At 73.9% G+C, this 115,343-nt stretch carries 78 protein-coding genes and 3 tRNA genes (2 of these 81 cut by a window edge); 41 read left to right on the forward strand and 40 right to left on the reverse strand.

Annotated elements, in window-relative coordinates; translation table 11 throughout:
• Nucleotides 1-1,809, reverse strand: the 5' portion of a protein-coding gene (locus tag WMF42_RS17980) for an acyl-CoA dehydrogenase (protein WP_437693326.1). It extends 51 nt beyond the left edge of the window; the window shows 1,809 of its 1,860 coding nt (coding positions 1-1,809); it begins with the start codon at nucleotides 1,807-1,809; its stop codon lies beyond the left edge, outside the window.
• Between the two features lie 258 nt (nucleotides 1,810-2,067).
• On the opposite strand from WMF42_RS17980, the gene greB reads away from it, so the two are divergent.
• Nucleotides 2,068-2,541, forward strand: coding sequence for a transcription elongation factor GreB (gene greB / locus WMF42_RS17985; RefSeq protein ID WP_061607476.1), 474 nt, complete (start codon nucleotides 2,068-2,070; stop codon nucleotides 2,539-2,541).
• Nucleotides 2,542-2,584: 43 nt separating this feature from the next.
• Nucleotides 2,585-2,980, forward strand: a complete 396-nt coding sequence (gene gloA / locus WMF42_RS17990; protein WP_061607477.1) for a lactoylglutathione lyase — start codon at nucleotides 2,585-2,587, stop codon at nucleotides 2,978-2,980.
• Nucleotides 2,981-3,083: 103 nt separating this feature from the next.
• On the opposite strand, the gene WMF42_RS17995 is transcribed toward gloA, so the two are convergent.
• Entirely contained in the window at nucleotides 3,084-4,007 is a 924-nt protein-coding gene (locus WMF42_RS17995) for a hypothetical protein (RefSeq protein WP_061607478.1), read from the reverse strand.
• Nucleotides 4,008-4,232: 225 nt separating this feature from the next.
• Here WMF42_RS17995 and WMF42_RS18000 point away from each other — a divergent pair, with 225 nt between their 5' ends.
• Nucleotides 4,233-4,541, forward strand: coding sequence for a YciI family protein (locus tag WMF42_RS18000; protein ID WP_061607479.1), 309 nt, complete (start codon nucleotides 4,233-4,235; stop codon nucleotides 4,539-4,541).
• Between the two features lie 57 nt (nucleotides 4,542-4,598).
• Here the strand turns inward: WMF42_RS18000 and WMF42_RS18005 are convergent, their stop codons facing one another.
• Nucleotides 4,599-7,133: a hypothetical protein gene (locus WMF42_RS18005; protein WP_437693327.1), complete on the reverse strand. Its 2,535-nt coding sequence runs from the start codon at nucleotides 7,131-7,133 to the stop codon at nucleotides 4,599-4,601.
• Nucleotides 7,134-7,599: 466 nt separating this feature from the next.
• Between WMF42_RS18005 and WMF42_RS18010 the strand changes: the two genes are divergently transcribed.
• Nucleotides 7,600-8,223, forward strand: a complete 624-nt coding sequence (locus WMF42_RS18010; RefSeq protein ID WP_061607480.1) for a hypothetical protein — start codon at nucleotides 7,600-7,602, stop codon at nucleotides 8,221-8,223.
• A 48-nt stretch (nucleotides 8,224-8,271) separates the two neighbouring features.
• On the opposite strand, the gene WMF42_RS18015 is transcribed toward WMF42_RS18010, so the two are convergent.
• A complete protein-coding gene (locus WMF42_RS18015) occupies nucleotides 8,272-9,543 on the reverse strand; it encodes a glycosyltransferase family 4 protein (RefSeq protein WP_437693328.1) in 1,272 nt (423 codons plus the stop codon).
• Nucleotides 9,544-9,889: 346 nt separating this feature from the next.
• Between WMF42_RS18015 and WMF42_RS18020 the strand changes: the two genes are divergently transcribed.
• From WMF42_RS18020 to WMF42_RS18030, 3 genes are all read left to right on the forward strand, one after another.
• The gene (locus tag WMF42_RS18020) at nucleotides 9,890-11,386 is read left to right on the forward strand and encodes a hypothetical protein (RefSeq protein WP_233561341.1); all 1,497 of its coding nucleotides are present in this window, start codon (nucleotides 9,890-9,892) and stop codon (nucleotides 11,384-11,386) included.
• A 381-nt stretch (nucleotides 11,387-11,767) separates the two neighbouring features.
• Nucleotides 11,768-13,129, forward strand: a complete 1,362-nt coding sequence (locus WMF42_RS18025; RefSeq protein ID WP_061607482.1) for a TIGR03013 family XrtA/PEP-CTERM system glycosyltransferase — start codon at nucleotides 11,768-11,770, stop codon at nucleotides 13,127-13,129.
• A 131-nt stretch (nucleotides 13,130-13,260) separates the two neighbouring features.
• Nucleotides 13,261-14,799: a hypothetical protein gene (locus WMF42_RS18030; RefSeq protein WP_437693329.1), complete on the forward strand. Its 1,539-nt coding sequence runs from the start codon at nucleotides 13,261-13,263 to the stop codon at nucleotides 14,797-14,799.
• A gap of 12 nt (nucleotides 14,800-14,811) precedes the next feature.
• On the opposite strand, the gene WMF42_RS18035 is transcribed toward WMF42_RS18030, so the two are convergent.
• Complete coding sequence (locus tag WMF42_RS18035) at nucleotides 14,812-15,519, reverse strand: PA14 domain-containing protein (protein WP_061607484.1); 708 nt, start codon at nucleotides 15,517-15,519, stop codon at nucleotides 14,812-14,814.
• Nucleotides 15,520-15,775: 256 nt separating this feature from the next.
• Here WMF42_RS18035 and WMF42_RS18040 point away from each other — a divergent pair, with 256 nt between their 5' ends.
• Entirely contained in the window at nucleotides 15,776-20,191 is a 4,416-nt protein-coding gene (locus WMF42_RS18040) for a PAS domain S-box protein (RefSeq protein ID WP_437693330.1), read from the forward strand.
• Between the two features lie 28 nt (nucleotides 20,192-20,219).
• Here WMF42_RS18040 and WMF42_RS18045 read toward each other — a convergent pair whose 3' ends face one another.
• The 4 genes from WMF42_RS18045 to WMF42_RS18060 all read right to left on the reverse strand — a co-directional run bounded on the left by WMF42_RS18045 (nucleotide 20,220) and on the right by WMF42_RS18060 (nucleotide 21,467).
• A complete protein-coding gene (locus WMF42_RS18045) occupies nucleotides 20,220-20,915 on the reverse strand; it encodes a Uma2 family endonuclease (protein ID WP_437693331.1) in 696 nt (231 codons plus the stop codon).
• A 198-nt stretch (nucleotides 20,916-21,113) separates the two neighbouring features.
• Nucleotides 21,114-21,190: transfer RNA gene (locus tag WMF42_RS18050), tRNA-Asp, on the reverse strand.
• Nucleotides 21,191-21,277: 87 nt separating this feature from the next.
• A tRNA-Asp gene (locus WMF42_RS18055) sits at nucleotides 21,278-21,354 on the reverse strand.
• Nucleotides 21,355-21,395: 41 nt separating this feature from the next.
• Nucleotides 21,396-21,467 (reverse strand) — tRNA-Val (locus WMF42_RS18060).
• Between the two features lie 416 nt (nucleotides 21,468-21,883).
• Between WMF42_RS18060 and WMF42_RS18065 the strand changes: the two genes are divergently transcribed.
• From WMF42_RS18065 to WMF42_RS18075, 3 genes are read left to right on the forward strand one after another with little or no spacing between them, the layout of a single operon-like run.
• On the forward strand, nucleotides 21,884-22,867 hold the full coding sequence (locus WMF42_RS18065; RefSeq protein WP_061606801.1) for an ATP-grasp domain-containing protein: 984 nt from the start codon (nucleotides 21,884-21,886) through the stop codon (nucleotides 22,865-22,867).
• Nucleotides 22,864-23,991 (forward strand): carboxylate-amine ligase, encoded by a 1,128-nt coding sequence (locus tag WMF42_RS18070; protein ID WP_061606800.1) that lies wholly within the window; start codon nucleotides 22,864-22,866, stop codon nucleotides 23,989-23,991. The genes WMF42_RS18065 and WMF42_RS18070 overlap by 4 nt, the downstream gene beginning before the upstream one ends.
• A 43-nt stretch (nucleotides 23,992-24,034) precedes the next feature.
• A complete protein-coding gene (locus WMF42_RS18075) occupies nucleotides 24,035-24,838 on the forward strand; it encodes a hypothetical protein (RefSeq protein ID WP_233561222.1) in 804 nt (267 codons plus the stop codon).
• Between the two features lie 116 nt (nucleotides 24,839-24,954).
• Here the strand turns inward: WMF42_RS18075 and WMF42_RS18080 are convergent, their stop codons facing one another.
• Nucleotides 24,955-26,388, reverse strand: a complete 1,434-nt coding sequence (locus WMF42_RS18080) for a serine/threonine protein kinase (protein WP_061606798.1) — start codon at nucleotides 26,386-26,388, stop codon at nucleotides 24,955-24,957.
• Between the two features lie 64 nt (nucleotides 26,389-26,452).
• On the opposite strand from WMF42_RS18080, the gene WMF42_RS18085 reads away from it, so the two are divergent.
• From WMF42_RS18085 to WMF42_RS18095, 3 genes are all read left to right on the forward strand, one after another.
• Nucleotides 26,453-26,788, forward strand: coding sequence for a hypothetical protein (locus WMF42_RS18085; protein ID WP_437693332.1), 336 nt, complete (start codon nucleotides 26,453-26,455; stop codon nucleotides 26,786-26,788).
• 363 nt (nucleotides 26,789-27,151) lie between these two features.
• Nucleotides 27,152-28,786, forward strand: a complete 1,635-nt coding sequence (locus tag WMF42_RS18090) for a hypothetical protein (RefSeq protein WP_437693333.1) — start codon at nucleotides 27,152-27,154, stop codon at nucleotides 28,784-28,786.
• 71 nt (nucleotides 28,787-28,857) lie between these two features.
• Nucleotides 28,858-29,451 (forward strand): GNAT family N-acetyltransferase, encoded by a 594-nt coding sequence (locus WMF42_RS18095; RefSeq protein ID WP_061611012.1) that lies wholly within the window; start codon nucleotides 28,858-28,860, stop codon nucleotides 29,449-29,451.
• A 644-nt stretch (nucleotides 29,452-30,095) separates the two neighbouring features.
• Here the strand turns inward: WMF42_RS18095 and WMF42_RS18100 are convergent.
• The 3 genes from WMF42_RS18100 to WMF42_RS18110 are packed head-to-tail and all read right to left on the reverse strand — an operon-like array spanning nucleotide 30,096 to nucleotide 35,938.
• Nucleotides 30,096-31,361, reverse strand: a complete 1,266-nt coding sequence (locus WMF42_RS18100) for an outer membrane protein assembly factor BamB family protein (RefSeq protein ID WP_437693334.1) — start codon at nucleotides 31,359-31,361, stop codon at nucleotides 30,096-30,098.
• On the reverse strand, nucleotides 31,348-32,643 hold the full coding sequence (locus tag WMF42_RS18105) for a tetratricopeptide repeat protein (RefSeq protein ID WP_437693335.1): 1,296 nt from the start codon (nucleotides 32,641-32,643) through the stop codon (nucleotides 31,348-31,350). The genes WMF42_RS18100 and WMF42_RS18105 overlap by 14 nt, the downstream gene beginning before the upstream one ends.
• Before the next feature lie 31 nt (nucleotides 32,644-32,674).
• A complete protein-coding gene (locus tag WMF42_RS18110; RefSeq protein ID WP_437693336.1) occupies nucleotides 32,675-35,938 on the reverse strand; it encodes a sulfatase-like hydrolase/transferase in 3,264 nt (1,087 codons plus the stop codon).
• Between WMF42_RS18110 and WMF42_RS18115 the strand changes: the two genes are divergently transcribed.
• A complete protein-coding gene (locus tag WMF42_RS18115; RefSeq protein ID WP_437693337.1) occupies nucleotides 35,937-36,188 on the forward strand; it encodes a hypothetical protein in 252 nt (83 codons plus the stop codon). The genes WMF42_RS18110 and WMF42_RS18115 overlap by 2 nt on opposite strands.
• A gap of 55 nt (nucleotides 36,189-36,243) precedes the next feature.
• On the opposite strand, the gene greA is transcribed toward WMF42_RS18115, so the two are convergent.
• The 3 genes from greA to WMF42_RS18130 form a co-directional block, all read right to left on the reverse strand.
• Nucleotides 36,244-36,723 carry a transcription elongation factor GreA gene (gene greA, locus WMF42_RS18120; RefSeq protein ID WP_061611225.1) on the reverse strand — a complete coding sequence of 160 codons (480 nt, stop codon included), beginning with the start codon at nucleotides 36,721-36,723 and terminating at the stop codon, nucleotides 36,244-36,246.
• 93 nt (nucleotides 36,724-36,816) lie between these two features.
• The gene (locus WMF42_RS18125; protein ID WP_437693338.1) at nucleotides 36,817-37,131 is read right to left on the reverse strand and encodes a hypothetical protein; all 315 of its coding nucleotides are present in this window, start codon (nucleotides 37,129-37,131) and stop codon (nucleotides 36,817-36,819) included.
• Nucleotides 37,128-37,979 carry an outer membrane protein assembly factor BamD gene (locus tag WMF42_RS18130; protein WP_061611227.1) on the reverse strand — a complete coding sequence of 284 codons (852 nt, stop codon included), beginning with the start codon at nucleotides 37,977-37,979 and terminating at the stop codon, nucleotides 37,128-37,130. Before WMF42_RS18130 ends, WMF42_RS18125 begins: the two co-directional genes overlap by 4 nt.
• A gap of 119 nt (nucleotides 37,980-38,098) precedes the next feature.
• On the opposite strand from WMF42_RS18130, the gene WMF42_RS18135 reads away from it, so the two are divergent.
• A complete protein-coding gene (locus WMF42_RS18135; protein ID WP_061611232.1) occupies nucleotides 38,099-39,619 on the forward strand; it encodes a sigma-54-dependent transcriptional regulator in 1,521 nt (506 codons plus the stop codon).
• Nucleotides 39,620-39,671: 52 nt separating this feature from the next.
• Here WMF42_RS18135 and WMF42_RS18140 read toward each other — a convergent pair whose 3' ends face one another.
• Nucleotides 39,672-41,180 (reverse strand): ATP-binding protein, encoded by a 1,509-nt coding sequence (locus tag WMF42_RS18140; RefSeq protein WP_437693339.1) that lies wholly within the window; start codon nucleotides 41,178-41,180, stop codon nucleotides 39,672-39,674.
• Nucleotides 41,181-41,442: 262 nt separating this feature from the next.
• On the opposite strand from WMF42_RS18140, the gene WMF42_RS18145 reads away from it, so the two are divergent.
• The 5 genes from WMF42_RS18145 to WMF42_RS18165 all read left to right on the forward strand — a co-directional run bounded on the left by WMF42_RS18145 (nucleotide 41,443) and on the right by WMF42_RS18165 (nucleotide 50,951).
• The gene (locus WMF42_RS18145; protein WP_061611229.1) at nucleotides 41,443-42,093 is read left to right on the forward strand and encodes a transaldolase family protein; all 651 of its coding nucleotides are present in this window, start codon (nucleotides 41,443-41,445) and stop codon (nucleotides 42,091-42,093) included.
• Between the two features lie 6 nt (nucleotides 42,094-42,099).
• Nucleotides 42,100-43,650, forward strand: coding sequence for a methyltransferase domain-containing protein (locus WMF42_RS18150; protein WP_437693340.1), 1,551 nt, complete (start codon nucleotides 42,100-42,102; stop codon nucleotides 43,648-43,650).
• Between the two features lie 174 nt (nucleotides 43,651-43,824).
• Nucleotides 43,825-44,793 carry a hypothetical protein gene (locus WMF42_RS18155; protein WP_437693341.1) on the forward strand — a complete coding sequence of 323 codons (969 nt, stop codon included), beginning with the start codon at nucleotides 43,825-43,827 and terminating at the stop codon, nucleotides 44,791-44,793.
• Nucleotides 44,794-44,990: 197 nt separating this feature from the next.
• Entirely contained in the window at nucleotides 44,991-49,043 is a 4,053-nt protein-coding gene (locus tag WMF42_RS18160) for a hypothetical protein (protein ID WP_437693342.1), read from the forward strand.
• Nucleotides 49,044-49,229: 186 nt separating this feature from the next.
• A complete protein-coding gene (locus tag WMF42_RS18165) occupies nucleotides 49,230-50,951 on the forward strand; it encodes a hypothetical protein (protein ID WP_437693343.1) in 1,722 nt (573 codons plus the stop codon).
• A 17-nt stretch (nucleotides 50,952-50,968) separates the two neighbouring features.
• Here WMF42_RS18165 and WMF42_RS18170 read toward each other — a convergent pair whose 3' ends face one another.
• From WMF42_RS18170 to WMF42_RS18180, 3 genes are all read right to left on the reverse strand, one after another.
• The gene (locus WMF42_RS18170; RefSeq protein ID WP_233562263.1) at nucleotides 50,969-51,217 is read right to left on the reverse strand and encodes a hypothetical protein; all 249 of its coding nucleotides are present in this window, start codon (nucleotides 51,215-51,217) and stop codon (nucleotides 50,969-50,971) included.
• Nucleotides 51,218-51,270: 53 nt separating this feature from the next.
• Complete coding sequence (locus WMF42_RS18175; RefSeq protein WP_437693344.1) at nucleotides 51,271-52,446, reverse strand: hypothetical protein; 1,176 nt, start codon at nucleotides 52,444-52,446, stop codon at nucleotides 51,271-51,273.
• Nucleotides 52,447-52,643: 197 nt separating this feature from the next.
• Nucleotides 52,644-54,011 carry a hypothetical protein gene (locus WMF42_RS18180; protein ID WP_437693345.1) on the reverse strand — a complete coding sequence of 456 codons (1,368 nt, stop codon included), beginning with the start codon at nucleotides 54,009-54,011 and terminating at the stop codon, nucleotides 52,644-52,646.
• 273 nt (nucleotides 54,012-54,284) lie between these two features.
• On the opposite strand from WMF42_RS18180, the gene WMF42_RS18185 reads away from it, so the two are divergent.
• Both WMF42_RS18185 and WMF42_RS18190 read left to right on the forward strand, forming a co-directional pair.
• Nucleotides 54,285-56,225 (forward strand): L,D-transpeptidase, encoded by a 1,941-nt coding sequence (locus WMF42_RS18185; protein ID WP_061612652.1) that lies wholly within the window; start codon nucleotides 54,285-54,287, stop codon nucleotides 56,223-56,225.
• A 209-nt stretch (nucleotides 56,226-56,434) separates the two neighbouring features.
• Nucleotides 56,435-57,460, forward strand: a complete 1,026-nt coding sequence (locus tag WMF42_RS18190) for a tetratricopeptide repeat protein (RefSeq protein ID WP_061612651.1) — start codon at nucleotides 56,435-56,437, stop codon at nucleotides 57,458-57,460.
• Nucleotides 57,461-57,618: 158 nt separating this feature from the next.
• Here the strand turns inward: WMF42_RS18190 and WMF42_RS18195 are convergent, their stop codons facing one another.
• The 8 genes from WMF42_RS18195 to WMF42_RS18230 form a co-directional block, all read right to left on the reverse strand.
• On the reverse strand, nucleotides 57,619-58,098 hold the full coding sequence (locus WMF42_RS18195; protein WP_233562580.1) for an ATP-binding protein: 480 nt from the start codon (nucleotides 58,096-58,098) through the stop codon (nucleotides 57,619-57,621).
• Nucleotides 58,095-58,682, reverse strand: coding sequence for a SpoIIE family protein phosphatase (locus tag WMF42_RS18200; RefSeq protein ID WP_061612649.1), 588 nt, complete (start codon nucleotides 58,680-58,682; stop codon nucleotides 58,095-58,097). Before WMF42_RS18200 ends, WMF42_RS18195 begins: the two co-directional genes overlap by 4 nt.
• Nucleotides 58,679-59,464, reverse strand: coding sequence for an anti-sigma regulatory factor (locus WMF42_RS18205; RefSeq protein ID WP_233562579.1), 786 nt, complete (start codon nucleotides 59,462-59,464; stop codon nucleotides 58,679-58,681). The genes WMF42_RS18200 and WMF42_RS18205 overlap by 4 nt, the downstream gene beginning before the upstream one ends.
• A complete protein-coding gene (locus tag WMF42_RS18210) occupies nucleotides 59,445-59,840 on the reverse strand; it encodes an STAS domain-containing protein (protein ID WP_233562578.1) in 396 nt (131 codons plus the stop codon). Before WMF42_RS18210 ends, WMF42_RS18205 begins: the two co-directional genes overlap by 20 nt.
• 23 nt (nucleotides 59,841-59,863) lie before the next feature.
• Nucleotides 59,864-61,210 (reverse strand): STAS domain-containing protein, encoded by a 1,347-nt coding sequence (locus WMF42_RS18215; protein WP_437693346.1) that lies wholly within the window; start codon nucleotides 61,208-61,210, stop codon nucleotides 59,864-59,866.
• Nucleotides 61,211-61,790: 580 nt separating this feature from the next.
• Nucleotides 61,791-62,480, reverse strand: coding sequence for a tetratricopeptide repeat protein (locus tag WMF42_RS18220; protein WP_061612645.1), 690 nt, complete (start codon nucleotides 62,478-62,480; stop codon nucleotides 61,791-61,793).
• A gap of 269 nt (nucleotides 62,481-62,749) precedes the next feature.
• Nucleotides 62,750-65,230, reverse strand: coding sequence for a DEAD/DEAH box helicase (locus WMF42_RS18225; protein ID WP_437693347.1), 2,481 nt, complete (start codon nucleotides 65,228-65,230; stop codon nucleotides 62,750-62,752).
• 39 nt (nucleotides 65,231-65,269) lie between these two features.
• A complete protein-coding gene (locus WMF42_RS18230; RefSeq protein WP_061610615.1) occupies nucleotides 65,270-65,797 on the reverse strand; it encodes a hypothetical protein in 528 nt (175 codons plus the stop codon).
• A gap of 210 nt (nucleotides 65,798-66,007) precedes the next feature.
• Here WMF42_RS18230 and WMF42_RS18235 point away from each other — a divergent pair, with 210 nt between their 5' ends.
• Nucleotides 66,008-67,480 carry a hypothetical protein gene (locus WMF42_RS18235; RefSeq protein WP_061610616.1) on the forward strand — a complete coding sequence of 491 codons (1,473 nt, stop codon included), beginning with the start codon at nucleotides 66,008-66,010 and terminating at the stop codon, nucleotides 67,478-67,480.
• Nucleotides 67,481-67,520: 40 nt separating this feature from the next.
• Here WMF42_RS18235 and WMF42_RS18240 read toward each other — a convergent pair whose 3' ends face one another.
• Nucleotides 67,521-68,459 (reverse strand): hypothetical protein, encoded by a 939-nt coding sequence (locus tag WMF42_RS18240; protein ID WP_233562058.1) that lies wholly within the window; start codon nucleotides 68,457-68,459, stop codon nucleotides 67,521-67,523.
• A 266-nt stretch (nucleotides 68,460-68,725) separates the two neighbouring features.
• Between WMF42_RS18240 and WMF42_RS18245 the strand changes: the two genes are divergently transcribed.
• From WMF42_RS18245 to WMF42_RS18255, 3 genes are all read left to right on the forward strand, one after another.
• On the forward strand, nucleotides 68,726-70,222 hold the full coding sequence (locus WMF42_RS18245) for a TolC family protein (protein WP_061610618.1): 1,497 nt from the start codon (nucleotides 68,726-68,728) through the stop codon (nucleotides 70,220-70,222).
• A 165-nt stretch (nucleotides 70,223-70,387) separates the two neighbouring features.
• On the forward strand, nucleotides 70,388-71,977 hold the full coding sequence (locus tag WMF42_RS18250; protein ID WP_437693348.1) for a 3,4-dehydroadipyl-CoA semialdehyde dehydrogenase: 1,590 nt from the start codon (nucleotides 70,388-70,390) through the stop codon (nucleotides 71,975-71,977).
• Between the two features lie 53 nt (nucleotides 71,978-72,030).
• Entirely contained in the window at nucleotides 72,031-73,554 is a 1,524-nt protein-coding gene (locus tag WMF42_RS18255) for a protein kinase domain-containing protein (protein WP_437693349.1), read from the forward strand.
• A 40-nt stretch (nucleotides 73,555-73,594) separates the two neighbouring features.
• On the opposite strand, the gene WMF42_RS18260 is transcribed toward WMF42_RS18255, so the two are convergent.
• Nucleotides 73,595-76,255 carry a dynamin family protein gene (locus tag WMF42_RS18260; protein ID WP_437693350.1) on the reverse strand — a complete coding sequence of 887 codons (2,661 nt, stop codon included), beginning with the start codon at nucleotides 76,253-76,255 and terminating at the stop codon, nucleotides 73,595-73,597.
• 86 nt (nucleotides 76,256-76,341) lie between these two features.
• Here WMF42_RS18260 and WMF42_RS18265 point away from each other — a divergent pair, with 86 nt between their 5' ends.
• The 5 genes from WMF42_RS18265 to WMF42_RS18285 all read left to right on the forward strand — a co-directional run bounded on the left by WMF42_RS18265 (nucleotide 76,342) and on the right by WMF42_RS18285 (nucleotide 85,431).
• Nucleotides 76,342-81,516: a pentapeptide repeat-containing protein gene (locus WMF42_RS18265; RefSeq protein WP_437693351.1), complete on the forward strand. Its 5,175-nt coding sequence runs from the start codon at nucleotides 76,342-76,344 to the stop codon at nucleotides 81,514-81,516.
• Nucleotides 81,517-81,625: 109 nt separating this feature from the next.
• Nucleotides 81,626-82,573 carry a hypothetical protein gene (locus WMF42_RS18270; RefSeq protein ID WP_437693352.1) on the forward strand — a complete coding sequence of 316 codons (948 nt, stop codon included), beginning with the start codon at nucleotides 81,626-81,628 and terminating at the stop codon, nucleotides 82,571-82,573.
• Between the two features lie 155 nt (nucleotides 82,574-82,728).
• Entirely contained in the window at nucleotides 82,729-83,523 is a 795-nt protein-coding gene (locus tag WMF42_RS18275) for a helix-turn-helix domain-containing protein (RefSeq protein WP_061607588.1), read from the forward strand.
• 24 nt (nucleotides 83,524-83,547) lie between these two features.
• The gene (locus tag WMF42_RS18280) at nucleotides 83,548-84,009 is read left to right on the forward strand and encodes a DoxX family protein (protein ID WP_061607589.1); all 462 of its coding nucleotides are present in this window, start codon (nucleotides 83,548-83,550) and stop codon (nucleotides 84,007-84,009) included.
• Nucleotides 84,010-84,411: 402 nt separating this feature from the next.
• Complete coding sequence (locus WMF42_RS18285) at nucleotides 84,412-85,431, forward strand: hypothetical protein (RefSeq protein WP_437693353.1); 1,020 nt, start codon at nucleotides 84,412-84,414, stop codon at nucleotides 85,429-85,431.
• Nucleotides 85,432-85,969: 538 nt separating this feature from the next.
• Here the strand turns inward: WMF42_RS18285 and WMF42_RS18290 are convergent.
• The 3 genes from WMF42_RS18290 to WMF42_RS18300 form a co-directional block, all read right to left on the reverse strand.
• On the reverse strand, nucleotides 85,970-86,956 hold the full coding sequence (locus tag WMF42_RS18290) for a hypothetical protein (RefSeq protein ID WP_437693354.1): 987 nt from the start codon (nucleotides 86,954-86,956) through the stop codon (nucleotides 85,970-85,972).
• A 229-nt stretch (nucleotides 86,957-87,185) separates the two neighbouring features.
• Nucleotides 87,186-91,085: a serine/threonine-protein kinase gene (locus tag WMF42_RS18295; RefSeq protein ID WP_437693355.1), complete on the reverse strand. Its 3,900-nt coding sequence runs from the start codon at nucleotides 91,083-91,085 to the stop codon at nucleotides 87,186-87,188.
• 234 nt (nucleotides 91,086-91,319) lie between these two features.
• Nucleotides 91,320-92,831, reverse strand: a complete 1,512-nt coding sequence (locus WMF42_RS18300) for a hypothetical protein (protein WP_437693356.1) — start codon at nucleotides 92,829-92,831, stop codon at nucleotides 91,320-91,322.
• A 430-nt stretch (nucleotides 92,832-93,261) separates the two neighbouring features.
• Here WMF42_RS18300 and WMF42_RS18305 point away from each other — a divergent pair, with 430 nt between their 5' ends.
• Nucleotides 93,262-94,005, forward strand: coding sequence for a hypothetical protein (locus WMF42_RS18305; RefSeq protein ID WP_061612605.1), 744 nt, complete (start codon nucleotides 93,262-93,264; stop codon nucleotides 94,003-94,005).
• A 51-nt stretch (nucleotides 94,006-94,056) separates the two neighbouring features.
• Here WMF42_RS18305 and WMF42_RS18310 read toward each other — a convergent pair whose 3' ends face one another.
• The gene (locus WMF42_RS18310) at nucleotides 94,057-95,025 is read right to left on the reverse strand and encodes an outer membrane protein assembly factor BamB family protein (protein WP_233562571.1); all 969 of its coding nucleotides are present in this window, start codon (nucleotides 95,023-95,025) and stop codon (nucleotides 94,057-94,059) included.
• A gap of 466 nt (nucleotides 95,026-95,491) precedes the next feature.
• Nucleotides 95,492-96,118 (reverse strand): CDP-alcohol phosphatidyltransferase family protein, encoded by a 627-nt coding sequence (locus WMF42_RS18315; protein ID WP_061612604.1) that lies wholly within the window; start codon nucleotides 96,116-96,118, stop codon nucleotides 95,492-95,494.
• Nucleotides 96,119-96,352: 234 nt separating this feature from the next.
• Between WMF42_RS18315 and WMF42_RS18320 the strand changes: the two genes are divergently transcribed.
• The gene (locus WMF42_RS18320) at nucleotides 96,353-98,782 is read left to right on the forward strand and encodes a PQQ-binding-like beta-propeller repeat protein (RefSeq protein WP_437693357.1); all 2,430 of its coding nucleotides are present in this window, start codon (nucleotides 96,353-96,355) and stop codon (nucleotides 98,780-98,782) included.
• A gap of 75 nt (nucleotides 98,783-98,857) precedes the next feature.
• Here WMF42_RS18320 and WMF42_RS18325 read toward each other — a convergent pair whose 3' ends face one another.
• Both WMF42_RS18325 and WMF42_RS18330 read right to left on the reverse strand, forming a co-directional pair.
• Nucleotides 98,858-99,418 (reverse strand): septal ring lytic transglycosylase RlpA family protein, encoded by a 561-nt coding sequence (locus WMF42_RS18325; RefSeq protein WP_434048070.1) that lies wholly within the window; start codon nucleotides 99,416-99,418, stop codon nucleotides 98,858-98,860.
• Nucleotides 99,418-99,963, reverse strand: coding sequence for a hypothetical protein (locus WMF42_RS18330; RefSeq protein WP_437693358.1), 546 nt, complete (start codon nucleotides 99,961-99,963; stop codon nucleotides 99,418-99,420). The genes WMF42_RS18325 and WMF42_RS18330 overlap by 1 nt, the downstream gene beginning before the upstream one ends.
• Before the next feature lie 679 nt (nucleotides 99,964-100,642).
• Here WMF42_RS18330 and WMF42_RS18335 point away from each other — a divergent pair.
• The 4 genes from WMF42_RS18335 (at nucleotide 100,643) to WMF42_RS18350 (ending at nucleotide 106,383) form a co-directional block, all read left to right on the forward strand.
• Nucleotides 100,643-102,046, forward strand: a complete 1,404-nt coding sequence (locus WMF42_RS18335) for an MBL fold metallo-hydrolase (protein WP_437693359.1) — start codon at nucleotides 100,643-100,645, stop codon at nucleotides 102,044-102,046.
• A gap of 208 nt (nucleotides 102,047-102,254) precedes the next feature.
• Nucleotides 102,255-102,896: an RNA polymerase sigma factor gene (locus WMF42_RS18340; RefSeq protein ID WP_061612599.1), complete on the forward strand. Its 642-nt coding sequence runs from the start codon at nucleotides 102,255-102,257 to the stop codon at nucleotides 102,894-102,896.
• Nucleotides 102,897-102,964: 68 nt separating this feature from the next.
• Nucleotides 102,965-103,843 (forward strand): hypothetical protein, encoded by an 879-nt coding sequence (locus WMF42_RS18345; protein ID WP_437693360.1) that lies wholly within the window; start codon nucleotides 102,965-102,967, stop codon nucleotides 103,841-103,843.
• Nucleotides 103,831-106,383: a hypothetical protein gene (locus WMF42_RS18350; RefSeq protein WP_437693361.1), complete on the forward strand. Its 2,553-nt coding sequence runs from the start codon at nucleotides 103,831-103,833 to the stop codon at nucleotides 106,381-106,383. The genes WMF42_RS18345 and WMF42_RS18350 overlap by 13 nt, the downstream gene beginning before the upstream one ends.
• Here the strand turns inward: WMF42_RS18350 and WMF42_RS18355 are convergent, their stop codons facing one another.
• Nucleotides 106,384-107,160 (reverse strand): sigma factor-like helix-turn-helix DNA-binding protein, encoded by a 777-nt coding sequence (locus WMF42_RS18355; RefSeq protein ID WP_437693362.1) that lies wholly within the window; start codon nucleotides 107,158-107,160, stop codon nucleotides 106,384-106,386.
• Nucleotides 107,161-107,401: 241 nt separating this feature from the next.
• Nucleotides 107,402-107,932, reverse strand: a complete 531-nt coding sequence (locus WMF42_RS18360) for a MerR family transcriptional regulator (RefSeq protein WP_437693363.1) — start codon at nucleotides 107,930-107,932, stop codon at nucleotides 107,402-107,404.
• A gap of 341 nt (nucleotides 107,933-108,273) precedes the next feature.
• Here WMF42_RS18360 and WMF42_RS18365 point away from each other — a divergent pair, with 341 nt between their 5' ends.
• From WMF42_RS18365 to WMF42_RS18375, 3 genes are read left to right on the forward strand one after another with little or no spacing between them, the layout of a single operon-like run.
• Nucleotides 108,274-109,167, forward strand: a complete 894-nt coding sequence (locus tag WMF42_RS18365; RefSeq protein WP_061611224.1) for an alpha/beta fold hydrolase — start codon at nucleotides 108,274-108,276, stop codon at nucleotides 109,165-109,167.
• On the forward strand, nucleotides 109,167-111,863 hold the full coding sequence (locus WMF42_RS18370) for an ABC transporter substrate-binding protein (RefSeq protein ID WP_437693364.1): 2,697 nt from the start codon (nucleotides 109,167-109,169) through the stop codon (nucleotides 111,861-111,863). The genes WMF42_RS18365 and WMF42_RS18370 overlap by 1 nt, the downstream gene beginning before the upstream one ends.
• Entirely contained in the window at nucleotides 111,860-112,960 is a 1,101-nt protein-coding gene (locus WMF42_RS18375; RefSeq protein WP_437693365.1) for an ABC transporter permease, read from the forward strand. Before WMF42_RS18370 ends, WMF42_RS18375 begins: the two co-directional genes overlap by 4 nt.
• Before the next feature lie 46 nt (nucleotides 112,961-113,006).
• Here WMF42_RS18375 and WMF42_RS18380 read toward each other — a convergent pair whose 3' ends face one another.
• A protein-coding gene (locus WMF42_RS18380; RefSeq protein ID WP_437693366.1) for a response regulator crosses the window boundary here: on the reverse strand, nucleotides 113,007-115,343 show its 3' portion. The gene runs 765 nt beyond the window's last position; only the last 2,337 of its 3,102 coding nucleotides appear in the window; the start codon falls outside the window, past its right edge — the gene reads right to left on this strand; it ends in the stop codon at nucleotides 113,007-113,009.

Below are 115,343 nucleotides of genomic sequence, written 5' to 3' on the forward strand. Positions count from 1 at the left end.
GCGGCCGAGCAGCTCGGCGGAGAACTTCGCGTGCGGCAGCACGTTGGCCGCGAAGTAGAGGGCCGCGTGCTTCTTGCCCTCGTAGAACGCGCGGTCCTTCGCGCCCGCGTCGCCGGCCGGGAGGCCCTCCAGCGCCTTGAGCGCGATGACCGCGCCGTCGAGCAGGAGCCAGCCGATCGCGAGCTCGCTCATCATCTCGAGGAAGCGGTTCGCGGCGAGCGGCACCATGGGCATCTTGCCCATCTGGAACCACGAGAGCAGCCGCATGGCGGTGCCCGCGACGGCCTCGTGCGCCTCGCGGAGCTCCTTCACGCTCGCGGCGAGGACGGGGTGCTTCTCGTGCGCCTTCACGAACTCGGCCACGTCGTTCAGGAAGGCCTGCAGGTTGGCGCCGCCGGCCTGGCCGAGCTTGCGCCCGACGAGGTCCATCGCCTGGATGTGGTTCGTGCCCTCGTAGATCGAGAAGACCTTCGCGTCGCGGCAGTACTGCTCGACCGGGTAGTCCTTCGTGTACCCGGCGCCGCCGAAGGTCTGGATCGCCGTCTCGCAGACGCGGAACGCCTGGTCGGACGAGTAGGCCTTCACGAGCGGCACGAGCAGGTCGACCTGGCCCTGGTTGTAGGCGGCCGCGCGGTCGTCCTTGCCCTGGTAGACGGCGACGGCGTCCTGGTGGCGCGCGAGCTTGATGATGAGCGCGCGGATGCCCTCCACGCGGCTCTTCATGTCGAGCAGCATCCGCCGCACGTCCGGGTGATCGACGATCGGCACGCGCGGCGCGGTCGCGTCCTTCCACTGGAGGATCGACGAGCCCTGCTTGCGATCCTTCGCGTAGTCGAGCGCGTTCAGGTACGCCGAGGACGCGACCGACACGCCCTGCAGGCCGACGGAGATGCGCGCGCCGTTCATCATCCGGAACATCTGCGGCATGCCCTGGTGCTCGACGGTGCCGACGAGCTCCCCGAGGCAGCCGTCGTTCTCGCCGAAGTTGAGCACGCACGTCGACGACCCGTTGATCCCCATCTTGTGCTCGATGTTGCCGACGAGGACGTCGTTCGGCTCGCCGAGCGTGCCGTCGTCGTTCACCCGGAACTTCGGCACGACGAAGAGGCTGAGCCCCTTGGTGCCGGGGGGCGCGCCCTCGACGCGCGCGAGCACGAGGTGCACGACGTTCTCGGTGAGGTCCTGGTCGCCTCCCGAGATGAAGATCTTCGTGCCGCGGAGGAGGTACTTGCCGTCCTTCTGCTTCACCGCGCTCGTGCGCGACGAGCCGACGTCCGAGCCCGCCTGCGGCTCGGTCAGGCACATCGTCCCGCTCCACTGCCCGCCGTACATGCGCTTCAGGTAAATGTCGCGCTGCCGCGGCGTCCCGAAGTGCTCGATCACCTCCGCCGCCCCGTACGTGAGCCCGGGGTACATGTTGAGCGCCGCGTTCGCGCCGCAGAGGAACTCCTCGACCACCGTGTAGAGCGTGAACGGGCCGCCCTGGCCGTCGTAGGTCGGCGAGACAGAGACCGACTTCCACCCGGCCTCGTACAGCTTGTCCCACGCGTCCTTGAACCCCGGCGGGGTCTTGACCTGCCCCGCCTCGATGCGACAGCCGACCCGATCGCCGACCGCGTTGAGCGGGCCGAAGACCTCGCACGCGAACTTGTAGGCCTCGTCGACCACCATCGAGACCTCGTCGCGACCCCACGCGTCGTAGGGCGCGCTGCCTAGCAGCTCGTCCAGACGGAACTGCTCGAACAGGAGGAAGCGGATCTCGCGGAGGTCAGCCTTGTAGCGGTTCTGGTGGGTTTGGGCATTCGACATGGGAGACCTCCTCGTCGCCGCGGCGCCAGGCGCTGGCAGCCGGGTCTCCTCCCGGTCTTCCGCGCAGCCGCGGCATAGTTCTTCATTCGCCTAGCATGCCGCCGCGTCGCGTCAACATGCGTCCGCGACGCGGCGGCTATCCCGTGGAGATCCGGGGAGATCGGGGCGTTCCCTGGAGCGCTCGGGGCGCCCCCGCGCCGGGCGCGACGGCGGTGGATCTGCCGGGCGGCGCGGCGTAGGCTCCGTCGCCATCGAACCATGTCCGACCCGGCTTACATCACGCCCAGCGGGGCCAGGAAGCTGTCCGAGGAGCTCGCGCGGCTCCGCTCCGTCGAGCGGCCGCGCATCGTCCAGGAGGTCGCCGACGCGGCGGCGCAGGGCGACAGGTCCGAGAACGCCGAGTACATCTACGGCAAGAAGAAGCTGCGCGAGATCGACAGGCGGATGCACTACCTGACCAAGCGGCTGGAGAAGGCCGTCGTTGTCGATCCGTCCGAGCAGCGCGGCGACAAGGTCTTCTTCGGGGCGAAGGTCGAGATCGAGGACGAGGAAGGCGCGCGCCACACCTACCAGATCGTGGGTGAGGACGAGATCGACAGCGCGGTCGGGCGCATCAGCTGGCGCTCGCCTGTCGGCCGGTCGCTCCTCGGCAGGCGCGCGGGCGACGTGATCACTGTCCGCCGGCCGGCGGGCGAGGCGGAGATGGAGATCATCTCGGTGCGTTACGGCTGAGCGCCGCGCGGACGCGGAGGCCTCAGGAGGAGACAGAGTCGGCATGAGGATCTTGCACACGATGCTGCGGGTCGGCGATCTCGAGCGCTCGATCGGCTTCTACAGGGACGTGCTCGGGATGGAGCTCCTGTCGCGGCAGGACTACCCCGAGGGCAAGTTCACGCTGTGCTTCCTCGGCTACGGGAGGAACCCGGAGCACGCGGAGCTCGAGCTCACGCACAACTGGGGCGTCGAGAAATACGAGCTCGGCACGGCGTACGGCCACATCGCGCTCGGCGTGGACGACATCCACGCGGCCTGCGACCGCATCCGCGCCGCGGGCGGGAAGATCACGCGCGAGCCGGGCCCGATGAAGCACGGCAAGACGGTGATCGCGTTCGTCGAGGATCCGGACGGCTACAAGGTCGAGCTCATCGAGGAGTCGAGCCGGAACCGGTGACCCGGGGGGCGGGGGCGCGGAGGTGACGGAGGGCTGGACGGCCGCTCCGCTTCCTCCGCGCGTCGCGTCGCCGCGTCGCGCGGTGCCGCGACGCGCGCGAGGGTCAGGCGTTGGCGACGGGCTCCGCGTCGTTCGCCGGCTCGGCCGACGAGAGCGCGCCGTCGGCGGCCGCCGAGCCCTCCTCGTCGGCGGGCAGCTTCGCCGGCGCCTCGGAGGAAGCGCCGGCCGCGGCCGCGGCGGCGGCCTTCTCGGCGTTCGGGCGGCGGCCGCGCGGCTTCTGCAGGAGCGACGGGGCCAGGTCGCCGTCGCCGCCCTCGTGCCAGCGCAGGTAGGCGACGGCGCGGCGGCACTCCTCGTAGGCCTTGGCGACCAGGGAGATCGCGCGGGCGCGGCGATCGGCGGCGTCGGTGATCTTCGGCGCCGCGGACGAGCCCTTGCCGGGCCTCGCCGCGAGCGCGGCGAGCAGGCGCACGCCGAGGTCCGCGGCGCGCTCGAGCTCCGCGTCCTCGACCGCTGTCTTCGCGCGGACCTTGTCCCAGGAGCCGCGGAAGAGCTCGGCGAGGGCGATGAGATCGCTCGCGAGATCCGTGTGGCCCTTGCCCTTGCGGATGTCGGCGACGCGCTGCTTGTCGAGCAGGTTGCGGTAAGCGAGGGCCTCGGCCGCGACGAGGAGCCCCTCGCGCAGCGTGCCCGCCTCCTCGGTGAGCTTCTTCGCGTCGAGCTCGGTCGCGGGCGTGCTGTAGAGGAGGTCGGCGTACCAGGCCGCGAGGGCGTAGTCCTCGAGCTCATCCAGCATGTCGATCGGGTGGTGCGGGAGATCGCGGACGATCTCGTCGCGGAGCTCGCGCAGGTGGGGCAGGGCGGAGAGCACGGAGCTCACGGCCCTGGGGACCTCGACGTAGACGGTCACGAGGTCCTCGGGGCCGAGCTCGAGGAGCTTCGGCTCAACGCGGCCGTACGCCGCGAGCGCGGCGGCAGGCGAGGACGGGAGAACGGGAGCAGGTGCTGCTTTCGGGGGTCGCGCCATACAGGTGTCTCCAGCGGAGGGCGCGCACACTGCCAGACGGAGGCGCGAAGGGAAAGGGGTGCGTGCGACGACGGTCCACGAGCCTCCCCGCCCGGCACCGCCGCGCCTCGTCCGCCGCGGCCTGCGCGGCATGGCGGCGCCGCTGCGCGGGACGGCGGCGCGCCGGCGCGCGGGATCGTTGCCGTGCCGCGGCGAGGAGGAGGTAAGGTCGCGCGCGGAGGAATCATGTACGCGATTGCGATCATTCGTTACCGGCGGCCGCTCGACGAGGTGCTGAAGGTCGTCGACGAGCACCGCGCCTACCTGAAGCGGCTCCTCGATCAGGGCACGCTGCTCGCGTCAGGACCGTTCGATCCCCGCCACGGCGGCGCGCTCCTGCTCCGGGTCCCGGACGAGGCGGTCGTGGCGACGCTGGATCAGATCCGGGACAGCGACCCCTTCACGCAGAAGGGGGTGGCGCAGTACGAGCTCCTGCCGTGGGCGCCGGTGCTCGGCAAGGAGGAGCTCGACAAGGTCTTCTCCCGGCCGGCATGAAGGGGATCGCCGCGCCGGCGATCCCGATCCCGTCACGCCGGCCTCCCCGGGGCGCCGCTACGGCGCCCCGAACGCGAGCACGCCCGCGTCGTCCGTTGTGTGGGCCCTGCCCGGCGTGACGCGGACCTCCAGGCTCGCGCCCCGGGGGGCGACGACGACGTCGTAGCCGGCCCTCGGCTGCAGGCCGGTGATCACGTGCCGGCGCGTCGAGGCGGGCACCTGATAGGACAGCGGCGCCAGGCTGGCCTGCGGGCCCGAGCTGGCCTGCAGCGTCGAGCGGAAGAGGACGGCCCGGCCGGCCACCAGCGCGCCCTCGAAGCCGGCGCCCTGGCCGCCCTCGATCCGCACGGCCGCGTCCATGGTCGCGCCGGCGTCCGCGCCTTGCAGCACGTGGAGGAAGCGGACGTCCGCGGGGCCGGCGGGGTCCTCGACGACGAGGCGGTGGGTCGTCGGCTCCATCTGCGCGCGGTCGTCGACGTCCTCGACCGGCGCGGCCTTCATGGTGGCGTTCCGCGGCAGGAGGCTCTGGACGAACAGCTTCTGCCCTCGCGGGGTGACGGCGCTGGCCGTCCGGCCCGCGATCTGCGGCGCCGCTGTCGTCATCAGGTTGAACCGCTTGAACCGGCCGGCGGTGCGCGACGCGGCGCGGTCGTAGACGACGACGTGATCGGGCTCCAGCCACACGATCGACCGGCTCGCGTGGACGATGTCGCGCGCGACGTCCGCGGGCACCCAGGCGTTCTGGCGGGTGTTGTAGAGATCCGTCGCGATCCCCTCCGCGAACACGTACCCCGCGCCCCGGCTCATGCGCGCCGTCGGATCGCCGGCGGCGCGCCCCTCGCGCCACTGGCCGCCGCGCGCGACGATCTCCTTCTCGTACCAGCGAATCTGCGACGGCTTGTCGTTCTGGAGCGACAGCGTGTTGTGGTAGTCGACCGCGGCCCCGATGAGGTTGTTCGAGTAGCTCGTGTGCTCCTTGGTCAGCCACTCTCCCTTCCGGTAGAGCTCGAACTGGTTGCAGTCGCCGAGCTGGTGATTGATGGTGACCCAGCCGCACCGCCAGGTGAACCACGTCGCGCTCTTCGTCCAGTCCGTGCGCGCGAGGACGGCGCCGCGGCCCGGCGCCCGCTCGAAGAAGGCGGTGGGCATCGCGGGGCGAGGGTCCTGCGGGAGCGGCGCGGCCGGGTCGAAGAGCATGAAGCTCAGGATGGCGCGGCTCGGGGTGGGCGAGCCCCAGACCTTCGACGTGCGCGCGTAGAGCTGGGGCGCGCCGCCCTCGAACGCGTTGGCCACGATCCAGCGCGACCGCTGGAGTCGCGCTGTGTTGCCCGTGAGCTGGTCGTAGACGCCCAGCGAGCCGAACACCTCGGTGAAGCGCGGCTCGACCCAGAGGCGCAGGGTGTCGCCGTAGTTCGCCGCCTCGTAGACGGGGCCGAGATCGCTCCTCGACGGGTACGTGGTCGGGGCCGGCGCGATCGAGTGCAGGAACCCGTCCGTGAACCGGTCCCAGTACCCGCTGCCCAGCAGCCCGACCTGCGGACCTGCGAGCGCGCGCGTGGCGTGACCTGACGTGTGGAGCGCGAGGAGCGCCTGGTGGAGGCTCGCGAGGCCGCCGCCGTAGAGGAAGCCCTCCACGGGCAGGCCGCCGCTGGCCACCCCGAGCCCGTCGGGCGGGACCCCGAGCGCCTTGGCCGCGATCTCGGGGGCCTCGAAGATGGAGAAGGCCTGGTAGAGCCAGGCGCCTGTCGCGTTCGCGCGGTAGCTGCGCAGCGTGTTGCCGAGCGCCTCCGGCGGGGCGCTCGGATCGATCGGGCGGTCGTCCGCGTCGTCGAGCGCGAGCGACATCAGCGTGACCTGGCGCAGGTGGCCGAGATAGAAGTTGTTCGCCGCCCACCGGAGCTGGAGCGGATCGCGGAGCAGGGCCCGATCGTTCATGACGCCGATCGGGTGGGGGTGCTCGTTGCCCGCCGTGGCGGCCTTGAGGTTGTCGTCGATCCACCGGAGGAAGACCTGCCGTACCTTGGCCTTGTCGCCGGCGGTGAGGACGGGACGGCCGCCCGCGTCCGTCGCGCCGTAGATCCAGTCCACCGTGAGCGGGAAACCTTCACCCCACCAGCGCGAGCGATCGCCGGTCGCGAACCCGGCGCCGCGGAACGGCTTTCCGTCGGCGCGTCCCTTGCTCGCCTCCTCGATCGCGTACATCAGCAGGTTGCGCGCCCTGACAGCGTGCGTCGGCCGCGCCGCGACGTCCGGATCGATGAGCGACATGAAGGCGAAGAACTCCGCATACGCCTCGGTCGGATACTGCACGTAGGCGTTGGTGCCGCCGTCTGGCCATGTCGGGTTGGGGCGGCCATTCGGGTAGAAGCGGGCCTCGTACGCCGCGATCGCGCCCTGGAGCGCGGGCAGCATGGCCTCCTTGTACATGCGGTTGCGGCTGTCGGCCGCCCAGCCGCGCAGCCTGGGGAGGTGGTCTTTCGTGAGCCAGAGTCGCGGGTGACCGGTGACGGGCGCTGCGTCGGCGCGCGTCGCCGCTCCGACAAGGCACAAGGAGAGCACCGCGGTGAGGAGGATGGTTTGAATCGGTCGCATGCTGTCTCTCGTTGTTGCTCGGCGTGGACAGCCACGCCGGCCGACGTGGGTCGACGTCGGCCGACGCGGATTAGCACGCATCGTGCCGAGCGCATGCGGGCGCCGCGCGTCCCCCGGAAAGCGCCCTGCGTCCACGGCAGAGCGCGCCGACGGCGTCGGTTTCCTGCGCGGGGGCGCGACGCGCTCGACGCGGCGCATAACGCTCGACGAGCCTGGCGCGGCCGCGCGCTGGGCGACGGTGCTCGCCGGCGCGACACAGGGAAAGCGCGGTCATGCCGTCGAAATTCGAGTGCGATTCAAGCGCAGGACCAGAGACAGCGACGCGACGCGGCGCGTCCGTCTCCACAGACGGGGCGTGTGAAGCGTATGAAGCGTGTGAAGCGTGTGAAAAACGCTCTGTCATAAAGGAGGGGAAGACGCGATTCTGTCACACACCGAAGCGAAGCCGCCGCTATACTCGGAGAAGATGGGAGCGCTCCCCAGCATGCTTGCGCCAGACTTCGCCCCGTTCCTGGGCGACCCGCGGATCCTCGGCGAGGGCAACCTCGTGAAAGGCACCCTGATCAGCGCCCGCGCCCTGGCCTTGAGGCAGAACTATGGCGAGCGGGTCGTGGCGGAGCTGAGCCGTCGGGTCTCGCCGCAGGCGGCCCGCTACCTCGATGATCCGCCGATGCCCTCGACCTGGAACGACCTGGGGCCGCTCATCGAGCTCGACTGCGCGCTCCTGAACGGGCTGTTTGCCGGCAGGATGGAGAAGATGCGCCACTTCGGCGCGGACATCGCCCGGAACGATCTGACGACCGTCTACAAGACGATGGTGGGCTCGCCGTCGCTGCTCTTCAAGCGCTTTGGCCTCGTGTACAGGACGTATTTCAAATACGGCGACTTCACCGTGAAGGCGACCAGCGATGTCGCGGGGACGGCCACGCTCATGGGCGGCGGTCTGCCGCTCTACATGTGCAGCCAGGGGATCTCGGGCTGGATCGAGGCGGGCCTCGCGCTCTCGGGCAGCCGGCGCATCGCGGTCGAGCACACGGCGTGCAGGCACCGGGGGTCGCCGCGGTGCACCTGGTCGATCGCCTGGGGTTGAATCGCCGCGCGAGCGCGTCGACAGCGGACGCGCCGCTCGCGCCCAGGCCTACGCGGCGACCCGCAGCGCTGGCCCGAACGCCGCCCGCGCGAGCACCCGCCGCAGCGCCTCGGCGCTCTCCTCCCACGACGGCGGCGCCGCCTCGACGAACGCGCGCTCGTCCCAGGTCCGCGCGAGCGCCTCGCGGAGCGCCTCGCGGAGCGCGCCGGCGTCGCGCGGCGGCACGAGCAGGCCGGTGCGGCCGGACTCCACCACATCCGGGATGCCCCCCACGCTCGTCGCCACCACGGGCCGCGCGGAGGCGAGCGCCTCGAGCACGACGTTCGGGGTGCCCTCCGCCCAGCTCGGCAGCGCCAGCAGGTCGGTCGCGGCGAGGTAGCGCGCGACCTCGGCGAGCGGCCGCGCCCCGGCCACGATGATCCGCCCGCGCCCGTCGCGCCCGTCGCTCGCCCGGCGCGCGCGCTCGCGCCGCGCCGAGGCCTGCTCGACAGCGATCCGCACCGGGCCATCGCCGACGACGACGAGGTGGACCGGCTCGGCCCCCCCGCCGTCCCCGCCGAGCGCCTCGAAGGCGCGCAGCAGCTCGTGGATGCCCTTCTCCCGGCTGACGTGCCCGACGAACGTCACAACGCGCCCGCGCTCCGGGAGCCCGAGCTCGCGCCGGGCCGCGCGCCGGTCGGCCGGGCGGAAGAGCGCGCGGTCGACCCCGTTCCGGACGAGGACAGCGCGCTCCTCCGGGGCGCCGAGCGCCACGAGCGCCTCGACCATCGGCCGGCTCACGCCGATGGAGTACGCGGCGGACCGGAGCGCGCCGCCGACGAGCGGGCGCACCGAGCGCCAGCGGGCGACGACGTTCACGTCCGTGCCGTGGGCCTTCACCGCGTAGGGCAGGCCGAGCATCCTGGCGAGCAGCCCCGCGGCGCAGGCGTCGGGGTAGAGCCATGCGCCCAGCACCACGTCGAACCGCCCGCGCAGCCGCGGCACGTGCGGCAGGAGCCCCGCCAGGTAGAGCGGCGCGTTCACGGGCGCCAGCACGCGGCCCGCCCCCGGGAGGTACGGCGCGCGCGCGTGGACCACCGGGACCCCGTCGATCTCGTCGCGCGCGGGCACCGCCGCGAGGCGCCCGGGGCGCGTGCGCTCGCCGAGGAGCGACACGCCCGGGTGGTACGGGATCGCCGCGAGCACCTCCACCGCGCAGCGGCGCGACAGCGCCGCGAGCTGCTGCCGCTGGAACGCGCACGACAGCGGCTCAACCCGGTTCGGAAAGATGCGCGTCACCCAGAGAACGCGCAGCGGCCTCGTCCTGCGTTCCTCGTCCATGCCATCACCTCCACACCAGACATTTCCAGTGTGAGAAACATCACTTGGTTCTCGGCCGCCCCCAGCGGGAGAGAGGTGGACTCCGGGGTACGTCCCGCCCTGTGCGCGCACGTCCCCGCTTCCCGAGCTGTCGCCGAGATCCGGCCTCGCCCGCGCGGGAGCGTCCCTGGTGCCGCGGCCGGCGCAGCGTCGGGCCGCAGGCTGCGTGCCGAGGTCAGATTTGTGATGTTGCAAACATCATCGAGCGTGGGAGGCTCCGGGGGCCGGGCGCGCTGCCGGGGAGGGGAGGGCGACGCAGCGGGTCGCTCCGTGCCGCGGGCCCTGCCGCTCGGCAGAGAGGGGGCGCGTGTTCTGGTTCGTCTTGCCGATGTGGGACTCCGACGTGACGGCGCGGGCGGCGGTGGAGCAGAGCGTGGCGTCGAACGTCAGGGACGTGGGCACGGGCGCGCTGATGGCGGGTGTCCAGGGATCGGTCGAGGGCTCGCTTCGAGGCGCCGTGTCGCGCTATGGCTTCGGCCTCGACGGGAGCTATGAGCGGGTCTTTCAGGTCTCGCTCGGCTCGGCCCGCGCCGCGCCGTCCGACAGCGCCTCGGCGCGGCTCGGCGGGGGAGCGGGCTGGGCGATCTCGCCGGTCGCGGATCTCTCGATGGCGGCGGCCGGCTACCTCGCGACGCGGCTCGGCGTGCGCGCTGACGATGCGCTCGCGGCGCGCGATCCGTTCCTGTTCGGCAATCGCCTGCAATACACGCTCTCCGGCGGACCGGCCCTGTCCATCACAACGTCGCGGCGCGCCGCGGTGCGCGTCGGGGCCGGCTACGAGCAGGCGGGCGCGCTCTCGGGCGACGACCCGGCCGCTGTCGGGGTCGACGCGCACACGGGGCGCGCCGAGGTGCGCACCTCGATCGATGTCGGCCCGCTCGACACGCTGACACCCGAGCTCCGGTACGAGGTCACGCAGTATTACCATGCGCTGCTCGACACCGAGCTCACCCGCGGCGCGGCGCGCGTCCACGCGGGCGCGGCGCTGCTCTCCGAGTCCCACGAGCTCACGCGGAACCTCTCGACGCGCGTCTCCGGCGGCGTCACCGTCGCGAGCCCGCCGCCCGTGCTGGCGTCGCGCGACGCGGTGATCGCGCCCACGGCGCGGGCCGGGCTCACCTACGTGGCCGAGCGCTACCGGCTGACGGCGGGGTATGCGTACGCGTACACGTCGCTCGGGCCGAGGATCGGGTTCGGGCACGAGCACGAGGCGTCCGTCGAAGCGAGCTTCCGGCCCCTGCGGGGGGGCGCGACCCGCGACATCGTCGTGACAGGCGTCGCCCGCCTCTCGTCCGGCAGCGCCCCCGTCGCCGCGAGCCCGCCGCTCCACCTCGCCCCCGGCTCGCCGGCGCCGTCCAGGGAAGGGTCGCTGTCCACGATCACGGCGCTCGCCGGCGCGGAGATCGCCTATCCGCTGACGCGCGCGCGCGGGATCGCGCTGCGCGGCGGCGTCGATCTGGAGTACGTCCGCGCAGCGCTCGATCCGGCGCCGCGCGCAGGCGAGGCCGGCGGCTCGCTCAGGAGCATCGTGAGCGCCGGGATCTCGGGGACGCTGTCGACGGACCGGCACCGGACCCTGCGCCGCGATCCCGACGGCGCCTGGGACGACGAGCGCCGCCAGGCGATGATCCAGGGGATGCCGTCCGGCCGCTGGCAGGCGCCAGAGCCGGGCCGCGACCGCGACGACAGCGGCGGCGTCGCCGGCGAGGCGTCGGACGAGCCGCCGCTCGCGCGCCCCGAGCGAGCCAGCGCGCCCGCGCGCTCCGCGCAGGGCGAAGCGCCGCCGCCAGGCGCCCGGCCATAACCCCTCTCCGCTCGCCACGCGAGGCGCCCTCCGTCCAGGAGCGACGCGCCCGCCGCACGGCGACTCATTGCGAGGCCTGAGCTGCGCTGCGGGATCGACGCACGCAGTCCGTCGGTGGCGTCCCGGCGCCGCGACTCGCCACGACGCTTGTCCGTGACAGCCCGCACATAACCGGCGCGGCCGGCGGCGACCGCGCCGATTTCGCCGCGTCCGGCGCCGCGCGCTGCGGTCCAGTCCGCCGACATGAAACGAGATTCGTCGGAGGCATCTGGCGTTGTGCTCCGGCCTGCTCTAATGTGGGCTCAACTACAACCGTGTGTGCCCCGTCAGAGGCGATGCGCCGTGACGCGCGACCGCCTGGGGCCGACGAGGGGAGGGACGATGCTGGAGCTGTTCCGGTCGCCACGCCGGGCCATGGTGTGGTTTGTCGAGGCCAGCCTGCTGTCGCTTCTGGTGTGCTGCGCGCCGGGCGTGCTCGTGGGCTGGGAGCACGCGCTCGATGGAGAGCGCTTCGGGCGGACGCTGAGCATCTCGCTCGTCGCGCTGACGTCGCTTTATTATCACGGCGTCTACGGGCCCGAGCCGCTGAGGGCGCGCGCGCTGTTCCTGACCACGTTCCGGGCGCTCGGCGTGGCGGCGGCCGTGCTGTGGCTCGCGTTCTGGATCGTGCCGGACGTGGAGGTGGGCGACCGGGTGCTCCTGATATCGCTCGGGGCGGCGGCGCTCGTGCTCCCGGCGTGGCGCGCGGCGTGCAGCCGGGTGCTGAGGAGCGAGAGCTTCTGCAAGCTCGCCGTCGTGCTCGGCTCGGGCGAGCTCGCCCGCTCGTGCGCGGGCCTCATCCAGAAGGACGGCGAGATCCTCGGGCTGCGGCTCGCGGGCCGGCTCGTCCGCGACGAGGAGCCGATCGACGCGCCCGACGTCGCGGGGAGATATCGAGATCTCCGGCGCCTCGTCGATCAGCGCGGCGTGGCGACCGTGATCGTGGCGACCTCCGACCGTCGCGCCGCCCTCCCGCTCGAGGAGCTGCTCGAGCTGAAGTTCCGCGGCGTCGAGATCGAGGAGGGCATCGACTTCTACGAGCGCGTGACCGGCAAGATCTTCGTGCGCGAGCTGAAGCCGAGCCAGATCATCTTCGCTCACGGGTTCGGCGTGCGGCGGCGGACGCTCGTCGCCAAGCGGATCTTCGACGTCGTGTGCGCTGCCGCGGGGCTCGCGCTGGCGGTGCCGCTGATGGCGCTCACGGCGATCGCGGTGAAGCTCGACTCCAGCGGTCCTGCGCTCTACTCGCAGATCCGGACAGGCGCCCTCGGGCGGCCGTTCAGGATCCACAAATTCCGATCGATGAGGACCGACGCCGAGAAGAACGGGGCCGCGTGGGCCGTCGAGAACGATCCGCGCGTGACCCGGGTGGGGCGGTTCATCCGGAAGACGCGGCTCGACGAGCTGCCGCAGCTCTGGAACGTGCTCGTCGGAGAGATGAGCATGGTGGGGCCGAGGCCCGAGCGCCCCGAGTTCATCGAGGCGCTCGAGAAGCAGATTCCCTTCTTCCGGCAGCGGCTCTGCGTGAAGCCGGGAGTGACGGGACATGCGCAGGTGCGATGCCGTTACGGCGCGTCCGCCGAGGACGCGCTGGAGAAGCTCCAGTACGATCTCTATTACATGAAGAGCTTCTCGCTCTGGTTCGACATCTCCATCCTCATCGACACCGTGAAGGTCGTGCTCTGGCGTATCGGCGCCCGGTGAGCGAGCGAAGCGCTCCGCGGAGCTCCACCGCGCGTGCAATGGCTGCGCTCTTTGCTGCCGAGCCCGGTGGCGCGGCGTCTGCAGAGAGCGCCCCCCGGGGCGGCGGTGGTCGGCCTCCGGGGGGATCAGCGATGAAGACGCGGATGAGGGCGAGCCTCGTGAGCTCGATGTTTCTGGTCCTGGGCTGCGCGGAGCTGGACCCGACGCCGGCAGAGAGCGTCGCTGTCGCGGAGGGCAGCGTGAACGGCTCGACCTTCCGGTTCATCGAAGGCGGGTCCGTGCCCTACGTGCTCGGCTTCTCGCCCGAGACCGGCCAGATCCTCGGCGGCTCCCACCAGCTCCTCCTCCCGACGAACGGCGGCCGCGAGGCGATCGACGGCGCGAACTCGCCCTCGTTCCTGCACCCCGATCTCCAGGGATCCATGCTCCAGCTCGACACGACGCTCCGCCAAGGCGAGGCGCAGACGAGCGCGTTCGCCTCCAACTGGTGGCCGCAGCGACAGAACGGCATCGCCGATCGCTGGAATTCGCTGAACAAGAACTACTCCGACCGGACCTCCGACCCGGACAACCTCTCTCCGGTCGAGAAATACGACCTCCTCGTCCATCCGGCGCAGCCCGAGTCGCTCGGGAGCATCGCCACGTGGAGCATGGACGACCTCAGGAGGCCCCAGTACCTGCGCAACCCGCCGTACATCCAGCCCGCGGTGGTCGTGGCCGGCCCGGCGACGCGCTGGGAGCTGCAGCACCACGGGCTCTACCAGGGCGTCTATCCGGAGTACTGGTGGGGGCACTGCAACGGGTGGTCGGCCTACGTCGCCGCCGAGGGCGCCGGACCACGCCGCGACGTCCGGGTGAAGCTCGTCAACGACAAGGTGACCGAGTGCGCCGCGGCGGAGACCGACTGCGTGCTCTTCCGCATGGCGGACATCGAGGCGCTGATGAGCGAGGTCTACTTCAGCGACACAGTGACCTTCTCGGGGCGCCGCTGCGAGACGCGGGCCGACCGCACGATGCGCGACGTCTACGGCAGGCCCATCGACCCGGCCTGCCGCGATCTCAACCCCGCCACGATGCACGTCGCCATAACCGGGCTGCTCGGGGTCGGCGCGAAGCCGCTCAACGGCGCGTCGACCGAGCGACAGCGGCTCATGTTCGTCGTCGACCACACCTGGGACGTGGAGGTGTGGAGCTTCCCCGTGAAGCAGTTCTCGATCGACGTCATCGAGGAGGTGAACGTGATGGAGGCCGCGCGGCTCCTGTGCGGCGGCGCGTACCACGGCGCCGACTGCTTCAATTACAGGTTCAACCCGAACGCGCGGCGCTTCGTCCGCGTGGCGGGGCGGTTCTGGATGATCTCCGACTCGGTCACCGGCGACACGCTCCGCCTCCCGCCCGATCAGCGCAACGTGCCGCTCTCCGTATCGGAGCTGCACTACGTGCTCGAGCTCGACGATAACCTCACGATCCTCGGCGGCGAGTGGATCAAGAACCCGTCGATCCTCAACGGGGTCAACGGCAAGGAGCTGCACCCGGATTACGTCTGGATGCCGATCCGCGCCCAGGGCGCGGGCGAGGACGAGGACGATCTCGGGGGCACCGAGGACAACCCCTATATCTCGTACAAGAAGGTGAAGGCGCTGCTCACGCTCGCGCAGCGCGGCGACTGAGGCCCGGCGCGCTCACAGCACGCGGGAGATGTCGAGGATCTGCCGCGCGCCCTGCGGGGGCGTCACGAAGAGCTGCAGCGCGATCTCGAAGCGCGGCCCCTGGAAGTACCCGACCCGGATCCGGTGCTTCCCCGGCTGGAGCACCACGGCGCCCTGCGCGCTCTCCGGAGGGTGCCGGCCGTCGTTCTCGATCACCAGGTGATCGTCGATGAACAGCCTGGAGCCGTCGTCGGAGAGCAGCTCGAACTGGTGCGCTCCGCTGCGCGCGGTCACGAACTCTCCCTCGTACGCGAGCTGGAACCACTCGTTGCGGCCGCCGGGCACGCCCGGGAAGCCGCTCTCCCAGGAGCGCGGCGTGATGTCGAGGCGCGACGTGTAGAGCACCGCGACCGGGCGCAGAGACGCTGTGTTCAGCAGGTGCGACGTGCCGCTCGGCACGAAGTACACGAGGCCGCGCAGCGCGTTCACCCCCGCGGTCAAGGGCCCGCCGAAGTCCGTCGCCTGCCCGACCACGACGACCCCCGGCGGCGCGGCGGGCGCCGTGTCGATCGTGATCACCGCGCCGCTCACGAGCACCGGCCCGGCCTGCTGCGTCTGCGTCTGCGTGACGGCGCAGCGCCCGACGAGCACCACGGCGCCCAGCGTGACCACCACGAGGCACACCGCCACGGCCTTCACCGCGACCGGCGTCGCCTTCCAGAAGACAAGAAACCTGCCCATTGAAGAACTCGCTGTCCCGGCGGCCAGCTCAGCCGCTCGGCGGCTATGCACGCGGAGATCGCGTGAATTGTCAAGGAGAAGCGTCGCGAGCGCGCGCCCAGCAAGGGAATGGGCGCGCGCGCGACAACGACGCTGCCGTGAGGCGGGCCCGCATGAGATCGCGGTCGGGTGGTTCCTTATTCCGCCGCCGAGCTTGCCTTGCGCGCACGTTCACTGGCTGCTGTCCCAGACGTGTACTAAGCGTCGGAGCGCTTTGATGCGAAGTCACGAGGAGAGCCGCGAGGGGGGGACGGGCGACAGGTCGCAACCGCGGGCGCGTTCGGCCGGCAGCCTCATCGTCGCGTTCGGGGCGTCGGCGGACGGCCTGGAGGCTTTCAGGACCTTCCTGTCGGCGATGTCGCCCGACAGCGGGCTCGCCTTCGTGCTCGTGCACCTGGATCCGCACCACGCCGGCGTGGTGCGGCAGCTCCTCGCGCCCCACACGGCCATGCCCGTGCAGGAGGCCGCGGACGGGCTGCCGATCGAGCCCGACCACGTCTACGTCACGCCGTCGAACGTCGCCACGACCTTCCACGACGGCGTCTTCCGCCTGAGCGAGCTCGCGGATCCGCGGGGGCATCGCACAGCGATCGACGCGCTGTTCCGCTCGCTCGCCGAGGACTTCCAGCAGCGGGCGGTGGCCGTGGTGCTCTCCGGGGCGGGGCTCGACGGCGTGGTCGGGCTCAAGGCGGTCCGGGAGCACGGCGGGCTCACGATCGCGCAGCTCCCGGCGACGGCGCACCACCCGGAGATGCCGCGGCGCGCGATCGAGACGGGGCTCGTCCACTACGTGCTCGCCCCCCGCGACATGCCGGCCGCGCTGCTCGAGCACGCGCGGCGCCTCGTCCTGGAGGGCGACCGCGCGCGCCTCGTCGAGGAAGAGATCGCCGAGCGGCTGCCGGAGATCTGCGCCCTGCTCCTCGAGCGCACCGGCCACGACTTCCGCCAGTACAAGCGGACGACGCTGCTCCGGCGGGTGCATCACCGGGCCCGGGTGCTGCGGGCGACCAGCATCGCCGACTACCTGGCGCTGCTCGGGCGCGAGGCGGACGAGCCCGTGCAGCTCGTCCGCGACCTCCTCATCGGCGTGACCGAGTTCTTCCGCGACCCGGAGACGTTCGAGGTGGTGCGGCAGGAGCTCGTGCCCGCGCTCCTCGCCGGCCGGGGGGCGGATGGCCAGCTCCGCGTCTGGGTGCCGGGCTGCGCCACCGGAGAGGAGGTCTACACGATCGCCATGCTCCTCATGGAGCACATCGCGACGCTGCCCGCGGCCCCGCGCGTCCAGATCTTCGGCACGGACGTGGACGACGAGGCCATCGAGATCGCCCGGCAAGGCCGCTACCCCGAGGAGGCGACGCAGCACATCTCCCCCGAGCGGCTCGCGCGCTTCTTCGTCCCCGACGAGGGGGGCGCCCGCTCGGTGGCCAAGGAGATCCGCGATCTCTGCGTCTTCTCACGGCACGATCTCATCCAGGATCCGCCGTTCTCGCGGCTCGACCTGATCTCGTGCCGCAATGTCCTCATCTACCTCGAAGGCGAGCTCCAGAAGCGGGTGCTCGGGGTCTTCCACTACGCGCTCGCGGACGGGGGCCACCTGCTCCTCGGCCCCGCGGAGAGCGTGTCGCAGCGGAGCGAGCTGTTCCGCGCTGTCGACGGCAAGCGGCGCATCTTCCAGAAGAAGCGCGGCGCCGGGCACGCGCCGCCGCGGCTCTCCTTCGCGGAGCGGACCGGGGCGGACCGGCGCGCCGGCGAGCCCTCCCGCGGCGCCTGGGCGCCCGACCAGAGCATCGAGCGCACCATCGAGCGGCGCCTGCTCGAGCGCTACGGACCGCCGTGCGTCGTCGTGAACGAGCAGGGCGACATCGTGTACCTGTCCGGCGCGACGGGGAAGTACCTGGCGCCCTCGACGGGGGCGCTCGACGTCAACGTCTCGAACATGGTGCTGCGCGCGCTGCGCCCCGAGGTGCGGTCGGCCGTGCACCGCGCCGTCAGGGTGCGCGAGCAGGTGGTGCACGAGAACATCGCGGTGGAGACCATCGCGGGGACGCAGCGCCTCAACCTCGTCGTGCGGCCCCTCGGCGATCTCGAGGACGAGCTCGGCCTCTTCGTCGTCCTGTTCGACGAGCTCCGGCCGGCCGCGCGGGGGGAGGCGCCGCCGCCCGGGCCCCGGCGCGAGAGCGCGTCGCTCGTCGACCAGCTCGAGCACGAGCTCAAGGCCACGCGGGAGCACCTCCAGACGACCATCGAGGAGCTCGAGACATCGAACGAGGAGCTCAAGAGCTCGAACGAGGAGCTCCTCAGCATGAACGAGGAGCTCCAGAGCCTGAACCAGGAGTTCGAGGGGCTGAACACCGAGCTCAAGACGAAGATCGATCAGCTCGACGCGGCGAACAGCGATCTCCAGAACCTCCTGCTCAGCGCGCGGATCCCGACGGTGTTCCTCGACGAGGAGCTCAGGATCCGCCGGTTCACGCCCGCGGCGACGGAGGTGTTCCGGCTGATCGAGGGCGACGTCGGCAGGCCCATGCTCGACATCGCGGCGCGCTTCGACGCCGCGTCGCTCGCGTCGGACGCCCGCGACGTGCTGCGGACGCTCACCCCGCGGGAGCGGGAGGTGCGCCTGGAGGACGGCCAGTGCTGCTACATGATGCGGGTCCTCCCGTACCGCACGCTGGCCAACGTCATCTCGGGCGTTGTCGTCACGCTCGTGGACGTGACGACCCTGAAGGAGGCCGAGGTGCAGCGGGCCCGGCTCGCCGCGATCGTGGAGTCGGCCGAGCAGGCGATCATCGGCGCGACCGTGGGCGGGGCGATCACGACCTGGAACGCCGCCGCCGAGCGGATGTTCGGGTACGGCGAGCGGGAGGCGCTCGATCGCCCCCTCCACGTCCTCGTCCCGCCCGAGCGCGCCGACGAGCTGCGCGCCGTCTTCGAGCAGGTGGTCGGCGGCGAGCGCCTCGACGCCCTCGAGACGGTGGGCGTCGCGCGCGGCGGCGGCCGCATCGATGTCTCGATCAACCTCGCGCCCATCCGCGACGCGGCCGGCAAGATCATCGGCGCGTCCGCGATGATGAACGACATCACGCGGCGCAAGCGCGCGGAGGAGGCGCTGCGCGCGAGCGAGGAGGACTTCCGCTCGATCTTCGAGAGCGCCGTGGTCGGCAAGATCCAGTGCGAGCCCGACACGGGCCGCTTCGTGCGGGTGAACCGGCGGTTCGCGGGCATGCTCGGCCACGAGGTGGCCGAGCTCCTCGGCAAGACCCTCCACGAGGTCACGGACCCGGAGGATCTGGGCCGCGTCGGCGAGCTGTACCGCCGCCTGCTGCGCGGCGACATCGGCGATTTCGCGCTGGAGAACCGCTACGTGACGAAGGGCGGGGAGCGCCTCTGGGCGAGCACCACGGTGACGGCGATGCGGGACGGGGCCGGCCGCGTCGTCCGCACGATGGCGGTGGTGCAGGACATCACGCGCCGCAAGCAGGTGGAGGCGGATCTCATCGCGGCGCGCGAGGCCGCGGAGCACGCGAACCGCACGAAGGATCAGTTCCTGGCCGTCCTGTCGCACGAGCTCAGGACGCCGCTCACGCCGGTCGTCACCGCGGCGTCGCGGCTGCTTCGCCGCGACGACCTGGCCGAGGACGTGCGGCGCGGCGTCGAGATGATCCAGCGCAACGCCGAGCTCGAGGCGCGCCTCATCGACGATCTCCTCGACCTGACGCGGGTGGTCCGGGGCAAGCTGGAGCTCGTGACGCAGACGGTCACGGCGCGCACGGTGCTCGAGCACGCGATGGAGATCTGCGCCGACGAGATCGACGCGAAGAGCATCCGGCTGACGCTCGACGTCGCGCCGGGCGAGCACTGGGTGGCGGCCGACGTCGCGCGGCTCGAGCAGGTGGTGTGGAACCTGCTCAAGAACGCGGTGAAGTTCAGCTATCCCGGCTCGCACATCGCGCTGCGCTGCTACGAGCAGGGCGGGCAGGTGGTCATCGAGGTCGGCGACGAGGGCGTCGGCATCGAGCCCGAGGTCCTGCCGCGGATCTTCGACGCGTTCGAGCAGGGCAACACGGCCACGACGCGGCACTTCGGCGGGCTCGGCCTCGGGCTCGCGATCTCGCGGGCCATCGTGCAGCTCCACGGCGGCACGATCACGGCGTCGAGCCCGGGGCGGGGGGCCGGGGCGACGTTCCGCGTCTTCCTCCCCGCGGCGAGGCCCCCTGCGGTCGCGACGCCGGCGCAGGCGAAGGCCGCCGGGGCGGCCGCGCCGAAGCGGTCGCTGCGCATCCTGCTCGTGGAGGACCACGAGGACACGGCGGAGATGATGAGCGAGCTGCTCACGCTGACCGGCCACACGGTGCGCATCGCCCGGACCGTCCGCGGCGCGCTCGATCTGGCCGGCGCGGAGGCGTTCGATCTGCTCGTGAGCGATCTCGGGCTGCCCGACGGCAGCGGCACGGATCTGCTCGAGTCGCTCCGCTCCGCCGGCAGCGCGATCAAGGCGATCGCGCTGAGCGGCTACGGGATGGAGGAGGACCGCCGCAAGACGATGCGCGTCGGCTTCCACGAGCACCTGATCAAGCCGGTGAGCTTCCGCGACCTGGAGGCGGCGATCCAGCGCGTGATGGCGGCGCCGTGAGCGCCCCAGGAGAGGTCCGGGGCGCCCGCTACGCCGGCGTGCGGCCCTTCCGCGGGCCCTTCTTCGTGGCGGGCGGCGGCTTGCGCGGCGCCGGCGCCGGCGCTTCGGCGGTGGCCGCTGGTGCGCCTTCCTGAGGCGCTTCCTCGGCCTCGTCCCAGAGCGCCGACAGCTCGATCTCGATGGCGTCGAAGGGCTCGGCCCGGACCCGGGCGCTCCCGTGCTGGACGCCGACAACGACCCAGCGCCGTGCCTCGAGCGCGAACACCTCGAGCGTGCGCGCGAGGGGATCGAGCAGCCACAGGTCCCGGACGCCGTGGCGCGCGTACGCCGGCATCTTCTCTGCCCGGTCGGCGACCACGGTGCTGGGGCTCAGGACCTCGCACACCCAGTCCGGCGCGAGCGTGAACTTGGTGGTCTGGGGGAGCCGCGGCATGCGCTCGATGCGCCAGCCGGCGAGATCGGGGACCATGTCGTCCTCGTCCCCCGAGGGCCCGAGGAGGAGCTCCGGCTCATCCAGGATACGCCACCCGCCCGGTCCACCGCGGCCGCGCTGGAAGGGGCCGACGAGGTCCGCGCCGAGCACCGACGACGCATGCGCGTGCGGCGGGGCAGGGCGAGGAAAGACGTACAGCGTCCCGCGGATGAGCTCACCGACCATGTTGGGCGGGACGGTCTCGAGGTCGGCGAGCGTGGCGCGCTGGCGCTTCTCGGCGGGGAGGCCCATGAACGCACCCTGCCGCTGCCCCCCCTGCGGGAAGCAAGCAGGCCGGTCACGACGACGACAGCCCACGCGCACCTCGCGCGCGACGTCTGCTCGTGCTCAGCTCCTCATGAGCCCGGCTTCCTCACAGAACAGCATCGGCGATGCGGCCCTGCACAGGGAGGCTCGATGAACAGCGAGCCGGAGACAGGGAAGGAACGTTGGCGGGGTGGACGGGACTCGAACCCGCGGCCTCCGGCGTGACAGGCCGGCGTTATAACCAACTTAACTACCACCCCAGTCCGACTTCCTCACAGGACTGCATCTTCGATGCGACCCTGAAGGAGGCTCAGATGAAAGGCGACTCGGAGACAGGGAAGGAACGTTGGCGGGGTGGACGGGACTCGAACCCGCGGCCTCCGGCGTGACAGGCCGGCGTTATAACCAACTTAACTACCACCCCAAACTCACATCCAGAATCAACCCCGGGCCCTGACCCAGGAGTGGGCGGGACAGGGGTCGAACCTGCGACCATCGGCTTGTAAGGCCGACGCTCTGCCGCTGAGCTACCCGCCCCGTCGGAGAGGTGCGCGACTTTACTCGCCGAACCGCGTCCGTCAACACCTATTTTTGTGACAGCTCCGTCCCTGGCCGATTCCCTGGCCGATCCGGCCTGATTCCGCTCGATCTCGTGTCGCCCCCGCGCCGCTCGGGCCCGGCTGGCCCCCTCTGTTCCTCTCTGTTCCCTCTGTTCCCTCTGTTCCCTCGGTTCCCCTCGGTTCCCCTCGGGCTCTCCCCTTGCACACACCGATCGCACGATCCGTGCCCCTCGCCACCCGATCTGGGTTGACCCGGGCGGATCGGGCCGCCTGCCCGCAGATCGAGCCGACTCATCGCTACACTTCTAGCGTAAAATTCCTGGGTATCCGCGCTACGTTGTGCGTCAGCGGCGGTGGCCGTGAACAAACGTGGTGGGAGGAGACAGCAACGTTATGGCGGAGAAGATCGGCATCCTCGTCGGCTGGGAGCAGTCGTTCCCGCAGGCCTTCCTCGAGAGGTGCAACAAGGTGCCGGGGGTCCGGGCGGAGATCGCGACGATCGGCGGCACGCCCGAGCGCTTCGAGAGCCCTTACCGGGTGCTCATCGACCGGATCAGCCAGGAGGTGAAGCACTACCGCTTCCACCTGAAGGCCGCCGCGCTCGGCGGCGCGTTCGTGATCAACGACCCGTTCTGGTGGAGCGCGGACGACAAGTTCTTCGGCTACTCGCTCGCGTCGCAGATCGGCATCGCGACGCCGCGGACCGTCATGCTGCCCCAGCGCGACTACATCCCGGCGATCGTCAAGGAGCGCAGCCTCCGCAACCTCGAGTACCCGCTCAACTGGGAGGCGATCATCGACTACGTGCGCTTCCCGGCGATCCTCAAGCCCGCGGACGGCGGCGGCTGGAAGGACGTGTCGGTGGTGCGGAACCACGAGGAGCTGTTCGCCGCCTACAACGCCTCGGGGCAGAACGTCATGACCCTGCAGGAGTTCATCGACTTCGACGACTACGTCCGCTGCATCTGCATCGGCAAGGATCGCATCCTCCCGATCCAGTACGACCCGAAGGCGATCGGCCCCACCGGGCTCCGCGGCTGCTACGTGCAGCACGACGACGAGCGGTGGCTCCCGAAGGCGCTGCACGACCGCATCATCGAGGACGCGACAACGATCAACCGGGCGCTCGGCTACGACATGAACTCGATCGAGTTCGCGATCCGGGACGGCGTCCCCTACGCGATCGACTTCACGAACCCGGCGCCCGACATGCACATCGAGCACCTGCGCGAGCGCTACTTCAACATCGCCGTCGACTGGATGGTCGCGTTCGCCGTGGAGTGCGCGCGCGGTGACCGTCGGACGCGCGACGGGTACGCGTGGTCGAAGCTGGTCCGCCCCTCCGCGGAGAAGGTGCGGCTCGGGGCCCCGAGATGACGGCCGTCGAAGGGCTCCTCGACGGCCAGTTCACGCTCGGCGTCGAGGAGGAGTTCCAGATCGTCGACGCGGGGACGCGCGAGCTCCGGTCGTACGTGAGCCAGCTCCTCGAGGGGGGGCAGGGGCACAAGCTCCTGCGCGAGCGGGTCCGCGCGGAGATGCACCAGTCCGTCGTCGAGACGGGCACCGGCATCTGCCGCGACGTCCGGCAGGCGCGGGAGGAGCTCGCCGAGCTGCGCAGCAGCCTGCGGGCGCTCGCGCAGCAAGGCGGGATGCGCATCGTCGCGGCGGGGACGCACCCGTTCAGCGACTGGAAGAAGCAGGAGATCACCGACGGCGAGCGCTACCGGGGCATCGTGGAGGACCTGCAGGACGTCGCGCGCGCCAACCTGATCTTCGGGCTGCACGTGCACGTCGGCGTCAAGGACCGCGAGGTGGCGATGGCCCTCGCGAACCAGGTCCGCTACTTCCTCCCGCACATCCTCGCGCTGTCGACGAGCTCGCCGTTCTGGCTCGGCCGATGCTCGGGCCTGAAGAGCACGCGCAGCGAGATCTTCAAGCGCTTCCCGCGCACCGGGATCCCGGGGCTCTTCGAGTCCTACGGCCACTTCCAGCGCTTCGTCGACCTCCTCGTGAAGACGGGCTGCATCGACAACGCGAAGAAGATCTGGTGGGACGTGCGCCCCCACCCGTTCTTCGACACGGTCGAGATCCGGATCTGCGACATGACCACGCGGCTCGACGACACGGTGGCGCTGGCGGCGCTCGTCCAGGCCGTCATGGGCAAGCTGTACCTGCTCTACCGGCGCAACCTGGGCTTCCGCGAGTACCGGGAGGAGCTCATCGAGGAGAACAAGTGGCGCGCCGTGCGCTACGGCATCGACGGGCAGCTCATCGACTTCGGCAAGCAGGAGCAGGTCCCTGTCCGCCTCCTCGTCGGGGAGCTGCTCGAGTTCGTCCAGGAGTCGGCGGAGATCTTCGGGTCGCAGGGGGAGCTCGATCGGATCCGGACGATCCTCGACGAGGGGACGAGCGCGGATCGCCAGCTCGCTGTCTACGCCCGGACGAGGAGCTTCGAGGCCGTGGTCGACGACCTGATCGAGCAATCGAGCCTGGGCCTGTAGACGAGAATTTCTGCTCGCGGGCCGGCTCTGCTACCGTGCGGCCGTGGGAATCGCTCCGCTTCGCTGCGCCGCAGCTCTCTCGGTGAGCTGCCTGCTCGCGCTGTCCGCCATGGCGGGCGCCGCGGGCTGCGCGTCGACCGAGTACGTCAACGAGGGGCCGGGGCAGCCGACGCCCCGGGCCTCGGGCTCGCTGCCGCCCGGCGCGATGGGCGTCTGCAAGCAGCCGTTCACGAAGCGTCCGCCGATCGTGAGCGAGGAGCTCTGGGCGCACGCGAAGCCGTGCACGCCGCGCACGCCGACCTCGTACATCCGGATCGGCTACGCGAAGGACGGCGCGGCGGGCGCCGATCCCGAGGCGGAGCAGCTCGTCCAGCGGGTGCTCGAGGCACTCGCCGAGGGGACGAAGCCCGACGACGGCAACAACAAGGTCATGGGCGCGATCCGCGCCGTCCGGGCCTACGCGGCGAGGAAGGACGAGCTGCGCGCCCGGATCGCGCGGGACTCGGCGTCCGAGCAGACGTGCGACGTGACCTACCTGCTCAACACGATGTCCGCCGCGCGGAGCAAGCTGTCCGGGGGCGACGCGTGCACCGCGGAGGTCTTCGATCCGGAGGCGCGCGCCGAGGCGTGCCTCTTCGACGCGAAGCGGCCCGAGGGGCTGTGGCTCTCGAGCGGCTGGTCCTGCATGACCTTCACCGGCGCGCTCGGGAACGAGGCGTCCTGCCACCAGCTCTGCGGCTACGACGATTACTGCGCGCGGCAGGTCTACTGCGCGGCCGGCGACGTCAACCTCCTGCTCTGCACGCTCGGCGTGTGCCTCCCCGAGCCGTCCGCCGGCATCAAGTGACGGCCCCCGGGCGGGCGGTCGTCCGCGCCGCCGCCCGGCGACGATGAACGGCGGCGCGCGCGGCCTGGCGGGGGCGCGAGGCGGCGCGGAGGTCAGGCGATCCCCGGCCGGCGGGGTCAGTCGGCGAGGAGGGCGCTCAGCCGATCGAGCACGCCGCGGAGCGCCTCGCGCGCGCCGCGCAGGTGCTCGCGCCCGTCGCGCACGAGGCTGTGCACCGCGCCGGGCACGGGCAGGATGCCCGCGCGGGCCGCGAACGCCGCGCCCGAGACGAGCAGCAGGACCACGAAAAGGGCCAGGCGGATGCGGCGGCGCCACCGCCGCCGGGGGCGCGGCGCCGGGGTGACAAGGGCCGGCGGCGCGGAGGTGACGGGCTGCGCGAGGCCGGACGAGGGCGGCGCCTGCGAGCTGGGCTTGGGGGGCCCGTCGTCGAGGGAGACGGGGAGAATGCCGGCGAACGTGGCGGGGAGCGGCGTGCTCCCGGCCGGCGCCTGTTGCTGCCTGGCGCGCCGGTCGCCCCGCACCGCCGACGTGGTGCGCTCGGCCCGCGACGTCATGCGGCTGTCCGCGAGCTGGATCGCCGTCGCGAGCTTCTTCCGGCGCTCCGCCACGATGTCCCCGAGCGTCTCGCGGACGAAGCGGCCGACGTCGCCATCGGTGACCGGCGTGCCGATCGAGATCGCGATCTGGTCGAGCGTGCGCTGGAACGACGCGCAGTCGTTCCAGCGGTCCGCCGGGTCCTTGGCCAGCGCGCGCTCGATCGCCACCGCGAGATCGAAGGGGACGTCCGGCATGAGCTCGCGGAGGGGGACCGGGGCGAACCGCAGGATGTTCTCCATCGTCTTGGCGTCCGTCCGGCCGCGGAACGGGTGGTAGCCGCTGAGGGTCGTGTAGAGGAGGACGCCGAGCGAGAAGATGTCGGAGCGCCGGTCGACCTTGCCCGACGTGAGCTGCTCCGGCGAGAGGTACGGGATCTTGCCCTTGAGCTGGCCGGCGACGCGCGTCTCGTGCAGCCGGCCCGTGGCCTTGGCGACGCCGAAGTCGACGATCTTCACGATGCCGTCGAACGACACCATGACGTTCTGCGGCGAGATGTCGCGGTGCACGAGGTCGACGAGCTTCCCCTCGTCGTCGCGGAGCTCGTGCGCGGCGTGCAGGCCGGCGCAGATGCTCGATGCGATGCGCAGGAGGATGGGCAGGGGGACGCCGCCGTTCGATTTGACCTGCTTGTTCAGCGTGGAGATGGTGTCGCCGTCGACCCACTCCATCACGATATAGAGCACGCCGTTCTCGTCGCCGAGCTCGACGATCTCGACCGCGTGGGGGTGCCGGATGCGGGACGCGAGGCGGGCCTCGTCGAGGAACATCGCCTCGAAGGTCGGGTCGTCGCCGAACTCCGGCAGCATCGTCTTGATGGCGACGATCTTCTGGAACCCGCGGGAGCCCACGAGCCGCGCCGCCCAGACGGCCGCCATCCCTCCACGGGCGACCGGCATGAGGATCTCGTAGCGGCCCAGCGTGTCTCCAGGCTTGAGGTCCGACAAGATCTGCACGCGGTGATCCTAGAAGGGGGAGGCGGAGTTGGAGGGGTGGTGCTCGAGTGCCGCCGTTACGTTCGTGGAGGCGCGCAGCCTCGACGTCGGCCGGAGCGACAGCGCCGTCGCCCCGCACGTCACGAAGGAGGTTCCGCGAAGCCAGGGTGCCACGAAGCGGACACGGACCTCAAGTTCGGGCGCGAAGGCGGCCGAGGGTAATGATCTCATCGGCTTCCGGGCCGAAGCGCTCGCGCCGGATCCAGCCGCGGCCGTCGCGATCGTCCTGACGATCCGCCACGGGATCCGGGAAGCGCGCGTGGAGGCCGAGGCGCTCGACGCGGCGCCGTTGGCGCGCGGGGAGAGAGCCCATTCAGGCTTGACATCGGCTGCGAGCGCCAGCGCGCAGCCGTCATCGTGAGCGCTCAGCTCGCCGGGACCGAGGCGGATGATCCCGGCGCGCAGCGACGCGCCACCGCCGCTCTGCGCGGCCGTCGCGCGCTCCCTGGACGCCTTCGCCGCGCCAGCGCTCCTGCACGCAGGGCGCCGCGCGCTGGGCAGGCGCGCGGCGTGGGAGAGGCTCATCAAAGCGGATGGTACGCGAACGCGGTCGGGCAGGGGAGTGAAGCGAGCGCCGCGATGGGGATGGTGTGCGCGACGATGTGCGCGTGGAAATGCACGCGCGAAATGAGAATGGAGCGCCACGAAGAACGCGGCGGCGGGCGCGGGAGACGCGGGCCGCGCAGTCGTGGTACAGGGGGAGCGACCTGCTCGACGAGGCCTCATGGAAGCCAGTTTGCGCCCGATCCCGCCGCCGCACGACGAAGACGACGAAGACGTGCACTGGGCGCTGTCGACAGCGACTGCCCTGTGGGCGCGAGGCGAACGCGAGGAATCGCTGAGATGGCTGCGCCGCGCCGCGGAGCAGGCCTCGGACGCCAACGCCGACCTGCGCGCCCTCGAGCTCTTCAAGGCCGCCGCGGAGGTCGCGCAGAAGATCTCGGCGATCGATGGGGCTCCGGCGCCCGCCGTCGACGCGCCGCCGACGGCCGGGAGCGTGCCGCCGAAGGCGTCCCTGAGCGCGCCGCCGCAGGCGCCCGGCGGTCCTCCTGCAGGGGCGAGCGCGCCGCCGCCGAAGCTGGGCGCGCCGGGGCCGGGCGCGCAGCCGTCGCGGCCGCCGAGCCCGCCGGGCGCGGACGCGGGTCGGGCAGAGCGCGGCGGCGCGGGCGCGAGCTCGCCGTCGGCGGTGAAGCGGGCGCCGCTGGTCGGCGCGGGCAGCGCGTCGACGGGGCCGGTGACCCCGACGGCCGTGTCGTCGCGCGACGCCGGTGGGCCGCGGCCCGCGGCCGGGGCGGCCCGCCCGGGGCCCGAGCGTACCCCGATGCCGGTCAAGTCGGCGGCCGGGCGCGCCATGACCCCGACGCAGCAGTCGCCGGCCGCGCGCACGCCCGGCCCGCCGCCGGCGCTCCCGGCGGGCCCCATGGGCGCAGCGCCCGGCCCGGCCAAGGGGCGCGCGATCGCGGGCTTCACGTCGGCCCAGACGCGGGTGTCGTCGACGACCGCGGTGACCGAGGAGGTGCCCGTGGTCAAGCTCCCGGCGGCCAGCGCGCGCGCGGGCCGGGGGCCGGGGCAGGGCGCAGCGCTCAAGGGCGCGAGCGACGAGCAGCACGCGACGGAGGTGGATCCGCCGGCGGACCAGCGCGAGACGGTGCCGACGAACATCGTGGGGGCGCCCGGGCGGCTGCCGCTCGTCGGCGCGGCCTCGTCGCAGGAGGCGACGGAGCGGCGGCCGCGGCTCTGGCCCGAGGGCGACGACGAGGGCACCACGCGCCGCCCGCTGACCGCGCAGGAGCAGCGGGTGCTCATGGAGCACCGGATCGAGGACCTCGACGAGGAGACGCCGATGCTCGGCCTGGAGCAGATGGCGAGCGAGGGCGAGGAGTCCACCGACGCTCCGCGGGACGCGCGGGCGGAGGCCGACGGGACCGACGATCGCGGCTGGACCGAGGCCGAGCCGGATGACGACGACGGCGCCGCTGCAGATCAGCAGGCGGAGTCGACCCTGACGAACGGGGAGCGCGCGGGGGCGAAGCCGGCCAAGGGCGTCGACGGGGAGGCGGCCTGGGGGCGCGCCGCGGGCAGCGACGACCGCGGGGCCGGCGGGGTGGATGGCTCGTGGAGCGATGCGCCTTACGAGGGGGAATGGCAAGCGCCGCCGCCGAGGCTGCCGGCGTCGCAGATCGAGCCGCTGCCGGCGCTGCGGGTCGCGGTGATCGGCATCTCCAGCACGGGGGAGCTGAGGCTCGTTCCGATGGACGGGAGGAACGCTCCGCCGCGGGGCGCGGCGCTCGGGATCCTCGTTCCTTTGAGCCCCGGGGATGGCGAGACGATCGCGCGGCTGCTCCAGCTCCGAGGCTGATCCGCCGCAGGGATGCGGCGCAGGTTCGGCAAGAAGTGGGGCAATCCGCGCATCGGCGGTAGCCTCGAGGAATGCATGACGATCGGACGGCGCCGAAGCGCATCCGTGTGACGGGACTGCAGGAGGCCCAGCTGCCGACGCTCGTCGCGCTGGAGCAGGCCTGCACGGCGATGTACCAGGAGAGCGGCTTCGACGCGGCGGACGTCCCGGCGCGGGCGCTCGCCGAGATCATCGCGCTGACGCGGCGGCACGAGGTGCGCGTCGCGGAGGCGGACGACGAGGTGGCGGGCTACCTGGCGTGGCGCGACGAGGCGCCCGGGGTCGCGTACCTGGAGGAGCTCTCGGTGCACCCGGACCACCAGCGGCGCGGCATCGCCACGCGGCTGCTCGAGGAGCTCCTGGAGCGGGCGAGGGAGCTCGGGATGGAGCAGGTGGTGCTGCGCTCCAACGCGAAGGCGATCTGGGCGCAGGCGTTCTTCAGGAAGGCGGGGTTCGCGCCGCTCGGCGACGACGCGCCGGAGAAGGTGCGCGCGTGGCGCAGCGAGCAGGAGGCGTCCGGGAAGCCGCTGGTGCGAGACGGCGAGGTCGTCCTGTGGGCGGCAATTCCGTCGAGGGCGCACGACGAACCGAGCGATAGCGACGACGGCGAGCGCAGCGGTAGCTGAGCCCGGGGAAGCCGGCCGGGAGCGGGGGGGCAGGCCGGCGGCCGGGAGCGGGCGCGCGACTGGGGGGTGGCGCTGACCGGGGTGACGTCGGACCGACCGAGGTTGAACCGACCGGGGTTGGGCGACCGACCGAGGTTGGGCTGAGCTGAGCCGACCGAGGTTGAACCGACCGGGGTTGGACTGAGCCGAGATTGAGCCGACCGAGGTTGAGCCATGGGCCAGCCCTGAGCCGAAGGCCCTGAACACCCCCGGGAGCTTAGTTGACATAATGTTTCTTATGCGATCCGAACCCGGTCCTGGGGCAGGGGGGCACGATCCCGGATTCAGTAGCAAATCCGAGTACATGGCGTCGCTTTGCCGGGCTCCGAGCCAGGCGCCGTCGCCTGGCGCGCCGCCAACCTGGGTCGGGTCCGCCTGGCTCGTTGCGCGTGAACCCAGGTCAGCCTCCGCGCCGCAATCCGGGTCCGCTTGGCGCTCCCCCGACGAGACCGACCGCGATCGCCCTCCCAGGCTCTCACGACGACCATCCGGCCCCTTCGCCTCTGCGAACGCCGCTACGCGCCCTCTGCCCGGGCTTCCTGGCGCGCCCCCGCGCCCTCCTCAGCCCGCTGGCCTCGGAGCGTCGCCCGACTTGGAACGCGTGTTCAGCCCTTCGGAACCGGCGGCGTCTCGACGTCCAGGCTGAGCAGCGCGCCGCCGTTGGTCATGACGAACGCGCGCCGGCCGTAGGCGGCCGGCGTCATCGCGATGCCGCCGCCTGTCTCGATGCCGTCAATCACGGCCCCGTCCAGCGGCGAGAACAGGAAGATCCCGTAGCGCGTGGTCGTCACCAGCAGCGCCCCGGCGAACGGCACCGGGGCCGAGATGCCGCCGTCGGGCAGCTCCCGGCGCCAGATCGTGCGGCCATCCTCGGGATCGATGGCCCACAGGCCGGTCATGCCGGACGACGCGAGGAGCACCTTCCGCTCGGGCACGACCGGGCCGCCGCCGCTCCGCGGCTGGTGCGCCGGCTGGTGCCACAGCGCGAGCTCGGTCACGCCGACCGCCGCCTCGTTCACCCAGGCCCGGGTCCCGTTCTCGGCGTCGAGCGCGAAGACCCCGCCCGCGTAGCCCGCCACGAAGACAACGTCGCCCGAGGCGATGCGGCCGAAGACCGGCGTCGTGTCCGTGTCGAGGTACTTCGGCGTCTGGCCGCCCGCGCTCTGCTCGGCCTCGGCCGCCAGATCGACGAGCGCCCACTGCTCGGACCCGTTCTTGAGGTCGTACGCCATCACGACCCCATCGGAGAACGCTGTGTAGACCTTGTCCCGCCCGAGCGCCGGGCCGGCGTACCCGGAGATCTCCATCCCGAACGCCGGCGTCCGGTGCTGGTGCCACCGCATCGCGCCCGTCTCGGCGTCGAGCGCGATCAGCGTGTCGTTCGCGTTCGTCACGTAGACCACGCCGTCGCGCAGCACCGGCCGGCGCGTGACCTCGGCGTTGGTCATGAAGCGGTAGAGCAGCTTGCCGTCCGAGGCGCGCACCTTGTAGAGCGCGCCGTCGTTCGAGCCGAAGTAGACCGCGTCCGACGCGGCGTCGTAGTGCGGCTCGCTCTGCACCGGGCCGAGCGTCTCGAAGCGCCAGAGGACGTCGCTCGTGTCGGCGCGCACCGCGTACAGGCCGTGGTCGCTCGATCCGACGAAGATGCGCCGGTGCTCCACGTCGATCTCGGGGCGGCCGCGCTCGTACGCCTCGCCGACCTTGCGCGTCTCGGCGGTGATGTCGCGGCGCAGCGTGATGCCGAGCGCGCTCCCCGGGTGGTGCAGCCAGAGCGGCGCGTCCGGCGCCGCGGCGACGCCCAGGTTGCCGCAGCCGCCGAGCGACGCGAGCCCCAGGAGCGCGAGGCCCGCGACCCGGCTAGCGCTGCGCATCGCCCGCCTTCTTCTCCGCGTTCTCACGCGCCCGGCGGATGAGCTGCTCGATCTCCTCCGGCGTCATCGACTGGCCCTTCGGGCCGCCGAACGCGGCGCGGGGCGGCGCGGCGGCCGGATCGATCTTGCGCAGCATCTCCTCGACGACCGCCTCGAGGAACTGGAACGGGACGCCTTCGGTCGACGGCGCCTGGAGCTTCTCGTGCGCGCTCTTGAGCAGCTCCTTCGCCTTGTCGCTCTCGCCCTTGGCCAGGTGGATCCGCGCCTGGTGGTACTGCGCGAGCTCCTTGTAGCCCCGCATGTCGATCGCCTCGAGCTCCTTGAAGGACGCGAGCGCGCCGTCGAGGTCGCCCTTGCCCTCCTTGGCGAAGCCGATGCCCTCGATGGCGCGCCCCTTCACGTCGGGATCGGCCCCGGCGAGGGACGACGAGACCACCGCGCTGTACGCCTCGAGCGCGTGCGCGTAGTCCTTCTTGTCGAGCAAGACGCCGGCCTGACCGAGCTTCGCCAGGATCGCCGCCCCGGAGCCGCCGTGCTCGTCGATGACCTTGTTGTACGCGGCGAGCGCGGTGTCCGACCGCTCGTCCGCGGTCTTGAAGGTCCTCGTGACGTCGAGCTCCTTCTCCTCGTCGGTGCGCGAGTCCTCGGCGAGCACCCTGCCCCGGTCCGCGGCCACCGCGCTCGCGAGCGCCGCCGACGACACCGCGTCCTTCTTGTCGGCGCGCGAGAGGTAGAACAGCACGCCGCCGGTCGCGACGAGCGCCGCCAGCACGCCCCACTGGACGATGTGAAAGTTCTGCTTGATCCACCGGCCCGCGCCCGTGGACATGCGGCTGAGCGCGTCCTCGACCATCTCGCCCGGCAGGAGCTGGACCGGGCGGCGCCCGGCGGCCTGCTCCCTGCGGCGCGCGAGCAGCTCCTTCGCGCGGGCGTTCTTGTCCTTGGGCAGCTCCTCGCCCGTCGCCTTCTTCTTGCGACGGCGCGTGGTGGCCTCCTCGCGGCGGCGGGCCGCGCGGTTCGGCGGGGCCTCGACCGCGTCGTCGGCCGCCGCGTCCGCCGCGGCGGGCGCCTCGCCCTCCTCGGCGACGCCGAGCGCCTCGGCGACGCGCTGGGCAGCGTCATCGCCGCGCTCGTCGTCGGCTTCCTTCACCGGAGCGCCGCGAGGTGGCCGCGCCGGGGCCGCCTCCGCCGCCCCGTCGTCGTCGCCATCGCTCCGCGCGGCAGCGCCCTCGTCACCCCGCGCGAGATTCTCTTCGGCCTTCTCTCGGTCCTTGTCCGACACGCGGCGGACTCTAGTCTCGCGGCCTGCGGCGTCAATCTGGCCGGTGAGCCGCGGGCGCTTCATCGCCGGAGCGCGGCGGGGCGCCGGGGTCGCCCGCGTCGCCCGGGGACCAAGGCGCGGGCGGCGGGGGCGGGATCTCGTCGCTCAGCGGGACGACCGCGCACGCGAAGACCTCGACGTTCTGGGTCGCATAGACAACGAAATCGGCGTAGCTGCCCGGCTGGGCGCCCGTCGCGGGCGGCAGCGTCGCGAACGCCTCGGTCGGCTCGCTCCCCGGCGGGATGACGAGGGTGACCGCGCGCTCCGCGTCGAGCTCCGGCGCGCTGGCCGGGACGATCGACGCGCCGTCCCGCTTCGGCGGGCGCCCGCCGCGCTTCGGGCTGCCGAAGCGCACCTCGCCGGGGCGGCCGTCGTCGCTCCGCGCGCGGCAGAGGACGCGCACGCCCTTGCCGTTGCCGGCCTTCGGGATCACCACGCCCAGGCCCACCCCGCTCTTCGCGAAGCGGCGCAGCCGGCCGAGATCGCGCTCGCGCGGCCCGCCGAGCAGATCGAGGATGTCGGCCCGGAGCGCGAAGCCGAGCCCCCCGGGCAGCGGATCGGGCGTGCCCAGCATGCGCAGGAGCGGCGCCCGGAGCTCCGGGCCGGCGCCGAGCTTCACCAGGGCCTCGGCGATCGCGACGCGCGCGGTCTGGTACGGCTCCTGGCTCAGCCGCTCGGCGAGCGCCGGCCGCGCGGCGTCCTCGCCGATCGCGGCGAGCGCGGCCGCGGCGTGCGGGCGGAGCCGCACGTCGCCGAGCGCCGCGATGAGCGGCGGCAGCGCGGCCTTCACCCGGATCTTCGCGAGCGCCTCGACGATCTCGCGCGCCCGCTCGAACGGCGTCGCCTCGGCCGGATCGGCGGCGCCGCCGTCCTGCTCCGCGCCCCGGACCACCTGCCTGAGCCACGCCACGAGCACGTCGTCGCCGCGGCGATCGCCCGCCTCCGCCAGCGCGAGCGCCGCGAGGCGGCGCCACTTGCGATCGGGATCGACGACGAGATCGCGCGTGAGCGGCGCGCCCTCGCCGAGCCGCGTGAGCGAGAGCGCGGCCCAGCGCCGCACCTCGTCGTCCTCGTCGCGCACGAGCGCGAGCCGCAGCGACGGCGCCGCCTCGGCGCGGCGCAGATCGAACAGCACCTCGCCCGCCTTGCGGCGGATCGCGACGTCCGCGTCGTCGAGCAGCGCCGCCACCTCGACCACCGCGTCGGCGTCGCCAGCGATGCCGCGGCGGAGCGCGTCGGGCCAGCCCTTGCCCTCCTTCCGGAGGCCGCGGACCTCGTAGCGCCCGTGCGACGCCTCGACCGCGCGCAGCTCCGACCGCATCGCCCCGAGCTCGGCGGGGCGCAGCGCGGAGATGTCCTGCGCCTGGCGCGGATCGGTCGCCACGTCGTAGAGCGCGCAGGCGCCGATCTTGCGCGCGCAGACGAGCCGCAGCGTGCCCTTGGCGAGCAGCGTCTGCGTGTCGGTCTCGGCGAACGCGAAGCCCGGGAGCGAGGGCGGCGCGCCCGGCGGCGCCGCCTGGCCCTGCTCCGCCGCCTCGTCGCCGCCCGCGAGCAGCGGGCCGAGATCGGCGCCGCGCACGCGCGCCGGCCGCGGGATGCCGAGCCCCGCGAGCACCGTCGGCAGGAGATCCACAAGCTGCACCGGCGCCTGCACCGCGCGCGGCGAGAGCAGGCCGGGCGCGCTCACGATGAGCGGGACGCGCGCCTGCTCCTCGTAGACAGTGGTCCCGTGGTAGCGCCCGCCGTGCTCGCCGAACTCCTCGCCGTGGTCGGCCGTGACGATCACGACCGCGTCCGGCCGGCCCTTGCGGATCTCGTCCACGATCGCGCCCACGCCCGCGTCCGCGACGGCGATCTCGGCGTCGTAGCGGTCGATGTCGCGATCGCCGAGCGGGTGCTCCGGGTGCGCCTCGTACGGCTCGTGCGGCTCGAAGAGGTGCACCCAGAGGAATGCGCGCTGGTCCGGCTCGAGCCCGGAGACATAGCTCCGCACCTGCTCCACCCGGAGCTGCGCGCTCGCGAACTCGATCTTCTGGTACTCGAAATCGAGCGCCCGGTCGCGCAGGGCGCCGAAGCGCTCGCCGTCGATGAAGAACACCGCCGGCGGGTAGAAGCCCGCCGTCTTGTAGCCGTAGCGGCGCAGGTGCTGCGCGAACGTCTCGGAGTCCTCCCCGAGCCCCTGCAGCACGAGCGGGCGGATGTACTTGCCCGTCATGAGGGACGACACGGCGTACGACGTGTGCGGCGTCGGCGTGTAGGCCGCGTCGAAGCGCACGCCCTCGGCCGCGAGTCGGTCGAGGTTCGGCGTGATCTTCCGGCTGTAGCCGTACGCCCCCACGTGATCGGCGCGCAGGGCGTCGACGCTGATCAGCACGATGTCGCGCCCGCGCAGGTCGATCGCGTGCCCGCTCGCGCGCTCGTCGAGCGGCGCGGCGTCGAGCGGCTCGGGCGGCGAGAGCACGGCGGCGAGCTCGACAACGTGGCCGAGCAGCGGGCCGTGGGTCGCGTAGATCAGCCGGATGTTGTCCGCGAACGCGAGCCGGTCCGCCGCGCCGGGCGCGAGCGCCGCGCCGAACGCGAACAGGACGAGGGAGAGCGCCGCGCGCACCAGCCTGGGCGAGCGCCGCTCGCGTTGCTCGCGTTGCTCGCGTTGCTCGCGTTGCTCGCGTTGCTCACGTTCGCCGCCGTCGCGCGCCGCGCGCACGGGCAGCGCCGGGGTCGCGAAGGTCGCCGCCGCGAGCGTGAGCGCCGCGAGCCCGAGGTGGAACGCGGCATAGAGCCGCGGCAGGACGCGCGCGTTCGCGACCTCGAGCAGGACGACCGCGCAGATCGCCGCGAGGAGGAGCCACCGGCCGGAGGCGACGACGCGCGCTCGCTTCAGGGCGCGGGCGACGCGCGGCGCCGCCGCGAAGGTCGCGCCGGCCGCGACGAGCGCCAGCGCCGCGACGAAGGGCGCCCGCCGGCCCCCCTCGAACATGCGGCCGGCCGAGACGCCGAAGCCCACCGCGCCGCCGAAGGCCCCGGCGAGCAACGCGGCCACGGCGCGGAACCCCGTGCGCTCGGCGCGCATGACGATCTCGAGCACGGCGCCGAGGAGGGCGGCGCACGGCGCAGCGGCGGCGAGCGCGAGCGGCAGGAGATCGCGCGCGGCGCGGCCGAGCTCGTAGGGCCCGACGAGCTCTCGCCACCGCAGGGCGCCGACGACCACGAGCTCGGCGAGCGCGAGCGCCGCGAGCGCGAGGTAGGCGTCCGCCATGCGCCACCCGATCTCGGTCTCCAGCTTCCGCGGCGGGGCCTCGGAGTTCCCGCTCGGGAACGTGGCCCGGCTCGGCGCCGGCGCCGGCGTGGACGGCCGCGACGGCCCGGCCTGCGGGCGCGGCGCCGCCGGAGCGCGGTGGCCCGGCGCGCCCTGGACCGAGGTGCCCGCGAGCGCCTCCGCGGCGGCCGTCGCGTCAGGCCGGCTGCTCAGGGCGCCTCGCCCGGAGGGCACGGGCCCCCCCGGGTGACGGCCGGCGCCCCCATGGCCCCGCGGGCGCGCCGGAGCGCCCCCGTTGCGATCGGTCATGCGAAGGTGACTTCGAGGATCTCGTAGGTGCGCGGCCCGGCCGGCATCATCACGCGGACCTCCTCGCCGACCTCGTGACCCAGCAGCGCGCGCGCGAGCGGGGAGGCGACGGAGATGCGACCGACCTTGAGATCGGCCTCCTCGGGCCCGACGATCTGGAAGCTCTGCTCCTCGTCCGTGTCCACGTTCGCGAGCTTCACCTTGGCGCCGAACTGGACCTTGCTGCCGCTCAGCTTCGACGGATCGATCACCTCGGCGCGCGAGAGCGTCTGCTCGAGGTAGCTGATGCGCGCCACGATCATACCCTGCCGCTCCTTGGCGGCGTGGTACTCGGCGTTCTCGGAGAGGTCTCCGTGCTCGCGGGCTGTTCCGATGTCCTTGACGACCTGCGGGAGGTCGACCTCTTTCAGCCGTCGCATCTCTTCACGGAGCCGCACTTGCCCCTCGGGCGTCATCGGTACTTTCTCGGAGGACATGGTGGGACGCTTCTAGCATGGCTCCCGGCCGGGAGACGACGGTGCCAGGCCGCGCGGACGCGGAACGCGGCAGGCGCCGGCCGCCGGGCTTCCCTACCCCCGCCAGCGCACGATCTTCCGCGGCAGCCGCTGCGCGTGGGCGTCCGCGGATTTCGTCGCGCTCCGGACGAGGGCCGCCGCGGTCCGGCAGAGGTCCTCGGGGCGCGGCCCGCCGGGCGGCACGGCGGCGGCGTCCACCGTCGCCGTGGCCGCGCCGGTCGCCTCGGCGATGCGCACCTCGACCGGGACGTCCGCGTCCGGGAGCCGCACGAGGCCGCGGTAGACGAGCTCGCCCGGCGCGCCCCCGGGGTCGGTCCGCTCCAGCACGTAACGAGCGCCGGAGGACGGCCGGCCGGTGGCCTCCGTCACAGCCGCGGCCTCGAGCGCGCGGGGGCCGACGCCGCCTTGGCGGGCGCGCGGCCGGCGCCCATCTCGTCGAGGAACCGACGCGCGGCCACGGCGAACGGCCCGCCCCAGTCCCGGATGACCGACTCGAACACCGCGCGCGCCTCGTCGCGCTTCTTCATCTTGAGGAGCGTCTCGCCCTTGAGCACGAGCGCCTCCGGGTCGAGCCCGGAGCCCGGGAAGGTCTTCAGCGCGTAGTCGATCCGCGCGAGGGCCGCGTCGAAGGCGTCCTCCTTGAGGTAGTAGCGCGCCACGTAGAGCTCGTGGCGCACGAGCCGCCCCGTCACGACCTCGAGCATGTAGGCCGCGTCCTCGCGGTAGCGGCTGCGCGGAAACTGCCGGAGGAACGTCCGGATCTCCCTGTGCGCCTCGATCGTGGTCGCCTGATCGCGCTCCTCGGCCGGCGGCAGGAACACCGTGTCGTCGATGTCCAGGAAGAGCGCCTTCGCCATCCTGTACTTCGCGTACTCGACGTTCCGATCCGTCCGGTGCTCCTGGATGAACGCGCGGTACGCCGAGATCGCCTCGGGGTACTTCCCCTGCTCGAACTCGAGGTCGGCGATGCGGAGATCGGCGAGCCGCGCGTAGCGGCTGTAGGCGAAGCGCCGCTTCAGCTCGGTGAAGAGGGCGCGCGCGTCCTCCCAGTCCTTGGCCTGGAACGCGGCCATCGCCTCGTTGTACGCGCCGCGCGCGTCCTCGGTGTACGTGAGGGTGGCGGTGCGGCCGTCGTTCAGTTCGAGGTCGCAGCCCACGAGCCCGCCCAGGGTGGCGAGGCACCCGGCGAGGGCGAGGACAGCGGCGGAGGGTCTCATCGAGCACGCCTCGTACCCAATCCGGCGCCGGCGCGCCAGGGCTTCCGCCGCGGAGCCGGCCGTGGGCGTCTTTGCTCCTGCGTCGTGGCGCGCGGCGGAGCTGCGGTATGGTCGACGCCATGCCCGCCTCCTCTCCGGCGTCTCCTCCAGCGGCCCCGGCCCCGACGCTGCACCCGGGCGGCGCCGCCGCGCCCACGGTCCTCGTGGTCGACGACGAGCGCAACATCCGCCGCACCCTCGCGCTCGTCCTGCGGGGCGAGGGGTACCACGTCGCCGAGGCCCCGAGCGCCGAGGCGGCGCTGGAGCTGCTCGCGCACGGCGACAGCCCCGTCGACCTCGCCCTGGTCGACCTGCTCCTGCCCGGCATGAACGGCCTCGATCTGCTCCAGCGCGTCCGCCAGGACGACGCCACCCGCGAGCTCCCGGTGATCGTCATCAGCGGCCACGCGACCGTCAACGACGCCGTGAAGGCGATCAAGCTCGGCGCCAGCGACTTCTTCGAGAAGCCGCTCAACCGCGAGCGCGTCCTCGTGGGGGTCAAGAACGCGCTGCAGAACTCGCGGCTCGCGCGCGAGGTCGAGGACCTGAAGGCGCAGGTGCAGTCGCGCTACGAGATGATCGGCCAGAGCCCCGCGATGCAGCGGCTGTTCAAGGAGATCGATCGCGTCGCGCCGACGAAGGCGAGCGTGCTCATCACGGGCGAGAGCGGCACGGGCAAGGAGCTCATCAGCCGCGCGATCCACCGGCTGTCGCCGCGAGCGCGGGGACCGTTCGTCCGGGTGAACTGCGCCGCGATCCCGCGCGAGCTCATCGAGAGCGAGCTCTTCGGACACGAGCGCGGGGCGTTCACCGGGGCGAGCGGGCCGAAGCGGGGCTTCTTCGAGCAGGCCCACGGGGGCACGCTGTTCCTCGACGAGATCGGCGACATGGATCTCGCCGCGCAGGCCAAGGTGCTGCGCGCGCTTCAGTCGGGCGAGATCTGCCGCGTGGGCAGCGAGCACAGCCGGCACGTCGACGTCCGCGTGCTCGCCGCGACGAACAAGGACCTGTCGCGCGAGGTCGCCTCGCTCCGCTTCCGCGAGGACCTCTTCTTCCGCCTCGCTGTGTTCCCGATCAAGAGCCCCGCGCTGCGCGATCGCATGGAAGACCTGCGCGCGCTCGCCGACGCGTTCATGGCGGCGTTCTGCAACGAGAACGGCCTCAAGCCGAAGGCGATCGACCCGGTGGTGTACGCCGCGCTCGAGCGCCGGAGCTGGCCGGGCAACGTCCGCGAGCTGAAGAACGTGATCGAGCGGGCGGCGATCCTCTCGAGCGACGTCGTCACCATCGCCGATCTCCCGGAGGATCCGCACGAGAACCCGTTCGAGGACGACGCGCAGGGGGCCGCCGGGGAGGGATCGATCGCGCCGCCGCCGCACGGCGCGGCCGATCCGCCGGCGGGCGCGGCCCGCCACGAGCCGGAGCGCCCCCGCCTCACGCTGCGCGAGTTCCGCGATCGCGCCGAGCGCCGGTACATCGTCGAGGTGCTGGCCAGCCTCGACTGGAACATCTCGCGCGCGGCCGTGGTGCTCGGCGTCGAGCGCACGAACCTGCACAAGAAGATCCGCGCGTACGGCATCCAGCGCGGCGAGGCGCCGTAGCGCCGCGCGGGTGGCTGTGCGCACGGCCCCGCCCGGGAGGCCGGCGCTCGGCCTACGCGGCGCCCTCGAGCGCCTTGCGGACGGCGCGGAGGAGCGACTCGGCCGTGAACGGCTTCGCCAGCAGCGGGGCGTCCGGCCGGGCGGCGCGCGGGCCGTCGAGCGCGTCGCCCGTGTAGCCGGACATGAAGAGCACCCTCATGTCCGGCCTGAGCTTCGCGAGGCGATCGGCGAGCTCGCAGCCCGACATCTCGGGCATCAGCACGTCGGTCAGCAGGAGGTCGATGCGCCCGCGCTGCGCCTCGCAGACGCGCATCGCCTCGCGCGGCCCGCGCGCCGTCAGCGTCGTGTAGCCGCCCTGCGCGAGGATCCGGCTCGCGAGCGTGACCACCGCGACCTCGTCGTCGGTGACGAGCACCGTCCCGCCCTCGCCCCGGCCCGGCGCCGCCCGGGCCTCGCGCCCGCGCCGCGAGGCCACCGGCCGCGCCGCCGCGAGCGGCAGGTAGATCTCGACGCGCGTGCCCTGCCCGGGCTGCGACGCGAGCTCGATGTGGCCGCGCCACTGCTTGACGATCCCGTAGACGGTGGCGAGCCCGAGGCCCGTCCCCTTCCCCCGCGGCTTCGTCGTGAAGAACGGCTCGAAGGCGCGCGTCCTCACGTCGTCGCTCATCCCGCTGCCGGTGTCGCGCACGACGAGGCGCGCGTACCTGCCGGGCGGGAGCGCCGGGTGCGCGTCGTGCAGGCTCCCCGCGGCGCCGACGCGCACCGCGCGCGCCTCGATCGACAGCTTGCCGCCCTCCTCCATCGCGTCGCGCGCGTTGAGCGCGAGGTTCATCACCACCTGCTCGATCTGCCCCGCGTCCGCCAGCACCCGGCAGCCCGAGGGGCCGAGCGCGATCGCGAGCTCGACAGCGCCGCCAACCGCGGCGCGGAGCGCGCCGTCCATCGCCCGCACCACGTCTCGCAGGTCGAGCACGACCGGCTGGGCGAGCCCCCGCCGGCTCACCGTGAGGAGCTGCCGCGTCAGCGACGCCGCCCGCTGCGCGGCGCGCTTGATCTCGGCGAGGTCCTTCTGGACCGGGCTCTGCTCGTCGAGCTCCTCCATCACGAGGCTCGTGTAGTTCAGGATGATGGCGAGTAAGTTATTGTAATCATGAGCGATTCCTCCTGCGAGCCGCCCCACCGCCTCCATCTTCTGCGCCTGGCGGAGCTCCTCCGAGAGCTCGCGCCGGCGGTCCTCGCTGCTGCGCGATGTCGACAGATCGACGATGGCCCCGACCACGAGCCGCTCCCCGCCCGCCTCGGTGAGCGCCTCGGTCCGCATCACGCGGACCGCCGAGCCGTCGCGGCGCATGAGGCAGCTCTCGATCGCGCCGGCCGACGTCGGCTTCGCGCCCGCCACGCACCCGCCGAGGACGAGGTCGGCCGCCGCGAGCGCCTCCTCGCGCGAGCCGTAGCCGAGCAGCCGGGCGAGCGCCTCGTTGCAGTCGACGAGGCGACCGTCGAGCGAGGCGACGTAGAGCCCCGCCGGCGCGCCGGCCGCGAGCAAGGGGCTGTGCTCCACCGGGTCTCTCGACGTTCGTCCGCTGCTCATCGACGCGCCGTCCGTGCAAGGCCGTTCAGTCGGAGGGAGAACCCCGACAACCAGAACTGAAGCGCGGACTCCCCTCGCCTGCAACGCCGTTCACACCGGCGGCGGCGCAAACACCGCGGATCGAACGGCCGGGGCCGCCGCGCAGCGTGGGCGGTTTTGTCCTTCTCCGTCTCGACGAACTGGCCTAGACCCTCGCCGCCGGGGCTCGGGCGAGCCCCCAGGAGCGCGATCCATGCTCTTCCTCGACAGCTCCGACCCGGCCGAGATCCGCGAGATGTTCTCCTGGGGCGTGCTCTCCGGCGTGACAACGAACCCCCTCATCCTCTCGCGTGACGCCGGCTGCGTCGATCTCGAGCGGCGCATCCGCGAGGTGCTCTCGGCGTCGGCCGGCCCGGTGTCGGTCGAGCTCACGAGCGAGACCGAGGCGGCGATGCTCGAGGAGGCGCGCGCCTACCACGCGTGGGCGCCCGAGCGGATCTGCATCAAGGTGCCGTTCAGCGAGGTCGGCCTCAAGGTGACGCACGCCCTCGCGGCGCGCGGCGTGCTCACCAACGTCACGTGCGTGATGAGCTTCAACCAGGCGTACCTCGCGGCGCTCGCCGGCGGCGCCTACGTCTCGATCTTCAACGGGCGCATCCGCGACATGGGCTATGCCGCGACCCCCGTCATCGAGCGAACGCGCGCGCGGCTCGAGCGCGAGCGGCTGCGCGCCGAGATCATCGTCGGCTCGATCCGCCACCTGATGGACGTGAACGAGGCGCTCGACGCCGGCGCGCACATCGTGACCGTGCCGCCCGCCATCCTGCGGAAGATGCTGCACAACCCGAAGACCGAGGAGACGATCCGCGAATTCAACGCCGCCTGGGAGAAGCGTGCTAAGTAGCCGCGCGTGAACGCCGAGCCCGGCCACGCGCGAAACGAAGGCGAATTTCGAGGGCCGCGCCCTCCCGAGGGCGAGGAAGACCCGGCCCCCAGCGCGCCGCGCCCCGCCGCGCCCGAGGGCGCCGCCTCCCGCAAGTACGCGGTCGAGGAGGTGAACCGGGCCCTCGTCGCGACCGCCGGCAGGCCGCGGACGGTGCTCGACGTAGGGTGCGGGATCGGGCTCAACGGCGCCGCCGTCAAGCGCACGGGCGCGCGGGTGACAGGGATCGAGATCGCCTCCGGGTCGCGGGCGCGCGCCGGGGCGGTGCTCGACGAGGTCCTCGCCGCGGACATCACGAGCGACGCCGCCGTGCGCGAGGCGCTCGGCGATCGGCGCTTCGACCTGCTCCTGTTCGCCGACGTCCTCGAGCACACGGCCGACCCGCTCGCCGTGCTCTGCCGCTTTCTGCCGCACCTCGAGGAGGACGGCCACGTCATCGTCTCGCTCCCCAACGTCGCGGCCTGGCCGGTGCGCCTCGGCCTGCTCGCCGGGCGCTTCGACTACGAGCCGAGCGGCATCCTGGACGACTCGCACCTGCGCTTCTTCACGCGCGCATCGGCGATCGGGCTCGTCGAGCGCGCCGGGCTCGAGGTGCTCCGCGTCGAGCAGAACCCGATGCTCGTCCGCGCGGCCAAGGGCCTCATCCTGCGCGGCATGGGCGCCGGCGAGGACCCCGCCGATCTCGCGAGCTCGCTGCCGTACAAGGCGTACCAGGCGCTCGTCCGCCCGCTGGAGGACGTGGTCGCCGACCGCGCGCCCGGGCTCCTCGCGTTCCAGCACGTGATCATCGCCAGGAAGCCGCCGCGCCCCCGCCGGATGCGGCTCACCGTCGGCATGCTCACGATGGATGAAGAGGAGAGCGTCGGCGCCATGATCGGCGAGATCAGGAGGGTCGCGCCCGACGCGGAGATCCTCTGCGTCGACAGCTCCACGCGGGACAGGACCCCGGAGATCGCGGCCGGCCTCGGGGCGCGCGTGCTCCGACAGGTCCCGCCGCGCGGGCACGGCCCGGCGATGGAGCTCCTCATGTACAGCGCCGCCGCCCGGAGCGAGCTGCTCATCTACCTCGACTGCGACTTCACCTACCCCGCCGAGAACATCCCGGTGCTCCGGCGGCTCGTCGAGGAGGAGGGCGCCGACGTGGTGAACTGCGCGCGCACCCGCACGCGGCCCGCGGCCATGCCGGTCCCGAACTACCTCGCCAACCGCACCTTTGCGGCCATGGCGCACGCGATGCATGGCATCCCCACTTCGGACGTCCACAGCGGCATGCGCGCTTACCGCTGCTCGGTGATTCGCGCTTTCGATTTCGACGGCGAGGGCGACGCGCTGCCCATCGACACGCTGCTCTTTCCAGCCAAATGCGGCTACCGCGTGGTGGAGATGCCCATCGACTACAACGAGCGCGTGGGCACCTCGAAGCTGCGCAAGCTGGCCGGCACGGTGTGGACCATGATTCGCCTCCTGCGCGCGCTCCCCGTGGGCCACCGCCTCGGCGACCGCTACGAGCGCCGCTAGGCCGCGCGCGTCGCGCGCCGAACCCTCGGAGCGTCACGGCGATGGAGCGATGGCGACGCGGTGCGCCGTCGCCGCCCCTGCGTGGTCATCGCAGTGCGGTCGCCTATACTCCGCATCTTTCAACTCCAGAGGAGGCAAGAGATGCGGTTTTTGAAGGTAGTTTATGTACTGGGTGTGTCCGCGCTGATGGGCGCGGCCGCGATGGCGGGCTGCGGGGGCGATGACCCCGGCGGGACGAGCTCGAACTCGCCCGGGGGCACCGGCGGCGGGCCCAGCGGTGACTGCACGCTGCGCCACCCGGTCTGTACGGCTGTCGCGTCGGACTGCATCGCCGTCCACGACAATCAGGGCTCGACGAGGTTCGGGCTGCGCATGGCGCAGCTCACGATCACGAAGCCCGACGTGCTCGCGACCGGCTATATCGCCCGCCTCGTCGCCCAGGGGTTAACGATGAATTTGCCCCTGTGTTACCTGAACGGCACGGGGACCTTCTCCTGGCTCCTCGAGTTCGACACGATGACCGGCAAGCTGCGCACCGGCGGCGCGCTGCCCACGGAGGACCCGCTGGCGGGCTACTGCTTCGCCAACACGACCGCCGGCGAGTTCGAGATCGCCCCGACCGAGATCGACGCGCCCCTGACCGACGGCGCCTGGAGCGGGGAGGCCGAGACGCTCAATGTCCCGATCTTCCTGGAGACGAGCCCGGATCCGATCATCCTGCCCCTGCATCAGGTGAAGCTCACCGGCGCGAAGGTGTCGGCGGACAACAACTGCATCGGACGGCGCAACAGCGAGGAGCTCGACCCGCTCAACGCTTGCCTCCCGGGCCAGGACGGCGACCCGCCCGCGTTCATCAACGGCGGCAAGCTCTCCGCCTACATCACGCTGGAGGAGGTCGACCGGGTGATCGTCCCCGAGGTCAACCAGAGCCTCTGTGTCGTGCTCTCGGGCGATATCGGAGAATACGGAACCGGTGGGGAGCCCAATACCTGCAAGCGCGACGAGAACGACCAGATCGTGCTGAAGGGCGACTGGTGCAGCGCGACAAACTCGGCTGCGACGGACGACTGCGCAGACGCCTATGCGCTCGGCGGTGAGTACGCCGCCAGCGCCGTCAAGATCACCGGTCTCTGTCCACAGTAGCGCTTGCGGGGGGCTCTCCGGGGAGCGTACGATCTGTCGTGGCGTCCTGACGTCCGCGCCCAGCGGGCTCGGCGCTGCGGGTCGTGCTCTTCGGAGGGTTCCTTATGCCCCGCGTCATCAAGCATTTCTCCTCCATCCTTGTCCTCCTTGTCATCGCCGGATGCGCCGCTTCGGGCGGCGGGTGCGCCGGATGCGGAATGACCCCCCTCCCCGCCGGCTTCAAGCCCGCGGACCGCATCGAGAACGCCGGCGCGGCCCGGCTCACGCAGTCGGGCATCGAGTTCCTCGAGCAGAACCTGGGTGTCCTCGGGCGCGCGCTGCTCGGCGGCGGGGAGAGCGGCGAGATCACGTTCTCCGTCCCCCGGACCCCGGGCTCGGTCCTCGGCGGCATCATCGATTACACGCTCTGTCCCGACGGGGCCGATCCCGCGTCGACGCCCCCGGCCTGCACGGCCGAGATCGACGTGGGGCGCGCGGCGCTGCAGATCCAGCCCAGGGCGCCGCACAACCTGGTCATCGGGGGGGCCCTGCCCGTACGAATGCAGAGCCTGCCCATCTTCCTCGACGGCGGCATCCTCGGCGAGAGCACCCAGTACGTCACCCTCAACGGCAACGGCGCGTGCCCGCCCGACGAGCAGACCTTCACGAACATCGATGTCGAGGTCGAGCTCTCGGTCGAGATCGACGTCAACCCGCAGCACTCGCGCCAAGGCTACTCGCGCGTCAAGGTCGTCCGGCTCTCGATCGACCAGGATCAGCTCGAGTCGGACCTGCACCTCGACTGCGGCGGCACGTGGGTCGGCGATGCCCTGGATTTCGTAAAGCCGATCATCACGAGCTTCATGGGATCGATGTCCGACACGCTGAAGGCCCAGCTCGATCAGCAGCTCTGTCTGAAGGCGGATCCGACGCTGGACCCGGCCTGCCCCGACGGCACGAACGACATCGGCGGCGTCTGCCGCTACGGCACGCAGGCGACCGACGAGTGCGCCTCGATCCTCCTCGGCGTCGAGGGCCACCTCGACCTCGGCCGGCTGCTCGCCGGGGTCTCCCCGGGCACGCAGGGCGGGTTCGATCTCCTGCTCGCCGGCGGCGGCACGAGCGAGCGAGACGACGGCTCGGATCTCACCTGGGGCGACCTCAACCCCGTGGGCAACGGCCTCACCCTCGGCCTCTACGGCGGCGCCGAGCCGCTGCCGATCTCGAAGTGTGTGTCGCTGTCGGACATACCGCTGCCCGCGGGGATCCCGATTCCGGATGAGCTCGTCGCCAACACCGTGTCCGGCTGGCCCGCCGATCTCCCCGGCCCGCACATCGGTCTCGCCATCTCCGAGCGCTTCGCGAATTATGCCTTGAACGGTCTCTACAACAGTGGGTTCCTCTGTCTCGGGATCTCCACGGAGACGGTGCCTCTCCTCAACTCCGGCACGCTGGGGCTCCTGGCGTCATCGGCAAAGGACCTGGCGCTGCAGCGCGAGTCGCAGCAGGTCGCGCTCGTCATCCGTCCGCAGGCGCCGCCCCGGGTGACGTTCGGGAATGGCACGAGCGCCAGCGATGACCCGCTGATCCGCATCCAGCTCGAGCAGGCGAGCTTCGATTTCTACATGTGGTCGCTCGATCGGTTCATCCGGTTCATGACGGCGACGTTCGACATCGACGTTCCCATGGGCCTGACGGTCACCCCCGAGGGGCTCACGCCGGTGATCGAGGCGCTGACGGTCACAAACGGCAAGGTGACCAACAGCGGGCTCCTCCGGGAGAATCCGGAGTCGATCGCGGACGCGCTGGGCGGGCTCCTCAGCAGCCAGGTCGGCCAGCTCATCGGCGGCGGCCTTCCGGCGATCGACCTCAACGGCCCGCTCTCGGGGCTCGGGCTCTCGCTTGTCGTGCCCGAGTCGACCGACGGCGCCGGCTCCCCCGGCCTGCGGAAGCTCACGAAGGGACAGGACAACTACCTCGGCATCTTCGCGGCGTTCGGCATGCCGGCGCAGCAGCGCGCCATGAAGAGCGAGACCGGCGCCGAGCTGAGCCGCAAGGAGGTGCGGGCCGAGGGGCTCCGCCTGCCGACGATGACCCGCGACAACGGGCCCACGGCCCGGCTCGTGATGAGCTCGCCGCTCGACGACGGCACCCGGGTCGTCGAGTACTCGTACCGGGTCGACAGCGGCGTGTGGCGCCCGTTCACGCGCGAGCGCATCGTCGATCTGCGCGACGACTGGCTGCGGCTCCCGGGGCGCCACGTGATCTCGGTGCGGTCCCGGATCGCGGGCGACCCGCTGTCGCTCGATCCCACGCCGGCGACCGTGGAGATGGTGGTCGACGTCGAGCCGCCTGTCATCTCGGTGGGCGCGGCGGTGGACGGCCACGTGCCGCTCGAGGTGCGCGACATGGTCTCAGACGCGGACCGCGCCAAGGTGCGCGTGCGGCTCGACGGCGGGGCGTGGTCGCCGTGGGCGACGGCGGCGGAGATGCGGACGGTCGACGTCGGCGACGCCGTCGACATCGAGGTCGAGGCCGTGGACGAGGAGGGCAACGTCGGCACGGCGCAGCAACCGATCCTCCGCGGCCGCATGCCCATCGATCCGGCGGGCTGCGGCTGCGTCGCGGCCGGCGGCCCCAGCGAGGGGCCGCCAGGCGGCCTCTGGCTCGGCCTCGCGGCCGCCGCCGCGATCGCGCGGCGCGCGCGGCGCGGCGGCGCCCCGCGCGCGCCGACCGCGCGCGTCGCCGGACGACGCGCGCGGTACGCGCATGCCGCGCGGGGCGCGCTGGCCGGCGTCGCCGTGACAGCGCTCCTCGGCTCGCACGCCGGCTGCTCGTGCAGCGACGAGCCGGCCGTGCAGCAGCAGGAGTGCGTCGCGCCCGACTGCATGACGCTGCAGCACGGCCTGATCGGGGCCTACACGTCGGTCGCTGTGGCGCCCGACAAGCGCACGGTCTGGGTCGCGGGCTACGCGGAGGCCGACTGGCACAACGCCTTCCAGTGGGGCGACCTCGTCGTCGGTACGTGGGACGGCGAGGCGGTCGCGTGGGAGGCGATCGACGGGGTGCCCACGGAGCCCGAGGTCGACCCGACCCGGTTCGACGTGAACGGGTTCCGCGGGGGCCAGGTCGACCCCGGCGAGGACGTCGGCCTCTGGACCTCCATCGCGGTCGGCCCGGACGGCGAGCCGGCCGTCGCGTACTACGACCGCACGAACCGCGGGCTCAAGTTCGCGCAGAAGCAGGGCGACGCGTGGGTCACGAGCTCGGTGCAGCAGGCGTCGAACAGCGACATCGGTCGCTACGCGAAGCTCCTCTTCGTGAAGGGGCTGCCCGTCATCGCCTACCTGGCCATGGAGCCGGGCGAGGACGGCGCTGTCACGTCGAGCGTGCGGCTCGCGACCGGAGAGAGCGCCACGCCGCAGGAGGGCGCGTGGCGGTTCGAGGACGTCGCGACGGACGAGGCGACGCCGTGCCGCGAGTTCCTCTGCGGCGGGGGGATGAAGTGCATCCGGACCACCGGGCGCTGCGAGAAGCCCCTCGCGGGCGGCGACTGCGAGCCGGCGTGCGCCTCGGGGCAGGCGTGCATCGACGAGGGAGGCTCGCCTGTGTGCGCCGTGGTCTCCGACGGGAGCCGGACGGACACGTACCCCGAGGCGATCGGTGACTACATCGCCATGGCGCCCGACGCCGCGGGCGGGATCGGGCTCGCGTTCTACGATCGCATCCACGGCAACGTGGTGATCGCGTCGAGGGAGATGGGGGAATGGCGGACCCAGATCGTGGACGGGGCCACGCCGGACGGGGCGACCGACACGGGCGACGTGGGCATGGGGACCTCGCTGTTCATCGACCGCGCGGGGGACTGGCACCTCGCGTACGCCGATGGCCGCTCGGAGGGGCTGCGGTACGCGCGGGTCAAGGGCGGCACCGACGTCGAGGCGGCCGAGGTGGCGGACGATGGGCTCGGGATCGAGGGGGTCCCCTTCGCGGACGGGCAGCACCTCGTCGGCGACGACGCGAACGTGTTCGTGACGCCGTCCGGAGAGGTGCGCATCAGCTACCAGGACGCGACGAGCGGCACGCTGCGGCTCGCGATCGGGACGAAGAGCGGCGACGGCCACAGCTGGTTCGTGCAGGCGATCGAGCAGCAGGGGTTCGCGGGCGCCTTCTCGCGGATCGTCGAGGTGAACGGGCGGCTGCTCATCGCGAACTGGTGGCGCGTCGGCGGGCAGACCACCAAGGGCGACGTGGCGCTCGTCGCCCCCTGAGCGCCGGACAGGCGCGCCTGCGGCGCGGGACGCCGCGCGCGGAGCCCCGCCCGAACCGTACGGCCTGCGGATCGCCCTTGATCGGGCGATCGATCGGCTGACTATGCTCGGGCGGCGCGCCGGGCGCGCGCGGTTTCTGCAGCGGTCTGCAGGTGGAGCGAAGCGTCACAGGAAAGGCTTGGGACCATGAAATCGACGGGACGAACGAGCAGCAAGGCGGCGGGCAACGCATCCCCTCCCGGCTCCAGCGGGGCGCTGAACGAGGGCGGCGCGCAGGCGCGGCGCGCCCCGCAGCGACGGAAGATCGGCATCCTCTTCACCTCGTGCGTGGTCCCCGCCGCGTCGGCCGTCGCGGCGCTGCACCTCGCCGGATGCTGGCCGCTGTCTTACTCCGAGCGGTGCGAGGACGACGCCAGGTACTGCCCCGCCGACGGGACCGGAGGCAACGACAATCCGCCCGACCCCACCTGCGACGTGGATCCGACCCAGGATCCGAGCGCGGTGCGGGACCAGTGCGCTGTGTTCGCGCGCGCGGGCGCGGCGGCCGGAGGCGACGGGACGATGGCGAGGCCGTACGCGTCGCTCGCCGACGCGATCGAGAACGCGAACGGCAAGCGGGTGCTGGCGTGCTCGATCGGAGCGTTCGAGGGCAGCGTGACGGTCGGCGTGGCGGCCGAGGTGATCGGCGGCTTCGACTGCAACGCGGACTGGACGTGGAGCGCGGAGGCGCCGAGCACGATCGCGGGCGACGCGAACAAGGCGGCGCTCACGCTGACGAAGGGCGCGAGCGGCGCGAAGCTGCGGAGCTTCAAGATCGTCGCGGCCGACGCGACGGTGGCGGGCGGGTCGTCGATCGGCGTGGCGGCCGACGACATCGACGCGGAGCTCTCCAGCGTCGCCGTGGTCGCGGGCAACGCGATGGGCGGCGCGGTGGGCGAGACGCCGGAAGGCGCGCAGGACGGGGCGAGCGCTCCGGCGAGCGTCTCGAACGCATGCGTCGGCCCGGCGGCGGTCTTCGGCGGCGAGCCGGGCACCACGGAGTGCGAGGACGGCGCTGTGTCGAGCGGCGGCGTCGGCGGCCTCGGCGGCAACCTCGACGTGGATGAAGGCAACGGGCAGAATGGCCAGGACGGCACGCCGCTTCCGGCAGAGAACCCCGGCGGGACCGGCCTCGGCGGCGCTGGACAGGCGACCGCGCAGGCCAACTGCGCGCGCGGCGAGGACGGCGCGGACGGCACCCCGGGCTCCCCCGGCGAAGGCGGCACCGAGACAGGGCTGACGCTGGCGGGCCCCATCGGCGGCGAGGGCAAGCCCGGCGCGAGCGGGACGCGAGGTCAGGGCGGCGGCGGCGGCGGCGGCACGAAGGCAGGGCTCTTCTGCCCAGCCGGCCCCAACACCGTCGAGGGCGTGGGCGCCAGCGGCGGCGGCGGCGGGGCCGGCGGCTGCGGCGGGAAAGCAGGGACCGGCGGCAAGGCCGGCGGGTCGAGCATCGGGATCCTCAGCCTCGGGACCAGGCTGGTGCTGATCGACGTGACCGTCACCGTGGGCAATGCGGGCATCGGGGGCATGGGCGGCGACGGCAAGCCAGGTGGCAACGGGGGCATGGGCGCCGCCGGCGGTATGGCCTCTGGCAAGGTGGGCTCCAAGCCGGGCTGCCCCGGCGGCATGGGCGGGGTGGGCGGCGACGGCGGCCCCGGCGGCGGCGGTCGAGGCGGCCACGCGGTGGGCATCGCCTACGCGGTCACGCCGAGCCAGGCGCCGGCGCTGAGCGTCGTGGAAGGCACGGCCGGCCTCGGCGGCCTCGTCGGCCTCGGCAGCGTGGGCGACCCCACCGCAAGCAACGGCGCGCCCGGCGTGAGCGGCGCGTGCTGGGACTTCGGCGCGATGAAGAGCTGCCCGCAGCAGTGAGCCGCGCGGCGGCGCGATCAGGTGCTCAGGGAGGCCGCGCCGATCTCCGCGGTCGCCGGGCCCCTGACGCGCGCGCGCTCGGCGGCCACGAGCTCGAGGAGCTCCTGAAGGCTCGCCTGCCCGCTGTCGAGCAGCGCGCGCATCGCGCCGTCCACGGTCCCCTGCGCGCGCGCCAGGCGGGGAGCGCTCTCCCCGCCCTCCCGCGCGATCAGCATGTCGTGCAGCATCCGCCTGAGCCCCGCCATCGCCTCGGTCTTCGAGCGCATCGCCATCACCTCGCCCCCCTCGGCTAGCGGAGGCGGCGCGCTCCGACCAAGTTTCAGGCGCGCGGCAGCCTGCCCAGCGCGAGGTCCGCGGCCGCGCGCTCGACGCCCGCGAGCGCGACGGCCGGGCCTTTCCGCGGGACGAGCACCACGCGGCAGCGGCCGCGGGTCGCCGTCTCCAGGTGCGACAGCCCGAAGTCGAGCGCCGCGCCGAAGGCGAAGACGAGCGCGCCCATGCCGAGCAGCTCCGGGGAGCCCGCCCGCGCGCCGTCGACGAGCAGCGACATGCCGAGGTACGTCCCCAGCCCGAGCGCGACGAGCCCCACGTAGAGGCCGAGCCGCGGGTAGCGCACCTCGCGCGTCGCCCGGAGCAGCGCCTCGACCGGGATGTACGTCTCCTTCTCCCGCAGCGCCCGGCCGAGCAGCTCGGTCCGGCTCCGGACGGTCACGCCCCGCGGCCCGACCTCGATCGCGGCGGGCCGGCGGTACCGCAGGAGGAACCGCCCGGCGAGCCGGCCCGCGTGCATGACCAGCAGGATCCCTGTCGCCGCGAGCAGCACGAGCGCCACCGGCCCGCGCGGCGGCGGCGAGAGCTCGCCCGCGAGCCGCGCCGGGGCCCCGCCCTCGAGCTCCGGCGCGCCGGCCGGCCAGGCCTCGTCCGCGCCGTCGGCGCCCGGCGCGCGGCTCGGCCGCCGGCCGGGCGACAGCGCGTCGCGCAGCAGCGAGCGCACGATGGGGTCGCGCACCTCGTCGACCAGCGCCGCGGCCTCGGCGCGCGCGGCCGGCGAGGCGCTCCCGCGCAGCGCCGCGGCGGCGATGATCGCGCCCGCGCGCCCGAGCTGCGGCAGCGCGCCCTTGTCGGCGCGCCGCACCAGCGCGGCGACGGCGCGCCAGAGCCCCGCGGCGCGCTCGCCGAGCGCCGCGTCCAGCGCTGTCAGCGCGTCGACGGACGTGTACGTGGCCAGCCACACCAGCGCCTCGGCGACGCGCCCCTCGGCCTCTGGCCCCTCGGGCGGCGAGAGCGCGACCCCGCGCGCGAGGAGCGTGGCGAGGAGCACCCGGGTCGCGCTCCCCGCGCCCTCGGTGGTGCCGCGCTCGAGCGCCCGGATCACGTTCCCGAACCGGGTGTCCGCGTCGGCGGCCGACAGACCCGCCCGGTCGACGAGCTCCGCGAGGCCGCCCTCCAGGGTCGTACGCCGCTCGTCCGCGGCGGCGAAGGCCGCTGTATGCACGACCCGCGCGAGGTCATCGCCACGAGGGTGACCGGCAAGCTCATCGAGCACGGCGTGCGGAGAGTGTTCGGGCGTCATCGGCGCGGGCTGGTCGGATTAACTGAACGCCGCCGCTTTGGCTAGTGTTCCGAGCGGCCCGGCCGGCGCCCGGGGCCAAAGCAGCGCCGCCCGCGCGTTCCTTCGCCTCGTGGTTCCTTCTACTTCTTCCGGGCGCCGCCCTGGTCCCGCAGCGCCTGCTCCACGAAGCCCATGATCAGCTTGAGCTGCCGGTTCGTGACGTGGAGCTTCGACCAGATGACCTTCCCGTCGGTGTTGAAGGTGACCTCATCCACCACGTCGATCCGCGTGATCCCCAGGTTGATGGTCCGGAGAGCGTTCAAGGTCCTCGTGAGCTCCTGCGCGTGCTCCAGCGCTTCTGCAGCGGATTCGTCGCCAGCCGTGAGCGCGAGATCGGCGCCCCCGTCCTTCGTCGGCGTCACGGTGAGCCGCATCCACGCGAGGCTGCGCGGGAGCGCCTGGACCCCGCGGAAGGCGTTCGCGGGCGTTAGCATCGAGATCACGATGCCGGCCTCCGACGATTTGTTGAAGCCTTTCATGGACTTCAACTTGGATAGTTGATCCTCTTCTTCAGCAGGGAGGACCACGAGCAGCCGCCGGTCCGGGACCATCGCGAAGATGCGCTCGCTGCGCTCGGCGGTGGCGCGGGCGGCGGGGACGGGGGCGTCCTCGATCCACGAGCCGTTCGACCGCTGCACGATGACGTCGACGGCCGCGCGCATGGTCTCCTCGGGCGCGCGGTAGTCCATGACGGCGACGACCTTGCTGGAGTCGCGGAGCTGCGGTCCGGCGATGAGGAGGTGGTCGATGTCCCGGATCGGGTCGACGCCGGTGTCGCTGAAGAACGCCTGCCACTGCGGGATGGTCGTCAGGATCCGGCCGAACCAAGCGCCGAGCTCGTGGGTGCGCAGCCGGTCGCCGGCGATGAGCACCTGCACGTTCGGGTCCTTCGACGCGAGCTTGCCCGGCGCGCCCGCGGCGCTGAGCGGGGTGCGCAGGTTCGGGGACCCGCTCTCGTCGCCCGCGCCCCCGTCGCCCGCTGCGTCCGGGCCCGCGTCGCCCGGCGGCCTGCGGCGCGGCGGCGTGGGCGCGCCCGCGTCCGGCGCCTCCGGCGCGGCGCTCGCGGACGCCACCGGAGGCGACGGCACGGGCGGCGGCGTCGAGGGCGCCGCGGCGCCCGCCCCCGAGGGCGCGGCCTCGGCGCCGGTCGCGGAGGGCGCCGCCGCGACAGCGCTCGGGTCGTCCGCGAGGAGGTCGAGGTCGATCGGGACGATCGTCTCGCCCGCGTCGTAGTCGGTCAGCTCGCCCCGCAGCGCGAACATCGCCTCGAGCCACGAGAACAGCGGGGTCGGCAAGAGCGGCAGGTGCAGGAGCAGCGCCACGGCCGCCGCCGTCGCCAGCGCGCGCCTGGAGGCGGCGCGCACGAGCGGGACGACCCCCGCTCCCCGGCCCGCGCGCGGGGCCGTCGTCGTGTTGTTCGAGCCACGCACCGGGGTCCGTTCCGCCACGGCGGTACCCTAGCAGCAGCCGTCCGAACGGCATCCGAGCCGCTGGCGCCGGCCCCGCCGCGCGCCGCGGCTGCGTGGCATGTCCTTCGCTCCCTCGCGACGTCGCCTGCCGCAGCGTCCGCCCTCGCGAAGTCGCGAGGCGCGCTCCGCAGAGAAGTGGATCGACACGTGAGCGACCAGGTACTAAGACCGCCGAGCCGACCCGACCCGACGGGTCGATCACCAGAACGCGAGGATCGGGACGGCCGGTCCTCGCCCAACGCTGTGGATGCGATGAACCGCTCTCAGGCGCCCCGCCCACGCGGGCAGAACGACCTCGCACGACCGCAGGGCAGCGGCAACGTCCGCACCCGCGACGCGCGGAAGCCGCAACCTGCGCCGGACCCCGGCCGCGCTCCGGGCGGGGGCGCCGCGCGCGCCTCGATCGTCTCCAGCGCGCTCGGGTTCGTCGCCGCGGCGGCCGTCGCCGGCGCCGCGGCGTGGGCGAGCGGCTGCCAGGGCGAGGCGCCTCCCGGCCCGTCCACCGAGGGCCACCCGCCGCACGAGCGGACGACGTCCCTCCCGCGCCCGGCGCCGACGTCCTCGGCGCGCGCGACAGCGTCCGCCGAGGCCCCCAAGGGGATCGCGAGCGCCGAGCCCTCCGCGGCCGCCCCGGAGCCCCCCGACGAGCCCGAAAAGCCCTACACGGGGCCGCTGCTCGGCTCCATCGTGCCGCAGGCGCCGGTCTACGCGACGATGGAGTTCTCCAAGCAGCGGCTCGGCTACATCCGGCTCGGCGGCAAGGTGCCGGTCGATCCGAAGCCGATCAAGGGCGGGAGCTGCGCCAAGGGGTGGTACCGCCTCCTCGACGGCGGCTACGTCTGCGGGAGGTCGGCCACGACCGACCTGTCGAACCCCCATGTCCGCCTCGGCATCACGCCGCCGAACCTCGACGACGTGCTGCCGTACAAGTACGCGTTCAACACGACGCACGGCACGCCGCTCTACCGCTCCGTCCCCTCGAAGGACGAGATGGCGCGCTATGAGCCGTACCTCGAGTCGTCGAAGCGCAAGAAGAAGGAAGAGCAGCGGCAGCAGGCCGAGGAGCTCTACGAGCAGACCGAGAAGGAGGTCGCCGCGGAGGCGGCCGCGCCGCGCCCCGCGGCGACCCCCGACGCGGTGGCGAGCGCCGGGGCGGCCCCCGCCGTGACCGCGGTCGCCACGGAGGCTTCCGCGACCGAGGACAAGGCGGCGGCCGTGGCCGCGGCCGCGTCGCTCGGCATCGCCACGGCGCCGGTCGAGGAGGAGCCCGAGAAGCCCTGGTGGGAGAACGTCGACGACAAGGGCCGGCCGCTCAACGTCACGCTCGCCGATCTCGACAAGGACGCGGACTCGACCGTCGCGAAGCGGATGGTGAAGGGCTTCTTCGTCGCGGTCGACAAGACCTTCGGCTGGAACAGCCGGAGCTGGTACAAGACGACCGCGGGCCTCGTCGCGCCGAGCGACCGCATGTACATCATCAAGCCGCCGACCTCGCAGGGCATCGACTTCCCCGAGGGCGCGAAGGCTGTCGGCTTCATCCTCTCGAAGACGTCGAGCAAGTACCAGTTCGACGCCGAGATGAAGTCCGTGTCCGTGGCGGGCTCGCTCGAGCGCTTCGCGGCGTTCGGCCTCACGGGCGATGTACACAAGCACAGGTCGGTCGTGTACCGGAAGACGACCGAGGGCTGGTGGATGAAGGGCGCCGACGGGACGTACACCGACGTCGGCAGCCCGCCGCCGGACCTCGCGCCGGGCGAGAAGTGGATCGACGTGAACCTGTCGCGCAAGACGCTTGTCGCGATCGAGGGCGACAGGCCCGTGTTCGCGGCGCTCGTCTCGCCGGGGAGGCGCTCGAAGGACAAGAAGAAGGACCACCCGACGCCCACCGGCGTGTACCGCATCCGCGAGAAGCACATCGCGACGACGATGGACGGCGACGGGACGGTCGCGGGCGATCTGCCGTACAGCATCGAGGACGTGCCGTACGTCGCGTACTACGACGGGTCGTACGCGCTCCACGGCGCCTTCTGGCACTCGAACTTCGGCCGGGAGATGAGCCACGGCTGCGTGAACCTCTCGCCGCTCGACGCGAAGAAGGTCTTCTTCTGGAGCGAGCCCAGGCTGCCCCGCGGCTGGCACGGCGTCTGGTCGACGCCGGAGAACCGCGGCACGCTGGTGTCCATCCACGAGTGAGCGGGCCGCGAGCGAGCGGGGCCGCCCCTCCCCCGCCCTGGCGCTCCGGCGCGCCGGGACGGGCACAGCAGCCTGCCGCCCTTCCCTGTCGAGGGGCCGCGCTGGGCGCTGGAAATCCGGGCAAGTCGTGCCCGGAACAGCTTGAACGGTTGCTTTGACAGGGCTCCCTCTTGACTCGGGGGCCCCCTTCGCACACTTGTGGAGCCGCCATGGACCAGTTCTCGGCGCACCTCGACCGCGGGTGGGATCTCGTCCAGCGCGGGGACACGCGCGGAGCAGAGGCGTCGGCCCGGCGGGCGCTCGAGCTCGATCCGAACTCGCCGGAGGCTCACAACCTGCTCGGCTTCGTCGCCGCCCTCGAGGGCGAGGGCGAGGAGGCCATCGAGGCGTACCGCCAGGCGATCGCCCTCGACGACACCTACCTGGAGGCGATGCTCAACGCCGCCGAGGTGTACATCCACCCGCTCGGCGATTTCGACCAGGCGATCGAGATGTGCGACCAGGCGCTCGATCTGGCCGAGGTCGACGAGGAGATCATCGACGCGCTCCTCCTCAAGTTCGACGCGCTCCTCGGCAAGGGCGATCTCGACGAGGCTGCGCAGGTCGCCGCCCGGATCCCCGAGGGCCCCTACGACAACCCGAACCACACCTTCCTCGTGGGCCGCGCCTTCTACGAGATCGGCCAGGCCGACAAGGCCGCCGCGCTCATCGAGGAGGCCGCGCTCAAGGACCCGCGCCACGCCGAGGCCCACTACTACCTCGGGCTCATCCGCGACGAGCGGGGCGACGTCCGCGGGGCGACGCAGGCCTTCCTTCGCTCGCGGGAGCTCGACGTCGAGCTCGGCATGCCGCCCTGGGCGCCGAGCCGCGACGGCTTCATGACGCTCGCCCAGAAGACGATCGCCGCGCTGAACCCCGTGCTCCGGCGCTACGTCGAGGGGGCGGAGCTCTACATCTCCGACGTGCCCGGGATGGAGCTCGTGGCCGAGGGGGTCGATCCCCGCGCGCTGGTCCTCCTCGACGGCCTCAACGCCGACGAGCGCGAGCGGGGGCTCCGCGGCAGCGCGGAGGTCCACCCCTGCGCGCGGGTCTTCGTCTACGCCCTCAACGTCGCGCGCCTCGCGGGCAGCATCGAGGCGCTCGACCGCGAGATCAACCTCGCGCTCGAGCGCGAGATCACCGCGACGTTCCTCGAGGCCGAGCAGAACGAGCGGACCGAGAAAGAGCTGAACTGACGGCCGCGGGCGCTCGCCGCCCGCGGAGCAGACGAGCTCGCGCGCACGGGCTGGAGCGGGCCGCGGGCGCGCTTCGCCGCCGCTTCAGGGCGATCGGTGAGGCGGCTCCCCTCGCGTCGAGGGACCTCGCGCGCCGCGCGGGAGCCCGAGGGCGCCGCCTACTTCCACTTGACGGCGGTGATCTCGGTGCTGATGCCGGGGGACGAGCGGATGACGACGGAGCTCATCAGCCGGTGCACGGCGCCGAGCCCGACGCCGAGCCCCTGACCGGGCATCCTCGGCGTGAGCCGCGCGGAGCTCGACGAGGACGGGCTGCGATCGCTCTTCGGACCGACGTCCTCCAGCAGCGCGATCCGCGGATCCAGGCCGGGGCCGGAGTCGCGCACGATCACCTCGACGCCCCACCGGCCGCCGCCCGCCGCCGCCTCGTCGCGGATCGCGCGGATGCTGATGCTGCCGCCGCCGCCGTGGCGCACCGCGTTCGACACGAGCTCGGCGATCGCGATCGCGAGCTCGTGCTGCGCGCGCTCCGACAGCCCCGCCCAGCGCGCGATCAGCGCGCCCTCCGCCGCGCAGGCGAAGCGATCCTCCTCGCGGGTGACGGGGATGCTGAAGACGGGCGGGGTGCGCTGCGTCACGCCGAGGTCCTGTTGTCGCGGAGCACGGCGACGACGCACGTCGCGTCGTCGAACGACTTCTTGTGGACGTCGACGATCCGGCGCGCCATCACCTCGGGGTCGAGGTCGCGGAACGCCGCGAGATCGAAGCCGCTGGCGATGCCGTCCGAGTGCAGCAGGACGACGTCGCCGGGCGAGATGGGGAAGCGGAAGCTCCGGAGCCGCCGCACGCGACGGCCGAGGATCCCGGCGGAGCAGAAGATCGGCATGGCGGTCCGCGTGATCGCCTTCATCGCGATGTTGCCGACGCCCGAGAACTCGAGCTCGCCCGCGCTCTCGTCGATGCGCAGGAGCGCCGCGGCGGCCCCGCGCGTCGACGCGATGTGCTCTCCGGCCCCGGTCAGGAGGTCCTCGAGCGGCATCGACGCGTGGTCCTCCACGTAGCGACAGAAGGCGGACGCCGCCTGCGCGGCGAGGGGCCCGTGCCCGAGCCCGTCCGCGAGGCCGATCAGCACCCAGGGAGGCTGCCGGACCACCACCGCCTCGTCGCCGGCGACCTCCTCGCCGGCGGCGACGCAGCACGCGGTCCCGATGGCGACCGTCATCCGAGGTACTTCCTGACCGTCACGGTCGTGCCCGCGCCGGGCGCCGTCTTGACGTCGAACGCATCCATGAGCGCCTTCGTTCCGCGGAGGCCCGCGCCCATGCCGTGGCGCGAGCGGTACTTGCCGCTCAGGATCTCCTGCAGGTTCGAGATCCCCGGCCCGTGGTCCTGCGCGATGATCTCGATCGCGCGCATCGGCGAGGTGAGCGAGCGGACGATGATCTGCCCGTTGCCCGCGTACCTGACGATGTTACGCCCGAGCTCGGAGATCGCCGTGACGATCTTCGTCTGCAGGACGTCGCTGACGAGGTGCTCGATGCAGAGCTCGCGGCCCGCGGACCGCGCGCGCAGCACGTCCTCCTCGTTGCGCACGTCGATCGTGATCTCGCGCGGCGCAGGGGCGGCGTGATCGAGCTCACCGAGCTCGGTGATGCACCGATCGAGCTGCGCCTGGTCGCGGACGAACAGCTTCACCCCGCGCTTGACCTCGACGAGCAAGCGCCGGAGATCGCCCTCGCGCGCGTAGAGCGGATCGACCTTCGCCTGCCGGATGCCGCAGTCGATGACGCTCTTCCTCACCGCGGGCGAGAGGAACTGCGCCAGCACCGTCTCGATCTGATCGGTGATCGAGCGGCCGACGATCTGCGGCGTCGGCGGCGCAGGACCGCGCGCCGACTGCGGTGAGCCGGGCATGCGCGTCGAGACCGGCCCGCCCGACCGGCTCGAAGGCGGCCCCGTGGCGCCGCCGCTGGAGGGCGGTCCGTCACGAGGAGGGATCTTCATGCGACACCTCGTTCGTGAGCTCCGGCGGCGTCAGGTCGTCCTCCGCGGACGGCGCGAGCATCTCGACGGCGCGCTCCAGGTTCAGCGCCGTCACGACGCCAGGGATCTCGAGATCCATCTCCACGAGGGCGATCGCGACAGCGGGGCGCAAGCCGCACACCGCCGTCCGCACGCCCATCAGCCGGGCCGTGAGCGCGATGTCACGGATGGCGCGGGTGAGATAGCTGTCGAGAATCTCGACACCGGAGAGGTCGACGATGAGGCCGCGGGGCGATCGCGCTTCGATCGACCCTGTCACGTCGTCGCGTAGCTGCTCGACCTGTCCGTCGGTGAGCCCGCCCTGCACCGAGACGATTAAATTCCCGAAGAGGCCCACGATGGGGACCCTACCCGCTTGCATCAAGTGGACGTCTCCTTCCTCGCGCTGAGCTGGAGCTGTGTCGTGTTCATGGGACCGCTGCCGGACGGGTCGAACGCGGCCTCTGGGCCGCCAGGGGTGAACGCTTGTCCTGCCTGCTTCTCGCCGCCCCTGGCCGCGCCGCGGCGGCCCATGAGGGACGAGAGCGTCGGCTTCTGGCCGGCGAACGCCAGGCTCTCGCGCAGCGCGTGCTTGAGGTTGCGCGCGGCGCGAACGGTGCCGAGGTTGATGCCGAGCTCCACCATCGTCTGCGCGACCGCGGGCCGCACCCCGGTGATGCGGCACCGCGCGCCGAGCAGCTCGACGGCCTTCATGAGCTTCATGAAATGGTCGGCCGTGCGCGTGTCGATCACCTCGACGCCCGTCACGTCGATGATGACGTAGCGCGACTGGCGGCGGACGATCTCGTCGAGCAGCCGCTCCATGATCTGCGCGCTCCTGCGCGAGTCGACGACGCCGATGATCGGCAGCGCGAGGACGTCGTCCCAGAGCTCGAGGATCGGCGTCGAGATCTCGTCGATGGCGTAGCGGAGCCGCTCGACGAGCTCGCTCTTCGCGCTCTCGCTCTCGACGAGGTCGCGGTTCTTGGCCTCGAGATCCTCGATGAGGCGCTTCTTCTCGGTCGCGTCGCGGAAGACAGCGACGGCGCCGGAGATCGACCCGTCCTTGCCCCGCATCGGGCTGGCGCTGACCGTCAGGAACAACCCCGACGCTGGCCCGGCCTCGGCGCGCGGCTCGACGAACGTGGGCGGCACGCGGACCGACCGCGGCTCGACGTCTTCGCCGTTCGACCCCGAGGCGGGCGCGAGGGTCGGCAGCGCGCTGGCCGCCGTGGCCTGAGGCCGGCGGGCGAGCCGCGCGTCCTGCTCGGTGGGCTTCCTGGCGAAGAGCTCCACCTGGTCGACCGTCTCGCCGCGCAGCGCCCGCGCGAGGGGGTGCTCGGAAGCGGGCCAGGGCGTCGCCTGATCCGGGAAGAACAGCGTCGCGTCGCCGGGGCCCTGGCCGTCGCCCGCCGAGACGTCGAGCGGCGCGCGGCCGAGCATGTGCTCCGCCGCCGGGTTGCGCATCAGGAGCTCGCCGCTGTCGTCCACGACGGCGACGCCGTCGGCCATGCTGTCGAGCACGAGCCTGAAGATGCCGGCCTGTCGCCGCAGCTCGTCCTCCGAACGGGCCAGCTGCTCGCTGCGCTCGCGCGCCTCGCGCTCCGCCCTGTCGAGCTCCGCGGCCTGCTCCTTCGCCGCGCGCTCGTGCGCCTCGATCTGCTGCTCGAGCGTAGCGATGCGCTCCGTGAGCCTCGCAACCTCCTGCCGCAGAGCCTCTTCGCTCATCGCGAACTCTCCGTCCTAAGCCCGCGCTCGCCCGGCGGAGCGCCGGGCAGCGCATCTCTCCGGTGCACGGCGCGGCGAATCTTCTTGTCCAACCGCCCGAGATCTGCGCGCCCGGAGGACGAGCCGCGCGAGCCGGACGAAGCGGCCGCGGAGCGCGCGTCGCGCTGCGCCGTCCTGTCCGTCCTTTGCACGCTCGTTACGCCCATGTCTTCTCCTCGCAGGGTGCCCTGTCCCGCCGAACCGGGATCGTGTCCAGCACCAGTCGAGAAACACAGCTTATCGCCAACCGGGCAACCCACCGTCAAGCTTCGCGTCGGCCGTGCATGTCGCTTGTGGCGCCAGCGTGCACACCGCCCAGCCGAGGTAGCCCGTGTCCGCACAACCTCGCCCGTGCCTCGCGTCACAGAGGAGAGCGCCGGCGCGTGCCGCGCTGCATTGCGGTCGAGCCCGGCCGGTTCGCTCCCTGCTTGCTCCTTGATCATTGAAGATGAACGGCGAGAGCGCACGTGGGCCTCCTCGCACGGCGCGCGCTGCGCGGGTGCGCGCTGGAGCTCGCCCGGCGAACGGCGGAGGGCGACCGTCAGTCGCCGAGGCTCTGGCGCTCGCGGGCGCGGCGTCGCTTAGTCTTGCGCTTCGAGTCGGCCGGCCGCTGAGGGTCAGGCCCGCTCTCGCCGGTCGTGGGCGCGCCCGCGTCGAGCCAGCGCCACAGCGCCATCTGGTCGGCCGTCGCGCCGTGGCGGATGGCGCGCTTCAGGATCTTCTTGGCGAGCACCAGCTTGCCGCACCGGGCGAGCGCGTGGGCGTAGCTCGCGGCGATGTCGGCCTCGCCCGTCTGCGCCTCGGTGGCCTGCGCCAGGAGCGGCAGGGCGTCCTGCGGGCGGTTCAGCGCGACGTCGTAGAGGTGACCCAGGTTATGGGCGTACCACGGGTTGTCGGGCGCGATGGCCAGGGCGCGCTCGTAGGCGCGCGCGGCGTAGCGGTAGTTGCCTAGCAGCGACTGCGCCAGGCCGAGCACCGCCCACGCGCCGTCGTCCTCCCCGTGGAACTGCAGCACGCGGCGCGCGAAGAGCGCGGCGCGCCACGGGTCGTGCTCGACGCCCATCTCCGCGAGGTGGCGGTGCGCATAGAGCCACGGCTCGCTCCCGGGCGCCGTCGCGCGGGCCAGCCGCGCGAGCAGCGGGAGGACCCTCTCCGCGTCGAGCTTGTCGGCAAGCGCTCGATCGATGTCCCGTCGAAGCCGGTCGATATCCTCCGCTCCACTGCGCGCCATCCCTTCCGTGATACGACCAGTGGGCGGGCTTGGCTAGCGCGTTGCGCGCCGCCTCGACAGCGTCGCACGCGAGCGCCGACCGACGTACGCCGGCGGGCGGTGTCTGGCGCATGCGCGGACAGCGTGGAACGTCGGCGCGGCGCCTGCGATGGCGATGCCTTGCAGCAGGCCGGCGATGCCTGGCGGCAGGCCGGCGCCTCCTGAAGGCACGCCGGCGTTGCCTGGTGGCAGGCCGGCGCCTCCTGAAGGCACGCCGGCGCGCCGCGCGGTCAGGCGTCCTCCGCCACCTCTTCGGTGCTTGACGTGCGCTCCCGAGCCTGCTCCGCGCGCGCCTCCTTGCCCGCGATCGTCGCGCCGTTCAGCGCCCCGACGACGCGCGCGAGCTCGGCCTTCGGTACGCTGACGAACGCGTTGCGCTCGCGCACCCGGATGCGCCGGATGTCGCCCTTCGCCATCCCCGCGCGCTCGACGAGCACGCGCTGGAAGTCCGCCGCGCGCGCGCCGTCGCGGCGCCCGAGGTTGATGAAGACCTCGACGAACTCGCCCTCGGGCTCGTCGCGCACGGCCGCGGCGCGGGGCGAGTCGCCGGGATCGACGCTCTCGATCTCGACCGCGGGCTCGCCAGGGAGCGAGGGCGCAGGGCCGCTCGCGCGCTCGCGATCGCCGCCGCGCGACGCGGGCGAGCCAGGCGGCGGGGACGGCGGCTCGCCGAGGATCGGCTCGTCGTCGCCCTCCTCCTCGGGCGGCTGCCACATGGTGAAGTCGGCGTGGCGCGAGAACGGCTGCCCCGGCGCGCCGCCGTGAGCCCTGCCCGGCGCGCCGGCGACGCCCGCGACGGCGGGGCCGCGGCGCGCCGACAGCAGCGTCGCGGCGCCCGGCCGCTCGCGCAGGCGCTCGGCCGGGCCGCGGCCCGGCCCGCCCTCGACCCGCGGCGGCTCGATCCGCATCAGCGGCTCCGGGCGCGTGAGCGGCTCGACCGAGACGGGCCCCTCGTCGCGCGCCCTCGTCACCTCGGGCCGGCGCGGCTCGCGTAGCTCATCGCCCGCGGGCGCGTCCGCGCCGCGAGGCCCGCGCCGCCCCTCGTCGCGGCGCAGGCGCAGCGAGCGACGGTCGCGCTCCCGCCCGCGGTCTCGATCAGCGTCTGGCGCGTCTCGAACGGCATCTCGCGCGCTCCCCGCGGCGCGCGCGATCTCGCGCTCGCTGCTGCGCTCCGTCTCGGGCGAGCGCGGATCGACGGAGTCGGCCGCGCGCGGGAGCGCGTCCCGCGCCAGGCGCCCCTCGACCCGCTCGCTCCCGCCGCGCGCCGCGGGCTCGGGCCGGGTCGACGGGACCGCGGCCTCGCGCGCCGCCGGCCGCGGCTGCTGGGCGCGCCGCGCGGCGCTCGCCTCCTCCTGCGCCGTCGGCCGCGCGCCGAGGTGGTCGCGCAGGAGGCCCGCGACGATCGCCTCGGCCTGGTCGTGCGTGAGCAGCCGGCGCGCGAGCGAGAGGTCTTCGGGGTGCGTGCCCTTCGGCAGGAACGCCTCGGCGAGCATCGCGACGAGATCGGCCTCGGCGCGCGTCTTGAGCTCGCCCTCGCTCGGGAGCTGCTTCTCGAGCGGCCGGATCTTGTACGTCAGCCGGAGGATGTAGAGCGGCCCGACGTCCTGCGGCGTGATCAGCGCGATCGCCGTGCCGGTGCGCCCCGCGCGGCCGGTGCGGCCGGTGCGGTGCACGTACGCCTCGGCGTCCTGCGGGAAGTCGTAGTTGATGACGTGCGTGAGGTGCGAGATGTCGATCCCGCGCGCGGCCACGTCGGTGGCGACGAGGAAGCGCAGGCGCCCCTCGCGCGTGGCGCTCATCACCTTCTCGCGATCGGACTGCGGCAGATCGCCGTTCAGCCAGTCGGCGTCGTAGCCCTGGCGCTTCAGCGCCGCGGCGACCGCCTCGGTCTCGTCCTTCGTGTTGCAGAAGACGACAGCGTTCTCGGGGTTCTCCACCTCGATGATGCGGATGAGCGCGGCGTGCTTGTCGCCCGTGACGAGGTAGACGTAGTGCTGGATCTGGAGGGCGCCGACCGCGTCGCCCGAGAGGGTGACGAACTCGGGCGAGCGCAGCTTGCTGCGCGCGATGCGCTCGATGTCGGGCGGGAGCGTCGCCGAGAACAGGAGCGTCTGTCGCTCCGGCGGCAGCTCGGCCAGGATCGCGGTGAGCTCGCGCTCGAAGCCCATCGAGAGCATCTCGTCGCACTCGTCGAGCACGAGCAGCCGGATGTGCTTGGCGACGATCGTCCCGCGCCGCAGGTGGTCGAGCACGCGTCCCGGCGTGCCGACGATCACCTGCGCGCCCGCGGCGAGCGCGTCGATCTGGCGCTGCATCGGCGCGCCGCCGTAGACGGCGACCACCTTGATGCCCTTGCGCTTGCCGAGGCGGTCGATCTCCGCGGAGACCTGGAGCGCGAGCTCGCGCGTCGGGCACAGCGCGAGCACCTGCGCCTGCGCGAGCGAGCGCTTGACGGCGTGGTCGACGATCGGGAGCCCGAAGGCCGCCGTCTTGCCGGTGCCCGTGCGCGCCTGCACCACCGCGTCGCGCCCGCGCGTGACCGGCTCCCACACGGCGAGCTGCACCGGCGTCGGGTGGACGTAGCCAATCTCCGCGAGCGTCTCGCGCAGCTCGGACGACAGGGGCAGCACATCGAAGGTGGGCGGCGGCTGGGGCTTTTCGCCGGTCTGCGCTTCACCCGCCACTGCGGCAGGGGGAGAAGGAACGGTCATGTCGGTCATATCGTCCTGCGTGATCGCCGCGTCGGGGGATTATCTCGGGGATACGGGCCCAAGCTGGCCATCGACAATCGCCCGGACCCGGCGCCGCAGCGGAGCCAGATCGCCTGCCTCGCGCCGCGCTGCGTGCTCCTCCGCATAGCGGAGCCGCTCGATGGCGTCGAGAGCGCGCTCGTCCTCCGCTGAGCCCCGGCACGAGACGGCGACTCCGTCCCGGTAGGTCCACTCCGGGGCGAGCTTGCTCCGGAACCGGGCGAGGGCGGCGTCCTCCCCGTCGGTCCCGGGCGCGGCGTCCCTGGCGCGCTCGACGGCGCGGACGAGCGCCAGCAGGCCCTCCTGGCAGCTCCCGTAGGGCGACGGGATGACCGGCAGGAAGAAGACCTGCCGGATGATCTGGAGGGTGCACGCCACGATGATGAGCGCGGCGACGCTGTAGTAAGCGATCTGGGCAATGCGGCGGCCGAGGGCGCGAGGCCCGCGGCGCCGCCCGCGGGGCGCTCGCGCGTCGGTCCCTGGCGAGGCCGAGGCAGGGGCGATGGGCGCGGGAGCTTGGGCGGGCATGAGAGCGGCGATTCCTTCGGCGGGCGGTGTTGCTCGGGCGCTTGCGCGGCGGGCGAGCCCCTCTTCCTTATCTCTCGCGAGCCGTGGAGCTTCGGGGCCGGGGGCAGCCGCCGCGGGTCGGGGCCCGCTTCCGCGGTCCCTTCCGTGCGGGCCAGTGCTATCACCTCGCCGCGGGCGCGACGAGATGCTGTTGGACCGGAGCAGCGCGAGGTGACCGAGACGACCGCAGCCCTCCGCGCCCCCCGCCGCGCCGCGGCGGCGCTCTCCGCGCTGGCCCTCGCCGGGCTGTCGCCGGCCGCGTCGGCCCAGCCGCTCCAGGACAACGCGTACGCCCTCGATCTCTTCCAGGGGCCGATCCTCGCGCCGCTGCGTGTGACCGGGATCGCAGGCGCGTACGCCGGCTACGCCGAGGGGATCGCCGGGATGGTGGCCAACGCCGCGGCGCCCGCGGTCCGCGAGCCCTTCAGCTTTCGCTGGCTGGAGTGGGACGTCGCCGCGTCGATCTCGATCCCCATCGAGCTCTTCGCGAACAACGACTTCGACAACAGCGGCGCCATCGACCTCGATTACTCGAACTTCGTGTACATGACGCTCGGCGGTCAGCTCCAGGCGGGCGATTTCGGCGTCGGGGTCAACGCGGAGCTGCAGCGGTACACGCTCATGGACGCCGTCGGCGGCGAGACCACCGTCGTGACCGGCAAGTACCATTTCCTCGGCGGAGTCCGCCTGCTCGGCGACGCGCTCGTGCTGGGCGCCGGCGCGCGCGCGGTGACGCTCGGCCTCGGCGCCGAGCAGACCGACCTGACGATCGCGGGCATCTCGCCGGAGGTCGGCGTGCTCATCCGGCCCGACTGGGCGTCGTACCGGCTCGGCGCCACGTTCCGGCTGCCGGTGAACGGAGGGAGGTTGCTCGGCGAGGGCGTGGTCGTGGATCGAGGGGTCCGGCGCGCCGGCGGGCTGATCTTGCCGAACGAGGTCGTCCTTCCCTGGGAGATCGAGCTCGGGCTCGCCGTGCAGGTCGGCCCGCGCCCGCTCAACCCGGCGTGGATCAACCCGCGCGATCAGGAGCGGGAGCTCCGCGAGACGATCGCGCGCCGGCGATCCGAGCGGGAAGCGCGGCGGGAGTTCGAGCTCCGCGCGATCGCGGATCCGGAGGAGCGCGCCGCGCGCGAGCGCGCCTTCTCGGCGGAGCGGGCGCGCGAGCGCGCCGCGGACGAGCGGGAGCTCGCCGCGGGGCCGGACCTCCTCGAGCGGGAGCGTCGCGCGCGTTACTGGAACTGGCCACGCGAGCACCTGCTCATCACCGCGGAGCTCCTCGTCACGGGCGCCGTGGCGAACGGGGTGAGCCTGGAGCACTTCCTGGCGCAGAACCGGCCGGGCAGCGATCGCGGCGACCCGACGTCGGGCGCGCACGTGAGCTTCTCGCCGCGGTTCGGGATCGAGACGGAGCCGATCCCCGGCCGCGTGCACACGCGGTTCGGCAGCTACTACGAGCCGAACCGCTTCGGGCGCCTGGGGAGCGGGCGCGTGGGGCGGCAGCACTTCACGTTCGGCGCGGACCTCCGCGTGCTGTCGACGACCTTCTGGGGGCTGTTCCCCGAGGTCGCGTACACGCTGCAGGCGTCGATGGACTTCGCGCCCCGCTACGACAGCGTGAGCGCCGGCATCGGCGTCTGGCACTGAGCGCCGCGCGCCTGCGGCTCGCCCGTCGCCGCGCCGCCGCTCACGCGGAGAGCGGGCCGCGGCGGTGCTCGGCGAGGAGCACGCGCAGGTGGCTCAGCCGGGCCGGGTCGCGCTTCCCGAACTCGTCGAGCGCCACGGCGACCGCGACCGGGGCGCCGCCGCGGGGCTCCTTCCGGAGCGCCCTCGCCGCCAGCGCGAGCGCGCGCGGGCGCAGCACCTCCTCGATGCGGAGCCGCACGGGCGGCGGCCGCCGCGCGGCGTCCCGGTAGCCCCCCGGCCGCGCGGGCTCCGCGAGCGGCGCGAGGCCGTCCGCCTTGGCCTGCAGCGCCGAGAGGATCTCGCGCTCGAGCGCGCTGCCCTCCTCGCGGTCGCTGGCGCGCTCGATCGTGAAGACCGTGTGGGGGGCGCCGCGCCGCGCGACGCCGAGCCAGTCCTTGCGCCAGCGCACCGCCGTGGCCCGGCTGATGGTCGCCTCGCCGCGCGCGACGAGGCCCGTGAAGGCGCTGAGCATCAGCACCTCGAACGGCGAGAACGCGTCGCCGCCCTTCGCCCCCGCGATGCGCGAGAGGTTCGCGGCGACGACGGGGAGCCCCGCCTCGATCGCGTCCGAGGAGCAGAAGAGCGTCGAGCCCGCGCTCGTCGGCTCGAACTCCTCGAGGCACACGCCCTCGCCGGCGCCGTACCACCCGAACAGCGTGCTCACGGTGCCCCAGCGCGCGCCGTCGGCGGAGCAGTACGCCCACGTGGTGCCCCAGAGCTCGAACAGCGAGCGCACGATCCACCGCGAGAGCTTCACGCTGAGCGCCAGGATCGCGGCGAACAGCGCCGCGCCCGCGAGGGAGCTCTCCGCGGACTCGGCCAGGCCCGTCAGGAGCAGCACGTAGAGCGCCGTGTACGCCAGCAGCAGGCAGCTCGTGACCGCGCTCAGGAACAGCTCGATCTTCGGCGACGCGCCGTGCTGCTCGGATCGGCGCCACACGGCGCGGTGAGGCGGCGCGCCGCAGCGCGCGCAGGGATCCGCGGCGCCGCATCGCCGCCGCTTTCCGCAGCCGAGACAGATGTCGTTCGGGGGCAACCGGCTTGGCATCGGTGATCCAGAATAGTGCCGCATCCGCGTTCCGTCGCCACGACTTGGCCCGCCGCGCGGTCGCCGCGCCCACGGTTTCGCACACGTGCGCAGGCCTGGACCGCGCCCCCCCGGCTTCGGGCTTGTCGTCGCGCGCTGGACATCGCATCGAATCGCGCATGCCCCGTCCCCGGCTCTGCATGGTCGCTCTCCGCACCCTCGCCTTCCTCGCCCTGCATCAAGGGATAGCGCTCGCGCAGCCGGCGCCCCCGCCGGCTCAGCAGCCTCAGCGGCGACCCGGGCAGCAGCCCCCCGCGGCGGCGACGGCGGCAGCCCCGACGGCGGCGCCCGCGACCACGCCGGCGCTGCAGCGCATCGAGGTCAACGACCCGGCGCTCGCGCCCGTCCCGCCGCCGGCGCGCACGCTCACGAGCTGGAACGAGGCGCGCGCGATCATCGATCAGCGCTCGGTCGACCTCGTCATCGCCGTGCAGGAGGTCGCCCGCGCCGAGGGCATCGCGCGGCGGGCGCTCGCCGCGGCGCTGCCGAGCCTCGACGCGAGGGGCAGCCTCACCCACCGCCTGGCGGGCGACCAGACCACGGTGGGCGTACCCGCGGACCCGGATCCGACGGCCCCGAGCACCTCGCGATCCGATCTCTTTCCGACCAGCGCCTCGGCGTCGCTGACGCTCAGCCAGCCGATCCTCGCCCCGCGCGCCTGGTACGGCATCGGCACCGCCAACCTGTCGGTCGAGGTCGCCAAGCTGAGCCTGGAGGATCGCCGCCGCATCACGATCGGCGCTGTCGCGGACGCCGTCGTCTCGATCGTCACGGCCGAGCGGGTCAGCGAGGTCAACCGCGTCGGGCTGCGGAGCGCGCTCGAGCGGCTCGAGCTCACGCGGCGGCGCGAGCGCCTCGGCACCGGCACGAAGCTCGACGTCGTGCGCGCGGAGCAGGACGTCGCGCTCGCCCGCGCGACGCTCGTCACCGGCGACGAGGCGCTGCGCAAGGCGCGCGAGGCGCTCGGGGCGGTGCTGGGCGAGCGCGGCGAGGTCGGCGTCCCGCAGACCTTCTCGCTCAACGGGATCGCGGCGGAGATGCAGTCGCAATGCGCCCAGGGGCGCTCGGATCAGCGCGCCGATGTCCGCGCGGCCCGGGCCGAGCTGGAGATCGCCGAGCGCAACCTCACCGACGCGAAGCTCGCGTTCGCCCCGTACGCCGAGCTGTCGAGCACGCTGCAGGCCCAGACCGCGTTCGGGAACGATCAGGGGATCAGCTCGCGATCGTGGGAGTGGTCCATCAGCGCCGTCCTCACCATCCCCATCTGGGACGGCGGCGCTCGTTACGGCGATCTCCGGGTGAACCGCGCGCTGGTCGAGCAGCAGCGGGCGCGCATCGGCCTGGCGGAGCGCGCGGCCGAGCTCGATACGTCGCAGGCGGTGCGGGGCGTCGCGGTCGCCGAGCAGTCGCGGGCGGTCTCCGAGCAGGCGCGCGACCTCGCGCGCGAGACTGCGCGCCTCACGCAGGTCGCGTTCGAGGCCGGCACCGTGACGAGCTTCGATCTTGTCGAGTCCGGCCGCAGGCAGCGCGAGGCCGAGATCGATCTCGCGGTGCAGGAGTTCGAGGTGGTCAGGGCGAAGATCACGGCGCTGCTCGCGTCCGCCTCGTGCAAGTGATGCACGCGGCGGCGGGCGCGGCCACGCGCGTCGCAAGGCGTGGTAACCCCGCGCAACCATCGAGCAATGGACGCACGAGCGAAGAGCGACGAGCGAGCGATGAGCGCCGCGCCCCGCGCGCCTGGGGGTTGTGCCGAGCGACCGCCCGAGTAGGCTACGCGCCCCATGGAGCGGCTCGAGAGCTACGTCGAAGGGCAGTGGAGCGCCGGTCGGGGAGCTCCCCATACGCTCGTCAACCCGGCGACGGAGGAGCCGCTCGCCGAGACGAGCACGGACGGGCTCGACCTCGCGGCCGCCGTGGCGTTCGCGCGGGCCGAGGGCGGCCCCGCGCTCCGCGCCCTCACGTTCGCCGAGCGCGGCGGGCTGCTCCGCGCCATGTCGCGCGCCGCGCACGCGCACCGCGACGCGCTCCTCGATGTCGCCATCCAGAACGGCGGCAACACCCGCGGTGACGCCAAGTTCGACATCGACGGCGCGATCGGCACGCTCGCCTACTACGCCGACCTCGGCGCCCAGCTCGGCGACGCGCGGCTGCTCGCCGACGGCGAGGGCGTGCAGCTCGGGCGCTCGCCGCGCTTCTTCGGCCAGCACATCCTGGTGCCGCGCCCGGGCGTCGCTGTGCACATCAACGCCTTCAACTTCCCCGCGTGGGGCCTCGCGGAGAAGGCCGCCTGCGCGCTCCTCGCGGGCATGCCCGCCATCACGAAGCCCGCGACGAGCACGGCGCTCGTCGCGTTCCGGCTGATGAAGATCTTCACCGAGGGCGCCCCGCTGCCGCGCGGCGCGCTCTCGTTCATCGCCGGCCCGCCGGGCGATCTCCTCGATCACCTCGGCGGCGAGGACGTCCTCGCCTTCACCGGATCGAGCGCCACCGGCGCGGCGCTCCGGCTGCTGCCGGGCCTCGCCCGCGAGAGCGTCCGCGTGAACGTCGAGGCCGACAGCCTGAACGGCGCGGTCCTCGGCCTCGACGCCGCCCCGGGCTCCGAGACGTACGCGATGTTCCTGCGCGACGTCGTGCGCGACATGACCCAGAAGGCCGGCCAGAAGTGCACGGCGATCCGGCGCATCTTCGTGCCCGCGTCGGTCATCACCACGGTGCGCGACGACCTCGTCGACCGCCTCCGCGACGCGCGGGTCGGCGATCCGTCGCAGGACGGCGTCACGGTGGGGCCGCTCACCACAGCCGACCAGCTCCGCGGCGTGCGCGCGGGCATCGAGCGCCTCGCGGCGGGCGCGACGGTGGCGCTCGGCGGCACCGGGCCCTTCGAGAAGATCGGGGTGCCCGACGGAAAGGGGTACTTCGTGCCGCCGACGCTGATCGTGGCCGGCGGCCCCGACGGCGCGCCCGCCGCGCACGAGCGCGAGGTGTTCGGCCCTGTCGCGACGCTCTTTCCTTATGACGGCGGGGCGGCGCACGCGGTGGCGCTGCTGCGCCGCGGGCGCGGGAGCCTCGTCTGCGCGGTCTACAGCGACGACCGCGGCTTCGCGGCGGAGGTGCTGCTCGGCGTCGCGCCGTACCACGGCCGCGTCCTGCTCGGCAGCGAGCGGATCGCCGATCAGGCGCCGGGCCCCGGCACCGTCCTGCCGCAGACGATCCACGGCGGGCCAGGCCGCGCCGGCGGCGGCGAGGAGCTCGGCGGGCTGCGCGGGCTCCACTTCTACTCGCAGCGCACCGCGGTGCAGGGGTCACGGCCGATCCTGGAGGCGATCCTCGGGACGAAGGCGGAGCCCCGGCCCGCGCCGGCGAAGCCGTAGATCGCGATGGCCTTGGTAGCTCTCCAAGAGGACTCTATGGTGAAGTCTCGCTCATGAGCGCGGGCCCGCAACTCATCGGCCGGACGATCGCAGGCCGCTTCCACATCACGGGCTTCATCGGCGAGGGCGCGATGGCGGCGGTCTACCGCGGCGTGCAGGACGCGGAGCCGCGCGACGTCGCCATCAAGATCATGCACCCGCAGCTCCTCGGCGACGCGACGTTCGTCACGCGCTTCCACCGGGAGGCCAAGGCGGCGTCGCGCCTGCGCCACCCGAACACGGTGCAGATCGTCGACTCCGGGGTCGAAGGGCACCTGCCCTACATCGTGATGGAGCTCGTCTCGGGGCAGGACCTGTTCGAGCTCCTGCTCGCCGAGCGCCGCCTCTCCGAGGCGCGCGCCGCGCGGATCCTGATCGGCATCACCGACGCGCTCGCCGCCGCGCACGAGCGGAACATCGTGCACCGCGATCTCAAGCCCGAGAACGTGATGATCCTGCGGGATCCCGCGGATCCGTCGGTCGAGCGCGTGAAGGTGCTCGACTTCGGGATCGCGAAGATGGTCGAGGGGGGCTCGCGGGCCGGCGACGACGGGCCGAACAGCGCGCCCATCAGCGTGTGGGGCTCGGTCACCACGGTGGGCGTGGTCGTCGGCACGCCGGCGTACATGTCCCCGGAGCAGTGCCGTGGCGACGCCATCGACGGGCGCAGCGACGTGTACGCGTGCGGGGTCCTGCTCTTCCTGCTCGTGACGGGGCGGCTCCCCTTCCCGCCCACGGACGTCGTGTGGCAGGTGGCGATGGATCACATCCGGAAGCGGCCGCCCGCGCCGAGCCTGTTCGTGCCGCAGATCCACCCCGGCCTCGAGTCGATCATCCTCACGGCGCTCGCGAAGCTGCCGGGCCAGCGGCAGCAGACCGCGCGCGATCTGCGCGACGAGCTCGAGCGCCTCCTGCCGCACCTGTCGGAGGCGCTGCTCCCCGCCGCGGCGGCGAGCGCGCCCGAGGACGCGCCGACAATCGAGTCGGCGATGCCTGTGTCGATCCGCAGCACGATGACCGCGGCGCCGCCGCTGCGCGAGATCGACCCGCCGCCGCCGGCGCAGCGCGGCGAGGTGCTCGCGAAGGCCATGTTCCGCGAGGGCGCGCTGTCGGAGGGGCCGCCGTCGAGCGCGATCTCGTCGCGCGCCGCGGCGCTGCCCGGCGCCCACGGGCACGACGCGCTGGCCGGGCCGACGTCGGAGGAGTTCTCGCGCACGCTCCCGCAGGCGCGGATCAACGTCCCCTCGAGCGACCCGCCGTCGAGCGACATCGTGATCCGCGACCGCAAGGACTTCCCGCCGCTCTTCCCCGCCGCCGGCGCCCGCGCGCCGTCCCCCCGGCCTGCCGCGCAGCAGACCGTGGCGCTGCCGCGGCCTCCCGCGCTGCCCACGGTCGAGGGCGCGCCGGCGCTCCTGGTCCGGCGCGACCGCCGGCCGCCGGCCCACGCGTCGGACATGTGGCTCGTCCGGCTCGTGGTGCCGATCGCGATCCTGATCGGGCTGGCGCTCGGGGTGATCGCGTTCTTCCTGAGCCGCTGACCTCTCGCGGCCTCGCACCGCCCGGGGCGCGGGCGGGCGCTCAGGCGTCAGCCGGCGCCGCGGGCGCCTCGAAGGCGGCGCGGAGCGCCAGCGCGCGCTGCTCGATCGCCGCCGAGGCCGGCGGCGGCACCGGCGCCTCCGCCTCGGCCGACAGCGCCATCGCGAAGGCGTCGATCGCGGCCTCGACAACGCCCTCGATCGGGCGCGCCGCGAGCTCGTCGGGCGCGTCGTGCACCGCCACCATGCCCATCAGGACCGCGCGCACGTGGGCCGCCGCCCGCGGCGGCGGCTCGGCGTCGGCGCCCCGCGCGGCGCGGCCCCCCGCGTCCCCGCCAGCGTGGGCCGCCGCCCTCGCGATCTCGGCCGAGAGCGGCCAGCTCAGGCGCGCCACGAGCCGCTCCTGGACGTAGGCGCGGACGCCGGCGTCCGCGCGCTTGCGCTCCTCGGGCAGCGCCGCGATCGGGCGCAGGTCGGCCGCGAGCTCCCGGCGCGCGGGCTCGAGCGCCTTGTCGATCGCCGCGGCGATCGTGCGCCGCTCGCGCCGCAGGTACGCCGCGCTCGCGCGCAGCCGATCGGCCTCGGCGCGCGCGCGGCGCACGGCCTCGCGGTCCTCCGCGGCGCGCGCGGAGGCCGCCTGGGCGAGCTCGGCCGCGATGCGGCCCGCCTTGCGCCGGAGCGCGCGCTCGCGGAGCGCCTCGCTCGCGTCGACGATCTGCTCGGCGAAGAGCGCCTCGACCTCGGCCCACCCCGAGGCCGCGAGCGCCGCCTCGTCGCCGAGCCGCCCCTTGAGCGAGAGCCGCGCCGAGAAGGCGATCGGCGGCGCGAGCGAGGCGATGGCGCTGGCCGCGAGGCTGTCGCGCACGTGCGCGAGCACCGTCTCCAGCGCGTCGGGCTTGAGCCGGTCGGCCTTGTTCGCGAGGATCTGCACCGGCACGCCGAGCGCGCTGATCTCGGAGAGCACGCGGCGCTCCGACTCCTTCATCGCCTGCGGCGCGTCGAGCAGCCAGAGGGCGACGTGGGCCTCGTCGAACGCCCGCCGCGCCTCGGCGATGTGGTCGGGGTCCGGCGCGTTGAAGCCCGGCGTGTCGAGGATCTCGACGCGCTTCAGCCGCTCGATCGGCGCGTAGATGAAGACGCGCGCGACCTTGTCGCCGGCCGCGGCGAGGGCGCGCAGCGTCTCCTTCAGCGCCGCGTGCGGCACGACGCGGTCCTGACCGCCGCGCACGACGATGCGCGCGAACGGGTCGGGCGCCCAGGCGACCCAGTGGAGCGTCGCGGTCGTCGGCAGCACGCCGGTCGGCGCCACGTCCTCGCCGAGCAGCGCGTTCAGGAAGGTGCTCTTGCCGGCGTTGAACTCGCCGACCACGGCGGCGCGGAGCGGGCGCTCGCGCTCGACGGCGAGCGACTCGGTCCCCGCGAGCAGGTCGAGCCGGTCGAGGAGCTTGGCCGTGCGCGCGAGCTCGCGCAGCACGTCGCCCCATGCGGCCGGGCGCGGCGCGGCGCCGCCCTGCGCGGGGGGGATCCACCCGCGCAGGATCGAGCGGCGGATGTCCTCGGCCCACCCGGCGCCCTCGCCGGTCACGGCGTCGAGCGCATCGAGCGCCTTGCTCCCCTGCCCCTCGGACGCCATCGCCGCGGCGTCACGCAGCCGGACGAGGTCGGGCGAGAGCGGCGGCGCCGTCGCGCCGCGCGTGTCCTCGCCCGCCGCCCGCGCGGCGAGCGCGTCGAGCGCGCCGAGGTCGCGCGTCTCGACGGCCATGCGGAGCAGCGCCGCCGCGGCCGCGCGGTCGCCGGCGGAGAGGCCGCGCGCGAGCGCGCGCCGCGCGTCGTCGCGCCGGCCCTCGGCGAACGCGAACGCGGCGGCCCAGGTCGGCTCGTCGAGCGCGCCCGCGGCGCGGACGACGCGGCGCACGCGGTCGACGACGAGCACGTCGCGGGAGGCGGCGACGAGCGCGGCGCAGAGCTCCGCCGCGCCGGGGACGTCGAGCACGAGCGCGCGGAGCCCGAGGTCGAGCGCGCGCGCGACGACGGCGGGCGGCGGCGCGCCCGCGGAGGGCCCCGCCGCGGCGCTCGCCTCGGCGAGCGCGAGCTGGGCGAGGACGAGCGCGGCGCGCCCCTCGATGGCGGCGGGCTCGCCCAGGATCTCCGCGGCGGCGCGCGCGCCGTCGATGTCGCCGCGCGCCAGCGCGCACGCGGCGCGGCGGAGGGCGGCGTCGCGGTCGGGCACGGTCGAGAGCGGCGCCGGGATGCGGTCGAGCCAGCGCTGCGCGCGCGCCGGATCGCCGGTGGCGAGGTCGAGGTCGCAGAGGTCGAGCAGCGCGAGGCGCGCGGCGTCGCGCTCCTCCGGCGCCGAGGCGGCCCGCTCGAGCGCGTCCCGCGCGCCGCCCCAGCCGACGCGCTGCCCCGCGCGCCCGAGGCGGAGCCACACATCGGCGCGCCAGGGCACGCGCTTCGTGAGGTCCGCGAGCGCGGTGACGACCTCCTCGTCGAGCCAGGCCTCCTCCGCGGCGTCGGCCCAGAGCGCCAGCCCGACGGCCGAGTCGGGCAGGACGGAGAGGATGGTGCGGGCGTGCTCGCGGGCCTCGAGCGGCATGCCCTTCGCGAGCGCGGCCTCGGCGGCGCTGCGCTCGTTCTCGAGGCCGAGCGCGAGGATCTCGACCCGCCCGAAGAATCGGTTCAGCGCCTCGACGAGCCTCGCCATGGGCCGGATGAAAGCCCCGGGAGAGGGCGGTCGTCCAAGAAAATCGGCCAGGCCGAGGGCGCGCGCTTGTTTGGTAGAGTGGCCCCGTGCCGCCGGACCTCCTCGCAGGGCGCGTCGATGCGCTGGTCGTGACCGCGCTGCAGGACGAGCTCGAGGCGGTGCTCGCGCTCGGCGAGGGCGGGCGGGACGGCTGGCGGGAGTCGCGGGATCCGGCCGGGTTTCCGTACTACGTCCGCGAGCTCCCGAACGACCGCGGCCAGCCGCTCCGCGTCGCCGCGGCGTGGTCGGGGCGGATGGGCGAGAGCGCGGCCGCGGCGAGGGCGCAGGGGCTCATCGAGGAGCTCGACCCGGCGTGCCTCGCGATGTGCGGCATCTGCGCCGGCAAGCGCGGCGAGGTGTCGCTCGGCGACGTGATCGTCGCGGACCGCGTCTACAGCCACGACGAGGGCAAGCGCGTCGCGCCCGGCGAGGGCGGCGACGGCGGGTTCTTCCACGATATCGAGACGTACAACCTCGAGCGCACGTGGAACATGGACGCCGCGCTCTTCGCGCGCGAGTTCGAGCGCGCGACGCCGCTCGCGCGCGAGCGCCCGCCCTCGAAGGCGTCGCAGGCGTGGTGGCTCCGGCACGCGCTCTACGCGAGCGTCGTCGAGGGGGCGCCCCCGCCCGTCGCGCTGCCGGAGCGCGCAGCGCGGTGCCCGGGGTGGACCGAGCGCGTCGGCGAGCTGGAGGCCGAGGGCGTGCTCCGCATCGGCGACCGCGGCCTCGAGCTCACGGACGCGGGCATGGCGCAGGTGCGCCGGGAGCGCGTGATCCACCCGGACGGCCCGCCCCAGGCCCGGCCGTTCCGCGTACACATCGGCCCGATCGCCACCGGCAAGGCGGTGCAGGAGGACCCCGCGCTGTTCGAGCGGCTGAGGCCGTTCGGGCGGAAGGTGCTCGGCGTCGAGATGGAGGCCGCCGCGATCGGCTACGTCGCGGAGCGCCTCGGGCGGCGGTCGATCATCGCGAAGGCGGTCTCGGACCACGGCGACCACGACAAGGACGACAGCTTCCGCGCGTTCGCGTGCCGCGCCTCGGCGGAGTTCCTCTTCGCGTTCCTGCGGCGCTACGCCTCGCCCGAGCGCGGCGAGCGCGCCGGGCGAGGCCGCAGGCTGCGCCGCTTCCCGGCGCGCGCGCGGGGCGGCCACGCGGAGCCGCACGGCGACGACATCCTCCTGCCGGGCGAGGGGCGCAGCGACGACTTCCTCTCGCGCGTCGAGCGCGTGTGCAGGCTGCGCGAGCCGGAGGGCGTCGAGATCGAGTGGTTCGACGCTCCCCTCCCCTTCGGCTGCTACCTGCGCGTGTCGGTCAACGAGGGCGGCATCGTCCGGATCGCGCCGCTCGCGGCGCTCGAGAGCGGCATCTCGACCGAGGCGGTCTCCGCGTTCCTGGAGAGCATCGACGCCTCGTACCGGCGCGACGATCCCGGCCTCGTGTCCACGCTCGTCTACGGCGGCGAGCCCGCGCCGGAGGAGCTCGCGCGGTACGCGAGCGCGCGGCGCGTGCGCCTCGTGCGGTTCCTCGAGTACCAGGGGCTCATCGACTTCCGCGGCTACCTCGCGTGGCAGAGCGCGAGCCTCGATCGGGACCCGACGTACCCGTCGGCGCTCTACGTCGAGCAGCGCGTCGCGCTCACGATGGGCCAGGAGGAGGCGCTGCGCGACCGCGCGCTCGACGCGTTCGCCGAGCTGCTCGACTCGGAGCACAGCCGGTTCGTGCTGGTGCTCGGCGACTTCGGCACGGGCAAGACGTTCCTCCTGCGCGAGCTCGCGCGGCGCATGGGCAAGGCGGGCGGCCCGCTGACGCCTGTGCTCATCGAGATGCGCGCGCTGGAGAAGGCGCGCGACCTGAACGCGCTCATCGCGCAGCACCTCGCGCTCGCGGGGCTCGGCAAGATCGACCTGCCCGCGTTCCGGCACATGCTCGCCGAGGGGCGGATCGCGCTCCTGTTCGACGGCTTCGACGAGCTCGCCTTCCGCGTGACGTACGACCGCGCGGTGGAGCACTTCGACACGCTGATCCAGGCGGCGCAGGGCAAGGCGGCGAAGGTGGTGGTCACGAGCCGCAGCCAGCACTTCATCTCGGAGCAGCAGGTGCGGTCGGCGCTCGCGGAGAAGGCGGCGCTCTTGCCCGGCTACCGGCTCGCGCGCCTCCAGCCGTTCACCGAGGCGCAGATCCACAGGTTCCTCGTGAACCGGCTCGGCGGCGAGGAGGCGGCCGACGCGCGCATGCGGCTGCTGGCGGACGTGAAGGATCTGCTCGGCCTGTCGGCGAACCCGCGGATGCTGGGGTTCATCGCCGAGATCGAGGAGGCGCAGCTCCGGCAGGCGAAGGCGGGCGACGGCGAGATCACGTCGGCTGGGCTGTACCGGCTCCTCCTGGACCGGTGGCTCGTCTGGGAGTACGAGCGCGCGCACCCGAGGGGCGCGCGGCCGGGCCTGTCGGTGGCGCAGCGGTGGCGGGCGGTGACGGAGCTCGCGACGCGGCTGTGGCAGCGCACCGAGCAGAGCGTGAGCATCCGCGAGCTGCCGCCGGAGCTCATCGCGGCGCTGCAGGCGCTCGGGCGGCACGAGCTCGACGTGGGCGTGGCGACGCACGAGATCGGGTCGGGCACGCTGCTCGTGTGGGACGACCAGGAGAACTTCCGGTTCATCCACCAGTCGGTGCTTGAGTGGCTGGTGGCGCGGGAGGCGGCCGAGGAGGTGCAGCGCGCCGGCGAGGCGTCGGCGCTCGCGCAGCGCGAGGTGAGCGACCTGATGGCCGACTTCTTCGGGGCGCTCGCCGGGCGCGACGCGGCCGCGACGTGGGCGCGGGCGGCGCTCGGCGGCGCGTGGGGGGCGGTCGCGGCGGCGAACGCGCTGCGGATCGACGGGCGGATGGGGCTCGGGGTGCGCGAGCGCATGAACCTCGCGGGGGCGGACCTGCGCGGGCAGGACCTCTCGGGGAAGGACCTCAGCGGCTGCGACCTGCGGGGGGCGGACCTGCGGGGGGCGAAGCTCGTGGGGGCCGACCTGAGCGGGGCGCGGCTCGGGGGGGCGCTGCTCGACGGGGCGGACCTCTCGGGCGCGGCGCTCTGCGGGGCGGATCTGACGGGCGCGACGGCGGTGCGGGCGCGCCTCATCGGCGCGGATCTGACGGGGGCGACGCTCGCCTCGGTGAGGCTGCGCGGGGCGAAGCTCGTGGGCGCGCGGGGCGCGCGGTTCGACGCGTGCGACACGTTCGGCGCGGCGATGCCGGAGGCGGCGCGGTTCGAGCCGACCTGGGTGCAAGAGAGCCGATGCAACGCCATGGCGATCAGCCCCGATGGGGCCGTGCTCGCATCCGGCCACGTCCGCTGGGTCGTGCTGTGGGACATGGCGACCGGCAGCGCGCTGCGCAGGCTGGATGGTCACTCCGACTGGGTCACGAGCCTCGCCTTCAGCCCTGACGGCGACACCCTCGCCTCCGGCTCCGAAGATCAAACGGTCCGGCTCTGGGACGTGTCGACGGGGAATGTGCTCGGCGTGCTCAAGGGGCACGTGCACCACGTGACGAGCGTGGCCTTCAGGCCCGACGGCGAGGTGCTGGCCTCCAGCGGTCGTGACAGCACCGTACGACTCTGGCGTGTGACCGCATCGAGTCAGGTCGGCGTGCTTGAAGGTCATCTGGGCGGGGCGATGGCCGTGGCGTTCAGCCCTGACGGCGAGACGCTGGCCTCCGGCGCTCATGACGCCACGGTCCGGCTCTGGGAGATCTCGACAGGCAACCTGCTTCGCGTGTTGAGCGGCCACCGGGGCGGCGTGCTCAGCGTCGCGTTCAGCCCTGACGGAGAGCGGCTGGCGTCCGGATCGATGGACTACGATATCGGGCTCTGGCAGACGTCAACGGGCGAGGGGCACATGCTGAAGGGTCACTCCCGGCACGTGCGGAGCGTCGCGTTCAGCCCTGACGGCGCGGCGCTCGCCTCTGCCTCGGGAGATGGTTCGGTGCGGCTGTGGCACGAGTCCAGCCTCATGTCGCACGTGCTCGAGGGCCATTCCGCTGGCGTGACGAGCGTCGCGTTCAGCCCCGACGGCGCGACGCTCGCGTCTGGCTCGAAGGACCGCACTGTACGGCTCTGGCAGGCGTCGACAGGAGGAGCCCTCCGCGTGCTGCAAGGGCATGCGAGGATAGCGATGGCGGCATCCTTGAGCAGCGATGGCGCCACGCTGGCGCTCGGATCCGAGGAGTCCGGCGTTCATCTCTGGCGCATGTCGACGTGGAGCGCGCTGCCGTCGCTGAAGGAGAGCGGCATATGCTCATCGAGATTGATCTTCAGCCCTGACAGCACGACGCTGGCGTTCACCGCGTACGACCACACGATCCGGCTGCGAGGGCTCAGCGTCGACGACGGCGTACGTGTGCTGAAGGGGCACACCGAGTACGTCACGGATATCGCGTTCAGCCCTGATGGGAGGGCGCTCGCGTCAAGCTCGTTCGACAGGACGGTGCGGCTCTGGCGCACCGAGACGGCAGATCCGCTTCGTGTCGTGGGAGAGCACGACGACATCGTCAGGTGCGTGGCCTTCAGCCCCGATGGAAGGACGCTCGCGTCAGGCTCGGTCGATCGGACCATCCGGCTCTGGGAGGTGAACGGCGAAGGAGCCGCGCGCGTGCTGGGAGATCACGAAAGCGTCGCGAGGTGCGTGGCCTTCAGCCCTGATGGAAGGACGCTCGCGTCAGGGTCGGACGACACCGTCGTGCGGCTCTGGTCGCTGGTCGTCGGCGGAGGCGAGCCACGCGCGCTCCGCGGCCATGAGAGCCGGGTGACGAGCGTGCTCTTCAGCCCTCACGGGACATTGCTTGCCTCGGCGTCCGACGACCGCAGCGTTCACCTGTGGGATGTGGTGACGGGCGACATCCTGCGCGTGCTGCGAGGGCACTCCGATGCGGTCATGAGCCTGGCCTTCACCCCTGATGGCAGCACGCTTCTCTCCAGCTCCACCGACGGGACCCTCCGCTTCTGGGACGTGCGCACCGGCGCGTGCATCGCCGTGCTCCTCATGCTCCCTGAAGGCTGGGTCGCCTTCCGCCCCGACGGCCGCTACAAGCTCGGTGGCAACATCGCGGGCGGCTTCTGGCACGCCGCCAGCCTCTGCCGCTTCGAGCCGGGCGAGCTCGACGCGCTGTTTCCCGACCTGCGCATCGCGGACGACGAGCCGCTGCTCCCCGTACAACGGCCTGCGATCGGCGGTGATTGAGCGCCGGTTGTGCCGGTTGCCTCGCCGCGCGCCGAAGCTCGCGCTGTCCCGCGCGCGAGGCAGCGCGGATTGTTGGCCCCGGCCTGGACAGGCCTGTAGACGGCGCCCGATGGGCTCGACCCGGACGGCCTGGCATGTGCTGCTCGTCGCGCTGCTCAGCCAGCGCGGCTCGCGGCGGTTCGAGGTGCGCAGCGAGGTGCCGCTCTCGACCGAGCCGCTCCGCGCAGACTACCTGCTGCTGCGCGGCGGCGCGGGGCCGAGCGAGCCGGCCGGCACGCTGAAGCGGCTCTGGGACCTGCTGCCCAGGGACACGATCGTCGAGTTCAAGAGCATCGGCCGTCCCTACCGCCGGCGCAACCTCGACCGGCTGTGCAGCTACCTGCACCTCTACTGCGCCGACGAAGCAGCGCGGATCGAGCGGCGGAGCGACCTGTGCGGCGTGCTGCTCGTCCCATCGCGCACCAGGTCGCTCGACGCGGATGTGGCCGACCTCGGGCTGGAATGGGGCGACCTCGGCGGCGGCTACTGGCGGCTCCACGGCGGCGCCTTCGCGCTGCTTGTCGTGGAGATCGACGCCGCGGCCGAGGCCGAGGACGACGATCTGCTACGCTTGTTCGGTCACGGCGAGGCGCGCACCATCGAGGCCCGCCGGTGGCTCTCGCAGCAGCTTGGAGCCGAGGAGATCGCCATGGAAATGCACGATTTGGAAGGCTTCGACGAGGTGGTCAGGAAGCTCCTGGCCACCCTCCCGCCCGAGCGGGTGCTGTCGGCCTACGCCCCCGAGCAGCGCATGGCGGGGTTGCCGCCCGAGCAGCGCATGGCGGGGTTGCCGCCAGAGCAGCGCATGGCGGGGTTGCCGCCAGAGCAGCGCATGGCGGGGTTGCCGCCAGAGCAGCGGGTCGCCGGCCTGCCGCCAGAGCAGCGGGTCGCCGGCCTGCCGCCCGAGCAGGTGCTGCTCGCCTTGCCGGACGAGGTGCTCCAGGCGCTCTCCGATTCCTACCTCGACACGCTCTCGGCGGAGACGCGCGCCGCCATCCGCGCGCGCATCGGACGGTAAGGGCAGCAGCACCCGCGACAGGAGCGGCAGCACCTGTTCACTGCGAAGCGCCAGGCAGAACGCACGCCAGCCACGACGCGCACGCGGGCGAGGTTCGCTGCTCCGGGACCCTCTCGCAAGGCGGCATCCGCCGCGCGCGCCTAGACTCCAGGCCGATGCTCCTCCCCCCGAAAGCGACAGGCCGCGCCGCCCCCGCGGGCGTGGCGCGGCCGTGGCCCTCCGTGCTGGCGACGTGGGGCCCTGGAGAGCGGAGCACCCTCCACGCCCACCACTGCTGGCACCTCGTGCTGGCGCTCGATGGAGAGCTCCTGGTCCGCACCGCCGACGCGAGCCCGTTTCAGTCGGCAGGCGCCGTCCTCACCGCCCCGGACATCGCGCACGCGATCGATGCGTCGGGGAGGCGTGTGATCGTCGTGTTCGTCGAGCCGGAGAGCGACGCCGGCGATGGGCTGGCCCGGGCGCTCGGGGCGTCGAAGCTCGAGATCGTGGGCAGCGAGACGGCGGGCCGGCTGCGGTCGTGCGTCGCCGCGGTCGGCGACGGCGATCTCGCGGCGGCGCTGCCCGGCGTGTTCCAGGCGCTGGAGGTCTCGCTCCCGGCGCCCCCGCCGAGGCCGCGACACCCGGGGATCCAGCGGGTGCTGCGCCACCTGCGGGCGGACGACGGGAGCGCGGACACGTCGCTCGAGGCGCTCGCGCGCATGGCGCGCCTCTCGCCGGGGCGGTTCATGCACGCCTTCACGGAGAGCGTCGGCGTCCCGCTCCGGCCGTACCTCCTGTGGCTCAAGCTCGAGCGCGCCGGGGCGGCGATCGCCGGCGGCGCGACGCTGGCGGAGGCCGCCGCCGCGGCCGGCTTCGCGGACGCGGCGCACATGACCCGGACCTTCCGCCGGATGTTCGGGGTGAGCCCTTCCGATCTGAGACGCCGTAGCCAGTTGGTTCAAGACGGCTGAAGGGCCGATTGCCACCTTGCGGGCATGGCACCTCTCCTTGTCCTCACGGTCTCGTTCGCGTTGCTCCTCGTCCTCGGGCGCCTCGGCGTCAAACACCTCGCGAGCTGGGTGACGTGCTTGCGGTACGCCCTCGCGGCGATGTTCCTGCTCACCGCATCGGCCCACTGGGGGAGCCGGCGGGCGGAGCTCGTGGCGATGGTGCCGCCGGCGCTGCCCTCTCCCGAGCTCCTCGTGACCGCCACGGGGGTCCTCGAGATCGCTGGCGCGGCGGCGCTCCTCGTGCCGAGATTCGCGCCCTGGGCCGCCATTGGGCTGACGATCCTGCTCGTGGCGATGTTCCCCGCGAACGTCCACGCCGCGCGCGCTGGGCTCACGCTCGGCGGCAGCCCGGTGACGCCGCTCGTGCCGCGGACGCTCCTTCAGATCGCGTTCGTCGCGGCCACGATCGCCGTGGCGATCGACGCACGTGGCCGGAACCGGCGTTGATGGGCGCGTTGCTCGAGAAGGAGACGCGCGTAGCGATCCGCGCGCCCACAGGACGGTAGCGGCTCGCGGCCGGGGCCCGACGGGGTGCCCGGGAACGGCTTACCCGCCGGATCGGACACGCTCGTCCAGGCCACACAACGGGTTGCCCGTCGCCCAGGTGACAGGTTTGTAAGCCAGATCGCGCCTCCCCCGCTGAACGGGACGCAGCCCTGAGAGCACGGCGACGCCGGGCGCGTCGCTTCGGCGGAGGATGCAGGTCGCGCCCTCGGCGCCGGGGCCGCCGCGCGGGCACGATTTCGCCGGCGCGTGCGGGGCGCTGTCAGTGCGGTCGGATTGAACAGGTCGCCGGCGCCGTGGCACGGTCGCCGGCTGGACAAACCGCGATCACGCGGAGGGAGACCCATGGGCGGAAACAAGGACAAGAAGGCGCGTGCGAAGGAAGCGAAGGCCGACAAGAAGGCTGGCGCGAAGGCCGGAAAGAGCGACGGCGTGAGGGCCGCGAAGGCCGGAAAGAAGGAGGCGCGCAGCGCGCGCAAGCGGGATCGGGCGGGCGTCAATCCGGCGGCGCTCATCGCGGAGGCACGGGCGGCCGCGTTCACCGACGAGGCGCCCGAGCGCGCCTTCGCGCACTTCCGGCCGCTCGCCGAGCGCGTGCCGGCGGCGGATCTGCCCGTCTTCACGGGCCAGCCGCTGCTCATGCGCGCGAACGTCATGGCCGCGCTCGACGCGCTCGAGCCGCACCTTCCGGCCGCCGTGAGCGCGCTGCGCGAGCCAAGGCTCAAGGAGGTCTTCGAGCTGCCAGCGCTGGTCATGGCGCTCGACTTCAGCGCGGCGCGCGTGCCGGTCGCGACGCTCAGCGCGGGCGAGATCGACAGGATGCTGGCCGAAGGCGCGCCGTGGCGCGAGCTGATGCTGAGCTACCTCGAGGTGGCGTCGCACCCGCTGCTCGGCCTCTTGCCGCGCGAGCGCGTCGCCGCCGTGCGCGCTGGCTCGGGCAAGCTCGACAAGGCGCGCGACTTCGTCGCCCTCCCGGGGCTCTTCGCCGAGTTCTCCGGCGCGCTCGCCGGAAAGCACCCGTTCCCCGCCGACAAGCTCGACCTGCTCGCCACGCTGGGCGGCGCGCTGGTGCAGCAGGTGCGCCCAGGCAACGCCGCCGCCGCTGTGCCGAAGCGCACCGAGGAGGCGATCCTGCGCGACCGGATCGCGGCGCTCGTCGCCGAGCGGTACGACCACCTCCAGGTGCTCGCGGCCGTCGCGCTCGGCAAGCGCAAGGCCGACGCGCTGCTGCCGGCGCTCCGCGCCGCGGTCTCGCTCGGCAGCAACGGGGCGGCCGAGGCACAGGAGGATGCGACGGCCGAGGCACAGGACGGCGCGCCGGCGGAGGCGCCGGAGAGCGCGCCGGCCGGGATGACGGACGGATGAACCGATAACCAGCTGGGGAACACGTCCCTGGCCGCATCCGCTCACCGGTACGGCCCTCCCCGCCGCTCCCCAGCCCCCTTGAACCGCGTCCTCACCTCGAACGGCGACCCCTCGAAGGTCCCCGAGAGCCGCATCGGCCCGACCCGCAGCGCCCCGTCGCTCTCCTCCGCAAAGCGCCGCCAGCACCTGCGCGTCCTCCCGCCCCGATGCCCGGAAATGCCCGTCGAACCTGGTGTCCCCGGTGACCGCGCCGATGCGCTCCAGGGCGCGCCGCGGCCGCACCTGAAGATCGAGGCCCCAGGGCTCCGCGATGTGCACCGTCGCGTCAAGGCCGGGGGCCGAGCGCTCGTCGGCAGGAGCCACATCGACGACGCAGCCCGCATGGACGCCGCGGAGCCCCAGCCCGCCCACCTCCGCGCGCAGCGACAGGCCAGCCCTCTCCCCCGCGCGCGCCCAGACCGCGCGCCATCGGGCCGCGCCGACGCGGGGACGCTTCCCTGCTCTCCCAGCAACGCGCCTGGCTGCCCGGCAGCGCGCCCTACCCGCCCCGCAGCGTCGCTCCGCCGCGCGCCATGTACGCAGCGAACAGCGCCGGCGCGAGCCGCTTCATCGCGCGCCGCGCCTCGATCACCGCCTCGCCGGACCGGCGCGCCTCCCGCGACGACGCCGTCGCGAGCGCCGCGACGAAGCGCCGCGCGCGCGAGAGCGCCTCGTCCTGCCCGGTCGACAGCGGCTGCGCGACGACAGCTCCACCGGGAGCGACCGCCTCCCCGGAGCCCACGTCGTCGAGCGCGATCCCGACGGGCGACGGCAACACGCCCATCACGATCCCCACGGGCGCCGACCACGCGGCCGGCTCCTCCTCGATCTCGAGCTCGTAGCGCGCGACGTCGGGCAGGCCGCGCACCGCTTCGTCGCGCGCCGACGCGAGCGCCGCGTCGAACGGATCGCAGAGGAGCGCCTCGAGGTAGAGCCGCCGCGCCGCGGGCTCCCCGAGCGCCGTCGCCGCGTCGGCGAGCAGGAACAGCGTGCGCGCGCTCCGCCGCGTTTGCGCCGCGGCCGAGAGCGAGGCGTGCGCCTCGGCCGCGTCGCCCGCCGCCAGCCAGTAGTACCCCGGAGGCTGCCCCTCGAGCCGACCGTCGTCCCCCTCCGCGTGGCGGAGCGCCTCGGCCACCCGGCGCAGGAGCACGCGGTGCAGCGCCGCGAAGGGGCCGCTCGCGGGCTCGAGGCCGCGCGCGATCTCGAGCAGCGCGGCCGCCGGCGCGGCGGAGCCGCTCGCCTGCGCGAGCCTCCGCTCCAGCGCGGCGACGCGCTCGGACTGGCGGCGGACGTCGGCGTCGGCCGGGTGGAGCGCCGCGAGCTCCGCGAGCATCCGCCGCGCCTCGCCGAGCTCCCCCGCGGCGACCGCCCCGGCCGCGAGCGAGAGCTGCAGCGTGCGCTGCGCGAACAGGTCGAGCTGACCGGCGCGCGCGCCGCCGCCGGGCGCGAGCCCCGCGGCCCCGTCGAGCGGCTCCGCTGGGAGCATCCGGCCTTCGAAGAGAGAGAGCTGTCGCATCTCGATCGGGCCCCGCGCGGGCGCGCCGAGCCTACCTCGAGCGATGCAACGCCGAGGGCGTTGCGTCGACCTGGTTGGGTTTGCCGATCCGCGTGCGCCGCTTCGCCTGCTCGTGGCCACGTCACCCCCCGGCCGCGCAGGGCGCGCCGCGCAGCGCCTCGCCAGGAGAGGCACTCCATCGCTCGCCGCGTGAGCCCTCCTACTCGGCCGCCTCGCCCAGCCACGCCCGCGCGAGCTCCAGCGTGCGGGCGTTGTCGGCCGCGCGCTCCAGGAAGTGCTCCCGGAACACGGCGTCGCGGATCTTGGCCGCGCGCTCGAGCAGCCGCGCGCGGGCCGCGGCGATCGCCTGCGCGGCCTCGGCGCTCTGGCCGCAGGCCCACAGCGCCTCGGCGTGGACCAGGCGCACCACCGACTCGCCCTCCTCCACGCCCACCTCGTCGAGCAGCCCGCGCGCCCGCTGCGCGGCGGCGAGCGCGTCGGGCGCGCGGTCGAGGTGGAGCAGCGCGCGGCCGAGCACCGCGACGGCGTAGGCGCGCAGCGGCGGGGCCCGCTCGAGGAGCGCCTCCGCGGCCCGCGCCTCGCGCGCCCCCGCCTCGGGTTCGCCCGCGAGCACCAGGATGCGCGCGAGGTAGACGCGCGCGCAGCCCTCCATGCGCACGTCGCCGTGGCGCTCGAGCATCGCGCACGCGGTCTCCTCGACCGACCTCGCCTCGTCGAGCCGACCGCGGTACGCGAGCACCAGGCCGAGGTTCTGGAGCACGTAGGCCGTGGTGCCGCGCAGCTCCATCCGCTCCGACTCGGCGAGCGCCTGGCGCAGCGCCGCCTCGGCCTCCTCGAGCTGGCCCGCCTGGCCGTACCAGTAGCCCAGGTTCATCCGCGCCATGCAGGCCCGCCGCACGTCGCCGGCCCGCTCGAACGCCGCGAGCGCCGCCTCGATGCCCGAGAGGCTCGCGCCGGCGTCGCCGCTCGCGTGCGCGCGGATCGCCCGCGCCTCGTGGAGGTTCGCGAGCGCGTCGAGATCCGGCGTCGCGGCGCCCTCGATCGCGCCCTCCGCGGCCTCGAGCAGCGCGTCGGCGAGCGCGTAGCGGCCGCCGAAGACAAGCATGAGCGCCGCCGAGCTCAGGCAGATGCTCTTCGCCGAGCTCCCCTCGTCGAGGGGCGCGGGCGCGTCGCGCGCGACGCCGGCCCAGCGCTCCACGCGGTCGTGGCCGCCCATCGTGCCCGCGGCGAGGATGATCTGCGTCACCGCGGAGAACCAGGCCGCGCTGCCCGGCGCGAGGTGCTCCGCGGAGGCCTCCGCGCGCTCCTCGGCCAGCGCGACGTCGCCGCGCCAGAAGTGCGCCTGGCTCTCGAGCAGGCGGAGCTCGCCGACCGTCGCGGGCGCGGGATCGCAGGCGACGCCGCGCGCCGCCCGGGCGAGCACCGCGCCGAGATCGTTGCCGCGCAGCGCCTGCCGCGCCGCCACGAGGTACGCCGTGGCCGCGCGCGCGGGCTCGCCGCCGCGCTCGAAGTGCTCCGCGAGCGCCATGGGGTCGGCCTCGCCGCGCTGCGCGAGGAAGCCGCCCGCGAGCGCGTGGCCGAGCCGCCGATCGCCCTCGGTCAGCATGCCGTAGGCGGCCTCGCGGAGGAGCGTGTGGCGGAAGCGGTACGCCGCGTCGCCCTCGGCGCCCGGCGGCGTGAGCCGCAGGAGCGTCTCGCGCCGCGCGAGCTCGCCGAGCTCGGGCGCGACCTCCGCCCGGCCCACCAGCGCCGCGACCCCCGCCTCGGTGAACGCCTCGCCGAAGACGCTCGCGGCGCGGAGCACCCGGCGCGCCTCCGGGTCGAGCGCGTCGAGCCCGGCCTGCACCATCGCGAGCACCGTCTCCGGCGGCGCCGAGGTCCTGCCGCGGGCGGCGGCGCGGATCTGCTCCTCCAGATAGAGCGCGTTGCCGTCGGCGCGATCGACGAGCGTCCGCACGAGCTCCGCGCTCGCCCGATCGCCGAGCGCCTCCCGGACGAGCCGCTCGCCGCCCGCGGGCGGCAGCGGCGCGAGGCGGACCTCCCTCACGAGGTGCGACCCCCAGAGCCCCGGGAAGAGGTCGTGCACGCCGGGCCGGGCCAGCGCGAGCACCGCGAACGGCCTGCCCTTCAGGTTGCGCAGCGCCGCCTCGACCAGCGTCACGGTCGGCAGATCGCCCCAGTGCAGGTCGTCGAGCGCGAGGAGCACCGGCTGCGCGGCGCACTCGGCGTCGAGGAAGTCCTCCCACGCGAGGCGCAGCTGGTCGCTCATCAGGAGCGGGCGCCGCCGCGCCGCCCGGAGCCGCACGTCGTCGTCGTCCGGGAACGGCGCGCCCGCGAGCTCGCCGAGGAACGGCGAGATGCGCGCGGCCGCCGCCGCCCCGCAGCGGCGCGCGACGCGGCCCTGGATCTTGCGCCACCGCGACGCGATCGGCTCGCCGTCGTGCAGGCCGAGCGCTCGGCGCAGCGCGCGCTGGAGCAGGCCGAAGGCGGAGCCGGCGCTCATCGGATCGGCCTGGCCGACCCACACCTCCAGCGGCTCCCCCCGCGCCCTGAGCGCGCGGATGAGCTCGTAGCAGAGCCGCGACTTGCCCGCGCCCACCGCGCCGGTGACGAGCACCGCGCCAGGGGCCCTGCCGCGGAGGCAGCCGCCGATCTCGGCCGCGATCTGCTCGAGCTCGCGCTCGCGACCGACGTACGGCGTTGCCCGGCCGAGCAGCGGGGGCGGCGTCTCGGGCTCCTCGCGCGCGCCGTGGAGCCAGCAGCCCGACGCGTCCCGGGTCGCGTCGAACCGCGCGCCGAGCAGGCCCGCTGTCGTGTCGTCGATGCGGATCGCCGCCGGCCGGCGCGGCTCGCGGGAGCCCTGGACGAGCTGCACCAGCCGATCGATCACCGCGCCGACAGGCAGCCGCGCCGCGACCTCGGCCCGGCCGGTGACCAGCGAGAGGCGCGCTTCCCCGAGCAGCTCCCGGAGCGAGAGCGCGCAGCGGGCCGCCTGGGCCGCGAGGTCGGTGGGGGCGGACGAGCCCGAGAGCGTGACGAGCAGCCAGCGCGCGTCGAGGAGCTCGATCCGGCCGCGGTGGCGCGCCACGAGCTCGCGGATCGCCTGCGTCCGGCGCTCGTCCTCGGCGTCGGAGAGCGTCGCCTCCGCGTCGGCGTGGCCCTCGCGCGCGAGGAGGAGGCACATGACCTTCCGCTCGCTGGTGGTGATCTCGCGCGCGCGGTGCGACGGAGGGTGGGACGACGCGGGCTGCGACAGCGGCCCCGCGTCGACGCGCCGATCGAGCGCCTCCGAGGCGAGCGCCGCCGCGACCGCGGCGCCGTCGCGCGGCCGGGCCTCCCGCGGCTTCGACAGCATCCGCGCGACGAGCCGATCGAGCCAGGCGGGGACGTCGCCGCGGAGCTCCCTGAGCCGCGGCGGCTCCTCGAGGAGGACCTTCATGAGCACCGAGAGCGGATCGTCTCCGGCGAACGCGGCGCGCCCGGTCAGGCACTCGAAGAGCACGCTGCCGAGCGCGAACACGTCGGCGCGCGCGTCGATCTGCGGCTCGCCGCGGGCCTGCTCCGGGGCCATGTACTGCGGCGTGCCGCGGATCTCGCCGAGCGTGGGGAACTCCTCCTCGTCGCCGGAGAGGCGCGCGACGCCGAAGTCGATGAGCCTGGCGCGCTGGAGCTCGCCGCCCTCGAGGACGACGTTGCCCGGCTTCACGTCGCAGTGCACGAAGCCGAGCCGGTGGACGGCGGCGAGCGTCTCGGCGACGTGCGCGGCGAGCGTCAGGCTCTCGCCGACGGTGAGCGGCGCGCGGTCGAGCCGGTCCGAGAGGGTCTCGCCCTCGAGCCACTCCGTCGCGAGGTAGAGGCGGCCTCCCGGCGTCGCGCCGTGCGCGACGTAGCGGGCCGTGCCCGGGAGCGCGAGCGTCGCGAGGGCGAGCGCCTCGCGCGCGAGGGCGCTCAGCGCCGGCGTCGCGGCCGTCTGCAGGAGCTTGAGCGCGACAAGCTCGCCGGACCGCCGGTCGCGCGCGCGGTACACGCGCGCCGTCCCGCCCGAGGCGGCGTGCTCCTCGATCTCGAACCGGTCATCGACGACCTCTCCTGATTGCATCGAGCTGACGCGCTCCGGGCGGGCGCACTGCCGCTTCTACACAGCACAGCGTGCCAGCGACGCGCGTCCGGCGTCCACTGTCGCCTGCTTCGACGTCGCGCGGCGCGCGTGCCGGCTCACGTTGCCGGCGGTCACGGCGACGCGGCGCGCGCACGCACGAGCGCGCACCTCGACCGCGCCCGGCGTCATCGTGGCGCGCGGCGCGCACGGCGGCGCACCTCGACCGCGCGCGCGTCAGCGCGGGGCGTCGCCCGCGCCCTCCGCGACGGTGCGCCGCAGCACCACGTACCGGAGGTGCGGCACGCCGCTCACCGCCACCGGGGCGAACGCCTCGCCGGCGCCGTGGAGGCGCGCGAGGCGCTGCTCGACCCCGCGCGCGAACCGCGACGCGGTCCACGGCGACGCGAGCGCCTGCCCCTCGGCGAGCAGCAGCACCAGCGCGTCCACCCCGCGCGCGTCGAGCAGCGCCGCGGGGATCCGCTTCGTGGTGTGCCCGCCGGGCAGCGCGGCGACGGCCGGGTCGGTGACCCCCGCGAGATCGACGAGGGTCGCGCCCGTCGCCGCGCCGAGCCAGCCGATGTCGAGCGCCGCCACGACCTCCGCGCCGGCGAGCGCGCCGCGGAGCTCCTCGACGACGCGCAGCCGCTCGCCGGCCACCCGCGCGGCGGTCGGCCCGATCCGCACCATCACGAAGAGCTGGCCCGCGAGCGCGAGCGCGATCCGCGGCGCCGTGGCGCGCGCGTCCGCCGCGGAGGCGACGTGGGCCGCCGCGAGCACCACCGCGGGCAGCGCCGGGACGACGAGCCGCGACAGCGGCATCCAGTCGCCGCCCGCCGCCGCGACAGCGAGGAAGTGCACGGCCACCGCCGCGAGCAGCCCGCGCGGCCACGCCGGGAGCGCCCGCCACGCGAGCGGCGCGACGAGCGCCACCGGCCCGGTGAGCAGGAAGCACGCGAGCGCGTAGCGGGCCCCGAGCGCCGCGTCCGGCGCCTTCGCGAGCGCGGCGAGCGGCGCCGCGCGCCCGAAGATCGCGAGCCGCGTCAGCGCCACGGCGACGAAGGGGACGCCCGCGAGCGCGACCGCGGCGAGCGCGCGGGCCCACGCCGCCCGCTCCGGTCGCGGCGGCGCCTCGGCCTGGCCTCCGTCGTCGCGCCGCGAGGCCGCCTCGCCCCGGCCACCGCCTCGCGCAGTCGCCGAGGCCGCGAGCGCCACCACGAGCGCGAACGGCAGGAGCTCCGGCCGGAGCGCCGCCGCGACCCCGGCGCAGGCGGCGCCGGCGAGGGTGTTGCCGAGCGCCGGCAGCGCGACGGCGAGCGCGCCGAGCGCCGCGACGACCCCTGTCTCCATGCCCGCCGCGCTCCAGGCGCCGAGCGGGGCCGACGCCGGCACGAGCAGGAGCGCCGCGAACCGCGCAGGTCGGGCGGAGACCCGGTCGACCGCGAGCGCCAGCACCCCGGCGGCGAGCGTCCACGCGACGACGCCGATCGCCTTGGCGGCCGCGAGCGCGGCGAGCGGGCCTCCGGCCGCGAACGGCGCCAGCACGAACGCCCACCCGAGCGGCGTCACGCCGTCGGTCACCGGCCCCGCCGCGTTGAAGCGGTAGCCCAGCCCGCGCGCGAGGTGGTGCGCGTAGCGCGCCGTGATCAGGGCGTCGTCGACCGTGAACCCGGAGAGCGCGAGCGCCGGCAGCAGCGCCGAGAGCGCGCCGGCGAACGCGACAAGCAGCGCGCGCCTCGGCCCCGTCACGCCGCCCGTGCGTCCGCGCGGCGCTCGGACCGGCAGGAGGAGCCGGCGCCCGCCCCCGACGGCGTCTCGCGCTCCTCCGGTCGCGCTTCATCGAGGACGCATCGCCCGGGGAACATGCGTTCGTGTTGTACGGCCTTCGCCACGTGCAGCGATCCTGTGGCAGGCGCACGAGGGACGCAATCGCGCTCGCCTGCCCGCAACCGTACATCGAGGCGCATGAAAGCGCGTGGAGCCGCGTCATGGCGCATCGAGGCGTGGCGGCGCATCGACGTGGACGCGTGTGGAGGCCGCAGCGGTCGCGGACGTCGTGAACGCCTGGGCCGGGCGTCCGGCGTCGTCACCTCGCGTCGTGGACAGCGAGCGGCGACGGCGTCGCTGCAGGGGCTCGCGGCGGCAGCCATGCGCCCTCGTGGACGGTATAGTTGCTGGCATGGCACTTCCCGCCGCGCTCCTGGCCGCCGTCGAGCGGCACTCCTGTTTTACCGGCTGCTATCGCAGCGAATCGGAAGTCCAGGTCTGCATCGATCCGGCGCAGGCGCTCGTGCCGACTGTGCCTGTCTGCTGCAGCGATTGCCTGAACTTCCATCCGGCAGCGCTCGTGAGCCTCCTGCCGCTCGGCATGACGTCCTACGCGCTCGCGAACGCGCTGACCACGCACGTCCGCTCGCTGCGCGGCTACAAGTGGGCGACAGGCGGCTACCACACGGCGGGCACCGGCTTCTGGCTCAACGCCGCCTATTACGGCAACGGCCTCTTCCTCGTCGACGCCGCGCGCAACCGCAACGCGCGCACGGACGTCGACATGCTGATCGAGGCTTTCCAGCACGGCATCGTCCAGCCCGAGGACCCACGCATGCTCGATCCGGCGCTCTACACGTCCGAGCTCGCGTACATCAACATGTCGAGGCCGATCCTGCCTGTCCGCACCAAGCAGGATCTCCTGGCCTCACCGCAGCGCAGCGCCACCCCGAGGCAGGGGTTCTCGCGGGTGTCGATCGTGGAGTTCCAGCCGCTCACCGCGACCACCGCGTCGGCGGGCGCGCTGGTGGCGAGGCCGGCCAAGCAGGCGCCTCCGCCCCGCGAGCTCAAGCTGGGCGACACCTGCCCGACGTGCGGCGCCGCGGTCATGGAGCGGCCGCTGTTCTCGGGCACGTTCGTCGGCTGTCTCTGCTGAGGGCGGCCGCCGGGTCGGCTCGCCTCCGCCGAGCGCGCCCGCATGGCCGGATCACGGGGCCGGCGGGGTCGCGCGCCACACGGTGCCTCCGGTCGACGGATCGATCGCGCGCAGCGCGGCGCCGCTCACGGCCGCGCCGCTCACGATGTACACGTAGGGGCCCGAGGCCTTCGCCACGAGGAGCCGCTCGCCGAGGTAGCTCGCCGGGACCTCGTACCGGCTCGCCCCGGACGCGGGGTCGAGGGCGATGATCCGCGGCTCCGTGCCGCCCACGACGTCGACGCCGAGCACCACGGCGGCGCCGCCGCTCGCGACAAGGAACAGGTCCGGCCGCCCGCCGGAGATCGGCGCGCGCGCCGGGAGATCCTTCTTCCAGATCGACGCGCCGCCGCGCCGCCCCTCGGCGGTGAGGCGCGGCGGCCCCTCGGCGGGCACGGTGAGCGCGACCTCCACGTCGCCGACCTGGACCACGCGGGGGTTCTTCTTGCGCTCCCAGAAGTGCCCGGTGATCGCCGCGGGCGCCGGCGCGGTCGGGCAGTCGGTCGCCTCGCCGCCGGAGAGCGCGATCCCCATCGCCGCGCCGTCCTTCATCACAACGGTCGCGCAGCCCTCGCCGCCGGCGACCTCGTCGGGGACAGCGGGCAGGCTCGCCGCCCAGCGCTCCTGGCCCGTGCGGGCGTCGAGCGCGCGCAGCTTGGGCTCCTCCCCGCCGCCCGCGAGCACCGTGCTGCCGTTCGGGCAGGCGAGCGCGTCCGGCCGCTCGAACTCCTGCGACGACCAGAGCCCCTGCCCGCTCCGTCCGTCGATGGCCACGACCCGCCCGCGCGTCTTGCCGTCCTGCCACAGCACCGGGTCGGGCGCGTCGTCGCCGTTCGCGTCCACGAAGCAGAGCGCGTCGAGCTGCGTCGAGAGCTGGCGCGCGCGCGGCGCCGGCTCCTGCGGCTGCTCGACGCGCGCGAAGAACATCACCGCGAAGCCGACACCCACCACCGCCATGGCCGCGGCGAGGAGCGCCTTCACCGCCCTCGGCGGGCCCGGGGCGGGCGCAGGCGCGGTCAGCGGCGCTGGGGGCGGCGCGACCGCGCCGCGGACGGGGGGGTTCTCGGCGCCGCAGCGCGGACATGCGACCCCCCCATGACCACTTGCCTCCAGCGAGGCGCCACAGCTCCTGCAGGGCCGCATCGCGACAGTCTATCGCCGGCGGCTGCCCGCGATCGAGAGCGACCGTGAGCGGCGCGCGGGCGGCGCTGCCTCGCCACGGCGCGCAGCGGCCAGGATCGAGGGGTTCGAAGGGCGATCAGGGATAGCGACAGGCTGCGCGCCGCCCGCTACGTCGCGCACAGCAGGGAGAGGTCGAGCTCGATGGCGTCGAGGGGCTCAAGGACCTCGCGACAGGAGCCTGCCCGGGGGCGTGCGGCGGGGCAAGGCGGTGGGAGGAGCAGGGCCGGAGATCCGATCCGAGCGGCGCTGCGCCGCCCCCTCCCCGCTACGGCTTCGGGATCCGCAGCGTGCCGCTGACCATCGCGCTGCCGCTCACGACGTAGACCAGGCTGAGCGGGTGGAACGCCCACGGACCGAGCGCGATGGATCCGAGCCAGAGCTGCTCGTGCACGCGATCCATGGCGAAGAGCACCCCGAAGAGCAGCACGATGAGCAGGCTCGTGGGGATCGGCGTGCCCTCGTAATAACGCACCTTCCCGCGCTCGTCCGACAGCTCGGCCGCCGTCACGTTGTACCGCGCCAGCCGACTGATCCCGCACGCGACGAAGTAGACGAGCGCGGCGGCGTCCCACGGCCCGCGCAGGCCGAGCGCGTAGCCGAGCACCGCCGGCGCCACGCCGAACGAGACAACATCGGCGAGCGAGTCGAGATCGGCCCCGAGCGGCGAGTGCTTGCGACGCCAGCGCGCGATCGTGCCGTCGAGGACGTCGCACGCGAGCGCGAGCGGCAGGAGCCCGAACGCCACCCAGATGTAGATGCGCTCGCGCTCGGCCACGTAGTTCAGGCAGAGCAGGATGCTGAGCGTGCCGCTCGCCGCGTTCGCCAGCGTGACGAAATCGGCCAGCGCGAACGACCGGAGCATCGAGAAATGGGGCGGTCTTGCGGGAGACATGGCGCTCGGGGGGTGCGGAGTGTTGCACGTCCGGTTGGATTGCCAACCAATCCGCGCGGCGCGCGCCAACGTACTCGAGCCGCCCTCCCGCCGCAGCGCTCCTCGAACGGGCGCGCCGGCGGCGGGCCCCGGCGGCGGCGCTGTCTAGTCAGGTGCCACGGGCTTGTCCACTCCGCGGCTATCCGCGCACAAAACTTAGGACCCGGCTCCGCCCTGCCTAGCATCCCACAACGGATGCCCGGACTGTCTCTTGTCGCCGACACCACCCGATGCTCACCGGAGCCCGAGCGCACGTCGCTGCACGAGCTGCTCGACTTCGTCCTGGAGGGGGCGCGCAACACGCCTCCTCCTCTCGATGAAGCGGCGCTGCCGCTACGCGCCGAGACCGAGGCGCTGCCGCTCCTCTGCGACCTCGCCGAGGCCGCCGCGGAGCTCGCCGCCGGACGCCGCGCGCGCGCCGTCGTGCGCCTGTGCCTCGAGCCCGACCCCTGGGAGCTCGGGCTGGAGCGCGTCGGCCGCGATCTCCTCGTCACCGTCTTCCACGGCGGCGACGTGCCCGAGATCGCCCTGCACGAGCGGCGCTTCGATGGCGACGCCCTCTGCGCGCGCCTGCTCGCGGCCATGGACCGGCTCGCCCCGCCGAGGAGCGCGGCCCTGCGCCGCGACGCCGCCCTCGCCGACAACGACGCGGAGCACGGCGGGCTCGGCGAGCTCCGGCTCCCCACCGCGCGCAGGGCCCTCGCCGCCGCCCTCCCGTTCTCGTCCGACGATCCGGGCGGAGAGCCCGCGATCGTGGGCGTCGAGCCGACCGGCGAGATCCCGATCGTGATCGCGGCCGAGGCGCTCCTGCGCACGTCCCAGGGCGCGGCCGCGGCGCAGCCGGCCGTGCTCCGCGCCGACCTCTTCTCGCTCCTCTTCCGGGGCAAGGTCCGCGTGCTCGTGGGCGAGGAGGCGCGCGAGCTGCCCGACGTCTTCATCTTCCCCTTCGCCGAGCAGCTCGCGTCGCTCTCGCTCGAGTCGCTCGACGCGTGGGCGCGGCGGCAGCCGTACCACCGGCGGCTCACCGTCGGCGGCGCCATCCTCGGCGTGCGCCTGCACAGCGAGGGCGCGCTGTCGCTCACGCTCGGCGTGCCCCGCGCCGGCCGCCCCGGGTCCGCCGACCCCCGCGCGCTCGGCCCGGGCCGCGGCTCGGCCTTCGCGGCCGCCGAGGACCGCGCGCAGACCTGGACCTTCCCGGCCGTCGACGTCGCGGCGCTCGCCCAGGGCGTCGTCGCGTTCGGGCGGGCGCTCGCGCGCAGCCTCGTGCGCCGCGACCGCGGGCAGGCGTCGAACCTGCGCCTGTTCGAGTTCCGGGCGCGCGTGCGCGAGCTCGCCGAGCGGCTCCGCGAGCTGACGCGCAACGACGCGAAGATCAACGTCGCCCCGGAGACGTACCGCGCCTTCGCGGCGGCGGCGGCGCGCCCGCAGGCCGCGGCCGAGGACACCTTCGGGCGGACCCGCCTGCGCTTCACCGCGCGGTGGATCGCGGCGATCCCGTCGCTCGACCTGCGCGCCACCTTCCTCTGCGGCGACGTGCTCGTGGTGGGCTCGACGCGCGAGCTCACCTGCATCGACAGGCGCACCGGCGAGTGCCTGTGGCGCAAGCCGGCGCCGCGCGCGGTCTCGGTGATGACGCCGGTCGGCCTCGGCCGGCTGCTGCCCGACGGCACGCTGCAGCTCCACGAGCTCGCGAGCGGCGAGGTCGCCTGGTCGACGCGGCTCTCGCCGCGCGTCGGCGCGAACGCCTCGGGCGCGGTGGTGAGCGCGCCCGGGCTGCCCCGGATGCTCATCGTGAGCGAGGGGACGCGCCACCTCGCCGCGGTGGACCTCTACTCCGGCGAGGTGCGCTGGCGCTACGCCGCGCGCCGCGGCGAGAACTTCCGGCTGCGCCGCGCGGGCAAGCTCGTCGTTGTCGGCAGCGGCGAGCCGGCGCTCGCGGCGCTCGACGTGCTGAGCGGCGAGGTCGTCTGGCGCTTCTGCGACCGGCTCCCGTTCGCGTCGCCGGTGGCGGTCGATCACGACGCGCTCTTCGCCGTCGCGGGCGACGGCGCCTTCGTCGGCCGCGGCGGGGCGCGGCTGCACCACCTCGACCCGTGGTCCGGCGAGGCGCGGTGGACTGTCGATCTGCCGAAGCACGTCGCGCCTGTCGGCGCCCCGCTGCTCGGGCCCGAGACGGTGTGCGTGGTGACCCACGGGCGGCGCGGCACGGGGCTCGTGGGGCTCGACCGCCGCACCGGGGCGACGCGCTTCGACCTGACCGCGTGCGCGGCGACCGCCTCGTGCCTGATGGTCGACGACGTGGTCGTGGTGAACAGCGAGGCGGGCGAGATCGTCGGGGTCGGCGCGCACGACGGCGCGGTCCGGTACCGGCACGTCATCGCGGGCGGCGTCGAGGGCGACAGGCCGCGGCGCCTCGAGCCGGTGCTCCGCTCGGGCGCGCTGTTCGTGCCGCAGAACGAGGTGCACGTGGTCCGGCCGCGCGACGGCGCGCTGCTCGGCAAGGTGCCGACCGATCTCATCCCGGATCTCCTGCGCGTCGACGAGCGGTGCGACGTCTACGTCGCCGAGGAGAGCGGCCACCTCGCCGCCTTCGCCGCGGCCCCGCGGCTCAGCCTCGTCCAGTAGCGGGCCGCCCCGCCGCCGCGGCGGGTCCGCGCGCGAGGACGCCCGGCCTCGCCGCGCGGCCGCCGCCGGCGCGCGTCAGCGCGGCCGCCGTCGGGACGGCTTCCAGATGAGCTCGAGCGTCACGTCGGTCACGCCGTCCTTGATCAGCCCGATCCGCTCGGCGGCGCGGCGCGACAGATCGATGATCCTGCCGCGCTTGAACGGGCCGCGGTCGTTGATCCGCACGCGGACGCGGCGGCCGTCGCGGCGGATCACGTCGACCAGCGCGCCGAACGGGAGCGTCCTGTGCGCGGCCGTGAGCGCGCGGGGGTTGTAGCGCTCGCCGCTCGCTGTGGCGCGGCCGTTGAACTTGTCGGCGTAGTAGGTGGCGCGCCCGCGCTGGATCGGGACCCCCTTCTTCGCGTCGCGCGCGCTCGCGGGCGCCATCGGCGTGGAGACGCGGCCGTCGTCCTCGTCGTCGTCGTCGTCGCGGCCCCGCGGGGGCACCGGCGCGGTGCTCGGGGCGACGGTGCGCGCGATCGGCGCGTCGCCGCTCGTCCGGGGCGCGACAGGCTGGTGGGCGGAGCAGGCGGGGGTGCAGAAGAGGAAGAGGAAGGCGAGCGCCCTCCCCGCGACGAGGCGCCCCTGCGGCGTCATCACGTCGCCTCGGGCGCGGCGCGGTCGGCCGAGGAGGGGTCGAGGTCGGCCGCGGGCGGGGTGACCGCGGCGACGAGGGCCAGGGCGGCGGGCTCGAACCCCTCGCCGTCCGCGGACAGGGCCGCCTGGGCGCTGGCCTTGGACCGCACGAACCTGGCGAGCTCGCGGAACGGCACGCCGGTCGGGCAGATCCGCTCCTTCTCCGCGAGCACAGCTTCCGGCACGTGCGCGAGCGCGAGCGCCGCGGCGTCGAAGTCCGGCATGCTCCGCGAGGACGCGAGCACCACGGTCATGAGGCCGGGGTAGGCCCCGCCGGACGCGGCGATGCGCTCGGCCTCCCCGAGGTCGCAGCGCCCGCACGCGATGCAGCGGGAGAAGCCGGGCAGGGCCGCGCGCTCGGCGGGCGAGAGGGGCGGCAGGCGATCGGCGTCGTAGTTCTCGTGGAAGAGCGCAAGGCCGCTCGGGCCGTCGAAGAGACGGCGCACCGTGACCTTGAGGAACGACCACGCGAGGACCGCGAGGGCGAGGGCGCGACCGGAAAGCACGATCCGTCCATAGCCCGAAACAGGGCCGCGCGCAGAGCCGATGCGCGCGGCGCCGCCGGAGCGACGCCGCGCCAGGGAGCGTGGTTGGATCTTTTCACCCGGGTAGCGGGGGTCACCTCCCGGCGGCGACGCGCGCGGCGGCGCACCTCCCTCCCGCCGTGCCGCGCGCCCGCGGAGCGTCGCCGGGGCAGCCGGGCCCATCCCGAGCACGCGGTCCAGGATCGTCGTCGCGAGGCGTGAATGCCGGACGGGCGCCGCGCAACAGAGCCGCACAGGTTCTGCGAGATCCGCCCGCCAGCGGCGCCAGGCGCCCGCGCGGCGGGGTCCCGGTCGAGCACGGCCCCTGGGTTGTCGGCAGCATGCACTGATGTTCGCGGCGAAGCTCCCATCCTCCCAGCGAGGATGGGAGCGACGCACCACGCCCGGACAGCAGGGCGGCTGTCATCTCGTGTCCGCGAAGAAGCCTTGTGACCCCGCGCCGGCGCCGAGCAACAGACGCCGACACGCTCTCTGAAATTCACGCTCACGCCTCCGTCGATGTCACGCCCGCCGGCACCTCGACGGACACGACAGATCGTCTCGCCGGCGGCACGCGCCGGCGTCCCCTGCGAAAGAAACCATGCTCTCGACAGGGGTATCAGATTGAATATCCCGGCGACCGCGAGCAACGGAGGTCGACATGCACTTCGAGATACTCTCGCACGCCGCGCTCCACGTCCGGGCCGCCGGCGTCTCGCTCATCACCGATCCATGGCTCGTCGGAAGCACGTACTGGCGCTCGTGGTGGAACTACCCTCCTCCCAAGGAGGCTCTCGTCGACGCGCTCCGCCCCGATTTCATCTACCTGACCCACATCCACTGGGATCACTTCCAGGGGCCGTCGCTGCGCAAGCTCGGCAAGGGGACGCCGGTGATCATCCCGCGCGGCGTCTACGGCCGGATGAAGCGCGATCTCCTCGACATGGGGTTCAAGAACCTCATCGAGCTGGGCCACGGAGAGACGTTCCGCCTCGGCCGCGGCTTCGCCGCGACGAGCTATCATTTCGGGCCCTTCCTCGACAGCGCGCTCGTCGTGGAGGCGGAGGGGGTCACGCTCTTCAACGCCAACGACGCCAAGCTCATGGGCGCGCCGCTGAGGCAGATCCTCGCGCGCCACCCCCGCGTCGATTTCGTCTTCCGCAGCCACAGCTCGGCGAACGGCCGCCTCTGCTACGAGGTGGTCGACGCCCCCGGCGCGCCCGTCGACGACATCGAGGGCTACATCTCCGGGTTCGCGAGGTTCGTCAAGCGCACCGGCGCGCGCTACGCCGTCCCGTTCGCCAGCAACCATTGCTACCTCCACGAGGAGGTCTTCGCGCTCAACGGCACGATCCAGACGCCCAGGATGGTGGAGGACCACTTCCGCAAGCACGGGATCACGTCCCCGGCGCTCAAGGTGATGTTGCCGGGCGACTCGTGGTCGACGGACGCAGGGTTCTCGGTCTCGGCGGAGACGGCGCGCTACTTCGACGATCGAGAGGCCATGCTCGAGGGCTACCGCGACGAGAAGAAGCACAAGCTGGAGAAGTTCTACGCGCTCGAGGCGCGCACGCGCATCTCGAAGGAGGAGGTCGAGAAGTACTTCTCCCGCTTCTCGTCCGTGATCCCCGCCCTCGCCCGCCGCCTGTTCCGCGGCCTGCCGATCACGTACGTCCTGAAGGGCGCGGAGCGGTACGTCTTCGAGGTCGACCTGGAGCGAGGCACGGTCGAGCAGCTGCGCGAGCCGCGGGAGACGCCCGAGGGGCCTCTGGAGATCCACACCTCGGCGTTCATCCTGCGCCAGTGCATGGCGCTCGACCTGTTCTGCCACCTGCCCATCAGCAAGCGCGTGCGCTACCGGGTGAGCAAGAAGACGAAGCGGTACGTCCAGATCCTCAACTACCTCTTCAACCTGGTGGAGTACGAGTGGCTGCCGCTCGACCGCTCCCTGCGCCGACAGACGGCGAGCCGGCTGGCGCCCCGGTGGCGCGAGGGCCTGCTCATGGCGCACGTGCTGAAGGACGTGGCGCTCGGCCGCGGCCTCTCCGTGGAGCGCTACCTGTGACCGCCGCCGCCCCGCGAGGCCCCCCGGATAGCCGGCGCGGCGGTCGGCGATCCGCGCTCCGCGCCTCACGCCCGGTGCTCGGAGCGCAGTGAACCCTCGTTAACAGCGCTCGAGGTACGGTGACCGGCCCACGGCGGCACACCGCCGCAGAGCCGCCGTTCTCTCCCGCGCTGGCGGCGCTGGCACGCTGGGTGCACTCGTCCCCGGAATGTCCAACGACGTGCTTCTCTGCGGCAAGGAACGATCGGAAGACCTCGGCGATGTCGCCGAAGGGGCGCTGGTGAAGGAGATGATCGCGGGGAACGAGCGCGCCTGGCGCGCCTTCCACGCCCGGTACGATCGGCTCGTCCACCGGTGTATCGCCGGCGTGATCGCCCGCTTCTCCGCCGTGGTGGCGCAGGACGACATCCGCGACATCCACGCGACGCTGCTCATGCAGCTCCTCTCGAACGACATGCGCAAGCTGAGGACCTTCGACGAAGGCCGCGGCGCGCGGCTGAGCTCCTGGATCGGCACGCTCGCCGTCCACTGCGCCTACGACCACCTGCGCGGGGCCCGGCGCGCGCCGCGCTGCGCCCCGCTCGACGACGCGGCGGTCGAGCTCCCGTGCGAGCGCCCGTCGCCGCAGGACCACGCCGAGCGCCGCGAGCGCGCCGCGCTCGTGGGGCAGGTGCTCCACGACTTCTCCGACAAGGACCGCGAGTTCGTCGCGCTCTACTTCGGCGAGGGCCTGCCCCCGGAGCAGATCGCGGAGCGGATGCGGATCAGCGTGAAGACCGTCTACACGAAGCGGCACAAGATCCAGAGCCGCCTCGAGGCGATGCTGTCGGACGCGCGCCTCGCGGCGTGAGCCGCCCCGCGTCGAAGGGCCCGAAGAGGGCTCGGCGTCCGTCCGCCCTGTGGTATGAGCCGGAGAGGATGGCCCGTTCGCTTCGCACCTCCTCCGCCCTCCCGGCCGCGGTCGTCGTGACCGCCGCCCCGCTGCTCGCCGCGTGCGGCGGCGGCAACGGGGACGCCCCCTGGATCCCCCTCGCCGACGAGCGCGGCGGCGGCGCGCGCATCGCGGAGCTCGTGGGCGAGGCCGGGTGGCTCGACCCGGACGACGAGGACAGCGACCGCTGCGCCGTGCCGCCCGATCGCCGCGCCCACGTCACGGGCGCCACCCTCGTCGCCATCGACCGCTTCGACGAGACAGGCGAGGGCGCGCACGGCAACTACTACGTGCAGGACCTCGCCGACGAGCCGGTCGCCTACTCCGGCATCACGGTCTTCCAGCCCGCGTTCAGCCCGCCGGACCTGCGGCTCGTCCCCGGCGACGTTGTCGACCTGAGCGGCATGCTCACCGAGTTCCTCGGCCCCTCGTCCGGCCGGTTCGGCGACTGCCGCACCCTGCCCGAGATCGGCGGCACCATGAGCTTCCGCTTCGAGGACCGCCCCCCGAGGCCGATCCGCGTGCCGCTCGACGACCTGAAGCGCTACGCGTCCGCCCGCAGGTACATCGGCATGCTCGTGCGGGTCGAGGGCATCAAGATCGCCCGCGACCCCTCGAGCAGCGGCGGCCGCTACACCGCGTCGATCAACGTCGGCGCCGGCGTGCCCGCCGCCGACGTCCCGAGCCTGTCGAACGAGCTCTACGACCTCGAGGCCGAGGGGCCGCCCCTCGCGGCCGGCGCCACGTTCCGCTCCGTCACCGGCGTGCTCACCTATTTCTACGGCTTCAAGATCGCCCCGCGATGCCCGGCCGACTTCCAGGCCGAAGGCGCGCCGCTCCCGGTCGACGACGCATGCGCTCCCTGAGGCCCGCGCTCCCGCTCCCGCTCGTCCTGCTCGCGGCCTGCGCCGGCGCGACGCGCGGCGCCCCGCCGTCGCCGGGGCGCGCCCTCGTCTCGACGCCCGACGGCAGCGTCGGGCGCATCGAGGTGCGCCACCTCGACGCCCAGCCGCGGCTCACGCTCGTCTCGCGCGACGGCGACCCCGCGCCCGCGCTCGTCGCGTCGGTCGCGACCGATCTCGGCTCCGTCGCCACGACGGCGCTCGCCACCGTGGTCGAGGCGCGGCTTCTCGCCGCCGGCTTCGACGTGGACGCGCGCATCGACCGCAGCGCGTTCCGCGTGCGCCTGCTCGTCAAGGACGCGGCGCGCGTCGCGCCGTTCCTGCGCGCGCTCTCGGCGGCGTTCGCGCAGCCCATCGTCGCCGGCAGCCCGGAGGTCGCCCGCGCGATCGAGCGCGTGCAGGCGCTCCGCGCGAGCCCGCTCGACGCGCCGGAGCTCTCGGCGATCGCGGCGTGCACAGGCCGGCTGGGCCTCGCGGGCGCCGAGCCCGTGGTCGACCTGGAGACGCCCGCGGGCGTGCGCGAGCTCGAGGGGTGGCGGACCGCGGCGCTGCACGCCGGGCGCACCTCGATCGCCGCGGTCGGCCCCGCCGCGTTCTGCGCGGAGGCGGCGCGCGCGGCCGAGGGCGCGGGCGGCTGGCCCGCGGGCGGCCCGCCCGCGGACGCGTGGCCGGCGGCGGACACGATCGGCGTGTACGCGACGAACCAGATCGAGCGGCGCGCCGCGCGCGTCACGATCGCGGCGCGCGTCGCGAGCCCGCAGGCGGCGGTCGCCGCGGCCGAGCGGCTCGGCGCGCCGGGGTCGCCGCTGCGCGCGCGGCTCTCGGCGCTCCCCTCCCCGTTCCGCACCGTCGAGGTGCTCGGGGTCGCCCGCCCGCGCGGCGGCTGCGTGAGCGTGACCCTCGAGGCGTCCGGCCTGCCCGCGGCCCCGCCCGTCGAGACCTCGGCGGCGCTCGCGGCCGCGGTCGCGCGGCAGGAGATCCGCCGCGACCTCGCGGCGCCGCCGGGCCCCGCTGTCGTCACGCGGCAGATCCTCACCGCGCAGGACCCGCGCGAGGCCGGCGCGCGCGCCTCCTGGTGGGCGCTCTCGGGGAGCGCCCCGGGCGCGCCGCCGGAGCGGTGGGCGACGGCGCTCGGCGTCCCCCCGAGCGCCGAGCCGCCGCGGCCCGGGGGGCCCGGCGATGCCGGCGCGCGGGCCGCCTTCGAGGCCGAGCTCTCGCGCGCGCTCGCGGCGGGCGCGCAGCCGGCGCTGGAGCGGCGCGCCCTCGTCGAGCGCGGGCAGGGCGAGGTCTGGGTGCTGCTCGCGAGCCCGTGCGGCGTCGCAGAGGAAGGGCTGTACGACGCAGGCGCGACGGCGCTCGCCGCGCTCGCGGCCGTGCAGACGCGGCGGCGCGAGCTCGACGTGACGATCGAGCCCTGGGTCACGGCGGACGCCGTCGGGGTGATCGCGCACGCGCCGTTCCGGGACGATCGCGAAACCCCGGCCGAGCTCGGGCGCCGCGTGGCGAGCGCCGCCGCGCGCACGATCGCGGCGACGACCTTCGGCCCCGACGCGCTCACGCAGGCGCGCGCCGCGGCGCTCCAGCACCTGGAGCGCCTCTCCGGCGGGCGGGCCGCGGCGCTCGAGGCCTTCGCCTCCGCGATCGCGCCCGACCATCCGTCGTGGATCGAGCCGTTCGGCGTCTGGGACCGGGTGGCGAGCGGCGCGCTCGAGACGGTGCAGCTCCGCTGGCAGGCGCTCGCGACCGGCCCGCTCCGGCTCGCCGTCCTCGCCAACGCCGACGCCGCGCAGGCGGCCGCCGCCGCGGAGGCGGCCGAGCGCTGGCTCTCGCCGCGGCTCGCGCCGCGCACGTGCGGCTCACCGGACGGCGCTGTCGTGCCCCGGCCCGGTCACCACGACGCCCGCCTGCCGGCCGGGACGGCCCTGTCGCAAGCCGTCGTCGGCGCGCGGCTCCCGGCCGCGCGCGAGGCCACGGCGCGCGAGCTCGCCGAGCTCACGGTCGCCGCCCTCAACGGTGCCGACGGCCTGCTCGCGGCGGCGCTCGCCGCCCCGGCGACCGCGCCGGCACCTCCAGCGACCTCCCCGGCCTCTCCGGCAGCGCCAGCGACAGCGGCGAACCCGGCCCCGGCGGACGCCGCGACCTCGCGGCGGCAGCTCGCGGCGCGCGCGAGCGCCGGCCTCCTCGGCGGCACGCGCGCGGCGGCGCTCGCGGTGGAGATCCGGGCGCCGAGCGCCGAGCTCGGCGAGGCCTCGACCCGCGTGAAGGAGCTCCTCGCCGGCCTCGCGCAGCGCGTCACCGACGCCGATCTCGGCCGCGCCGAGGCCCTCGTCGCCCGGCGCGAGCGCGACGCGCTCGCGGAGCCCCGGCGCCGGCTCATCAACCTCTTCAGCGGCCGCGCCTCGCGCACGCCTCCGGCGAAGGCCACGCTCGCCGCGTGGCGCGCCTTCCTGGCGGGCGCGCTCGGCGCGGACGCGATCGTGACCGTGGAAGCCCGGCCCGACTGATCACTCCCCGCCGTCGAAGTCGCCGGCGTCCTCGATCCCGGCCGCCCGCTCGACGGGCGTCGCCTCGAGGCCCTCGTCCTCCGCGTCGCTGCCCGCGACCTCGTCCTCGTCCTCGTCGAGCGCGACCTCGTCCTCGTCCTCGTCCTCCTCGGGCTGGGTCAGCACGGGGAGGCGGCGCTTGCCGACCGGGCCCTCATCGATGTAGTCGCGGAGCGCCATCATGTCCTTCAGCGCCTCGAGCTTCGCGAGCGCCTTGACCTCGACCTGGCGGATGCGCTCCCGGGTCAGGTTCATGATCGCGCCCACGTCCTCCAGCGTCGTGCCGCCGCGATCGGCGACGTCGAGCGCGCACGTCTCGTTCATGTCCCAGACCTCTAGGTCGGGGAAGTTCAGCTTGATCGCGCCGGTCCTGGCCGACACGTCGAGATAGAGGTGGTGCTGGCACGAGACGTACGGGCACGGCCTCGGGCCGTCGACGCACTCGGCGCGCGTGCGCGGCTTGTAATAATCGGTCTCCGGATAGAGCATCCGGCCGATCTCCAGCTCGCGCTTGGTCATGCGCTTGACGCTGATCGTCCGCGCCCGGATCTCGCGCTTGCGCCGGGACCGGCGCTGCTCGCGCGTGATGGGGTTCCCGGGCGCCGCGGGGTCGACCTGGAGCGCGAGCGCCCCCTCCACGACTGGCTCGTTCGAGCCGGCCGGGTCGCACTCACCGCCCACCGCATCCGCACCGTCCAGGCCGAAGATCTCGAGCTCGCTGTCAGACACCGTCGCCATGCGCTGCCTCCGTTTGGTAGCGTCTCCGCTCTCAAGCGCGCGCGTTTCCTTCAACGTCCCGAGTCCCAGCTCGAGCGCGAAGGTCACCGCTCCCTGCCCGACGTAACGCCGGATGCCGTCCTTGAAAAATTACGACGAAACGAGCCGAAGCTCGTCCCGCCGATCGCACCAGTCCCAGGAGGGGCCGCGCTTGCGGCCCCCGTTCACATCAACGAAGACGAAGGTCCTGCGACTCGGCCCCTCACGATGAGGCCGCCTGTTTCGTGAGCCGCGCTTGCGCCATCAAGCGCTCTTCTATCAACGACAGCTTCGCGACGAGCTCCCTCGCGAGCGACTCCGCGCTCGCGAGGTCCTGGGCGATCGCCCTCCCGCTCGTCTCGCTCCGCCTATCCTTCGCGGCATCCCTGAGCGCATTGAAGACCTTGGTCATCGCGCGCTCGAGCTCCTCGATATCACCTCTCACGAACAGGAATTCACGCTGGATCTCTTCGATGGTGTAGTCCTGGGCCATCATCTCTTTGATGCGCTGAACCTGGCGGACTACCGTGGCCGGATACATCCCCTGCGAACCCTGATGCTTGCCCTTGCGCCCGACCCGCACGCTGCGCGGGAGCAGGCCGAGCTGCACGTACTTCCGGAGCGTCGCCTCGCTGAACTTGATTCCATGCGTTGCGAACAGCTCGAGGATATCGCTCGAGGTGATCCCCTGGGCGTGCTCGCGCTCAATGCGGTCCAGCACGTCCTCTGGGATCCTCTGCACCGGTCCTCCCATCGATTGCCGGAGGCCCTACCCAACCGACGCGGGCGACTCTATTCCACTGAATGGAATACAGTCAATTGACGCGACTACGATTATTGTGTGGCTGTCGTGGGACGCGGTGCTTTCCTGGGGTTCTTGACACGCCTCGGACATTTTTCGTCCGTCTGGGCCGCGACCCGATCCGCTCCGCACGTCGCGAAGTCGGGGGTGAGGCGGGAAAAACGCGGCGCCTGGGGCAAAGGGTGGGAGCGGTGGGGCGCCGGGCGCGCGGGGGAGCTCGGGGAGCGACATCTCCCTTACCGTGACACACATCGGTCAATTCAGACAAAAGGGCTGATAGTCTCGTCCCCACCATGGCCAAGGCCCTCGCCAGCGAGGGTCGGGGCGCGGCCCCGCCCGCCGCGCCCCGACCTGTCGAACGCGTCATCAGGGACGTCACCGCCCGGGGGGTCAGGATGCGGGTCCTGGTCGCCGGGGCCGGCAACGGCCCGGCGCTCCTGCTGATCCACAACTTCCTCGTCAGCCACCTGGAGTTCGACGACGTGATCGACGCGCTGGCGCAGCGCTTCCACGTCATCGCCCCGGACCTCCCGGGGTTCGGCGAGAGCGAGAAGCCGAGCCCGGCGCGGTACGCCTACGGGATCGAGACGTTCGCCGAGGCGGTGGCCGACCTCATCGCGGCCTTCGGCGTGGGCCGGGCGCACATCGTCGGCCACGCGATGGGCGCGGCGGTCGCGATCACGCTCGCGGCCGAGCACCCGGAGCTCGTCCAGCGGCTCGTCCTGGAGGACGCGCTCTGTTACCCGTTCCCGATGAGCTTCAAGATGAAGCTCCCGCTCCTGCCCATCGTGGGCGGCATCGTCTTCAAGCAGCTCCACGGCCGCGGGATGTTCCGGTCGTTCTTCCGCGACGAGATCTTCCGGGCGGACGCGGCGGTGCCGATGTCGCGCGTCGACCGGCACTACGACCTCTTCAACGCCCCCTCGGCGCGCGAGAGCGCCCACGCCGTCATGCGCGCGGTGCTCGACGCGCGCCCCGTCGTCGCGCGCCTCACCCGGGTCACGGCGCCGACGCTCGTCGTGTGGGGGCGCGACGACCGCATCTTCCCGGCGGCGAGCGCGCAGCGGCTGGCCCGCGAGATCTCGGGCGCGATGCTCGAGATCATGGACGCGGGGCACTCGCCCCACGAGGAGCGGCCGGAGGAGTTCGTCGCGCTCGTGACGCAGTTCCTCGAAGGGAAGCGGTGATGGAGCGCCCTGCCCGGCTCGCGCCCGCGGCCGGGGCGGCGCGGGCAGGCCGGCGCGCGGCGCGGGCGCTCCTCGGCGACGACGCGGCGGCGCGCCTGCTCGCGGACCGGTCGGCGCTGCTCGGCCTCGCGATCGTCGCGCTGCTCGCGCTGTTCGCCGCCGCGGGGCCGGCGGTCGTCGGCCACGACCCGGACGCGAGCGATTTCAGCCTGTCCCGCGACGCCTTCGGCGCGCCGCCCGGGCCGTCGGCCGCCCACTGGCTCGGGACGGACCCGCTGTTCCGCGACCTCCTCGCGCGCCTCGCGCACGGCGCGCGGCTCTCGCTCGGCATCGCGCTCGCGTCCACCGCGCTCGCCACGGGGCTCGGCGCCCTCGTCGGCGTCGCCGCCGGCATGGCCAGCGGCACGCGGGCGGGCGCCCTCGACGGCGCGCTCATGCGGCTCGTCGACGTGATCCTCGCCCTGCCGTACCTCCTGTTCGTGACCGCGATCGGCGTCGCCGTGGGGAGGGCCGACGCGGGGACGATCCTGCTCGTGCTCGGCCTCACGGGGTGGACCGGCGCGGCGCGGGTCGTCCGGGCCAGGACGCTGGAGCTCGCGCAGCGCGACTTCGTGGCCTCCGCGCGCGCGCTCGGCGCCGGGCCGCTGCACGTCGTCCGCCGGCACATCCTGCCCAACGTCGGCGGGACGCTGCTCGCGCTCGCGACGATCAGCGCCGGGCAGATGATCCTCGCGGAGGCGGCCCTGAGCTACCTGGGCGCCGGCGTGCAGCCGCCGACAGCGACCTGGGGCCGCATGCTGCACGAGGCGGAGCCGTACCTCGGGGTGAAGCCGCTCCTCGTCGCGGCGCCGGGCTTCGCCATCCTGCTCGCCGTGCTCGGCTTCCACCGCGCGAGCGAGGGGCTCCGCGACGCGCTCGATCCCGCCGGCGCCGAGCTGCCGCGCGGGCGGCGCCTGCCGGTCGACCTGCTCCTCGCGGGCGGGGCGCTGCTCCTGCTCTCGACCGGCTCGCCGAGCCGCGTGCGCCCGCCGCTCGGCAGCGAGGCGCCGCCGGGCGCGCCCGAGGCGCCCGTGCGCGGCGGGACGCTGCGCCTCGCGACCACCGTCAACGTCCGCACGCTCGATCCGGCGATCGCCTACGACGAGCTCTCGACAGCCGTCGCGGAGCTCGTCTTCTCCCGCCTGGTCACGTGGGACCGCGACGGGCAGATCGCGCCCGATCTCGCGCGCGCGATCGCGGTCGAGCGCGGCGGGCAGACGTACGTGTTCACGCTGCGCGAGGGCGTGCGGTTCCACGACGGCGCGGAGCTCCGCGCCGCGGACGTGAAGCGCTCGATCGAGCGGACGCTCCACCCGGGGACGCCGAGCCCGGGCGCGAGCGAGTACGACATGATCGAGGGGTTCGCCGCGTACCGGAGCGGCGCGGCGCCGCACCTCGCCGGGGTGCGGGTGCTCGGCGACCACGCCGTCGCCATCGATCTACGCGCGCCCGACGCGACGTTCCTGCCGCGCATGACGCTCGCGTTCATGGCGCCCGTGTGCCCCTCGTCCGGCGCCGTTGTCGACGCGGCGAGCCCTCCCCCGCCCTGCGGCGCCGGCCCGTTCCGCCTGGAGCGGTGGGACCAGGACGGCAGCATCGGGCTGGCCCGGCACGAGGGGTACTTCCGCCCGGGCCTGCCGTACCTCGACGGCATCGCGTGGCAGACCGGGGTGCGCGCGACGACGCAGCGCTACAAGTTCGAGGAGGGCGAGCTCGACTACCTGCGCGATCTGACGGCGATCGACGCGGCGACGTACCGCGCCGACCCGGCGTGGGCGGGGCGCTTGCGCTGGGTGACCCGGCACAGGACCAACGCGGTCTTCCTCAACACCGAGCTCGCGCCGTTCGACCGGCTCGCCGTCCGGCGCGCGGTCTCCTTCGCGCTCGACCCCTCCGTGCTCGAGAAGGTGCGCCCCGATCTCGTCGCCCTCGATCGGGTGCTGCCGCCGTCGATCCCGGGCCCCGCGCGCGACGAGCCGATGCGCCGGCACGACCTCTCGCGCGCCCTCGCGCAGATGGCCGCGGCCGGCTACCCGTACGACCCGGCGACCGGGAAGGGCGGTTATCCGGAGGCGATCGACTACATCGCGGTCCCGGATACCCTGGAGCAGGCGCTCGGCGAGATCTTCCAGCAGCAGCTCGCGCGGGTGGGCCTCCGCGTCCGCCTGCGCCTCGTGAGCTGGGCGACCTACCTCGCCGAGGTCTCGCGGCGCCGCAGCGCTCCCATGGGCTGGGTGGGTTGGCAGGCCGATTTCCCCGATCCGGCGAGCATCTTCGAGCCGACGCTCTCGTCGCGCGCCATCCGCGACGAGGGCTCGCAGAACTACGCCTTCTTCAGCAGCGAGGCGCTCGATCGCGCGCTCGACGCCGCCCACGCGGAGCAGGACCGCGCGCGTCGCCTCGCGCTCTACGATCAGGCCGAGCGCATCGTCCGCGATCTCGCGCCCTGGGTGCCCACGCACACGGCGCGCCTGATCGAGCTCTGGCACCCGTACCTGCGCGGCTACGAGGGCTCGGCCGTGATCCCGTCGCGCTTCCACGAGGTCTGGCTCGATCCGGCGGCGCGGCCCGCGGGCGGCGGCGGGCCGCGCGCGGACAGGTCGCGGCCCGGCGGGCCGCTGCGGGCGCTGCTCGCGCGCGCCGCCCTCCCGCGATGAGCGCCCCGCGACCGCGCCCCACCGCCGCGCCCCGCGCGGGCCGCGCCGCCGCGATGAGCGCCGCGCTCGCGCACCTGCTCCGGCGCCTCGCGTGGGCGGCGATCCTGATCGCCGGCGTCACCGCCGTCTCGTTCGGGATCGCGTACCTCCTGCCCGGAGACCCGGCGCGGATGCTCGTCGGCCCGCAGGCCTCGGCCGCGGATCTCGAGCGCGTCCGGGCGATCTACGCGCTGGATCGCCCGGTTCCCGTGCAGTTCGCGCGGTTCGTCCGCCGGCTCGTGCACCTCGGGCCCGCGGGGGGCGGCGACGGCGGCGGCGAGCGCCCGCGCGCGGATCCCGAGCACCGGAGCTGCGCGGCCGGGCCGCTCGGCGTGCACGTCGATCTCGGCTACAGCTTCCACTACCGCAAGCCGGTCGTGGATCTGCTGGAGGCGAAGGCGCCGCGCTCGGTGGAGCTCGCGCTGGCCGCCCTGCTGGTGCAGCTCGTGCTCGGGCTCGCGCTCGGGATCGTGGCGGCGGCCCGCCGCGGGACGGTCTGGGAGGACGCCGCGCTCGGCGCCACCCTGCTCGGCGCCAGCGCCCCGACCTTCGTGATCGGACCCGCGCTGCAGTACGTGCTCGCCCACGAGCTCCGGCTCCTGCCGTACGACGGGTACGGCGCCACGGCGGCCGATCACCTGCGCTCCCTCGCGCTGCCGGCGCTGACGCTCGGCCTGTTCGGCAGCGCCCTCTACGCGCGCATCGTCCGCGAGGAGCTCAGGACGCTGCTGCGCCAGGACTTCATCCGGACCGCGCGGGCGAAGGGCGCCTCTCGGCTGCGCGCGCTCGTCGTCCACGCGCTGCGCAACGCGCTCTTGCCGCTCGCCACGCTCGCCGCGCTCGACTTCGGCGCGCTGGCGGGCGGCGCGATCGTGACGGAGAAGCTCTTCCGGTGGCCCGGCGTCGGGAGCATGGCCGTCGAGGCGCTGCAGAACCGGGACGGCCCGCTCATCGTCGGCACGGTGCTCTTCGCCTCGGCCGCCATCGTGCTCGCCACCCTGGCGCTCGACCTCGCGGCGCTCGCCCTCGATCCCCGGCTCAGATCGCGGCCGCGCTGAGCGCGGCGGTCGCGATCGGGCCGATCGCGACCGCCGATCCGCGCGCTCAGGGCATGCCGGCGAGCGCGCGGCACTCGGCGCCGAGCGGGGAGTCCGCCGAGGACAGCTCGGCGCACTTGCGGAACGACGCGCGCCCGCCGCGGCCGGCGGCCTGCTCCGCGGCGCCGCGGAGGTGCCACGCCGTGGCGCTCCCCGGGGAGGCGGCCGTGAGCTGCTGGGCGAGCTGCACCGCCTTGCCTGTCTGCCCGGACTCCAGCGCGCGCATCACGCGGGCCGAGAGGGGCCCGCCCTCCTCGTCCGGCGCGGCGGGCGCCGGCGCCGGCGGCGCCGATCGAGGCGCCTCCCGGGGCGCAGGCGAGGCCTGCCCCGTCGTCGCCGGAGCGGCCGTCTGCGCCGTCGGAGCGGCGGGGCTCGTCGCCGCCGCTCCGGCCTGTGCGCTCGCCGCGGGCTCGATCGGCTGGCCGGCCGAGGGATCGGTCGTGCCTGCGGTGGAGGGCCCGGGCGTGACGGCGCCTGTCGGGTCCCCTTCGGGTTCCGACGCGGCGGGAGGCGTCGGGGTCGCCGCGGTCGGGCTCTGGTCCTCGCCCTGGAGCGACGGGTCGACAGGCGCGGAAGGCGCGGACGGCGCGGGGTGCCGGTCCTGGCTCATCAGCCACACGCCGGCGGCCCCGATCGCCAGCGCGGTGATCAGGCCGGCGACGATCCGTGCGACGCGCGCCCGGCGCGCCTCCTGGCGCGGCGCCCAGAGGGTGGCCTCCACCGCGCCGGCGGTCGTGTCGGCGTCCTCGGCGGTCGACGACGGCTCGCGCGGCGCCAGCCGCTCCGGCGGGTCCTGCCCGGCGCGGAGGAAGAAGCGCTCGCTCTCGCTGAGCGGCTCGCCCTCGCTCGGGGGCGCGTCCTCCGGCGCCGCCGCGACGCTCGCCGGCGGCGCGTCGCCGGCCGGCGCGTCGCCGGCCGGCGCGTCGTCCGGCGCCGCCGCGGCGACCTCGGGCGAGCGCGCCTCCATGGCCGTCGCTTCGCCAGGCGACGGCGCCTGCGCGGGCTGCGCGTCGCGCGGGACGACGACGGCCGGCGGCGCGTCGCTCGGCGGGCGGGGCCGCAGCGTGGGGCTCGCCGACGCCGCCGCGGCGTGCTCCTCCCCGGCGGCCGGCGCCGCCGCTGCCTCGGGCGACGGCGCCACGGCCGGACGGGGCGGCAGCCCTGCAGGCAGAGGCGGCGGCAGGCCTGCGGGCGGCGGCGGAGGCAGCCCTGCGGCCGAAAGCGGCAGCCCTGCGGGCGGAAGCGGCGGCAACCCCGCGAGCGGAAACGACGGGGGCGCGGGCGCCCGGAAGGACGCGGGCGCCCGGGAGGACGCGGGCGGCTCGGGGGGCCAGGACCGGAAGCGCTTCTCGAAAGGGCTCGAGGCCGGGGGCCTGTCGCTCGGGGTGTGCTGCTTCTGCGCGAAGCTGCGCGGCGTCACCAGCGGTCGCGTGAGCGGGGCCTCATCGCTGCTGGCGAGCGTTGTGTCCTTGTCGATCTCCACCGTCGCCCCAACGCGCCCCCAGACGGCCTCGACGGCCGCCGCGGCGCTCCGCGGCGGTTCCGACGGCGGCCGGCCGCCCTCCGCGCCTGGCCGCCCCGCGGCGGCCGATGCGGCGCCTCGCGGCGGTTCCGACGACGCGCGGCCCCTCGCCGCGCCGGGCCGCCCCGCAGCGGCCGACGCGGCGCCTCGCGGCGGTTCCGAGAGCGCGCGGCCCCCCGCCGCGCCAGGCCGCGACGCGGCGCCTCGCGGCGGCTCCGACGGCACGCGGCCCCCCGCCGCGCCAGACGCAACGCTGCGCGGCGGCTCCGACGGTGCCCGGCCGCCCTCCGCGCCTGGCCGCCCCGCGGCCATCATGCCGCCCGAGCGACCGACCGCCCCGTGGACCGCGCTGCGGGCCGTCACCGGGCGCCCGGACGACTCCGCGTCGGGGTCCGCCGCCTGCTGCGCGAGCAGCTCCAGCCCGGACCGGGAGCGCGGGAGCAGCGCGGGCGATGCCCGGTTCGAGAGCGGCGCCGGCACCACGGCGGCGTCCTCGAGGTCGTCGGCGCCGGCGTGGCCCGGGCCCCCCTCGGGGTGGTGGGAGCGCCGCGCGCTCGACGGCGACGAGAGCGGCGAGAACTCGTCATGGAACGCCGCATCCGGCTCGCTCGGCACGACGTCGTCGGGCGGCAGCGCGGCGGCCGGGACCAGCAGCCCCTCGAAGTAGAGCTTCGAGATGGTCGAGAGCGTCGACAGATCCTCGAACGGCGACGCGTCGACCACCTGCATCAGCGTCCGCTTGCCGTCGAACAGGCGCAGGATCCCGTTCAGCTCGTCGGGGATCTCGTTCAGCCGCTCCAGCAGCTCCTCGCTGTCGACCTC

Source organism: Sorangium sp. So ce176 (assembly GCF_051519835.1).
Lineage (GTDB): Bacteria > Myxococcota_A > Polyangia > Polyangiales > Polyangiaceae > Sorangium > Sorangium cellulosum_G.

Excerpts from the sequence above, each read along its gene's own strand:
- greB (WP_061607476.1), top strand. The coding sequence starts at position 2,068 with ATGTCCGACCCGGCTTACATCACGCCCAGCGGGGCCAGGAAGCTGTCC.
- gloA (WP_061607477.1), top strand. The coding sequence starts at position 2,585 with ATGAGGATCTTGCACACGATGCTGCGGGTCGGCGATCTCGAGCGCTCG.
- WMF42_RS17995 (WP_061607478.1), bottom strand. The coding sequence starts at position 4,007 with ATGGCGCGACCCCCGAAAGCAGCACCTGCTCCCGTTCTCCCGTCCTCG.
- WMF42_RS18000 (WP_061607479.1), top strand. The coding sequence starts at position 4,233 with ATGTACGCGATTGCGATCATTCGTTACCGGCGGCCGCTCGACGAGGTG.
- WMF42_RS18005 (WP_437693327.1), bottom strand. The coding sequence starts at position 7,133 with ATGCGACCGATTCAAACCATCCTCCTCACCGCGGTGCTCTCCTTGTGC.
- WMF42_RS18010 (WP_061607480.1), top strand. The coding sequence starts at position 7,600 with ATGGGAGCGCTCCCCAGCATGCTTGCGCCAGACTTCGCCCCGTTCCTG.
- WMF42_RS18015 (WP_437693328.1), bottom strand. The coding sequence starts at position 9,543 with ATGGACGAGGAACGCAGGACGAGGCCGCTGCGCGTTCTCTGGGTGACG.
- WMF42_RS18025 (WP_061607482.1), top strand. The coding sequence starts at position 11,768 with ATGCTGGAGCTGTTCCGGTCGCCACGCCGGGCCATGGTGTGGTTTGTC.
- WMF42_RS18030 (WP_437693329.1), top strand. The coding sequence starts at position 13,261 with ATGAAGACGCGGATGAGGGCGAGCCTCGTGAGCTCGATGTTTCTGGTC.
- WMF42_RS18035 (WP_061607484.1), bottom strand. The coding sequence starts at position 15,519 with ATGGGCAGGTTTCTTGTCTTCTGGAAGGCGACGCCGGTCGCGGTGAAG.
- WMF42_RS18040 (WP_437693330.1), top strand. The coding sequence starts at position 15,776 with ATGCGAAGTCACGAGGAGAGCCGCGAGGGGGGGACGGGCGACAGGTCG.
- WMF42_RS18045 (WP_437693331.1), bottom strand. The coding sequence starts at position 20,915 with ATGGGCCTCCCCGCCGAGAAGCGCCAGCGCGCCACGCTCGCCGACCTC.
- WMF42_RS18065 (WP_061606801.1), top strand. The coding sequence starts at position 21,884 with ATGGCGGAGAAGATCGGCATCCTCGTCGGCTGGGAGCAGTCGTTCCCG.
- WMF42_RS18070 (WP_061606800.1), top strand. The coding sequence starts at position 22,864 with ATGACGGCCGTCGAAGGGCTCCTCGACGGCCAGTTCACGCTCGGCGTC.
- WMF42_RS18090 (WP_437693333.1), top strand. The coding sequence starts at position 27,152 with ATGGAAGCCAGTTTGCGCCCGATCCCGCCGCCGCACGACGAAGACGAC.
- WMF42_RS18095 (WP_061611012.1), top strand. The coding sequence starts at position 28,858 with ATGCATGACGATCGGACGGCGCCGAAGCGCATCCGTGTGACGGGACTG.
- WMF42_RS18100 (WP_437693334.1), bottom strand. The coding sequence starts at position 31,361 with ATGCGCAGCGCTAGCCGGGTCGCGGGCCTCGCGCTCCTGGGGCTCGCG.
- WMF42_RS18115 (WP_437693337.1), top strand. The coding sequence starts at position 35,937 with ATGCGCCACCCGATCTCGGTCTCCAGCTTCCGCGGCGGGGCCTCGGAG.
- WMF42_RS18110 (WP_437693336.1), bottom strand. The coding sequence starts at position 35,938 with ATGGCGGACGCCTACCTCGCGCTCGCGGCGCTCGCGCTCGCCGAGCTC.
- greA (WP_061611225.1), bottom strand. The coding sequence starts at position 36,723 with ATGTCCTCCGAGAAAGTACCGATGACGCCCGAGGGGCAAGTGCGGCTC.
- WMF42_RS18130 (WP_061611227.1), bottom strand. The coding sequence starts at position 37,979 with ATGAGACCCTCCGCCGCTGTCCTCGCCCTCGCCGGGTGCCTCGCCACC.
- WMF42_RS18135 (WP_061611232.1), top strand. The coding sequence starts at position 38,099 with ATGCCCGCCTCCTCTCCGGCGTCTCCTCCAGCGGCCCCGGCCCCGACG.
- WMF42_RS18145 (WP_061611229.1), top strand. The coding sequence starts at position 41,443 with ATGCTCTTCCTCGACAGCTCCGACCCGGCCGAGATCCGCGAGATGTTC.
- WMF42_RS18160 (WP_437693342.1), top strand. The coding sequence starts at position 44,991 with ATGACCCCCCTCCCCGCCGGCTTCAAGCCCGCGGACCGCATCGAGAAC.
- WMF42_RS18165 (WP_437693343.1), top strand. The coding sequence starts at position 49,230 with ATGAAATCGACGGGACGAACGAGCAGCAAGGCGGCGGGCAACGCATCC.
- WMF42_RS18170 (WP_233562263.1), bottom strand. The coding sequence starts at position 51,217 with ATGCGCTCGAAGACCGAGGCGATGGCGGGGCTCAGGCGGATGCTGCAC.
- WMF42_RS18185 (WP_061612652.1), top strand. The coding sequence starts at position 54,285 with ATGAACCGCTCTCAGGCGCCCCGCCCACGCGGGCAGAACGACCTCGCA.
- WMF42_RS18190 (WP_061612651.1), top strand. The coding sequence starts at position 56,435 with ATGGACCAGTTCTCGGCGCACCTCGACCGCGGGTGGGATCTCGTCCAG.
- WMF42_RS18200 (WP_061612649.1), bottom strand. The coding sequence starts at position 58,682 with ATGACGGTCGCCATCGGGACCGCGTGCTGCGTCGCCGCCGGCGAGGAG.
- WMF42_RS18205 (WP_233562579.1), bottom strand. The coding sequence starts at position 59,464 with ATGAAGATCCCTCCTCGTGACGGACCGCCCTCCAGCGGCGGCGCCACG.
- WMF42_RS18215 (WP_437693346.1), bottom strand. The coding sequence starts at position 61,210 with ATGAGCGAAGAGGCTCTGCGGCAGGAGGTTGCGAGGCTCACGGAGCGC.
- WMF42_RS18220 (WP_061612645.1), bottom strand. The coding sequence starts at position 62,480 with ATGGCGCGCAGTGGAGCGGAGGATATCGACCGGCTTCGACGGGACATC.
- WMF42_RS18225 (WP_437693347.1), bottom strand. The coding sequence starts at position 65,230 with ATGACCGTTCCTTCTCCCCCTGCCGCAGTGGCGGGTGAAGCGCAGACC.
- WMF42_RS18230 (WP_061610615.1), bottom strand. The coding sequence starts at position 65,797 with ATGCCCGCCCAAGCTCCCGCGCCCATCGCCCCTGCCTCGGCCTCGCCA.
- WMF42_RS18245 (WP_061610618.1), top strand. The coding sequence starts at position 68,726 with ATGCCCCGTCCCCGGCTCTGCATGGTCGCTCTCCGCACCCTCGCCTTC.
- WMF42_RS18250 (WP_437693348.1), top strand. The coding sequence starts at position 70,388 with ATGGAGCGGCTCGAGAGCTACGTCGAAGGGCAGTGGAGCGCCGGTCGG.
- WMF42_RS18255 (WP_437693349.1), top strand. The coding sequence starts at position 72,031 with ATGAGCGCGGGCCCGCAACTCATCGGCCGGACGATCGCAGGCCGCTTC.
- WMF42_RS18260 (WP_437693350.1), bottom strand. The coding sequence starts at position 76,255 with ATGGCGAGGCTCGTCGAGGCGCTGAACCGATTCTTCGGGCGGGTCGAG.
- WMF42_RS18270 (WP_437693352.1), top strand. The coding sequence starts at position 81,626 with ATGGGCTCGACCCGGACGGCCTGGCATGTGCTGCTCGTCGCGCTGCTC.
- WMF42_RS18275 (WP_061607588.1), top strand. The coding sequence starts at position 82,729 with ATGCTCCTCCCCCCGAAAGCGACAGGCCGCGCCGCCCCCGCGGGCGTG.
- WMF42_RS18280 (WP_061607589.1), top strand. The coding sequence starts at position 83,548 with ATGGCACCTCTCCTTGTCCTCACGGTCTCGTTCGCGTTGCTCCTCGTC.
- WMF42_RS18285 (WP_437693353.1), top strand. The coding sequence starts at position 84,412 with ATGGGCGGAAACAAGGACAAGAAGGCGCGTGCGAAGGAAGCGAAGGCC.
- WMF42_RS18290 (WP_437693354.1), bottom strand. The coding sequence starts at position 86,956 with ATGCTCCCAGCGGAGCCGCTCGACGGGGCCGCGGGGCTCGCGCCCGGC.
- WMF42_RS18295 (WP_437693355.1), bottom strand. The coding sequence starts at position 91,085 with ATGCAATCAGGAGAGGTCGTCGATGACCGGTTCGAGATCGAGGAGCAC.
- WMF42_RS18305 (WP_061612605.1), top strand. The coding sequence starts at position 93,262 with ATGGCACTTCCCGCCGCGCTCCTGGCCGCCGTCGAGCGGCACTCCTGT.
- WMF42_RS18315 (WP_061612604.1), bottom strand. The coding sequence starts at position 96,118 with ATGTCTCCCGCAAGACCGCCCCATTTCTCGATGCTCCGGTCGTTCGCG.
- WMF42_RS18320 (WP_437693357.1), top strand. The coding sequence starts at position 96,353 with ATGCCCGGACTGTCTCTTGTCGCCGACACCACCCGATGCTCACCGGAG.
- WMF42_RS18325 (WP_434048070.1), bottom strand. The coding sequence starts at position 99,418 with ATGACGCCGCAGGGGCGCCTCGTCGCGGGGAGGGCGCTCGCCTTCCTC.
- WMF42_RS18335 (WP_437693359.1), top strand. The coding sequence starts at position 100,643 with ATGCACTTCGAGATACTCTCGCACGCCGCGCTCCACGTCCGGGCCGCC.
- WMF42_RS18340 (WP_061612599.1), top strand. The coding sequence starts at position 102,255 with ATGTCCAACGACGTGCTTCTCTGCGGCAAGGAACGATCGGAAGACCTC.
- WMF42_RS18345 (WP_437693360.1), top strand. The coding sequence starts at position 102,965 with ATGGCCCGTTCGCTTCGCACCTCCTCCGCCCTCCCGGCCGCGGTCGTC.
- WMF42_RS18350 (WP_437693361.1), top strand. The coding sequence starts at position 103,831 with ATGCGCTCCCTGAGGCCCGCGCTCCCGCTCCCGCTCGTCCTGCTCGCG.
- WMF42_RS18355 (WP_437693362.1), bottom strand. The coding sequence starts at position 107,160 with ATGGCGACGGTGTCTGACAGCGAGCTCGAGATCTTCGGCCTGGACGGT.
- WMF42_RS18360 (WP_437693363.1), bottom strand. The coding sequence starts at position 107,932 with ATGGGAGGACCGGTGCAGAGGATCCCAGAGGACGTGCTGGACCGCATT.
- WMF42_RS18365 (WP_061611224.1), top strand. The coding sequence starts at position 108,274 with ATGGCCAAGGCCCTCGCCAGCGAGGGTCGGGGCGCGGCCCCGCCCGCC.
- WMF42_RS18370 (WP_437693364.1), top strand. The coding sequence starts at position 109,167 with ATGGAGCGCCCTGCCCGGCTCGCGCCCGCGGCCGGGGCGGCGCGGGCA.
- WMF42_RS18375 (WP_437693365.1), top strand. The coding sequence starts at position 111,860 with ATGAGCGCCCCGCGACCGCGCCCCACCGCCGCGCCCCGCGCGGGCCGC.